Source organism: Bacillus sp. S10(2024) (genome assembly GCF_050473865.1).
Taxonomy (GTDB): Bacteria; Bacillota; Bacilli; order Bacillales; family Bacillaceae_G; genus Bacillus_A.
In genome coordinates, this window is the sequence record NZ_JBFLUR010000002.1 from 1,439,735 (window position 1) to 1,555,077 (window position 115,343).

Genomic DNA, 115,343 nt, shown 5'->3' on the forward strand with positions numbered 1-115,343 from the left:
TTTAAAACAAAAGGAGCAAGCATGTTGTATTCAGCAAAGCAGTAACTTGTATGTCAAAACATTAAAATGGATTTATAAAGAATGTTTGACTTTCTCCTCTTCTAATCTTGAAACGAACCTCAGCCAGCCTGTAAAAAAACTTTCTCAACTTCTAACCTATAGACTGCTCAATTATCAGCTGCTAACATAATAAGTGAGCTCCTAACGAGTTTCATTATCTGACGAAAGGACCTGTTTCGGACGCAGGTCCTTTTTTATTTGATCTACTAGATGACGTTCCAATGTATTTTTATACAAAAAAACCTAAAAAATGGTATAATTCAACTTAATAGAATAGTTAGAAAGAGAGATGAAGAGAATGAAAGTTACATATTGGAGCGGCAATAAAGTACGATTACGGGCACCTCAAAAAGAAGACATTCATTTATTTAAAGAATTAGATGATGAAATAATTAAAAACCTTGATTCAATTGCTTTCCCACGCACAGAAGAACAAATTGAAGAGTGGATTTCCGAGATATCCAAAGGGGCTTCTACTGACTGTGATGACTTTTATTGGATTGCCGAAGATCACAATAAAAACATAATCGGGACAATTGACGTTGCGAATTGCGATTCTAAAAATGGAACATTTGACTACGGTATATCTGTATTCCCTTCTCATAGAGGGAAAGGATACGCGCAAGATATGATTATCACTATACTAAAACATTACTTCTTCGAGCTTAGATATCAAAAAGCAACCATTCAAATATATTCATTTAATACCGCTTCTATCCACCTTCATCGAAAACTTCAGTTTGTAGAAGAAGGCCGCTTAAGAAATATGATATATACAAATGGCGCATTCTATGATGAAATCTATTTCGGAATTACGAAAGACGAGTTTCAAGAGTTATATTTCCCTAAATAAATTTTATATTAGATTCTATTTTTGTTTAATGTACTCCTTAGAAAGCCCTTAATAATTCGTCTAACTCAACGCTTTTTGTAATGTGAATAAAAACGATTACCTCTCCCGTCCCGTTTAATTATAACCGTACCTGAATCATTTAAGATATTTTTAAGAATATTTCTTTGAAACAAAGCATTAAGAATTCCAGTTAATTCTTGTCAATAAAACAAAATAAATGTATATTTCCATATAAAATCTTACATTTAAAGAGATGAGTATACTAACTTGTTTAACTATTTATTTTTTCTTAATAACCGTAGCTTCCTTTAAGAGAAAGGTTACAAACAAACTTTGAACTTATTTTGTAATAATAGACCTTTAGCTATTTCCAAAATACAATCTCTTTCATATTTTGAAGTATAACTTTCTAGGAGGTGATTTTTATAGCTAAGACATTATGTAATGAGCTAGCAAAAATCCTTAAAGGTGAGGCAGAACAAAAAAATGATGTATGTATGGTAACTAGGGAGAGAAAAGATTTAAACGTAACAATCCTTGGCCAACCTACACACTCTGAAATGGTAATCTCACTTGAATTTAGTTTCGAACCTATTACTAAGAAAAATGAGACTTTAAATTTAGCTGAGCTCGTTTTTTTACAAGAAGAAGTAAATCCTTTTTTACAAGCTATCAAAAGAAGCGAGCATATTAAAGTTTCAGCTATACACAACCATTGGTTATTTGAAAAACCTAGACTCATTTATGTGCATCTTGAATCGGTTCAAAATCCAGTAGCGTTTGCAAAAGAGGTTGCTAAGGCTCTTCAGAAAGCTGGAGTAAAGTAAAAATGTGCAAGCCTAAATCTCTTGAATAATAAGGCCTCTAAATACTATAGCTTAATATATTTCAAAACCAGTATAGGCCACTTTAAGTTCTATTTTAGAAGAGGAATTTCCCTCTTCTTTTTATTATCATTCATATACTGACGCTCCCTTTCCTATACCTTTCCTATAACTTTAGAAGTATTGATAAACACCTTGTATCCGTCTGCATACGTTATAATCAATTCTTTTATTTCGAACAATTTTCATTCCATACTTTTTTTGGCATGGTGATTTTGAAGATGCAGTAATATGGTTCAGTTATGGCGCAACACAATTCGCAACAGGTGTACTTTTTGATAAAGGTATAGGTACATTTGCAAAAGTGTTAAGAGAAGCTAGATATGCAAAAGTAAAGGACGTCAAAGTACCACGTATACAACAAACTGTTACAAATTGGGTTGATAATTTAGGCATAGGAAATCGATTGGCGTTTGCCGATACTAATGGACTAAACTTAAAGTCTAGTATGAATTCTACTGCTTTTGAAGCTGAGGAAAAACTATCAACCTATCAGTTCGCTAATTCTGGTGGAAGAAACCATACTCCATCACTCTCTAATAGACAAATCATATCTAGCTTAAGAGGAACAGAAAAATTCACAAGAAGAGGACTTAAGCATATTCTAGAGGGTGAAATAAATAGCATTGGTAAAGCAGTTGGCTATCACACTGAAGTATTAGAGAATACACCTGGAAAAATAGTTGCAGGAACAGAAAGAACAGTAAATAATCAGGGAGTATATAAAGCTAAGGTAGAAGTAAATAGAGTCCCTAAGACTGCAAATAGGGGATACTCCACATTTTCCCCTAAAGATTGGAGCCCACAAAAAATTGTAGATAATATAAATGAAGCATATAATAATAGAACTTATGATTATGGTAACACATACTCCGGAATAGGTTCAGATGGTATAGAAATTACCATGTATCTAGATTCAAACGGAAAGATTCTTTCTGCTTTCCCATCAGAATAAATTTTATATTTAACATAGAGGAGTACAATAGTAATGAAATATCAATATAATTTTGAAGTACTTAACAATAGAAAATTAGTTATGAGACTCCCCCAAGAAATTAAACTTGTTGAAACTTTTTTAGGCATTGAAGTATCTGCTTTTGGAGATTGGATTTTAGAAGACATACATAGTGTTTTAAACGGGGAAAAGGATTATGGAGAAGTAAACGGCAACATTTGTGGTTTAGAAATTCGAAGGGATACAACTATTGTCCTAGACAATTTAGCTGAAGATGGTAAAGGTGAATTTTGTGAGATAGAAACGGTTGAATTAGTACATTTAATTATAATTTGGCTGGACAAACAAAAAGAGTTTAAAAAAGAGAAAACACAGGAGTAAAATAATTTAAAAGGCTGACGTCATACAGAGGTCAGCCTTATTTATTACTTCACATACCACCTACTATCTATAGCACGGCTTTTCCAGACACCCGGCGAACCAAAATCCAGAAAATCTCCCCCGTCCCTGATAAAAATATCCAGTATTATTCTACCGACTACAATTTAAACGCTCAATTTGTAAAAGGAACTAGAAATACATATATCGGTAAAGCGGCAAACGGAATGAAAATTCAAATGTTTCTTGATAAATCAACCGGTAGGATTATATCAGCATTTCCAATTTATTAATAGGAGGATATATAACTATGAAATATAGCTATGAATTTAGTAAAGGACCTTTTGATATATTACTTATTAACTTACCTGAAGAAATCGCTTTAGTTGGTGAGTTTTTACGATCTGATATTCATGGTATAGAGTGGATAGAAGAACTTGATAAAGTTTTGAATAAAGAAATTGATTGTGCAAATTTCGGTGGAAACTCTTGCGATTTGGAAGTTAGATCAGATTTCACTATGATTACACATCGTTATGTGGAAGATGAAGAGTACACTTGTAAAATTGAAACAATTGAATTAAAGAACTTGATGTTAGTATGGCTAGAAGAGTATGAGAATTACTTACAAAACCGTGATTCCAACTAATGTAAGGTATTTGTTAAATCCGATTCAATGTGACATGAGTCGGGTTTACATTTTAATTTATATACTTTGATAAAGAGTTATCCGCAAAAAAGACAGCAAGGGCATTATTCCTGCTGTCTTAAAAAGTATTTATAAATTTTCTGCAACGGCTAGTAAATAATATGATAATCCGATTTGCTGTTTTTCTAACATCTCTCTATGAAAATCATCTTGAAGGAAAAACTTTGTTTGATTCACGTAATCTTCTTTGCTAATTGTATGACCGTTTTTATTTAAAAACTTGAGATGCTGTTTAACGACATCATGTACACTTGCATCGTCATACTTAACTCCATTTCTTAAAAATTCAGCCATTCTATCTGTGAAATTTTTTACTTCAATAGCCATCTTATTCATATCATTCACATTGATGGAATCAGTATTAAGGTCAAAATTATATTTTTCTTTTAAATGTGTTTTTTGCTTTTCAAGAGCATTTTTCCATTCTTCCTCTGTTTCAAATCCTTTAAACATTAGTTTATTGTCCATAGTCTCACCTTTCTTTTTATATTCTAAAGATACTTTTATTGTTTCAATTAGCTGATGATACTTCTCAATTTTCTTTTCAAAAAGCATCATCTGTCTTTCTAAAGTACCGACCCTATTTGATTCTTCGTCTAACAAATTTTTAATTTCTAACAACGGGATATCCAACTCTTTATAAAAAAGAATTTCCTGTAATCTATTTAATTCTTCTACACCATAATACCGATAGCCTGTTTCACCAATCTCATTAGGAATAAGCAAACCAACTTTATGATAGTGGTAAAGGGTCTTGATGGAAACGCCTGCTATATCTGATAAATCTTTAACTGTAAATTTCATTATTTCCTCCTTTCAAAATTAACTATGAAGTATTACCTAAGGTTAGAGTCAAGATTTTTTTAGAAATTTATTTACACGATTTATTTAATTGCATTGGATGTAATACCACGTATTGGACATTTGAGAATGCAAGAGAATACAACTATGCATATCCAGCACTATATCAATACATTGCTTGAGGAAGGTCACTACTCTAAAGGAAGAATTAATTTAACATTTAGTTTTATAAGGACACCATTAAAAAGAACGAAAACACTTAAACTTATAAAGAATAACCCAGCGATAAATAGTCATTTACGCAAAATATTTTATTTTACGATACAAAATTGCATCCATTGCATGTGTGAATAAGTTATTGAAAGTGGCTTTTCATCTTATTACACTTAACATATCTTATGATTACGAAACAACTTCAACACCTTCGTAATCATGTGAAGCTAGTATAGAACATCTTTTACTCAGACCAAGTTAAAAAATGATGTTGACTATAATTCCGTATAACCCTTTTCTCCACCTAGGAACTTAAATCTATTCACACCGAATTTTTTAATTATATGTGCTTTTATCGCTTCAAAGTCTTCACCAAAAGCAAGAATTGGATTGCTTGAAAAAGACATTTCTTCTTCTCCATCATAAATTCTAGCTGTTATTATTTCTTTACCAGAGTGAAACAGTATATTGACTCCTTTGTAATAATATTCGTAGTACCCCTCCTCGTCCTTCTCACTCTTGTCTTCGAACGGAATACATTCAATATAATAAATATTTCCACTAATATTTACTGATTCCATTTGACATTCCTCCCTTTTGTAAAATATGTATCATAAACCAGATCAACATCAATATACAGTAAATCCTTTACATAAAAAAAGACCCTGCAATTTTGCAGAGTCCAAAACTGAACAATATAAAGATATTTAATAGTATCAGAAATCACGGGTGGAATAAGCATTCTTCCGAAGATACAACACGTGCCGCCCCTGAAAAATCAGACACTTATATCTATTTCACCACAAACCTCGTCTTACTACATCCATCCTTCTGCTTCATTACTTCCAGCACTGCTGGCATTGCATTCTTCAATTCTTGTACGTGTGAGATTACACCAATAAATCGCCCTGATTTTTGAAGATCAATTAAGGTATCTACTGCTTTCGTTAACGATTCTTCATCTAATGAACCGAAGCCTTCGTCAATGAACATCGTTTCAATTGAAATACCGCCTTCATATGATTGGATGATATCGGCCATACCGAGTGCTAAGCAAAGTGATGCGTTAAATTTTTCACCGCCAGATAATGTTTTTACATCACGTGTTTGCCCTGTATAGGCATCGTATACATCTAATCCTAAACCACTTTGTCGATTTCGTTTTTCTACCCGTTCACTTCGTTTTAAGAAAAATTGTCCGTTCGATAATTTTCGAAGCCGTTCATTGGCTACTTGGACAATTTGCTCTAAATATTCTATTAAAATGTAACGCTCAAATGAAATGCGACTTTCATTGTCACCTTTCATCACTTCATATAAATCAACAAGCTCTTGGAACGCTGTTTCTTCTTCATGTATTTGTTCATCAATGCGGCGTATATTTTCATGAAGATCAGCAATATATTCATTCGCACTGTTCGTACGCTGACGTTGTTCTTTTATAATATCAAGCTGAATTTCTAACTCTTTCAACTGCTCTTCTATTTTCGTTAACTCTGTCCATTCTTTTCCACGGAGCGCTCCGGTTAATTCTTCAATTTGTTTTGTTAATACTTCAAGCGCCCCGTAATACGATTGAATGTGTTGTTGTAAGTCTGTTCGCTCTGCATCAGATAGTTTAGCTTCTGTGTATGCTTGCTGACTTGCAAAGCCGCTTGCTTCAAGTTCTTTCATGAAACGCTCATATTGTTCTTCTTTTTTTTCTGTTCTTTGTTTAAATTGTTGCTGCGCTGCTTTATATGCTTCTTCCACGCGAATTTTTTCACTCGTAGAGCGCTGAAATTCTTCCTGTGCTCTTTGCCACGCTGCTTGCAGGCGGTGCAGTAAAGAAGCTTTTGCTTCATATGCTTGTTGCCACGCTTCTAATGTTTGCATATCTGCTGGAATTTTTTCTTTATCATTTTCATACGCTGTTCGCAGTTGAATCAATTCCATTTCAGAGCGATGTAATTTTTCTTCTACATCACGTTTAGCTCCCTGCAATTTCTCTAATTGTTCGTCTAGCTTTTGCAGCTGTGGTGATAATTGTTTCCGTTCTTCTTCAGTCGCTTTTAACTCATTTACTTCGGCAGCTAGTTGTTTTCCTTGCTGGATTAACGTTTGATACACATCTCCAAGCTCTAGTGCAGCGTATCCACGGTTCTGTACTTCTTTACATAATTCTTCATATTGCCCTTTATAAAAGTTACATTTTTCTTCTATTTGAACGAATTGCTTTTCAGCTTGTGTTTTTTGTTCACGAAGACGATTTAACTGTTCTTCATCAACAGACATTTCTTGTTCAGTCGCTTTATTCGGATGAGCAGTACTACCACAAACCGGGCAAGGTTTTCCATCATGTAAATGAATTGCTAATTGACCAGCTTGTTCGCTTAACCATGATTTTTCTAACGTTTCATACGCTTGCTGAGCAGCATTCATCTGGTCGGAGGTACCCATTCTTTCCTTCTCATACTTTTGCAATTCTTGCCACACTTGGTAAGTATCTTTTAATACTTTTGCATCTTCACGCATACGGCTTAACTGCTCCGCCTTTGTTATATATTGCTCAAGTGCTTGTTCCATTTGTTTTAGCTTACTGGCAAGCTGTTGTTTTTGTGCACTACTGAATTCTTGCTGCTCCTCTAATTTACTTATCTCACGCTTAAATTGCTCCAATTGTTTTTCTGCCGCTGCTAATTTTATTTTTTTATCAGCAAATGTTGCAATTACTTCTTTTAATTCTTCTAACATTTGAATGTTTCGCTTCGTTTCTTCACGGACCGTTTCATTGTTTTTTTCTTGTTCGTACTGCTGCTCCGCACGTTCATAAGCTAATACTAGCTGTTCTTGTTTGCCAGCCATTTGCTTCATATATTGCTCAGCTTGCTCTGCACTTTGAACTGCTTCATCATACCATTGTTCAAACGGTAATAACCGGTGTGCTTGCTCGGCTTTTGTAAATTGTTGTTCTTTCGCTTCAATTGAAGAACGTTCCTGCACTAATGAATCATAACGATTTTGTTTTGTTTGCAAATCTTGTAATCTATCATTCAAAGCTTTCGCTTCATGATAACCAGCTTCTTCCTCTTTTAATTGTTTTAACTGCACTGATTCTTGTTGTTCTAATTGCTTTGCTTGTTTTTCATAAAAATCCATTTCTTGTTGAAGCGCTTCTACTACTTGATGTGTATTCACATGTTCTTGATTTGTTAATATTTCGAGCAGTGTACCATCCCGCACAGGAAGCTTGAAAACATTACGAAAGTACAATTCACGTTCTTTTTGCTTTTCTTGCAAAACATCTTTCCATTCTTTACGCTTTTGATCTAATAACTCTCTCATTAATTTATATCGATCCGTTTTAAAAATACGGCGTAAAATTTCCTCTTTATTTTCTGTTTCAGATGTTAACAGTTTACGAAATTCGCCTTGTGGGAGCATCACAATTTGACTAAATTGATGCTTACTAAGGCCAATTAAATCTTCCACTTTTTTGTTAATATCCGTCACATGGAAGCGATCTACACATGGAATTTGTTCGTCATCTACAACTTCATAAAACTCAATTGCATGGCCCGTAATCGTTTTATTTCCTTGCTTTTTATGACCAAGTTGACGCTTTATACAATAATTTTTTTCTTTCAATTGAAATAATAATTCAACGCTTGTATAAGCGTTGTCATCAGCAAATTGACTACGAAGCATACTCGTATCATTTCGTTCTTCTCCGCTCGCTTCTCCGTACAATGCATAACAAATCGCATCAAAAATCGTTGTTTTTCCTGCACCTGTATTTCCAGAAATCGCAAAGATTCGATGTTCGCCTAGTTCTTCAAAATTAATCGTTTCTTGCTGTTTATATGGACCAAACGCTGTCATAACAAGTTTAATTGGTCTCATGCTCTCTCTCCCTCTCGTTCATGAACTGTTTTTAATACTTCTATGAAGAGACGTTCTTTTTCTTCTGATAACTCCGTCCCTTTCATTTCTTTATAAAAAGCTTTCACAAGAGAAAGATCATCCATTTTATGACGTGAAATAACTGCAATATCTTCATTTACCAATTCTTTTCTTTGTATAACTCGCTCTACATGCATTGCATTTGGATAAACAGAACGAATCTTTTCCATTGGCTGCAATACAGGATTTTCATCCAATAATTTTACAAATACATAATCTTCGCATACAGGATGTTGTAGCAACTCATCAATTTTTGCCTCAACCGTTCTCATTTTCCGCTTTGGTGTTAACGATCGTTTCTCAAGTGTTACTTGCCCTACTTCATTTAATTCAACAATGTAATACCCTTTTTTATGATGCTCTTCTGAAATAGAATATGAGAGCGGTGAACCTGCATAACGAATTGTTTCATTTCGTACGTAATGCGCCTGGTGCAAATGACCAAGCGCTGTGTAATGAAAAGCATCAAAATAATGACTGTTTACATATTCTGCTCCGCCAATGGATAATGGCCTTTCAGCATCACTTGTATTTTCTTCTGCTTCTCCTGATGATGTTACGAAAGCATGTCCGACAAAGACATGACGCACTTCTTTATCCATCCTTCCCGATAATTCATTCATAAAAATACGCATTGCATCGTCATGACTTCGAATGTCATCATTTTTCATGACATGACGAACAATGCTTGGATCGACATATGGAACTAAATGAAAATGGACTTCTCCATATTCATCATGCATAACAACTGGTTCATATGGAAATTGAAATTGTCCGACAATGTGTAAACCTTGCTTCTTCATTAAACTACTTCCAAAATGAATACGATCTGGACTATCATGATTCCCCGCTATCGCTAGTACTGGTGTTTGTAATTCAATTACAATTTTTTGTAATGTTTCATTTAATAAATCCACCGCCTCTGTCGGCGGGATGGCACGGTCGTATAAATCTCCTGCAATAATGACAGCATCTGGCTTTTCTTCTTCTACCGCTTTTATAAATTGTTCTAAAACATAGCGCTGATCTTCTGTCATATAGACACCATGAACAAGCTTTCCTAAATGCCAATCGGCCGTATGAAAAAATTTCATCTTTCCCTTCCTTTCTTTTCTTTTAATTCACAGATTGAAGTGAAATAAGTTGATATAAAAGCGTCGTTCTTCCCTCTGTCCATTCCACTTTCTTAACAACGGCACTTCCAACAAGCTCTTGTCTTGTTTTATACACTGGTAATATTTCATCCACAACAAATAAATGATATCCTTCTAACACTAACTGAAATATATTATCTTCTGTATGTAATCGTATCTCGGTTTCATTCGCAATAATCTTTGTATGCATTTCAAACTTCATGCAAAAACACCCCTTTTTTATGTCTCTATTTTAACATATTTCCAAAAGAATTCCTCTTCCTCAAGGAATGAGAAGGGTGAAACCCCAATGAGTAGAGAGGGAATGAATTTTGGTTGACGTAAGCCAAAGGAATTTCCTCAAATCAGATAGAATGTATGTAAAGAATACTTCGAGTCTCAAAGTTATTGTTTATCGATTGTGGGCGGTGCACCATTAAAAGTTCTAAACCAACACATCGAAACACAATGATAAAACGAATGGGAGGTGACGACAATGTTGTTGAATCAAAAATATGAAATCTTTCCAACAGAAGCACAAAAAGAAGTGTTAGATCGTTGGCTACAATATTGTCGTCAAACCTATAATTCTGCCTTGCTAGACAAAGAACGGAAATATAAGCAAAACAAAGAAAATTACAATCGTTATGATATGCAAAGACAACTTACATTGGACAAGAATACGTATCCTTTTCTAAGAAGAAAAAAGGCTCTGTTAACTTCATAAAACAGGCAGAGTGTATTCGCAAGCTACACGAAAAAGTAGCGAACCAGCGCAAAGATTTTCTTCATAAACTCAGTTACAATCTAGCAAAAGATTATTCTGTTATCGCTGTAGAAAATTTGAACATTCGAAACATGGTTAAAAATAGAAAATTATCGAAGTCTATTTCTGATGCTAGGTGGGGCATGTTTCGAAATATGCTTGCTTACAAGTGCGAAAACCATGGCGGTATACTGATTAAAGTAGAACCAAAGTATACTTCACAAGGCTGTTCTGTTTGTGGGAATCGCGTGAAGAAGTCTCTCTCTATTCATACCCATATTTGTACAAAGTGTGGAACGATATTGGATAGAGACTATAACGCGAGCTGGAACATCTTACGAAAAGTATTAGAAGAATTGCTTGCCACAAACTAAAGTCTACAAACTGTAGGGCAAGGTTATGTCCGAACAGTATAATCTACGCCTGTGGAGACTATGTAAGACGCAGTGGGACCCCTCACTACGCAACGGTCTATCGAACAGAAAGCCCCTACCACAAGATGGATAAGGAGGGGGTATTCACTAGTATAGCGGGCATTATTGATTGACAAGAGAATGAACGAGAAAGGTATGACTTCCCTAATAAAAACTCATTCAGCTTCTGTCATCATTCATTTATAGTATGAGAAAAGTAGCAACAGAATATAAAGTGAACTTTACCGTTTTAAATCCCCTCAGAGATTTACTACTATTAATTTTTTATTTCTTCTTATTACGGTATGTGAAATTTAATATCACTTTAAAATAAAAGTACCTTAACAGCACTTTTATTTTTGTAAATAATCCCTCATTACAACGTACAAAATAATGAATAATAACACTGTCATAAAAAGCCATGAAAGAATTGCAACGTAATTATTTTCAGTTAATGCAAAGCTAATTGCAATTGTTAAAATGAAGATTGGGAATACTAACCGTACTTTATCTTGTATCGTATCCTGCTCTTTATCTTCTTGATGAAAATAAAAAGTTAAACCAACCATAAGAAAAGACAAAATAATGACCGAGAATAGCAAAGGCCCTGGCATTCCAATCTCCCCTTCCTTTACTTTTTTAAGGCGCATGGAGTTAAACATACTATCATCAACACATCTAACACATATATATGGAAGAATAGCATTAAACCTAAATATAGAAAATCCATTATACTTATAACCTATATTTCAAAACATTACAACTTATATGTTTTATTACACCCTTTCAAATCATATCAATTAATCACTAGAAGTTTTATATTCCTTTTTCTTTCATAAAATCCTTCCAAAATAACTCGCCAAAATATGAGGTACTTTTACTTTATTCATTAATATAAAGAATATTCTCTTTCTTTCCTCAAAAAACACACTACCATTTAAAATTTTTTCTATTTTCTACAGTATATTCACTTACTCTGCATTTAAAAACCCAGAAAGACATACATTATTGCAGGAATAAAGAAATAAAACAAGAAATTTATATATAAAAGCACACTTTTTCTGTTTTTTACAAAATGTCTATTCGTTTCGACACTGACACAACTTGTGAAAATAAACAGAGAATTACAAAGGAGGATATACTATGACTGATCAAGTCCTATTTTCAATTAGCACAAACGGTGTAGCCACCATTACGCTAAATCGTCCGAAAGCATTAAACTCTATTTCTTATGAAATGATAGGACCGATTACACAAAAATTGAAAGAATGGGAAGTTGATAATCAAATTCATCTTGTCATTATAAAAGGTACAGGTACAAAGGGACTTTGTGCCGGAGGCGACATTAAAACTCTTTACGAAGCACGCTTAGATGACTCTTCTATGCAAAAAGCAGAGAGATTTTTTGAAGATGAATTCCAATTAGATATGCTCATTTATAAGTTTTCTAAACCGATTGTTGCATGTTTAGATGGTTTTGTTATGGGCGGAGGGGTTGGACTCACATACGGAGCTAGTCATCGAATTGTAACTGAGCGAACAAAGTGGGCTATGCCGGAAATGAATATCGGTTTTTTCCCTGATGTCGGATCTGCTTATTTCTTAAATCAAGCACCGGGTTGTATAGGACGTTACTTAGCATTAACAGCTTCTGTCATTAAAGCACCTGATGTACTATATATCAATGCTGCTGATTTTTATTTAACTAGTGAAAATTTGAATGCTTTCCTTAATCGCATTAAACAAGTAGATTGGCATACAAAAGACATACATACAGCATTAACAGATCTAATCAATGATTATTCAGAACTTCCTATTACCGAAAGTGAACTTTCACCATCCCAAATAGAAATTAATAAGCACTTTTCTTTTCACACTGTTGAAGAAATTATCCATTCTTTAGAAAAAGATGCGAGCCCTTTTGCAACTCAAACAAAGGCAACAATATTATCAAAATCACCATTCTCCCTAAAAGTAACGCTAAAACAATTTATTGATGGGGAAGAAAAAACATTAGAAGAATGCTTTGCTACTGATCTTGTGCTCGCTAAAAACTTTCTGAAACATGAAGACTTTTTCGAAGGAATACGCTCTGTTGTCATCGATAAAGACCAAAACCCTCAATATAAATATAAACATTTAGAAGAAGTTTCAGACGAAGTTGTAAACAACTTTTTCCATCCTCAAAAAACTAATAATAGCAAATGAATTTCCAGCGCTAAACGTTTTTCCAATAAAAAAGTGTCCACTACAATGGACACTTTTTTATATTCCCCTTAGAACCAGCGTTCTGTCACTACTTTTTTACGTGTATAAAATTGCACACCATCTTTTCCATTTGTACCTAGGTCACCGTAGAAAGAAGCTTTATTTCCAGCAAATGCGAAAAATGCCATTGGAGCTGGAACGTTTACGTTTACGCCAATCATCCCTGCATCGATATTATCACGGAATGTTTGTGCGTGTTTACCACTTGACGTATAAATGACTGCACCATTTGCAAATTTTGATTGGTTTGTAAGCTTAATTCCTTCTTCTAAATCCTTTACTCTCACAATGCTTAATACTGGAGCAAAAATTTCATCTTGCCAAATTTTCATATCTTGATTCACACCATCAAAGATTGTTGCTCCGACGAAATACCCTTCGCGGGCTTCTTCATTAATTTTACGGCCATCTACTAATAAAGTAGCTCCATCTGCTACACCGCTATTAATATAGCCTAGTACACGCTCTTTATGAGATTCACGAATTAATGGACCTACATAATTCTCTTCATGGAAACCATCACCGACTTTTAATTTACGCGTTTCTGCTACAAGAACATCAATGAATTCATCAGCAATTTCATCAACTACCGCTACAACAGAGCATGCCATGCAGCGCTCCCCACTGCTCGCAAATGCAGAACCAATGACACCTTGTACTGTCTTTTCAATATTGCAGTCCGGCATAACTATTGCATGGTTTTTCGCTCCTGCAAGTGCTTGTACTCGTTTTCCATATTTTGTTCCTGTTTCGTATACATAGCGTGCAACTGGCTCAGATCCAACAAATGAAACAGCTTGAATATCTTTATTTTCTAAAATGCTATTTACAACATCTTTTCCACCTTGTACTAAGTTTAAAACCCCATTCGGGAAGCCCGCATCATAGAATAATTCTACTAGTTTTTCTGCTAAAAGTGGCGTTCTTTCAGATGTCTTTAATACAAATGTATTACCACAAGCGATTGCTAATGGGAACATCCATAGTGGAATCATCATCGGGAAGTTGAACGGAGTAATACCAGCAACAACTCCAATTGGGTATCTCCAAATTGAACCATCGATTCCACCTGCAATATTTGGAAGCGCTTGCCCCATCATTAAACTTGGTGTTGATGTTGCCAGTTCTACAGCTTCAATTCCTCGCTGTACTTCGCCAGTTGCATCTTTTAATGTTTTACCATTTTCTAATGTAATAATTTTTGCAAGCTCATCTTTATTTTCTTGTAAAAGTTGTAAATATTTATATAACTGTCTTGAGCGATTTGGAACTGGTACTTTAGACCATGTTTCATATGCTGCTTTTGCAGCTTCAACAGCACGATCCACATCTTCTTTTGGAGAAAGTGGAACATAAGCAATTATTTTCCCAGTCGCAGGATTCGGAACAACTTCCACTTCTGTACCAGTAGATTCTACCCATTCACCATTAATATGATTTCTCACGCGTTTAATTTCTGTTGTAATCATTGTATTCGCTCCTTTTTATTTTATATATTTGCTAGTATTCATTGTTGTTTATGACTAGAGATTAATTGTTCACTTACCTTTTGATATAAAGCAGCCATGTCTTTTTCACCATATCCTGCTTTACCAGCTTCATCATACAAATTCAAAAGCATTTCACTTACTGGTAAGTGAAGCTCACTTTCTTTTGCTAAATCAACTGCAAATCCTAAGTCTTTCTTTAGTAGATTTACTGTAAATCCTGGTTCATAATTTTGGGGCGCAATAAAGCTTTTATAATTACGCTCATAAATTCTACTTTGTCCATAACTCACATTTAAAATATCAAACATTTTATCTAAATCCATATTGTTTTTCTTTGCTAATGTCAGAGCTTCACTAACACCCGCTGTATAAAACCCAATTAATAAGTTATTAATCAATTTTACAGTCGTACCACTATCAATTTTCTCACTCACATGAAATATATTTGATCCCAATACTTCCATCACTGGTAAACCTTTTTCATATACTTCTTTTGGTCCACCAACCATAAAAGTTAATGTGCGGTTTTCCGCTCCAATCACTCCACCGCTAACCGGTGCAGCCAAGAAATCGACTTTTTTATCCTTTGCAGCATCTGCAAGCTTTTTATTTAATTGCGGAGCTACTGTGCTTGTATCAATTAAAACAACATTCGAATGACTATTCTCAATTAAACCTTCTTCTCCAAAATAAACAGCTTCAACAGCTCGCGGTGACGGTAAACTTGTAAAAATCAAATCACATGTTTCTGCTAATTTTCTAATTGATAAACCGATGATTCCTCCTTCTTTCTCGAAGGAAGCTTCAGCCTCTTTATTTAAATCGACTCCATATACCGCATAATTTGATTTAACTAAATTTTTAGACATCGGAAGACCCATATTACCTAAGCCTATAAAACCAATCTTTTTCATACCGCTCTCCTCCTATTTAAACAATATATTTCCCGCGATTTATAATCGTTTTTGCGATTTCTCTCTTTTTCGTAAACAAGTTCGTGTATAAAGGTACTGACAGTTGACGAATTTCATCTAGAATGGCTTTTCTAGTTTGCTCTTCTTGCACCGCTGCAGAAAGAAGAACAATTGCTGCTGATTCTACTTTTCGATATCCTTCTTCACAAAGCACATCCGTTATAAACTGTTTTGTATATTCTTTTTCTTCACCATTTTTACTTATCGCTTTCTTTGTACGTAAAAATGCCGATTCCATTACATATACATCTTTCAACATGTCTGCTAACACGCGTGAATATTCTTGCTCTTGTTCGATTTTTAATTCAGGAGTTTGAGATAGCGTTTTCAAAGATTGCTTCAATAATTGTTTCGATAATAAAATATAACGATGATTTCGTTCTACATTTTCAAACTTGTCTTCATCTACTTTGTCCCCTAGTTGTTTCGTTTGTTTCATTAACATTTTTGCAACTGTTAAGCGGTTAATTTCATTCGTTCCTTCAAATATACGGCTAATTCTAGCATCACGGTATAATCGTTCTACTTCATATTCTTGCATATAACCATAACCACCATGAATTTGTACCGCTTCATCCACAATGTTTCCAAGTGTTTCTGAAGCATTCACTTTGTTGATCGCACACTCCATTGCAAATTGAGACATTTTCTGCATAATACCTTCATCACTCTCATGAATTGCTTCATCAATTACTCCTGCTGTCCGATAAGCTGCGCTCTCTGCACCATATGTAGCGATAATCATATTTGCAATTTTCTCTTGAATCATCGTGAAATCAATTAATTCTGTTTGAAACTGTTTTCGTTCTTTTCCGTATTGAACAGATAAGCCGATTGCCTGCTTTGCTGTTCCAATATTTCCGAAAGCAAGTTTCAATCTAGCAAAATTGAGAATATTAAGAGCTACGTGATGTCCCTTTCCTACTTCTCCTAGTACATTTTCAGCTGGTATAACGACATCCTCTAAAATCAGTGTCGCAGTTGAAGAACCTTTAATACCCATTTTCTTTTCTTCTAGGCCAATCGAAACGCCTTCACATGTTCTTTCAACAATAAATGCTGTCATTCCTTTATTTGTCTTTGCAAAAACAACATATACGTCAGCCATATGAGCATTTGTAATCCACTGTTTTTCACCATTTAATGTCCAAGCTGTTCCTTCTTCATTTAAGACAGCACTTGTTTTTGCACTTAATGCGTCAGATCCAGCATTAGGTTCTGTTAAAGCATAAGCTCCAATCCATTCGCCTGATGCAATTTTAGGTAAGTATTTTTCCTTCTGCTCTTTTGTTCCGTAGTATACATATGGCAGCGTTCCTACTCCAGCATGAATATTAAAGGAAACACTAAAAGCTCCTGCATATCCCATCTTTTCCGCCACAAGTCCAGAAACTGCTTTCCCTAATTCAAATCCACCATATTCTTCAGGAACCTCTATACTCAACAATCCAAGTTCTCCAGCCTTTTCAAACAACCTGCGGGAAACTTGATAATTGTGCTGCTCGATATTTTCAATTTGAGGAACAATTTCCTGTTTCACAAATTGTTCTGTTGTTTTTGCGATTAAATCTTCATCACCTGAAAAATCCTCAGGTGTAAAAAAAATTGTATTAAGCTCCTGATTCAGCGAAAAAAATTCGTTCCATTGCAACTTTGTTTTCTCCATCTGTATCCCCCTATCATTTCGGTCTTCATTTTATTTATATGCAAAATCTATGCCAATCTAAAAATTGATAGAACAAGGGCAAAATGAAAAGAAAACGTAAAACTGTCTAGACAGTTTTACACTTGATATAACAATTGTTTAGATTTTGAATCTTGACAATTTATTATAAAGGGTCGCCCTAGAAATCCCTAGCAATGCCGCTGCTTTTGACTTATTTCCTTTTGCTTCTTTTAAAACACGTTCAATTAATCCTCTTTCTTCCTCTTCACGCACTACTTTCATTTCTTCTTGTCTTGCTGGTAAAGACTGAATCATAGGTACTAATTTCTTCTGCTCCATATCCCGGTAATAAAATTCTTCTGGTAAATCCTTAGCCCGTATATGTGCATCATCTGATAGTGCAAATAGCCTTTCTAACATATTGATTAATTCCCTGACATTACCCGGCCAATTATAATGGAACATAAGGCGTAATACCTCTTTATCAAGGGTCTTTTCTTCAGCACCATACATTTGACATAACTTTTGTAAATGTTCTTCAACAATGAGTGGTATATCTTGTTTTCGAAAACGAAGCGGTGGAATATGAATCGGAATAACATGAAGACGATGATATAAATCCTCCCTAAAGGTTCCTTCTCTAACCATTTGTTTTAAATCTTTATTTGTCGCTGTGATTAGCCTGAAATCAACAGGAATTGGATGTGTACCACCTATTCTCTCTATTTCTCTTTCTTGTAAAACACGTAAAATTTTCACTTGCGTTAATAGTGACATATCACCAATCTCGTCTAAAAATAATGTTCCATGATTTGCAAGTTCAAATTTCCCTGCCTTCCCATTCTTTTTCGCACCTGTAAAAGCACCTTCTGCATAACCAAACAATTCAGATTCTAGTAAATTATCAGGAATAGCAGCACAGTTCACACTAATAAACGGACCGTTTTTTGTTATACCGGTATAGTGTATCGCGCGTGCAAATTGTTCTTTACCAACACCACTTTCTCCAGTAATTAATACGGATGCTTTTGATCCAGCTGCTTTTCGAGCCATTTTTTTCGTTTCAGAAATTGTTTGACTTTCTCCAAGAATATCTTCAAATCGAATCTGCTTCTTTTTCGGTTTAGAAAACGTTGGTTTGATTGCCCTATCCTTTTGATCAAATCGTTCTAGTATTTTATAAACATCTGAAATCCCTTCATGAATAAGCATCCCTACAGCACCTATCACTTTTCCCTGCTTCCAAATTGGCATCCGGTGCACAACTAGATTCTGTCCTTGCAGACGGTGCACTTGATTTCTTTCCGGTACTCCTGTTTTTAATACAACTGGAAGTCGCGTATTCTCAATTACATTTTCAGCGTGCTGCCCAATTGCTTCTTCCTTTGTAACACCAACAAAACGACTGTACGTTTCATTAAACATTTGGATAACTCCATTTTCATCCACAATTGCAATACCTTCGTATGCAGTATCAAAACAAAGTTTAAACCACTCTATCATTTCATGTGCACATTCGATTTCTTGAACCAAATCTTTATGAAAAGCTAATAATTCCTTATTACCGAACACTCCTTTAAGCTCTCTGTTTTTCTCGCAAGTAACGTAAAGTGGAATATTCTCTAACTCGCTTAATGAAAACTCTTCCCTTACGTTATAAAAAAAATGTCTCAGTATAGTGACAATCGGTTCATCCCACTCTGAATGATCCTCTAACCACTTTACACAATCAATTAGTTTCACAACCCCAATCACATGATTGTTTTCTAAAACAGGGAGTTCTGTGCTCTCTGATTCAGCTAGTATTCGTAATGCTTCTCGAATTGTATCATCTTTCCTCAAAGTGTACGGGTCCTGCTTCATCCAATTTCGAACAGAGTCATATTTTGCAGCCATCATAACTGAATTTCCCTTCCTTTAGAATGTCTATACTCCTCTTTTCCTATCTGCATAACATGATAATGCTTTTCTACCGTGGAAAAAATATTATAATAAAATGCAACTACACAAACGAGGATTTCGTTTCTTTTTCGTCAAAAAACTTTTATCAATCTCATTCTTACTATCCGTTAATATGACAAAAAAGCGATGATTCATTTCACATCAAGCAGGTGTCTTTGCTAAAAATGTGTATCATCGCTTTCTTATTTTATCTCGCTATTTTGGGGCAGTAAAACTCTTATCCCCACGATTCAGAGTAGAGTGAGGATGAGAGATGCTGGCATGCACTCGATTGGTTTAACTAACCAGCAGTGAGAGGATGCCTCCGCTGCTGGAAGTTTCACTTCATCTATTGCCCATCAGATAAAATTGTTTTTGCAATTCCCTTATCTAACTCCTCAAAGTCATGATAAGAAATTGTTTCATATAATTCACTTCTTGTTTGCATATCAGAAAGCCCTTCTTTTTGCGATCCCTCTTCTTTTATAAGATGAAAAATACGTTCATAAGCTTTTGCTGCTACGCGGAGAGAAGTCACTGGATATATAACCATTTGATAACCGATATTAGCGAATTCTTCGGCAGTATAATACGGTGTTTTCCCAAATTCAGTCATATTAGCAAGTAAAGGTACCGTTACTTTTTTTGTAAATAAACGAAACTCTTCTTCTGACTGCAAAGCTTCTGGGAAAATAGCGTCTGCCCCCGCTTCTATGTAAGCAATTGCTCGCTCAATCGATGCATCTAATCCCTCAACCGCCCGAGCGTCCGTACGGGCTACAACAACCATCGATGGTGCTACTTCTTTTATAACTTTAATTTTTTGTTGCATTTCTTCAATGGAAACAAGTTTTTTTCCATTTAGATGCCCACATTTTTTAGGGAGTTGCTGATCTTCGATTTGAACAGCAGCCACATTTGCCTCCATCATTTCTACAGCAGTTCTTGCTACATTTAATACTCCACCAAATCCTGTATCAATATCGACAAGAAGAGGTAAATCCGTTGCTCTAACAAGATCTCTTGCTCTTTCAGCCACTTCAGTAGATGTTACAATGCCTAAATCTGGTAGCCCCTTACTTGCAGTATAAGCAGCTCCTGATAAATAAAGAGCTGAAAACCCAGTATTTTTTGCAACAAGAGCAGCCATCGCATCATGTGCACCAGGAATTTGTAAGATTTCAGGTGCTTCTACTAAAGCTCGGAATCGATTGGCAAGTTCTTGTTGTGTTGACTGTTTATTTACAACCCAAGCCATTCTTATTCCCCCTATACTTAAATTAAAAAAAGATCTACAAATTCATTTACATTCATATTTTCTAATTTTTCTTCATTCAAACAAGCCTCATGAATTTTTTCTTGTTGTTTATTAGAATAATGAACGGCCATATTTGCAGAGAACTTTTGAACAACCTTTGGAATCGCTTCGTCTCTACGGAAACGGTGACCTAATGGATATTCACATTCTACATTCTCTGTTACTGTACCATCTTTAAAATGAATTTGAACAGCGTTGGCGATTGAGCGCTTGTTCGGATCTAGGTAATCTAAACTGTATTGTTTATTTTCAACAACAACCATCTTATTTCGTAATTCATCTACGCGAGTGTTAGAAGCTACTTCATCCTCATAATCATCTGCAACAATGTCACCTTTTAATAAACCGATTGCAGTAATGTATTGCAAGCAATGATCGCGGTCAGCTGGGTTATTTAATGGACCCTCTTTATCAATAATACGAACTGCTGACTCATGTGTCGTAATTGTAATACGGTCAATTTCATCTAATCGTTCTTTCACCTCTGGATGTAATTTCACTGCACATTCTGCAGCTGTTTGAGCATGGAATTCTGCTGGATATGATACTTTAAACAATACATTTTCCATTACATAAGAATCTAAAGGTCTTGCTAATTTTAGTTCTTGCTTGTTAAACAATACATCTTGGAATCCCCATCCTGGTGCAGATAATGCTGTTGGGTAACCCATTTCACCTTTTAATGCAGTAAGTGCAAGATGAACACCACGGCTTGTTGCATCCCCAGCTGCCCATGACTTACGTGAACCTGTATTTGGAGCATGACGATATGTACGAAGACTAGAGTTATCAATCCATGCATGAGACAATGCATTAAAGATTTCTTCACGTGTGCCACCAAGCATTTTAGTAACAACTGCTGTTGTCGCTACTTTTACATATAACACATGGTCAAGACCAACGCGGTTTAAACTATTTTCCAATGCAAGTACACCTTGGATTTCATGTGCTTTAATCATCATTTCAAGTATATCTCTTACTTTTAATGGTTCTTTTCCTTCTGAAATACGAACGCGGCTCACATAATCTGCAACGGCTAAAATTCCACCTAAGTTATCAGACGGATGTCCCCATTCAGCCGCAAGCCACGTATCGTTATAATCTAACCAACGAATCATACATCCGATATTAAAGGCACCGCGTACTGGATCAAGCACAAATGATGTTCCCGGCACACGTGTGCCATTTGGCACGACAGTTCCTGGTACGACAGGCCCTAGTAATTTTGTACACTCTGGATACTGCAGTGCTAAAATCCCACATCCAAGTGTATCAAGTAGCACATAGCGTGCTGTACTGAATGCTTCTGAGCTTGTAATTTCTTTATTTAATACATAATCTGTAATCTCTTCTAAAATTGCATCTTTTTGTTTAATTTCATTTGTTTTAATCACGCTATCCTTCCCTTTCTATCAAAAATTCGTTATTATTAAGAATGGGTGTCGGTCAAACACTCATCTGGCGGGCGGCCTTAACAACTCCCCAGTTGTTTTTATTTGCTAAGCATATGTCGCTCGCCGATATAATTTACACGCGGGCGGAACAATCGATTATTTGTATGTTGCTCAATCACATGCGCACATAAGCCTACCGTTCTTGAACTGAAAAAGATTGGTGTATATAGTTGAATTGGAATACCTAACATCCAATAGACTGGAGCAGCATAATAATCTAGGTTTGGATAGATTCCTTTTTCCTTCTCCATAATCTTTTCTCCAGCTTCACACATTTCATATAATGTATAATCGCCTTTCACATCACATAACTGTTTTAATGCTTCTTTCATCATAAGCGCTCTTGGATCTATCTTCTTCATGTAGACGCGATGTCCAAATCCCATGATTTTTTCTTTGTTATACAGTTTCTTTTGCAGTAATTCTTCAAATTTTTGGGCAGTACCTGCTTCAAGCAGCATGTACATCACTGCCTCATTTGCGCCTCCATGTAAATTACCTTTTAAAGAGGCAACTGCTCCAGTTAAGGCACCATACAAATCTGATTGTGTCGACGCAATTACTCTAGCCGTAAAAGTAGAGTTAGGCATTTCATGTTCACTATACAGAACGAGCGATCGGTCAAATATTTTTTCTTCTAATTCAGAAGGCTTTTTACCCGTAAGCATACGGAAGAAATTCGCACTATAAGATAATTCTTGAATCGGTTCAATTGGTTCTTCATTATTTAAAATTCGATAGCTATTAGCTACTATATTCGGCACCTTACTTAACAATTTATAAGCACGCTTTTTATTTACATCTAATGAGCGATCATCAATTTCATTGTCATAACCAGCTAGCGCCGAAATTCCTGTACGCAATCCATCCATTGGATGCGTTTGTTTTGGCAGTGCTTTTAAAACATCAAAAATTCCACTCGGAACCTCATATTCAGACTTTAACGTTTCTTCCAATGCCGCTTTTTCATCTGAATTAGGAAGTTTCTCCTCTAATAAAAGATGAACAATATCTAAATAGCCTTTCGTTTTAGATAACTCAATCAAATCATACCCTTGAATAACAATTTCTCCTTTTTTTGTATCAAGAAAAGAAATCTTCGTCTCTGCTGCAATTATCCCTTCAAGTCCTGGAAAATATTTTTCTTCAGCTCCCATTTTGTTTTCCTCCAATCCAAATAGATCTTCGTTTACACTTCTGTAAGCCTTTCCAAGATTGCACAAATATATTTCCCTCACGATTCTCTATTTTACTGCTCGCAAAGAATATGAGATTAGCAGCGTACAAGGTTTTTCTATGTTTAGATTGTTCATAATAGTACTTTTGAAAGGATTGAGATTGTAAGAAAATGTTCCAAACAAAGAATCTCTCATAAGCTTCATTTTTGTTAATGATTACGACAATAAAAATATCTTCTAAAGAAACTATTACTATAACTGATCTTCGTAAATTAGCACCTTCTCCCCACGCAGACTTTGATATGCAAAACGAACGATTTATCTTCGACCGTTTTACAATCATTTCATTTTCTACTCAAATATATCAGACTGTTTAGAAAATTACAATTTATTTTATTTTCTTTATCTTTGGATATACAATCGATTTATTTTTCCATTATAATTTCTAAAAAAAAAGAATAGCAATTTGCTATCCTTTTCAAACATTTTATTTTAGTTTATTTCAACCACGATCCAACAATCGGATATTGAAAAGGTCGATCATTCAATGCACGAACAATACCAATAATTGGAGTAATTAAAGCCATGAGTCCAAAAATAATTAAAAATGGAATTCCAATTAATACCCAAGAGAAAAATGCCGAAATACCAATTAATACGCCGATGACAAAATGAAATATGACCGCTTGTAATGATAAATTTTTAATTTCTCGATCTGAACTCACAAGAAATATAATAAAAGGGACTAATACAGGTGCAAACCAAGTACTAGCATGAATAAATATTTTCAATCCTTTATGCTCCATTAAAAAAACCACTCCTTTTTTCTATGTTTTTTCTTTGTTATGTAATATTTTATATAATAACTCATGCTATGTGCATGAGACTCGAGGCTGATTTGTACTCATTCAAAAGTTCCACTTATTTACCTAATTCTTATATATTTATAAAACCAAAAGGTAATATACCTATACTCTCCTATAAATTATGTTCATTCGAATTAAACGCCTTTCAACTATTTTCCCCTTAACAAACACTTCAAAACATAACATCTTCTTTCGTAATATACATATGGAAATATTTACTTAGTGCATTCGTTTAAGTTTTTTGATATTTTACATTTAAGCTCCATAAAAGCTGCTATACCATCATATCTGCTCTTTAGTAAACGAAAGAGCAGATATCTTTTTCCCCTTACGGCAATATAAACAACTGCACAACAATGGGGATAGACTCATATCCTATTCCAGATACCGAAACCAACTTCGAATCAGAAAGGTAGGAAAATGAAATGACTTCTCCTATAGATTATACTTCTCCATCTATCCAATTCACTCAAGATGTAAGTAGAACTAACTTTTTTACAAAAGATGCGCAAAATTATATAAATGTTCTAGGGATTAAACAGTTAAATACATTAAATAATACATCTTTACTCGACATTTTTTTAAGTGCGGGAAATATTATAGAGCCTCATATACATCAAAATGCGGCTGAACTCGTTTATTGTATTTCTGGTGCAGCTGTCGTTTCTTTGCTTAATCCCTTTACAAACCAAATTTTGAGTTTCCCTATAAAACCAGGTCAAGTTGTCAATATACCACAAGCTTGGTGGCATTATGAAACCGCCACTGTAGACAACACACATTTATTAGCCATTTTTAATGCCCCTACTCCAGAAGTTACTTTTGGATCAGATATATTACGATTAACACCCGCAAATATTATGGCTCATACGTATTGTCTCGATGAACAACAATGGAAACAAGCAGTATCTCCTATTCAATCTACTACTGTAATTGGTCCTCCTAAAGGCTGCAATCCAAGTGAAAGTCGAAATGCATTTCATCATATCCCTAATCAAAACCAAATGCATGCACAGCATTCACCATATTATTGCCAACAACATCAATTTCCATTTCAATATTGGGGATATTAACATAACAACCAACCAAAATAATACCCTTGATTAGGTTTCTTTTTATATGACTTAGTATGTTACAGCTCGAGCTCCTTTTTTAACAAAGTAAGGTTATAATCATGGAATTTTTTCATTGTTTTTGGATAACTATATTTTTTTATAAGGTCATATGTTTCTTCTTGTTTGCCTTCTAATAGTAACTGTTTAGTTTGTAATATATAATGAACTGCCTCGGATATCCTCTTTTTCATCTCTGTTTTTTCTTTTGTAAATCCTCCATGTCCTGGTATTAGGAGACTAATGTCATATTTCTCTATTATGGATTCGAATTTTGTTAAAGTTGATAGATAGTCATCGCTGTTATGATAAATATAAGGAAATTCTATATTTGATAAGTAGTCACCAGCTATTATGATTCCGAGTGGCTCAAGAACTGTAATAATGCCATCATCAGTATGACCTGGGGCTTGATAAAAGTGAAATTTTATATCTCCTATTTCTAATTCCTCATCTTCTTTACGAATGGAAATATCCACATCTGGAAACTTTACTTCATACTTCCTTGTTATGTAATAAGAATCGTCAAAGTCTTGAATACTATTGATAATTGATTGCTTATCAGGGCAATCTTTTAATTTTTCACTTGCAATTACTTTAGCATGCGAAAACGCACCATAACCTAAAATATGATCAAAATCGGAATGTGTAAAAAGTAAGTAAAGGTCTTTATCTTTTTTATTTTTATATACATAGTCCTGAATTTCATCTACTTCATTCGGTAGCCAAGTCGGATCTACTACTAATACCAATTTATCTGTTTCTACAACAACTGAATTGGTTTGATAAATAGCACTTTGAAAGATCGTTATGAAATTATCTTTATATTGAATCATTACCCTATGCCTCCATTCTAGTTTTTTCCCATTGCTTTGAAGAAATCTAGGTACATATCTCTATAATTAAAAGGGAATTTTCACAAAAACTATACAAAAAGAATATCATTCTTTTTGTTTGTAGGCTATGGGATTTTTTTATCAAAACACCGTTTTACGCCCAGGTTTTTCACAACATTAACCATATTTATGTAGCGCTATCCTAAAATAGAAAAGCTGACTCATAGGAGTCAACTTTTCTTGTCATACTTGTAAAATCCACATTCCATACTCTGGATAAACTACTTTTAACTTCACAACAGTCTCATCACACCATGTTTTGAATTGAAATCTCCAACTATATATAATGCGGTGATTTCCGTCTTCTAGACATTCTATCCAAATATCATAACTAGATCATACTTTTTTATTTTTCCAATACATATGCAGTCCATTTAATAGAATCGAAATCCGCTATATAACTGTAATAGGACTCTATGCCTATAAACCATTCTAATTATTTAAAATAGTTCACATTTTATTCAAACATTTGAACAATGAATATTTATTCTTTTTTTGCATAAATAGTTCTCCTTTTCGCATAGGAAAAACCTTCAATTTTTGACAATTTTCTGAACAACGGTTTATTATACAAAAAATAATAAAAATGTCTATTTTTCTCATTTTTTGTCTTTTCATATATATTTACAGTTCATATACACTACATATAGACTGTTAGTTGTAAGAACAATATTACCAAAAATTAGAAAAGGAGAAAAAGAAAATGAAAAATTTCACAAAGGTTACCTTAGCAACATTTATCGGATTTTGTGGTATTGGTGCTTTTTCACAAACGGAGAATGTAAAAGCAGCAGGATTAGATATCACTTCTCAAGATTCTTTGAATGCAAATACTTCCATTGTCACAAGCAAACAATCCATTGTATCTGAACCAAAAACAATTAAGCACCATCATGTAAAGTATGAAAAAAGAAAGTATCAATCTGCTGAAAATATCCCTAAAGAAATCTATTACTCTTCAGAAGGCTTTAAAGGAGTTATTTCCGCAGTGACCGTTATAGATACTGGAGACTATTTCCTAGTTTGTTATTCCGGCACTGTCATTCGCTGTTAAATAGAAAGTATCATATAAATATGAACAATAAAGAATCTGCTTACAATAATAAAAAAAGCCAAAAAATCAATTGATTTGATTTCGTGGCTTATTAAATAATAAGATAACATTAAAAATAACACTTTAACATTACCTTTCCCATAATTAATTATATAATAGAAAGAATTTTCTTTCAATTAAAAGACACTCATGTAGTGTCTTTTTTTATCAAAAAAGACTCCGTTATATAGCAAACCCCTCTTTTACAATATGTATACGATCTCTAATCGAAAGTTCTCACAACTTTATTTCATACATTACATAAAAGTTAAGAAGAAAATGATATACGTTAAAAAGATATAAGAACTACTTTATTTGGTTTGAGCTATCCGCCCAAGGAGCCAGTTTCTTTTTATCTAATCCAGTTCATGTAACTTTGGTCAAAATACATCCAACCTTCTATTTTAAGTAGTTTTTTGTCAAAAAAAAATAGGTTTTTTCCTCTATACCAATAGTGAAAAGCATCTATACTAAATCTTCCGGATAATGTTTCTCAATTTACTATATATTCCATTCATGTTAAATTTGAATAGAAAAAGGTTTCTTTTTCATTACTTCCCTTTTCAAACCTCGAAAGCAATAAGATGGATGGCGACACTCCTAGGAGTGTCTTTTTTTATAACAAAAAGGCTTCGGGAACCATACCAATTTCTTTTGTGGCTTCCTAACAATTTCAAAAGTTTGACACATCTTTAGAAAAGGCTTATAAAGAAAAGTGAAGTTCTTAATATTCGTTTTCATGATCTTTGGCATACCTATGCTATTTTCATACAAAGGCAAGGTATTCATCCGAAGAGTATAAACGAACGACTTGTACACAAAAGAATAGGAATCACATTGGATACCTACCAGGTCTCCAAGAAAAAGCTGTAGAAGATTTTGCAAGCAATCTATTTCAAAAACGCTAATGTTTGCAAATGAGGATTTTGCATAACACTACTCGCAAATCCACCTGACATTGAAGGGAGTCAAAAACATGAAAGAAATCAAGTCTGAAAAAGAATTCCGCGATCTTATCGCAAAAGAAAATCCAGTAGTCATTAAGTTCTTCACAACATGGTGCCCGGATTGCGTACGTATGGACAATTTTATCGGTGATGTAATGGAAGAGTTCAATAAATTTGAATGGTATTCCATTAATAAAGATGAGTTCCCAAGTATTGCGGAAGAATATCAAGTAATGGGAATTCCAAGTTTATTAGTGTATCAAAACGGTGAAAAATTGGGTCATCTACATAGTGCAAATGCAAAAACAGAAGAACAAGTTACTGAGTTTTTAGAAGTATATTAATACAATATAACAACTTACAAAAAGCGCTTAGAGATATACTTAAGCGCTTTTTATTTTTTGCCCTCATAAAACAATGTTCTCCCTTTCTTAAAATGCTAAAAGTACACAACAATGTTTGTATAGACCCACACGACTTTCATTTGATACGCTTATATATATAATCTTTGAGAGAAAGGTGAGTAAATAGTATGGAATCACTTTCTAACAAAGCTGCTGATAAAGGGGCTATTCTAAGTATTGTTGCCTATATATTTTTATCAACTGTTAAAATTACAATAAGCTACATAGCCGTTTCTAGCGCACTGCGTGCAGATGGTCTTAATAATTTAACTGATATTGGCGCATCATTAGCTGTATTAATCGGGTTAAAAATTTCCCGAAAACCTCGTGATCCAGATCATCCATATGGTCACTTACGCGCGGAACAAATCGCTTCACTCATCGCATCCTTTATTATGATGACTGTTGGACTTGAAGTTATCGTAAATGCTGTTCAATCCTTTTTCAAGGAAGAACAGACACCCCCTAGTTTAATAGGAGCTTGGGTTGCTTTGTTTTGCGCTGCTATTATGTATAGCGTATACGTTTATAATCGTAAAATTGCCAAGGAAACAAAAAGTAAAGCACTAGAAGCAGCTGCAAAAGATAATTTATCTGATGTTTTCGTAAGTGTTGGGACCGTTATTGGTATTTTCGGTTCACAGTTTCAAATGCCTCTTCTTGATCCAATTGCGGCACTTATTGTCGGTATCATTATTTGTAAAACTGCGTGGGATATTTTCAAAGAAGCATCACACCTATTAACAGATGGCATTGATCCAGACAAAATGAAGCAATATGCCGAAACAGTTAAAACTATTACAGGCGTTGAACACATTGTTGACATTCGAGCACGCATGTATGGGAATCAAACGTATGTTGATATTACTATCGAAGTAGACGCACACATGGATGTAAGTGAAAGCCATCGTATTACTGATGAAATTGAAGAAAAACTGCAACATAAACACAATATTTGGCACACACATATTCATGTAGAGCCAATGCAAAAAGAACCTATGCTCTCATAGGTTCTTTTTCTGTAATACAAAATGGATTGAAATGAGTCATTACGCATGATTGATTAACTTGATACAGAAGATTTATTGTGGGCTACATGTGGGAGAAATGTTTGATGAAACATGATACATAAAATAAGCCAACTTCCTCCAGCAGCCCAGCCCGCTAAAATATCAGATGGATAATGTACTCCTAAATATATTCGACTAATAGAAATGGAGAAGATAAGAAAGCAGGCAATAACAATCAGCAGTAATTTTTGATGCAATTGTAGGCGGTGTTCAGTAATTGTAATGTATGCAATAAACCCAAGAAATGCAACAGCATTCATCGCATGTCCGCTCGGAAAACTGTAGCCTGTCGCAGTAACAAGTTGTGATATATCGGGCCTTGGTCGTTCATACCATACCTTTAACATATAGTTCAAATAGCGTGAACCATAAAAATTTATCATTAACAAAATCGCTGTCATATATCGTCTTCGAATTAAGAAATACATAAACAGGATAAACAATGCAGGAAAATATACCTTTTTTGAACCAATATAAGACATCCATACAAAATAAGCGGTAAAATACTCGTTACGAAAACTTTGTATATAATCACTGACAACATGATCAAATTGATCAATAAAAGATGTTTCATAAGAAAAAGATAGTACGACAAAACAAACGAGTAAAACAAAAAGTAGCATATATAAATGTCGATATCTCTTCATCTGCATAACCTCACTATACAAAAATGGAGCGGGTATTTTATTTTCCCTCTCCATTTCTTTTTTATGCATGAATCAGCATGAAATATAACTGTTAATTTTTTGCTGCATTGTTGGAATGTCTTCACGCTTCACTGTGAAACGTAAAACTTTTTCATCTATATCTAAAGCTTCAGATAATAGTCCAGCAATCCCTCTTGCTTTTCGATCTACTTCCATCACAATTTCTAAACTATCATACGAACGCGGAATGATCAGAAGTTCTAATTCATCGAGCTTTCCATAATATTGTCCGGATACAGGAACAAATTCAAACTCTTGCGCGAATGGGACATGATCTCGCAAACGGTATGGAAGTTCTTCACATTCCGCTTGACGAAGACGAAATCCAAGATTTTGGACTGCCTCTAATACACTTTTTAATAACAAGTTTGGTAGTATTTGAATGTAATCCCGGTCACTTGGGTCAATGCTGCGTTTAATATCTAGACCAGTCTGTACCCAAACATTTTTCATTCCAATTGTTAACGGTGCTTCAATCGGCATGGGGAAAGAAAACGGAATTTCTCGTTTTTCATTTACCCCAATAGTAATAGGAGTTGTTAAACGAACTTTCTTTAAGTCATATGTTGAACTTATTTTCTTATCATCCACTTCACGAATATATGTCGTAGACAACGTTAAATAAATACTATCAATTTCTTGTGCTACTGATCCGCCAGTAATATGTACAACTCCTGTAATTTCTTCACCGATAAGCCATTCTTCTTGTGTTAACACAGTGTCAACTTTTGCACTGCCAATACCAACGCTTGCTAAAAACTTTTGGAACATGTATCCCCCATCCTTTCTATTATACAGCGCACATCTTCTTTTAATTCTTGTACACTTTCATAATATGGCTCTTTCATTTGTAACATCCGCATAATTACGTCACTACTATTTGCTGATAATGTTAATTCTTCGTGCCAAGGCCGTTCTTCTTTTGAAGATTCATAACTAGAATACAACAAAAATAAAACAAAATGCCCAAGAGCATAAAAATCACTGCGATAATGGATTTCGCGCATATACGCTTGTTCCCCTTTATAAGAATGAGCACGTTCATCATTTTCACCAATAAAGCGGGCTAATCCAAAATCAATGATAGATATTTCATCATCATTCATTAAAATATTAGGAATTCGTAAATCGCGATGCACAATACCTTGACTATGAAAATAGGAAACAACATGAAGCACTTTATATAAAATAAGAAAAACTTCTTTCTCTGTATACATTTCTCCATATTCAAAAATAAAATCTTCAAATGTCTTTCCGCGCATTTCCTCCATTACAAAAAAAGATCCTTCTCTCCATGTAAAGCTATGATAGAAACGAGGAATTGCACAATGCTCTAACTGCTGTAAAATCGCTTGCTCATATGTAAACGATTTCCTACCTGATGCGTAACGCTGTTTACTTTTCCGAAGTTGTTTTAATACTCTTTTTTCACCAGACAATAGATCCGAAACTAGATACGTAAAACCATAACTTCCCATGCCGAGAATACAATGAATTTGATACCGCTGTGCAACGATAGTATCGATAGACAGCGGTCGATCAAACCAGGCCATTACTTTTTGAAAATTCATCAGCTACTAGAGAAAAAGCTGCGACTTTTATGTTTTCTTTTATAATGATGATGCCCATACCCATGGGATGGATGTTGTTTATGATAATCGCTACTAGAATACGAACGACGTCGATGACGATAATCACTACTGGAGTATGAGCGGTGCTTATGTTTATTCCCAAGTAAAGAATCAATAATTTTTTTGAACATCACTTCACCTCTTCAGAAAATTTTCACTTTTATTATACCAAATATAATACGATATAGTGATATTAGTTTTTTATTTATCCCGCATTAACGGGCAGTAAGCCCCTACTGATGGAAGTTTCACTTTATACGATACAAAAAACGACGAGTCTATCCCGTCGTTACTTCCCTTCATCATCTTCGTCAAATACTTCATCAATCATACATTTCTCTAACAAATAATCGAATGCAATATCTGCAAGATCTTCAATTTCTTCACGCTTTGGTACATAACCTCTTACAATTAATTGCTCATAAAAAAATTCCGCAATTTCTTCCGTATCAATTACGACTTCTATTTCCTTCATGAGCATCACCCCTTTAATTCTGTTTTATGAAGAAAAATAGAAATTATGTATAACAATAGAAAAACATTTTTCTTTTTTTGCTAGATATATAGGTTATATAAAAAAACGATTTTGCATAAGATGTAGTACAAGCTATATAAGGGGGAAAACGCAATGGAATATAAACAAGAAATCGTACATACAGAAGAAGGTTTCGTACATGAAGATGTGTGGGTGGACAAACTAGTTTCTATATTTATTATCTTTTTAACAATTGTAGGCATACCATATACAACTTATATTCTCTTTCAATTCCTTTTCTCTTTCTAAGTTATTTTTTCTCGGATAATTTAACTAAATAATTACGTACAACTTCCATCACAATTTTATATTCTTCATCTTGAAATGTTTCATACAATGTTCTGTAATCATTAAAAATATCTAGTAAACCATCAATAATCTCTTTTCGATTCGTTTTTATACTTACTTTTTTCGAATTATTAATAGACTTTAATTTTCCTAGATCTAGCTTATTCATACCGGCTTTATCTTGTTTCATTTTCTTTAAAATAACATTTGCTGTTTGTGCATTCGCAATCAGTGTCAAATCTGATTCATCTGCTTCTAGCCACTCTCCATCAGTAATACGAGATAATTCATAAATTGTATCTTCCCAAGCATCATTTTTATAACGCCATACTTCCGTCCGGTAGCCAACAACACGAAACACATCTTTTTCATAGCCTGTAACTTGAACGAGATCACCAAACGTAAATTTATAATGAAGTTCAATCCACTCTGATTCGCCATCTTTCATTTCTTGCTCTGTCACAAGCTGCAGTGTATGTTCTACATAAAATCCATCGTGATTGTTTACCTCATATACATAGACGCCGTCAAGCATTTTGATGTTCGTGATTTTTCCTACCGTACCATATAACGTAATCACGACTATATCTCCTATATTGTATTTGGGCTGTTTTTTTCTCGTCATGTCTCTCTCTCCTTTTGAAGTCGTGATTTTAAGTATGTGACGATAACAGTATATGCGACCCACTCCGAAAACGCTTATCACATGAGGTTGTATACTTGAATATTTTTCATAAAAAATACACTCCACTATCGGAGTGTACATAACACAAATTGAAAAATGATTCGTAGTAAAACAGTCTACAAATAGATGTTTCACTCTACCGCTCTTGCATATACAATTCCCATGCACGGTCAAAAATGCTCATACTGTCTAATGAACCATTTAACTCTAAATACGAACTAACTTCATCATAATCCTCCGATTGCTTTGGAAAGCTATGATCTTCATACATAATTTCTGCCAAGTCGCATAGTTCATTTTTTAATAAAGAAGCACGGTGCTTCATCATATAATGATAAAATGACTTTTTCAACAATATTCCCTACCTTTCTAACTTGGCTACATTATACAAGGCAAACAAGAAAAAAACCAGTATAAAGAATACTGGTTAAAAGTCAAAGTAGTTTCGCTTTAATAAACGCGGACGCTCCATGAGCTCTGTAAATTTGATTTGTTTTGGCAGATCTTTCGTATAAATCAAAAAGAGTTGATCTTCTATTTCTTTCACAATAGTATCTGATTGATAATGCATTCCGCAATTTGGACATGCGATACAAGGTGTTTCTTCAATTGTAACTGTTTGTGTACCATCTGGTAATTCCCAGTATACAGTATTTACACTTTCAATTGCTTCTTCACCTTCACACCACATACACCTCATACTGCATCTCCTTCAGTTTTTGTGCTCTCATTTAACTTTTCCATTTGCGCTTTATATTTTTTATCTTTCAATTGGTCACGCTTATCACGTTTATCTTTTAATGAAGCATGTGTATTATTTGTTTCATAATCTTTGCGGCGATTCATGCGCTGCAAGCCTTCTGGTACAAGGTTAAACTTCTTATCGCTCATCAGCGCTGCTACACCAACATCAGAGCGCTTTTCTTCGTAAGTAGGATAAATTTCCTTGAAATATCCTTCTGCTCTGCCTGATACATAATTTTCTGGCTCTGGATACGTTGTAATAACACCTTCAAAGTTACGAAGGACAACTTTGTCAGCACTTTGTGAAATAATATAGTTTGGCTGAACGGCAATTTTACCACCGCCGCCTGGTGCATCTACAACAAATGTTGGTACCGCATAACCAGATGTATGTCCGCGTAATCCTTCAATAATTTCAAGACCTTTTGATACTGGCGCACGGAAATGACCAATCCCTTCTGATAAGTCACATTGATAAATATAGTAAGGGCGCACGCGAATTTTTACTAAATCGTGCATCAATTTTTTCATAATTGGTACGCTATCGTTAATGCCTGCTAAAATAACAGCTTGGTTTCCAAGCGGTACACCAGCATTCGCCAGCATTTCACAAGCAAGTTTAGATTCTTCTGTAATTTCAATAGACGTATTAAAATGTGTATTTAACCAAACTGGATGGTATTTTTTTATAATATTGCAAAGATTTTCCGTAATACGCTGCGGAAATACAACAGGAGCCCTCGTTCCAATACGGATAATTTCCACATGCGGAATTGCACGTAAGTTCTTTAGAATATACTCTAGAATGTTATCGTTAATAAGAAGTCCATCACCGCCAGAGATTAATACGTCACGAACTTGCGGCGTTTCACGAATATAAGCAATCGCTTCATCTAATTGTTTCTTTGGTACACCCATTCCAATTTGTCCACTAAAACGACGTCGTGTACAATAGCGACAATACATAGAACATTGATTTGTTACTAGGAAAAGAACACGGTCTGGATAACGATGAGTTAATCCTGGAACTGGTGAATCTTCATCTTCATGAAGCGGATCTTCTAAATCGTACTTCGTTTTATATAATTCCTCTGAAATCGGTACAGATTGCATTCGAATTGGACAACGTGGATCATCTGGATTCATAAGAGATGCATAGTATGGTGTAATGTTTAATGGGATTGTTTTTGTTGAGATTTTAACACCCTCTTCTTCTTCCGGTGTTAAATTAATGACTTTCTTTAAATCATCTAATGTTTTAATTGTATTTGTTAATTGCCAAATCCAATCGTTCCATTGCTCATCTGTAACATCTTTCCATAATTCAATCTCTTTCCAATGACGTTTTGGTTTATATACGTCGTGTAACATTGCCATTCCCCCTTTTTCAAACGCTCACTATTTATTAAAGCAATAATCATGCCAACTTTAACTGTTAAATCTAGATTTTAATTCCCATCTATTCGTACAACCTTTGCTATTACAAGCTTCTTTACTATAAAAATATCGTTTTATACAAAAATACTCCTTTAAAAAAACAGAATTTTCTTTACTTTTATATATGTAAGCGCTCATTTATTGGTGCAAATGCACAAAAAGCTGCCAATTATTCGGCATATTTCGCATATTTATTTAATTTATACTGCAAAGTTTGTCTTGGAATGCCTAACAACTTCGCGGCTTGCAAAACATTTCCTTTCGCTTCTAACATCGCTTGTTCAATCAACTCTTTTTCCGTTTTATAAAGCGCTTCTCGAAGCGGTAATATCAACGTTTTCTGCAGCGAAGGCGTTTGTCGAAACGAACGTGGTAAACAAGATAATGTTAGCGTTTTTTCTTCTGCTACAATGACCGCATGTTCAATCATATGCTTTAATTCACGTACATTACCCGGCCAATTGTATTGAAGTAATCGCTGCTTCGTATCTTCATCTATACCAATCACATTCTTTTTATATTCCTTGTTATAAGCTTTCAAAAAGTGCGGAGCTAACAATAAAATATCTTCCTTTCGCTCGCGAAGCGGCGGAATAAATAAAGAAAACACATTTAATCGATAATATAAATCTGTACGAATTTTATTTTCACGAAGGCACTCATCCGGAGGTTGATTCATTGCTGTAATCACACGCACATCAACTTTTCTTGTTTTACTATCACCTATGCGGCGAATAACACCATCTTCTAGTACGCGAAGCATTTTCGCTTGTAAGTCTAATGGCATTGAATTCAGTTCATCTAGAAATAATGTACCACCGTCCGCAAGCTCAAATAAACCTGCGCGCTCCATTGCACCTGTATAGCTTCCTTTTGTTGTTCCAAACAGTAAACTTTCAAGTAATGATTCTGGCAAAGCAGCACAGTTTTGAGCGATAAACGCATTATTTCTTCTTTTCGATGCTTCGTGTATCGCTTGTACAAATAATTCTTTTCCCGTTCCTGTTTCGCCGTAAATCAGTACGTTTGCATTCGTAGTCGCAACCTTTTGCGCCAGCTGTTTCGTCTGTAAAAATCGCTTATCATTCGTTATAATCGTATCGAATGCTATATGTCTGTATGGTGCTTTTTTCGGTGATGACCGCTTCATTTTCGACTGCAAGTCAGCAATTTTTTCCGTCAACTTTTGAATAGTAGAATAATCTTTTGCAATTTCAACAGCACCAGCAATTCGTCCTTCTATAAAAATAGGAAGCGTTGTATTCACTGTGTATACATCTTCTCCCCTTTGATTTTGATATCGCTGCACTTGGTGTAGGATTGGCTTTTTCATTTGCAATACCTTTAACAGTGTACTCGTTTCTGGCGTTAACGAAGGAAATGCTTCTAATAAATATTTACCAAGTACATCTTCTACATTGGATCCATCATGTTTTGCCGCCACTGTATTATAAAAAATCGTAATTCCATTTTCATCTACTGCATGAATAGCTTCATCAATACTACTTAAAATCGCTTCAATCACTTCTTGTGTTGAAATCGCCAGCAACATAATCCCCTCCTACGCTCAAAATTCAGCAATTATGGTGCCAAATTTTGAGCACCTAACGCTAAAATGAAACTCCCATCAGCGAAGATTTTTTCTTCTACGCTTATGGAAGTTAAGTGAATTGATTCTTTTTGAACTGTTATCTACTATATTTGTGATAAAGTGGAACTTCCATCAGCAGGGGTTTTTCTCATCTTCATTGCTGGAAAGCCCGCCCAAACAGACAGTTTCTTCTTGACTTCTCTCTCATTCTTGAAGTGGTAGGCTTACTGCCCGTTAATACAGGATAAATCCTTTACCCAAACGTTCATATCCTCTAACTTATCAAAAATATAACAGTTATTCGCAAGTCGTCCTGTGTACGTATATCCAAGCTGATAGAACGCAGCGTTCATACCAAATGAAAGTGCCCGCGCAATTGTATACGAACAGAAAATACCTCTCTCTTGCATTTCTTCTTCTAACTTCATAAGTAAACTTTTCATAAAACCATGCTTACGATACTCTGGTAATGTCGCACAATTTGTTAATTCTGCATTCCCTTCTTTTACGTTCATTTCTGCTGAAGCAGTACTAATAATTTTCCCTTCTGTTTCATACACGTAATAAATTGTATCTTCCTTCATCGTTTTCACAATATAATCGACTTCATTTAAAGGTGTTGGATAAATCTCAAATACTTTTCCAAATACATCTGCAAGCTGCTTTGCATCTTCTTCTGTCGCTTTTCGCAATATAAACTGTACTGGTATTTCTTTTTCCATTACTTTTTTCGCAATTACACCACTCAAAATTTCATCTTCTTTCACCCAATGCACGCTATTACGGCGCTCATCATCCCGATATTTCACCATAAAATATGCATCATGCCCTTGGAAGTATTGCGGAATACTTGCTTCTAATGCAAAGCCAAGAGAGAGCCACACAGGAACGTTCTCATTCTTTCCTTTTATAATTAATTTCGTAAAAGAATGAGAGTTTGCGAGTTCTTCAACTCTATGCATTACTTTTTCAACATTTCCCTTATAATGGTCAACTCGAATACGTTTATTAAAATAATCTAACGCACCTTCTACGGTATAGTACTTCGTTTGTTCTGCAAATTCTTCATAATATTTCATTGGTCCACCTCGCACCAATCTAGCAGTGTACATGCAATAACCTTTGCCGCTGCAATCATTTTATCAATTTCAATATATTCATTTGGATAATGTGCGACTTTCGTTTCACCTGGACCAAACACGATTGTTGGAATATTTGCAACTTGTGTAAATAATCCTCCATCTGTTCCCCACGGCGATGCCTCAATAATCGGCTCAGCCCCTTCAATATGTACAAAATTGTCCTTTAACGTCGTGATAAGCGGATGTTTTTCTTCTAATTCCCCCGGAACCCATCGTGCACCAAACCATTCTACTTCTACTGGATGTTCTGTAAACCAAGGATCTACCTGATTTAACTGTCCTATCCAATTTTCAAATTCTTTTTTTGCATCTTCCATACTTTCATTTGGTGCTACACCATATCTTCCTTCTAAAGTAAGAAAATCAGGTACAGAACTTGGCCAGCTGCCACCTTCAATTTTCCCGATATTTATCGGAATAGGGATCGGAATCCCTTTATATAACGGATCTATAATCCGCTCATTTCGTTTTTCTTCTAGCCTCTTCATATGTTCTACCACAAGCATACTTTTTTCAATAGCACTTACACCTTCATAACGCGTCCCACCATGCGCAGCTTTCCCTTTTACGAATAAACGAAACCACATTGAACCTTGTTGTTTCGAAAAAAATTTCATATTCGTCGGCTCTGGGATAATCACACCATCTGCCTCATAACCTCGTAAAAGTGCCGCAAGCGTACCTGCACCGCCGCTCTCTTCTTCTATTACACTTTGAAAATATACATCTCCCTTTAGAGAAATGCCTGTTGCTACAATGGCTTCTATCGCCAACATGAGCGATACATTACCACCTTTCATATCAGTTGTACCGCGCCCATATATACGATTCCCAATTTTTTCTCCTGCATACGGATTATGCTCCCACTGCTTCAAATCTCCTTCAGGCACAACATCAATATGACCATTTAAAATCATTGACTTTCCGCCGCCGTTTCCCTTTAATGTTGCTACAATATTGGGACTATCATTAAAACTTGTACGCGGTGAAACGAAATACGGATGATCTTTCATTTTCGTAAACGACGGCTCCCAAATATCCAAATCTAAACCAAGCTCGCGCAACTTTTCAATTACAACTGCCTGCGCACCGCTTTCATCCCCGCTCGTACTTTTTTCTTGAATTAAACGTTTTAATAATTTCACACTCATACTTTCATGACTTTCAATATATTCACACACTTGTTTTTTATATTGCTCCAATTGTTACCTCTCCTTTCAGTCAATCACTAGTAAAGACGGACTTACATGAAAAGCAGCTTCTGTGCATTTTTTTATATCTTCTACTGTGTATGGACTCATTAATTCTTGCAGCACTAATCCATCCTGTGTTACTTCCATTACAGCCATATCTGTAATAATTACGTCTACACATCGTTTTGATGTAAGTGGAAGCGTACATTCTGAAACAATTTTTGATTTTCCGTATTTATCGACATGATTCATTACAACGACAACACGTTTTGCCTTTTGCGCTAAATCCATGGCACCACCTATTCCTGGTACACGCTTACCGGGTACAATCCAGTTTGCTAGGTCACCTTTTTCACTTACTTGCAGTGACCCGAGAATGGTAATATCAAGTAATCCTTTTCGAATCATCCCAAATGCTGTGCTGCTATCAAAATAACTAGCTCCAGCAATAATTGATGTGGGCAAGCCGGCTGCATTACATAAATTTTCATCCTCTTCCCCTTTTACCGGTGTTGTTCCCATACCAACAATGCCATTTTCCGCATGAAACATAACATGCATATCATCTGGTAAATGATTTGGAATAAGAGAAGGGATACCAATTCCTAAATTTACAATCATTCCGTTTTGAATTTCCTTTGCAGCACGTTTAGCAATTTTGTTACGAACATCTACTCCCATGCCCATTTCCAGTTCACTCCTTCCGATGGAACGATATAATCAACAAATACACCAGGCGTGATAATTTTTTCTGGATCAAGTTCTCCAAGAGGAACAATTTCTTCAGCCTCGACAATCGTAATATCACCGGCCATCGCGACATGTGGGTTCATATTGCGCGCGCTTTTATCAAACACAAGATTTCCAAACGGGTCTGCTTGTTTCGCAAACACGATAGATACTTCTGCTGTTAATGCTGTTTCAATCAAATATGTCTTCCCATCGATTTCAACTGTTCGTTTTCCTTCTTCCACAATTGTATCCATCCCAACATCAACAAGAACACCGCCAAGTCCGACTCCTCCAGCCCGAATTCGTTCTGCTAGTGTACCTTGAGGGGAAAATTCAATTTGTAGTCTTCCTTCATTTAACTGGCGTCCTGCATTTGGATTTGAGCCGATATGCGAAGTAATTAACGACTTCACACGTTCATTTGTCACAAGGCGGCCAATTCCCACATCCGGAAAACCAGTATCATTACCGATTAAATGTAAATCATGAATTCCTTTATTTAAGATCGCTTGGATTAATGAGGGAGGAGACCCAATGCCTCCAAACCCTCCAAACATAAGTATCATTTCATCATGAAAATATGGCATAACATCTTCAATTGTTTTTATTTTCCCAAATGTATTTGTAATAGTTGTCATACGATACTATGCCCTCCTTTTTGCATCATTTCCTCTACGCTTTTTGCAAAAATATGAAGAAGTTCATCAATCTCTGCATATGTAGTCGTAAGCGGCGGTGCAACTAACAATGCACTATCTTCTTTACCCGCTTGCCCTGATACAGCCTGGTATAAAAGAAGACCATTTTTCGCCGCAACCGAAATCAGTTCAGACGCCTTTGTAAACGGTTGCAATTCTACTCCAATCAGAAAACCTTTCCCACGTACATCAGCGATAATTGTTGATTGTTGCTGTACCTTTTGCAAACCTGCCATTAAATATTCCCCTTTTTCAGCAGTTTCTTCTGGCAAACGGTGTTTCTCTGTATATTCAATTACCGCTAAAGCTGTCGCCGCAGAAAGTGGATTCGCACTCAATGTATGCCCACTCATCACAGAACGAGAGCCCCGTAAAATCGGTTCCATCACACGATCACTTACCATCGTTGCAGCAATCGGAGCATAACCAGCTGCTAATCCTTTTCCAAGCGTCATAATATCCGGCTGGACACCCCAATGTTCCATCGCAAACCATGCTCCAGTACGTCCAAGTCCTGTCATTACTTCATCAGCGATAAATAAAATATCATAATGCTCACAAATATCCCTAATCACCTTATAATAATCTTTCGGCGGTACAACAGCTCCCCCAGCTGCACCAATAATCGGCTCCGCAATGAACGCCGCAATATGCTCTGCACCAATACGTTCAATGGAACGCTCTAACTCTGTTGCACACGAAAGTTGACATGTTGGATACACCTTTTGTACCGGACAACGGAAACAATACGGTGCGGGTAGTGTCGGATAATCTTCCAATATGGAAACAAAACGTTGTCTACGCAGGGGATGTCCAGACATCGAAAGTGCTCCCATCGTAATTCCGTGATAACTCATCCAACGCGATAAAATTTTATGCTTTCCTTGAATACCGCGCTCTTGAAAATGTTGAATTGCAACTTTCATTGCCGTTTCATTTGCCTCTGTACCACTATTAACGAAAAAGCTCCAATTTAAATCTCCCATATTTAAGTCACTCAGCTTCTTTGCGAGCTTTTCTGCCGGTTCGCTCGTAAACTGCGAACGATACACAAAGGCAATTTCCTCTGCTTGCTGCTTTATAACTTCTGCAATCTCTGTTACGCCATGACCAATACTTGCTGTAATCGCTCCTGACGAACCATCAAAATATTTATTACCGTTTTGATCATATAAATAAACACCTTTCCCGTGTGAAATCATTGGATACGGTTGACCAACAAGTGGCTTAATTAAGTAATCACGCATGACGTTCCCCCCGTTTCTTCAACTCATATATAAATTATGTAGAAAATCAATTCTTCTTTCATAAAAAAAAGAACTCTCTGCCTAAGCAGTGAATCTATTAAAAAGCCATTATTACAGAATATAAAAATAAGTGCATAAAAATAAAATAGAAAGAAATTTCAGAAATAATAATCTATAAGCCAACAACTTTCTCTCTACATCCCTCCCTATCTATACAAAACCATCAATTAAAAATCTCTATACTCCTCTCTTCTAAAATATCATTTGAGGCGAAAACTTGCTGCTAATGTGTAAACTTCGACAACCCTCTAGTGAATTTCCTTCTTACTTCTTCATTTTATTTCATATACTTTCAAACAAATCTAGACAAAATTTTCACAAAAAAGAAACTCGTCCTATGATAAGACAAGTTTCTTCTACTATATATTATCCCACTACAACTTCTTCTCTTTTTTCTGTTTTACTAGTTAAATGTTCTACAATATTACGAGCAATATGAACACCACATGCACTCGCTTGTGCTAATCCACGTGTTACCCCAGCACCGTCTCCGCCTAAGTATAAACCGGAAATTTCTGATTCGAAATGTTTATTAAGTTTTGGTCTTGCTGAATAGAATTTCGCTTCTACACCATAAAATAATGTATGTTCAGAGGCAATGCCTGGTGTGACGTGATTTAATGCCTCTGTCATTTCAATTAAGCTCTTCATTGTATTGTATGGCAATACAAGACCTAAGTCTCCTGGTACCGCTTCTTTTAACGTAGGCTCAAGAAATCCTTCTTGGATACGTTTCGGCGTAGAACGGCGACCTTTTAACATGTCTCCATACTTTTGTACCGTAACTCCCCCCATTGAAATGCGATTTGCTAAGCGTGATACTTCATGTGCGTATTCGTTCGGCTGATCGAACGGCTCAGAAAATTGGTGTGATACTAGGAGCGCAAAGTTCGTATTATCACTACCAAGTGCCGGATCTTTGTATGCATGACCATTCGCTGTCATAATACCAGAATGATTTTCAACAACAACATGACCAAACGGGTTACTACAGAATGTGCGCACTCGCGTTCCGACAGATGTGTTGAATACAAATTTCCCTTCATAGAGATGCTTATTTATTTCTTCCATCACGATATTCGAAGTTTCAACGCGAACACCAATATCTACTTGGTTCGTGCTCATTTTCAAACGACGTTTTTTCATAATTTTTGTAAGCCAAGCAGACCCATCACGACCTGGTACAATGACTACTTTTTTCGCAGATAACATTGTTCCATCTTTTAAAATAATTCCACGTACGGTATGTTCATTCTCTGCTTTTTCCGTTACGATATCGTCTACTTCCACTTTAAATTTCATATCAATTTTCTCTTTTAAATATTCAAAAATGCTTTTTAAAATTTCTAAGTTTTGTTCTGTCCCTAGATGACGAACTTGTGCACGCAATAGTTTTAATCCAGCTGCATAAGCACGTTTTTCAATATTACGAACTTCATCCGTTAATGGATCTGTAATTGATATAGTTGCACCGTGTGCTAAGTTAATTTCATCTACATATTTGATTAAGTCCATTACTGTCGATGGAGATAAATAATCGGTCATCCAACCACCAAATTCACTTGTTATGTTAAATTTACCATCTGAATATGCTCCTGCTCCGCCAAATCCATTTGTGATTGAGCATGCCGGTAAACATCCTGCATACTCCTTCTTTCCAGCGGCAGGTGGACATTTCGTTACTTTCTTCTGAAGAATCGGACAATTACGCCGATAAATATCATGTCCTTTATCAATTAATAGCACTTTTGCATTTGGCATTTTACCAATTGTTTCATAGCAAGAAAAAATCCCCGCAGGACCTGCACCTACGACAATTACATCATAGTTCGTATTCATATATTCATTCCCCCATTGCATTCCTTAGAAAATCCTTACTAAAGGTATCATGCTCCATTTAGAATGTCAATAGAATATACGAACTATATAATGATATATAAAATTATCGTTCGTGAAAAAATGGTTTTTTCATAATTACCGGCTGAAAAAGGGGGCTAAAAAAAGAAAGAACCGATCAATGTATAATTAATCGGTTCACCATGACGCTCTTTCTGCATAACTAGAAGCGTACGCAAGTAGCTCCAATAATAATTAATAAAATAAATAACACAACAACAATCGCAAAGCCATATCCACAGCCCCCAGCGCCATATCCACCGTAGCCATATCCACAGCCATAACCTGGATATCCTCCACCGTAACCCCACATAGTTTTTCACTCCCTACATCCATTTAAAATAGTTTACATTGATAAAATATGTAGGACAAACATCTTTTTGTATGTGTGTTTGCCTAGAAATTAAAAAAATCTCCATCTTAGCTAGAGATTTCATCTTCTTAAAGATTAACAAGACTTTATTTGCATATCTTCTCTTTGTACATGCATATAGTTGTATTAATGATAACAGAGGAGGCAAATCAATGAATTCATTAGAAGTAGAAAAATATGCGCAGCAAGCTGTAATGTATGAACAGCTTGCTTGTTATTACAAATATACAAATCCGCAAAAATATATGGAGGTATATTTAAAACAATTTGAGGCAATGAAACAACTTGTACAAGCTTACGAGAAAAGCCGTGTATCACCACCATATTCAAGTGAGCAAGCATTACCTTCTTACGTTCGAATCTTACACGCTTCTCCTGATTCATTTTCTATTGATATTGTCATAAATGGACAAAAAGTAGTAAAAAACATTTCGTTTAAGCAATATAGTCCATATCTTTCACTCACACAAGGGCAATACCGCGTTGATATCGTACCTGCCGGCGAGGAAACTCCCATCTTTTCAACGCTCATTCCTGTAATGGGAAATCATGTATATACTCTTGCTGCAGTTGGTAATGCTGATAAACTGCAGCTGTTACATGTAACTGATAATACACCTCTTCCATATGGACAAGCAAAAATACGATTCGTTCATTTATCTCCTGATGCACCTCAAGTAGATGTTGCTTTAAAGGATGGGGAAAAACTGTTTGAAAAGGTTTCATTTAAACAAGCAACAGATTATTTACAAGTGAGTCCTGGTGTAGCAGATATAGAAATAGCTGTTGCGGGAACCAAAAACGTTTTATTAACAATTCCTGAAGTGAAAATTGAGGCAAATAAAATTTATACGATTATTACACTTGGCTATGTAAATAAATCCCCAAAGTTGGAAAGTTTATTTTTGACAAATTGAATTTCTCACAAACAAAAAAACAGAATAGAAAAAATATTTAACTTTATTTATAATTATAGGTAAATCTGTATATTTCTAGGGGGTTACTCATGAATCGTTTTGAAGAAAATTTAAAAAAGTATGCGCAATTAGTTATACAAGTTGGAATTAATATTCAAGAAGGACAAACTCTCGTAATTCACGCACCTATTACATCTTCTCGCTTAGTTCGTGAATTATCAAAGCAAGCCTATCAATCTGGAGCAAAAAATGTCCATGTCGAATACTCAGATGAAGAATTAACACTAATTAAGTACCTGCATTCACCATTAGAAGGGTTGAAGGAATTCCCTCACTGGAAAGCAAAAGGACTTGTTGAATTAGCGAAAAATAATGCTGCTTTTTTATATATCGATGCGTCTAACCCTACTCTTCTTCAAGATATTGATGGAGAAAGACTTGCAATTGCGATGAAAACAAATGCCTCTGGTTTGAAGGAGCTTACCGAATACCGAGTTAATAGTCAATGTAGTTGGTCAATTATCTCTGTCCCAAGCAACGAATGGGCTTCGCAAATCTTCCCTGAACTGGGTGCTAAAGAAGGTGTCAATAAATTATGGGATCTGATCTTTCAAATGACGAGAGTAACTGATGATACCCCAATAGAGGCATGGAAAAATCATATTCAATTATTAAATAGTAAAGCACATCATTTAAATGAGAGAAAGTATAAAAAGCTACATTATAAATCTGAAAAAACAGATTTAACGATTGAACTTCCAGATAACCACAAATGGTTAAGTGCTCAATTTCAAAATAAATTACATACTCCGTTTATACCGAACATGCCAACAGAAGAAGTATTTACTGTCCCCTTAAAAACAGGGGTAAACGGTGTAGTAAGCAGTACAAAACCCTTAAATTACGGTGGTACATTAATCAACAATTTCTCTCTGACCTTCCGTGAAGGAAAAGTTATTGATTGTTCAGCTGAAACTGGCTATGAAACTTTGAAAAAATTACTGGAAACAGATGAAGGAGCTCTGCATTTAGGAGAGGTTGCGCTCGTTCCGCACGATTCACCTATTTCTAATACAAATGTTATCTTTTTCAACACATTATTTGATGAAAATGCATCTTGTCATCTCGCATTAGGCAGTGCACTTCCTATGTGTATTCAAGGCGGTATTAATATGAGCAAAGAAGATCTTCAAGAGAATGGATTAAATGATAGCATTACTCATGTTGATTTTATGATTGGATCTGCCACCCTCGATATTGACGGCGAAACATCAGATGGAAAACTTGAGCCTATCTTTAGAAAAGGTAACTGGGCATTCTAAATTTGTGACAAAACATAAAAAACTATCAACTCATTTTATCTACTTCACATTTTGATATATCAACATTTCTTTTCACAAAAAGACACCGTTCAAAATGAGAACAGTGTCTTTTTAAAATTAACAAACAACCACAGTATGGCACTTAAAAAAATATATAAATCCATTTTAATTTTCCAGCATACAATTCACCGCGCGATGTATGTCCAGATAATCTCGCCCCTTAAAAGGAAAGACGTTTCCCTTATATATACAGTCGCTGCAGTTTCCCACAACTATACTACATTCCACTGTATTCTATATTACTTTTTCAAATGAAATATGAAATTCTGTCCACTCTTCTGTTGACTTACATGTAAGGGACCCTTTATGTTTCTCCACAATTTGTTTACAAACAAATAATCCAATTCCAGTTCCTAACTTTTTTGTAGTTACAAATGGTTCAAATATTGTTTCTATATTTTCTGCTGGAATCATTGGTCCATTGTTTTTAATTAAAATATGTATTAATTCTTCGTCTTCACACACATCAATAACAATTCTCTTACTCTCTTCTATTCCTTCAAGAGCGTCAATAGAGTTCATTAAAATATTTAAAAATACTTGCCTAACTTCACTTCGATACCCCGTAAATGGTATTGGATACGGTAAATTTTTCTCAATAGAAACATTTGCATTTACTAAACTCGGATATAAGAAGTGGATAATATCATGAAATAAATCATTCAGCCAAAATCTTTCTGCTTCATTCCATATTTCTTTTTTCGACACAAGTAAAAATTGAGAAATTCTAAAATTTAATTGATCAAGCTCATGTGAAATAATATCTAAATACGGTAAATGCGGTTGATCAGATTTTAACAATTTTACAAATCCCATAATAGATGTTAATGGATTACGAAATTCATGAACAAAACTTGCTGACATTTGCCCTAATATTGTCAATCTCTCTTTATGTGTTTCGTTAATGAATTTTTGCTTTTCTTCCAAATTTTCCGATATAATTTCTGAGTATTTCAAAACTGTATAATAAATTAAACGATCAAAACAAATATGTATCTTTCCCATGATTGGTTTTAGTTCACGAGCACTCACATCTAATTCACACATTGCTTCAAATAATTCATTCCGTCCTACATTCGCATTATAGACAAAATCGCCAATATTTGCGTCTGCCCCCGCACGCTCAATAGCAATTTTTTCGCATACTGGTCTAATGAGCTCAATATCATCTTCACTCATAATAAGTTTAATCATTAATGATAACAATTTTTCTCCGTTCTCAAAAATTTCTTGTTTAAAAGGATCATTTTCTGAAATAATAATTTTGTTTTTCCAGTTCTCTACAAATTGCTTATTATTCTTTTCTAAGTACGTACAAAACATTTTACTAATATCTTTTTCGATCGGAAAAACCCCCATTCCCTCCATCTCCATACGAAAAACACCCTATATATTTTGAATATTAACACAAAAAACATTTTTCGTTAAGACACTATTGTCACATTTTGTTATTTCATGTTGATAAAATTTTTCAATTTAGTATGTGAAATTATTTTTTTGCATCCTTTTCATCTTTTTCATACAATAGAAACAGGAAAGGTGTGAAAAAAATGGCAAATAAAAATGTGGAAGACTATCTTCAAGAAGGCATTTATGGACAAAAACAAAATAAACCTGAAGAACGTAACATGTTTTTAAGCACATTACGTGAACGTGTGGAAATAGCATTAACGATCGGGCAAGTCATGCAAACCAACGTATATCCAGAAATTAAAAACACGATGAGTTCTGAACAAAAATTAACATTGTATGTGAACGGTACCGTAGCTTATTCACATTTATCTAAATACATTAAATTAGCAAATGAAAAACAAGTGCCGTTTACAATTGTACAAAATAAAGATGCAAATACACCGATTGGACTTGTTCTCGCACATAATACAGCAGTTGAAAAAGAACATATTTTTGTAGAAGATGAAATTTACAGGCAAGAGATGAATTGACAAAATACGCCCGACCTCTAAACGGGCGTATTTTTTACGATAAAGTGAAACTTTAATCAGTAGGGCACTTCATCCCCCACTGATTATCAGCTCAGCTCCTACCTAACTTCTTAAGAAAAGCGGAAACGGGTCGCTCAGAATCGCAGGACGTTGAAGCTGGACAATGCTTTCGCCGAATTTTGAGGTGGGAGTATTACTGCCCACGAATAGCGGGATAAACAAAAAACCTCACCGTAAAGGTAAAATTATGAACTGACTTGTTCTTGAAATGAAACAGGTTGTTCTACTACTTCTATAGACTGCATTGCAAGCTGCTTTGTCACTTCAATTTGTTTAATGTAATGTCCATCTAATTCAACAATACGAAACTTATAATTTTCAATATCAATACTTTCACCTTGTTCAATTTCAAGATGTTCTGTTAAAATCCAACCTCCAATTGTATCAACGTCTTCGTCATCAATCGAAAGTCCTAACAATGCATTAACTTCACTAACAAGTACTTTTCCTTCTAAAATTGTTTTTGTTTCGCTAATGCGCTGAATTTCTGGCTTTTCATCCGTATCAAATTCATCTTGTATGTCGCCAACAATTTCTTCTAGAATATCTTCAACTGTTACAAGTCCTGACGTTCCGCCGTACTCATCCACTAAAATTGCCATATGTGTACGTTCCCGTTGCATTTTTACAAATAAATCATGAATAGCAATGGATTCAATAATTTGAATAATCGGACGGGCATACTGTGCAACAGTTTCTTTATTTGTCCCATCATGTTTCACAAAATCTGTGAAAACATCTTTAAAGTTTACAAAACCAATAACATGATCTTTATCACCATCAATGACAGGATATCTCGTATATTTCTCATTTGACATCATCTTCATTGCTTCCATAACAGATTGCTCTTTCTCTAAAATCACCATTTCTGTACGTGGAACCATTATTTCTTTCGCAATTCGATCGTCAAATTCGAAAATTTTATTCACATATTTATATTCTGATTGATTAATTTCACCATTTTTATAACTTTCTGATACAAGCATACGTAGCTCTTCTTCTGAATGGGCTGCTTCATGCTTTTGCATTGGCTTTAAACCTAGCATTCTCGTAACAATACGCGCTGAACCATTCAATGTCCAAATAAAAGGATATGCAAGTCGATAAAAGAAGATAAGCGGTCTTGCAACTGATAAGCTAATCCCTTCCGCCTTCTGAATCGCAAATGTTTTCGGAGCTAGTTCGCCTACGACAACGTGAAGAAAGGTAATGAACATAAAAGCTAGTAAAACAGATAAAACGGATGTCACCGAGGGAGGCACTTCCAATTTTATAAAAATCGGCTCCAGCATACGTTTCACTGTCGGTTCTCCTAACCATCCAAGGCCGAGCGCTGTCACTGTAATCCCTAACTGACATGCTGATAAATACTCGTCTAAGTTTGTAATGACTGTTTTCGCAGCAATTGCGCGTTTGTTTCCTTCTGCAATTAAATAATCGATACGCGAGCTTCTTACTTTGACAATTGCAAATTCAGAAGCAACGAAGAAAGCAGTTAAGGCAATTAAAACAATCACCATACTTATACTAAATATGTCCAAATACATTTCCTTACCCACTTTGTAAGTAAGGAAGCCACCTCCTAATTATTTTATTCTAAAAACAACTTCTCTAACAATCTTACAAGTTTCTACACTAGTAATTCCCTTTTATACATTATATGCTTACACAAAAAAAGATATTTACGTTTATGATAACGAAACTTATACTCTCCGTCAAATAAGAGAAACAACTGGAATTAGACAACTTTTTTTCATTTTCGCGATGTTTTTTTCCTAAAAAAATATTTTTGTCAAAAAGCACTTTCTTTGCCGATTTCTCACTTCTTTTGTCAGTCATGCAGGGAACGAATGAGTTATCACGAAACCTTCTAACTAACGAGACATAGGAGGGGTTATTGTGGAGTATAAAACGCCGATGATTGCCAAAACATTAGGTATTAGTCCAAAAGCTGTTATCCGTCTTGCACAGCAAATCGGATTAGAGTTAAAAAAGAATAAATTTGGCCACTATGTTTTTGATGAAAAAGATTTACAACAAATGCTTGATTTTCAACGTTCTGTACCAAGTCATAATCATGAACTATCTTCCTATCATGCTGCTGAAGCAGCACCGTCAAATGAAATGCAACAATTTATAAAAGAATTAAAACACATTTCCATACGCTTAGATCGGCTAGAAGAAAAATTACAAGACAAAGCAGATGATGTCGTAAGTTATCAGTTGTTACACCACCGTAATGAAATGGAAGAAATGCATGCAAAAATTGACCAATTAGAAACAGCACTTAAACGAAAAGAATCTATCTATATTACACCAGAAGTGGCAGCGGCAAAACAAGAAGAAAAGCCTAAGCGCCGTAAAATGATTTTAAGTATTTTTGGATTTTAATATATGTAATAAAAAAGGTGATGTTCGATAAACATCACCTTTTTTATTATGATAACATCGCTTTCATATCTTCTTCTGCTGTTGTAATGAGTTGTAAACGAAATGCGTCTTGTAACACTTGTAGTACATCTGGTGATATAAACTCTGGTGCTTTCGGACCGATACGAATATCTTGAATACCGAGGCTAAATAATCCGAGTAAAATAGCTACAGCCTTTTGCTCAAACCAAGATAATACAATGCTGACTGGTAGTTCATTCACTTCACATTGAAATGCTTCCGCTAAAGCGGCTGCAATTTTTACTGTTGAAATCGAATTATTACATTGTCCGAGATCAATATAACGCGGTATATTCGTTCCTGGCACAACGCCATAATCTACATCATTAAAGCGGAATTTCCCGCAAGATGTCGTTAAAATAACTGTTTCTGGTGGTAAGGATGTTGCTAATTCCCGATAATATTCTCCGCCTTTTCCAGGTGCATCACAACCAGCAATAACGAAGAAACGTTGGATTTTACCAGCTTTCACCGCATCAATAATTTCTGGTGCAAGCGATAATACGGTTTCATGGTGAAATCCCGTTGTTAACTGTTCTTCTGATTCCATTTGGACATCTGGAAGTTCCAACGCCGTTTCAATAAGCGATGTAAAATCATTATTTTCAATTTTTCGCACTCCCTCTAATCCTGCAACATCATAGGAAAAGAAACGATTTGCATATGTACCTTTAATTGGCATCACACAATTTGTCGTCGCTAATATAGCTCCTGAAAATTTTTCAAATAAGCGGCGCTGATCATACCAAGCCTTTCCGATATTCCCCTTTAAATGAACATATTTTTTCAACTGCGGATAACCATGTGCAGGCAACATTTCAGAATGTGTATAAATATTGATACCTGTTCCTTCAGTTTGCTTTAATAACTCTTCTAGCGCAAATAAATTATGTCCTGTAACAACTATTGCTTTTCCACAAGCGCGATTTTGTGTAATTTGTACTGGTCCTGGCACTCCGAAATGATCCGTATGTGCCTTATCAAGTAATTCCATCACGCGAATCGCGGCTTTCCCGACTTTCATTGCCATATCTAAGTGTTCTTGTTCATTAAAGTTTGAATTTGTTAACGTCATATATAACGCTTCATGCGTTACTGCATCTACAAATGGGTCTGTGTATCCAAGCTGTGCTGCATGGGTACGATATGCAGCAATTCCTTTTAAAGCAAAGACGATAATATCTTGTAAACTTGCTATGATTTCATCTTTTCCACAAACTCCGATAATTTTACATCCTCCAGTAGGCGTTTGTTCACATTGATGACAAAACATCATTCCCATCCCCTCTCTAGCGGTTTTTATAATGTAAGCGTAGTACAAATCGTTTTCGAGAGATGTGATGATAATCACATGAAATGGTGCAATTTTGTGACAATAATTATCTTGTTAACATAACATTTTTACTGTTTTCTTTAATTAAGGCTTGTGCATATGCATTTCCTTGAATGACATCACGAAATTCTTTCAAAGAATACATATGTGTCAATCCTTTCATAACATGAATACGAACTGGTACACCTTGTAGTTGATCATTTACAGCAAATGCATCATCAATAGGCTCTATCGGGAATCCTAATGAACGTAAGTACATATACATACGCTTTGTTACAACTGCAATATACCACTCTGCTTTTACTTCTAATGCATGTATAAATAAAATCGTCGCAAGTTGCTTAAATTGTCCACGACCGCGAGATGTTTTTGCAATACTTAACTTTCCAATTTCGTATACGTTTTTTAATCCTTTTATATATTCATTTTCAGAAAACAGATAAAAAAACTCGGAATTTGATTGTTCAGGTGTTGTATAAAATATGCATTCAACAGTTCCGATATAATGATTATCTTCTATTAATAAAAATCTTGAAGGTGTTAAATTTCGTTCTATAAACATTATGTTTCGTTCTTCACAAAAATCTCCCCATAATTGTTCGAACCAAAAATGTTCTTCCTTTGTTTGAACACGTTGGAACATATTCCCCCGCCTTTCCTATCACCCTTTACTTTTGTTAGCGCTTTCAACATCTATCATATAAAAAGGAAACTTGCTATGCAAGAAAAACTATTTTTCCATTTATAATTTCTATACATAAATCAAGATTCCTGTATTACTTGTGTGTTTATACAAAAAATCTCAAAACATAACTATATATACAAGAATGTTTCGTTTAGGAAATGTTTCCTTCATCTTAAAACCTAAAAAACTAACCAATAGAAGAAAAATATGAAACTTCCATCAGTTTGGATTTTCTTAATTCCTCACTGATGGAGAGCGCGCATTTATCCCCACTTCTTGCTAGGTATTACTACATGTTAATGCTAGATAAAGTGAAACGTTATTTCTTAATCCCTGTTAACCAATACTGAAAAATATTTACCAGTTCTTTTTTTCCCGCTAATCTCTCTTCACCTTTTTTTGTTTTATACGGATACAATTGTAAAAATACACCACAACCTGTTTCAATTTTTTTTGCATGCATATTACTACCTGGATATACACATATAACTTCATAAATTGCACGGCGGTGAAATAACCGTTTTCCATTCTGCTCTTCTACATATTTAATTGACCAATATTTATACATCTGCTCGGTTGCTTTCGTATTTCCAACTGGCTGAAAAATGTTATACATCGGGCTATATTTCACTTCAACTATAATAGATGATTGATATTCATAGGAAGTTTCCCCTCGTTTATAGCAATCAATACGAATATCCGGTTTTTTTGTATCCTCTCCATTATAAAAGTGACTTTGTTTACTGAGCGCAATAAGCGGATGCGTTTCAATTAAATCATTAAATACTACATGCAGCTGCAAATCTTCGTCTTCCAATATAATAGTCGTGCCATCCTGTAAACCATCTAAATAAAAATACGATTGAATTTGCTCTGCAATTGACATGTAATCATTAAAACCAAGTTCTTGTAAAATTGCCACAACAGTAAAGTACGCATAATACTCATAAATTAAAAATGTCGGTTTATAAACAAATAAAAATGATGGTTCTAATTCATTACGATGCGATGAAAATTCAAGCTGATGTAATAATTGATAGTATACAGGAGACAGCGAATGTGTTGTAAGTGTAGTTTCTTCCCGAACTTCTCTCCAAAACGGTGTATGTAAGAGGCTTGAAAAATACGTTAGTGTACTTTGCAAAACTATATAAAGCACCTTATATTCTTGAATTTTCATAGCAATTTTGCGTAAGTCTGTGTCTTTTAACAAGTGAATGTTACGATATTTCTGTTTGTCTCGCTCCGTCACAGAACCATTTCGCTCAATCGTTTGTAAAATAGTATGCACTGCTTTTTTCTCATTTCTTCGCGTTTGCTGCGCCCTTTCTAATTTCTGAATCGTTTCGTGCAAAAATAAATCAATTTCTAATAACTGATTATAAAACAATTTCGTTTTATATTTTACATAGCCATTCATTTTATCATGCTTTTTCTCCCTAAAACGTCGATTATACCACTTTTCATACGGTTTTTTCTCACGCATAATAGTGCTTTTTCTTCCCTGCTTTCTCTCCCGCATTTCCCATATATAATCATCTTCAAAATTTACTTTTTGCTGCACTTCATAGTATAACTGCTTTACTTTTTTCATTTTTTGCGGCAACATCCTGAGCATACGCATATATGAATAGTCTTCAATCTCTGCAAATGTAACAAATGTCTTTTTATAATATCCTCGATCTAAAATAATCCCATTTAGCACAGACTTTACATATTGTTGAATTAATTCTAGTTGATCATCAAAAAAATTTTTCGGAACGATTTGAAACGCTCCGTAAAACAATTCATCTCCAATCTGCACTTCAAAATGATATACACCACAACGCCATGGATATAAATAATCCGTTTTTCCATGCTCATACAGTAAAATAGTACGTTGTTTTTCATGCAGCTCATATTTCCATTCCATATGTTGCTTTTGTCCTTCATATACTTTATTCCAAATAAACGTAATCTTTATAGGATATTGTGATTGTATATGTAGCCTAAGAGGTTTTAATTCTTGTACTTTGTACACACACGATGAAATCGTAGCGGGTGAAGCGCAAAGTTTATTTAATATGATATGTTCTCCCTTCTCTTCTGCCCCTACTATCACTTTCAATACAAACGGAAGCTTCTCTCCTGTTTCTATAATTTCTGTCTCATACGTGCTTTCATTTAACATAACCGTATAGCTCCAATTCTCGCCGTTTTTGTTTCAAATACAATAGCGAATGTTCAAAAGTTGATACACAATTTGCAAGTGATGATTGTAATAATTGTACAAGAGATACTTCTTTTTTCCCCTCTTCACGAAGTAATACACCTATTGTAGCTTCTGTACCACGTAACTTTGTTAAAATACGTTGTTTTATTTGTAAGTCAAATGCTTCTTCACGGCTTATTAATAAGGTTCCCTCCTCATCACACGGGATATTTTGTAAATAATTAGCGATTGCTGACGCAACGCGAAAAGAAATTCCTTTTGACGCATCGTGAAGAAATAATAACTGATGCATTTTATCTAATAATTCCAATTCTTCTTCTGTAAACACATTAAGCATTGCCTTGTGATGAACCCAGTTCATTCGAAATTCTAGTGCTGAAACAGAAAATGCAAACGGAAGTTTCAGCCCTTTTTTCTCAATCATACTCATCTCACAAAATGGGATTTTTTGAAGGGATACAACATTTACACGATCTAATAAACGATCGGATAGCTCTTTTGTTGTTTCATCAAAATTAACTGTTCCAACAAAAATGACATTATCACCAATTTCTATTTGTGATGGCACATCCTGTTCTTTTCCGTTATCCGCTGCATACAAAGATAAAATACGGTTTTTTCTCTCTAACTGTAGGAGTGATAAAAAAGGAGTAAACCAATGTTCAATATAGGATAAGTTCATTTCATCAAATGCAATTATATATAATTGATTTGGATTCTCAGCTGCTTCTAAAAACGTTCGAATAAGTTTTGTTTCACTTTCCATATAGGTTCCATTTGAATGGAGATACCCTAGCACATCATGTGGTTCTTGATATGACGGTGAGACTGGAACCCAAATAAACTCTTTCCCAAATGTTAATCCGAGTGCTTCCGCATAAGCTTGCACAAACTGTGATTTCCCAATCCCAGGCATACCACCTACTATTGTTAAAAAGTTTGTCTTTACACAAATATGAAAATTGTAAATATCGCTTTCATCAATATATAATTCTTTTTCTGCGAGAATTTGCTTCACATATTGTATAAAAGAATATTCACGTTCATTCCATTCCTTTCCTTTTTCTTGTTTGCTTGTATCGATAATTTCAATTGCTTTTCCGTTCTCTTTTATTTGTTTTTCTAATTGTTCATATACTTCTGTTCGAACAAAAAATATACTATTCTCTACATTCATATCGACATATTGCATCCAATCATCAATATCAAGGTAACGAACATCTCTTCTCTGTTCTCGATATGTAATGGCACTTATAGAAGATTTTAAAGATACATTTCCATATATCCGTCCTTCATACCATAACAACTCTGGTACACCAAAATCATACGGGAATTTTGGTATCAAAAATGAAACATATCCTTTCCCAAGCCTTCTTTCAAACACTTCTCTTTCCTTTAAGACTGATAGTTTAGGCGAAGGAATCATTTTATAGGAATTTGCTATATCCCTTTCTTCACAACGTATTAGTTCTGCATATAAATTGCCACCTGTATAAGAGAGTCGGAATAACAACAATTGTTTTTCTCTGTTTCCTTCTTTTATACTCGCAAAAAACTTTTCATTTTGTTTGTTTTTATATAAACCCTCAAAGATATAACAACCTTCTCCAAAAGCTGCCTCAATTATGTTAGGGATTGGTGAAAGACAAACGACAAAAAAGGATTCTTTCTTCTGCTCTTTTGCGAATTTCCCGACAAAACGCATATGCTGTAATCTCTTTACAAAGCTTGGATGAAGAGGTTTCTCTAATTTCATCTTGCTCACCTTCTTTTTCCGATGCTTTTATCATTGTATGAAGAATAAAAGCAAACTAGAAACAAAAAAACCTGACACTTATTGTCAGGTTGAATGAAAGCCTTCTTTTTCTTGAGAAATTGCGTTGTGAGCAATCTTCATTTTTGTTAGGACATAACGTAACGTATCTTCTACATTCTTATCTTCATGTATTTGCATATTAGCTAAAACTTCTACAGAACATGCTAAATTTTCTACCGCTCCACGTAGTTCGGGATGTCGGTTAAAGAACGATTCTTGCACTAGTAATTTTCGGACGTCTATTGCTAGCTCTACAATTCGCGCTAATTTTTCCTTTTCTTCCATAACAATCCCCTCCTACATACCTTTTCAATCTATATATTCTGCTCATTACTAGAAATCCCTGCTAATACTTTGTAAATTAACACGCCAAATAATTTTTCCCTCATTAAAAAAGGATCTATGCCCACACTCATGCATAAATCCTTTTATATATTAATATCTTTACATTCCGATCTTCCCTGAAACTAACATATAAATAGAAGTAGCGGCTGCAAATAAGATAATAACCATTACATACTGCTCAACGCGAGTAAAGCAGCGATTCCCTTGCTCTTTTCTTGCAGCGACATAAACGATAAGACCGATACCATATACCAAAGAAACAAGCAATAAATTTTTCAATCCAGCTGCATACACAAGCCAAACACCATATGTAGCTGCCATAAGAGCAAGTATCCCATCTTTCCATCTGTTTCCTTCATATGCTTTTGTAATCACTAGCTTTAACTGATATAGTGCTGAAAATACATATGGGAGTAAAATTGATGTTGATGCAATAAAATACATGATCTGATATGTTGATTCTGAAAATAACACAATAATAAATAATGTTTGGGCAACACAGTTTGAAATCCATAATGCCATATGTGGTGTATGATTTTTGTTCGTTTTCGTAAATACCTTCGGAAACACACCGTCTTTTCCAGCAACGTGAGAAATTTCCGAAACAAGTAAGAACCAACCAATTAAGGTACCAATAAGCGAGACGATTAACCCTAAGTTAATAATATATGCTCCCCATGAACCAACGACATGTTCTAATACATGTCCCATTGACGGCGTTTCAAGTGCCGCTAATTCCTCTCGTGGCATCGCTCCTAGCGATAAAACAGAAATTAGTATATAAACACTCATTACTAACAGTAAACCAAATACAGTTGCTTTTCCAACATCACGACTACGCTTTGCTCGTCCTGATAATACGACGGCTCCTTCTACGCCAATAAATACCCAAAGCGTAACAAGCATCGTGTTCTTCACTTGTCCAAATACAGAAGATAATGAGACTGTACCTTTTCCCCAAAAATCATGCGTAAATGTATCCCAACGAAATGCCGCAATCATAATTACAATAAACAGCAGAATTGGAACAAACTTACCAATTGTCGCAATAAAATTCATAATAGAGGCTTCACGAATTCCAAGTAAAATAAGAAAATGAAGCGTCCACAATACAAGTGATGCACCGATGATAGCCGGGACATTATTACCGCCTTTAAAAATTGGGAAAAAGTATGCTAATGAATTAAATAACATCATAATTGTTGCAACGTTGCCTAATATTCCAGCAATCCAATATCCCCATGCACTGTTAAATCCAATATATTCCCCAAATCCAGCGCGTGCGTAGCTATAAATGCCACCCTCAAGTTCAGGCTTTCGATATGCCAACGATTGATATACGAGAGTAAGCGGAATCATTCCTAGTCCTGTAATACACCAACCAATTAAAATAGCACCGCTGTTTGCGCCTGCTGCTAAATCGTGCGGTAAACTAAATACACCGCCTCCAACCATTGTTCCTACTACAAGTGCGATTAATGGAAAAAATCCTAGTTTCTTTTCTATTGGTATCACCCCGTCTGCAATTTCTTGATGTGCTCATTCCGTTCTACCAGGCATTCATATTGTGAGTTATTTATATATAAAATACGTACCTCGAAAATAACGAACTGTTTCACTTTATATTCTTTCAGAAAAACATTACTTATTCTAAAAGAAAACGAGCAAAAATGGAATACTTTTTCGAAAAAAAGTATAAGTATGCATAAAAAAAGTCGCTTATTCTTATCATAAACGACTTTTTTTATGTATTTGTAAATTAATCCCATTTCAATAATCCTTCTTTTTGTAAAAATTCTCTTGCTACATTCTCTGCGACTTTCCCTCCTACGTTCACTTCATAATTCATTTTACGCATTTCTTCGTCAGTAATTTTCCCCGCAAGTTTATTTAATGACTTTTCAATTTCGGGATATTTCTTTAACGTTTCTTCACGTACTAATGGTGCTCCTTGATATGGTGGAAACAGCCCTTTATCATCTTCTAGCACTTGCAGGCCGTATTGCTGTAATTCACTATCTGTTGAATAGGCATCAATGAGATTCACATCACCAGATTGAATGGCACTATATCGCAACTTCGGTTCCATTGTCTTTAAATTAGGAAACTGTATATTATAAAGTGTTTGTATTCCTTTATATCCATCTTCACGATCTGCAAATTCAAGTGTAAATCCAGCTTTCATATGAGAAGAAACATTTTTCAAATCAGAAATTGTCTTGATGTTATACTGCATCGCTATTTGTTTTGGTACTGCTAATGCGTACGTGTTATTATATTGCATTGGCTTTAATAGCTTCATATTAAATTTTTGTTCCATCCCATTTCGGGCCTGCTCATATACTTCTTGACGATCTGTACTTTTGGGTGTTTCTTTTACGAAAGTCGATAAAGCCGTTCCTGAAAATTCTGGATAAATATCAATTTCTTTAGATTTTAACGCTTCAAATACAAAAGATGTTTTTCCGAATCCTGGTTTTACCTCCACATTTAAATCTGTATCCTGTTCGATTAATTGTTTATACATTTGAATTAAAATTTCCGGTTCCGAACCAAGCTTACCAGCAATTATAATATCTTTCTTTTGTGTACTCCAAAGAAATGGTGCGATGATGATTCCGACTACAACGGCAATTGTAACAATTGTTCGCCTTGGTGAACGTCTTACATGCAAGGTCATGCGCAGCACACCATCAAAAAATAATGCTAATAATGCAGCTGGAATTGCGCCTAACAAAATCAGAGCATGGTCATTTCGATCAATCCCAAGCAGAATAAGCTTCCCTAACCCCCCTGCCCCAATTAAAGCAGCTAAAGTCGCTGTACCAACTATTAGTACCATTGCTGTTCGAATCCCTGCCATAATAATAGGCCAAGCAAGTGGTATTTCTACCTTCCATAAACGTCTCCAATTGTTCATCCCCATCGCTTTTGCTGCCTCAATAAGCGACGAATCTAATTCACGAATCCCTGTGTATGTATTTCTTAAAATAGGAAGCAGTGCATAAATCACAAGGGCAATTATAGCTGGGACCTTCCCAATACCAACTAACGGAATTAATAACCCAAGTAGTGCCAAAGAAGGAATCGTTTGCATCACAGCAGAAGTACCAATTACCCATTCAGCAATACGCTCTTTTCTTGTTAACAAAATTCCAAGCGGAACTGCGATAAAAATAGCAAAAAATAACGCAATCAACGAAATTTGCAAATGTTCCAAAAGGGCAGTTAACAGTTCTTGTTTACGCTCTTTCATTGTTTGTAAAAAGGTTGTCACTGTCTATGCCCTCACTTTCATTTGCTCTACTATGTATTGAACGATATGTTGGCTTGTTAATGTACCGATATATGTACCGTTTTCTTCGATAGGTATTTCTTTTTCATGTTCTAAACGAAGCAAAGCATCATACAGGGCCACTTCAGTCGAAAGTGGATGACCATCACCTTGTTTTCCTTCTTTCGTTAATATTGATACTATATCTTCTACTTTTCTATGATCATACCAAGATAATCGTGGTCTCCCAATAAACTCTTCTACAAATGTATTTGCAGGATTTTGTAAAATGACTTCTGGCGTATCAAGTTGGACAACTTTTCCATCTTTCATTATACAAATACGATCACCAAGCGCTAACGCTTCTTGCATATCATGAGTTACGAAAACAATTGTTTTTTGAATCTTTTTTTGCAAGTCTACTAAATCACGCTGCAGCTGCTCACGGCTTAAAGGGTCAAGCGCACTAAACGGTTCATCCATTAAAATAATTTTCGGATTGGCAGCAAGTGCCCGCACAACACCAACGCGCTGCTTTTGACCGCCAGATAATTCATCTGGCATACGTTCCCTATATATATGTGGATCTAAACCAACCATTTCTAATAACTCATCAACACGCTTTTCGATTTTTACTTTACTCCATTTGCGCATTTCTGGTACAACCGCAATGTTTTCTGCAATTGTCATATGCGGAAAAAGCGCAATTTGTTGCAAAACATACCCAATGTTCCATCGTAATTCATGAATGTTATAATCCCGGATGTTCTTCCCATCAATAAAAATTGAACCTTCTGTTGTTTCAATTAATCTATTAATCATTTTCATCGTCGTTGTCTTTCCACATCCACTCGGGCCAATTAAAACAAAAAATTCTCCTTTACGGATCTCTAGCTGCAAGGAATCTACAGCCTTTGTTTTATCATCAAACGTTTTTGAAACGTGTTCAAATCGAATCACATACACAACTCCTTTTTCATTCTTTCCTCTATTTTCAAGGAAGTTTGAGCTATTTTCAAATGATTTGTCTTTTCAAAATAAAAAGAGCTCTATCTTGAGCTCTAATAATCTTTTAAAATTGTCTTTATGATTGCCGCATACTCACGTATATATGCCTTTTTTCGCGAATGCTTTGGCGTTGGTGCAGCAAGTGCTTCCATCTTCATACCTAAGCGGTCTGCGATGATTTTCGTCCGGTATAAATGATACGTGTTACTTACTACAACCGCATGGTTCACATCATATAGCTCCTTAGAAAACTTTAGATTTTCATATGTACTTGTAGAACGATCTTCAAGTAAAATTCTTTCTTTTCCAATACCGTTTCCCATTAAATATCGACTCATACTAAGAGCCTCTGAAATATCTTCATCGTCTCCTTGCCCACCAGACACAACTACTTTTACTTTTGGATGCGAATGTAAATAGCCTAGCGCTACATCTAATCGGTTTTGTAGTGATAACGATGGTTTATCGCCAATTAATTTTGCACCTAAAATTAAAACATGCGGTGCTGTATGACTAACTTTCTCATTAGCAATTTTCTTCATACGATACGTAATATACACAACGTATACTGGCGGCAATAACAACAGTAATAATAACCATTTATTCATATAGCAATTCTCTCCCTTTTTTATATTATATAAAAGAAAGAGATCATACAGAAGTAATTTACCTATTTCTATTTAAAATTCAAAAAAATAGCGAGGAGACAATCCTCGCTACGCTCCCTATCCTTGACGCTGTCCTGCATTTTGAGCATTGCGTGCTTTCTTTGAAGAAGTATGATCTTGCGTTTGATTGCCTTTATGCTTTGCTGAACCTAATGCCTTTGTTTTTCCCATATCTTTTCACACCTTTTTTAAATGTTATATTTATAGGATGTGTATTAGATTCGTTACTATACAACCGTTTTATTGGTAATGTGAATTCGTTCTTTCTGCTGCATTTTCACATATGAAATCCCAATACACGTTGCACCAATTAATAATATGCTCAGTGCATAAAACGGAACCATAACGCCGATTTGAGACACAAACGTTGTAAAGGCAATAAGAAGAATAACTCGTACACCTGTACCAACAAATCGAAATAGACTATCAACACGCCCAATTATTTCATTTGGAACCTCTTCCATCATAAGCACACTTCGTGCAACACGTGTGCCGGCATTTCCCATCGCCTTAAAAATAGCAAGGCCGTATACCAAGTAAACGGATGGTTGTATGATCATTACGGTAATTGAAATTGTATATATGAGCATTGTGAATACAATAGATACTTCTGTTTTTACATATTTCATAAGAATTGGAATGCCAATTCCCGCAAGCATCGCACCAATTCCGTACATCATTCCTTCTGTTCCATATACTGATCCATTTGCCTTTAATACGTCTGAAATGTATACAGGCATTAAATAATTTGTCATCATCACACCGATAAACGGCATATATGTCGCAAATAAAAACCAAAATAATCGCTTTCTTTGCTTCATAAAATGAACACCTTCAAAAATTTGTTTTACGAATGGTTGTTTCCCCACTTTTGTTCTCTGTTTTGTATACGGAATAAACGATAATAAAATAAATGCTCCTACATATGCTAACATGTTAATAAACAGGATCCATTTGACATCAACAATTGAAATCATATAACTAGCAACGGCACCAGCGATAACTTGTGTCAATTGTCCCTGTATTTCCATCGTACCACTAAGTGATTTATAATGCTCTGGCGCAAACACTTCTTGGTTAAATGCGAAAATATTCGGATAAAATACTAGATAATAAAACGAACCCGCTATATACAGCACAATGTAATGGATTGTTTCATAGGAGTGACCTGTAAATCCCCAATATACCATAACAAAGACTGCGATTGCTCCAATGGCTTCATTCACTAAAAGTAACGTTTTACGAGAAAAGCGATCAATACAATGTCCGATAAACGGTGTACACAAAAACATAACAAGTGTAGCCATAATCGAAATATAACCAAACATTGTATTGCCACCAGGCGCCGTTACAAGCAGCCACGAAATTGTAATCATCGTAATCCCAGAGCCAATCGCTGATAGGCTATTGGCTCCAAGAATATAGTACAACCGAGAATCACGGTAAAGAGATGACAAATTAATCAGCTCCTAACTGTTTTTTCAGTTCTGGAAAAATGCTCATGTACCCTCTCAATTCTTTTAGCAAATCCGCAATTAGCGGTTTCGCATCTTCCCCTAATTCTCCGTTCTGTACATGAAGACTATCAATAACAACTTGTTTCGGAATCACATTCGCATATACGCCTCTTGCCACGATGCGCATACTATTTAAGGCATTTATACCACCTTTACCTCCGCCTGCAACTGCAAGAAGCCCAACCGGTTTATGCATAAACTCGCTGCTTCCAAGAAAATCAAATGCATTTTTCAGTGCACCGCTCATCGCATTATGATATTCCGGCGTGCATAGGACAACACCATCTGCTTCTTTAACAAGTTTCTTTAATTTTGTTACTGCTTGTAATTCATATTGAGAATTTTCTCCGTTATATAACGGAAGCGCTTCAACAGCTAAATCATATAATTCTCCGTTATAAGTCTGTGCAATATGCTTTGCAATGACACGAGTTTTACCAAATTTACGTGGCGTACCGTTAATGACAACTAGTTTCATGATTATTTCTCTCCCTTGTTTGAATTTCTATATTTATCTTATCAGAAAATTCCCTCTTATAAACCGGAAGAAAGGCGGAAACCAGTTGAGAAAATAGTATGAAAAAACAAAACAGAAACTCATACTTTCGTATGAGTTTCTGTCATTACTTTTCCTATACAACGCCATGTTTTACCGCATACAAGGCTGCTTGCGTTCGATCATCTACATGTAATTTAGCTAGGACATTTGAAACATGCGTTTTCACAGTTTGTTCTGTAATATGTAGTTCTGACGCAATTTCTTTATTACTTCTCCCTTTGGCTATTTCTCGCAACACTTCTTTTTCGCGCTTCGTTAACATAGACAAGTGATCTTGCTTGCTCTCAATTGCCGCAGGGCGACCTAATAAGGCAGGCGTTACTTTTGGATGAAAATTAGCATTACCTTGATGAACTGCAATAATAGAAGCTACAAGTTGATCGGGCTGCACTTCTTTTAATTGATATCCATCTGCACCTGCTTCCATTGCTGGAAGAACATAATCTTGTTCTGAGAAACTGCTTAACATCAGTATTTTAATAGATGAGTCATATTGTTTTATACGCTTCGTTGCTTCAATTCCGTCCATTTTCGGCATTGACACATCCATTAATACAACATCAGGTCGTTCTGTTTGAATAAATTGTAATGCCTCTTCTCCATCTCCCACTTCACCAATAATGTCAAATTCTTCTTTTGTTTTTAAAAAGAAAACAAGTCCTCTTCGGACAATATGATGATCTTCTACAAGCAGTAATTTAATTTTCAATACATGTCTCCCCTTTGAACTGGTAACTGAATCTCAATCTTCGTTCCTTCACCTAGTTTCGTTTGAATATGAAACTTCCCTTTCATTAACTCAACACGCTCTTGCATATTTTTCAAACCAAGCGCAGAATCTCTTACTTTCTCTTTCATAAATCCGACTCCGTCATCTTCAATTTGAAACTTCAACATATTGTTTTCTATTTTTATATGTACAAATACGTTTTCGCAAGAAGCGTGTTTTTTACAATTATGAAGTGCTTCTTGACTAACACGCCATAACATTTCTTCTATTTCATCATCCATCGAAATAACCCTATCAATTCGCATAATTACATGGATACCAAGAAACTTCCCATAATTTTGAATTGCTTCAGCAAGACCTTTTTCTAAACCTTCAGGCCGTAACTGCCAAATTAATAATGTCATCTCTTGCAGCGCCTCTTGTGATAACTCTCCTATATACGTTAACATCTCCTTTAATTCTGTATTCTTCGTCATATCCATTGTTCCTCTAGCCGTTAACATAATGGAAAAGAGAAGTTGCTTTACAGAATCATGTAAATCACGTGCTAGGCGATTTCTTTCTGCAACGATTACATATTTCCGCTCCTTCTCAACTAGCCTAATCCGTTGAATCGTTGTCCCTATTTGAAAAGCAATCGCTTCTAATAAAGCTAATTCTTCTTCTGTAAAGTACGTTTTATGAGGAGAAGCAACATTTAATAATCCAAACTTCTCCCCTCCTGCCTGAAGTGGAATCGTCGCATGATGCGTAATACTCTCTGTTTCTCCCCATTCATATTTAATCGCATCTTCTATACGCTTACATTCAATAATATTTGTTGCTTTTTGCAAACGCCCCGCAACAAATCGATCAATACACCAACAATCACCTTCGCACATTGGTTTCTTTTCTTCCCATGTAAGTGCTGGTGGTAATTTTGTATCAACGAGCATTCGATGCGTTCCTTTTTCATCAATAAAAAAAATCCATCCTGTTTGTAAATCCATCACTTGCAAGAGCGTATGCAGGACTTTTTCTAACATTTGCTGCAAATTAGTCGCTTCATTTAATAACTCCGCAATTTCTTTTAACGCTTGCAATCGATGCATTTGTCTATCATTTTCATTCATGTTCATCACCATTTCCTATTATAACATTAAGAAATTTCTAAATACTATAAATAAAATACAGCCCCTATACCAATTTTATTCTCTTTGATTTTTATGTGATATTCTTCCAAATACCCTGTACCATAAGAAAGGAATTTGAAAAAAGTATAAAGAAACATATACAGTTAGAAGCTCCATAAAAAATTTTTATATGAAATAATTAAGAAAGGTGATATAAAATTGAGTGTATTGACTAAATTAATAGAACAAGCTAAAAATCCAAGAGGTTTTGTAGGGGCATCTATGTTATGCATCATGAATGTAGCTCATACTAGTATGACAAAATGGGCTTTAAGCAAGGTTAAAATTAGCGAGCGTGCAAGAATGCTCGATATAGGTTGCGGCGGTGGAAAAACAATACATACTCTCTCGAAAATGAATCAGGACGGAAAAATATATGGTATTGATTATTCCAAACAAGCAGTAGAAAACTCTATCAAACTGAATAAAAAAGATATAGATTTAGGGAAAGTGCTTATAGAACAAGCAAGCGTATCGGATATGCCTTTTTCAAATGACTTTTTTGATATTATTACTGCTTTTCAAACACATTATTTTTGGCCAAATTTAGAGAATGATGTAAAAAAAGTATTTCGGGTCCTCACATCAAATGGCTATTTTATTATCGCAGCTGAGCTATATAAAATAAATTATCATATGAAAAAATTCAAAACAAAAGAAGATATAGAAAAATTATTGAAAGAAACGGGATTTAGCAACGTAGTATTTTATGAGTATAGAGGTTCAATTTGTATAATTGCAAGAAAATAACGAAACCGCCAAAATTTTTATTTTTCTGGCGGTCGTTTCTTCCTATTTTACTGTAGTTTGTAGACAAGACTTTACATGCTGCAGGGCAAATTCATGCCCTTGTTGATTAAATGAGGCAACTGCGTTTTCGTAAATTACAATGCGGAATCCTTTATTATAGGCATCAATTGCTGTATGTAACACACAAATATCCGTACAAACACCAACAAGATGCACTTCTTGTATCCCTCTTTCTCTAAGTTTAATTTCTAAATCTGTTCCTGCAAAGGCGCTGTACCTTGTTTTATCCATGTAATATACATTTTCATCATCTTTATGTATTTCGTATAATTTTTGTAATTCACCGTATAAGTCTCTTCCCTTTGTTCCTTCTATATTATGAGGTGGATATAATTGTCTCTCTGGATGATATAAATCATTTTCTACATGTTTATCAACAGCAAATACAACATAATCTCCATTTTCAATACACCGCTTCGTTATTTCTACAATGTTCTTTTCTATAACTTGCCCAGGTTTACCACATGTCAAAGCTCCATCTTCTGCGACGAAATCATATGTATAATCAATATTTATAAGTACTCGTTTCATCTTTTCTCTTCCTTTCGTTTCACAGTAAACAATAGAAAACGTGTTATAACGACGTTTTATTACATATTCGACATGTATAATAAAAATCCCTATAAAAGAAAAAGAAACCTGCTTATAAAGCAGATTTCCTCTTACTGTGCTGGTTTATTTTCAAGCTGCGCCTGGACAAAGTTGATTACTTTTCCATTTGGATCATTATTTTCATACTGAATTACTGTTACGGTATGGATACCTGGTTGTAGTGTCTCTTCCTTTAACGCGATTGTCGTTTGCGCTAATTTATTTACTTCATGCTTGTCTTCAAATTGTTTATCGATGTATACAAATATTTCTTTATCCTCTTGGAAATTTGCAACTTCAATTTCAACTTGTTGGATAAGCGTATCTTTTTTTATAAATACTACAGGTACATTCCCATTTTCCGATGTACCATCTGGTGTAACAATTTTGAATTTTCCTTCACCAACTGAAGTTACCCCTTCTGGGAATGAATATTTTATTTCTTGCTGTGCATTAACAGCTCGTTCCTGTTGTTTTTCTTCCTTAACGTTCTTTTCTTCTGTTACTCCACAACCTACTAACAACATAACAGATAATCCAGTGATTATGAATTTTTTCAAAATCCATTCCCCCTGTATCTCAATGTATAATTTATTATACAAAAATAATTCTTAAATATATACACATATTACTTTCATAAACAAATTCTCTCATTACACCATTAAATGTACCACACTTATTCCCTGTTTATCACCATTATTTCTTCAAGAAATTTTTAGTAAATCTATTTTCACTATTCATCTCCACAAAAAATAATCTTAGTCCTTATAACTAAGATTATTTCAATCTTTCTCTTCTTACTAATAAAGAGATTATATTATCGAATAAATGTTGTAATTTCTGCTACTGCTTTTCGAGCTAGTTTTTTCGGCTGCTCTTTCGGATATCCTAATGCAATTACCATATTGATTTGTTTATCAGATTCAATTTGGAAGTAGTCTCTTAGCTCGTTTTGCGCTAATAACACTGGTCCTGTCATCGGGCATGTACCAAGGCCCCTGGCATGCGCTGCAAGCATTAAGTTTTGTGAGGCTAAGCAACTACTTTTAATGCCTTCTTCTTCCCAAACAGACTCTGGAACAAACTCAATCGGATCAAAAATCTTTTCCCGAAATTTCGATTGATATGGCGTTGCTAAGCAAATAATTAAAACCGGTGCATCTGAAAATGCTGTTGCATATGGTCCGAAAGAGCGAGTCAATAATCTCCCTGCTTTTTCCTCTCCTTTTTGCGTAGCTTCTTCAGCTCGCGTATGTAGCGCATTCCATGTCATTTCTTCTATATCTTTAATTTTGTCTCGGTTCATAATCACGACAAATTCCCATGTTTGTGAATTTGTATCACTCGGTGCATATCTCGCACAATCAATAATTTCTTCGATATCTTCCACAGGAACGTCTTGGTCAGTAAATTTCCGAACACTGCGACGGCCGTGAATAATATCTTTAAATGCTTGATAATCCATACGATTCAAAATCCCCTTTTATAACGTTTTCAAAATCTCTACCTGACTGATTATATCATATAATGAAAAAAGCCGGAGATATTCCAGCCTTTTTCATATTTACTCGTTTGTAGCATCTAATTTACATTAACCCTATACACACTCTCCTTATATGCCGCTTGCAACTTTCTTATAAGTCGTTGTTCTCCCGTTTGATACCAAGCTTCCCCAATTTGCGTCACGGGTACAATTTCAATTGGTGTAGCGGTAAAGAAGCATTCATCTGCTTCATATACCTCATGAAGAGAAAATTGACGTTCTTCTACCGGAATATGCAATTGTTTTGCTAACGAAATGACATGATGACGTGTAATGCCATACAAAATAAACTGGTTCGCAGGGTGTGTAATCAGAGTTCCATTTTTAACAATAAAGAAATTAGAATGACACCCTTCTGTTACAATGCCATTACGAATTAGAATCGCTTCGTAATAACCTTCTTTTGCAATTTTATTTTTAATCATGATATTCGGAAGTAAATTAAGTGATTTTATATGACAAAAATGCCAACGTATATCATCGGCAACTGTTGCTTTAATTCCGTTTTCCATTAAAGTATCTGGCCTTGGAAATGGTACGATATTTGCGTAGTATGTAGGCTGAAGATTGGATTCAAACAAATGATTTCGAGGTTGAACACCTCTTGAAATTTGAATGTATACATTTCCATCCTCTTCAAATTGATTTTTCTCAATCAATTGCTGCAACTGAGAAATAAGTTCTTCTTTTGTAAAGGGCGGTTCTAATTCAATTGCTTTCATAGATTGGAAAAAACGATCTAAATGGAGATCTAATAAATGAGGCTTTCCATCATATAAACGAAATACTTCATATACTCCATCTCCAAACTGTAATCCTCGCTCATCTAATGAAATCATTGGTTCTTTCTCTCTCGTATTTATAATACTTCCATTAAATAAAATCCAATCTTTATAAGCACTGTGCATTGTTACTCGCCTCCTTTTCATATATATTCCCATTGTACAACCTAAATTACCTAAAGAGAAACAATATTCTAACTTTTGATTACCAAAAAATATTTTCTCCTTTTACTAGCGAATTTGCTTTTTACATATAAAATTCTGTTATGCATGGCCAAATGTTCTCATCTACATAAAAAGAAAGAAGTTTTTTCAATTTGTTTTTATATAAAATATAAAAACAACGTTACAAATTTGAAATTACCAGATTTTCTAATTTATCTACAGTGAATTTTGTTTTATAATAATATCGTTATGTTAAAATATTCAAAAGGAGAACACATGTGCATATCCAAAATTTATCTATTCAAACAAACTATGACTGTTTCACTTATGAGCAGTTAGAATCAGAAGCGTCTAAGCTTCCAGCAAATATGCAGCAATTCTATTTATATGCGGTTGCAACATTAAGGAGAGAATTAGCACCTAACGAATGCTTCTATTATTTATCGACAGGCGCATTTCGTCATACAGCAATTGGCTTTTTATTCTTTACGGATAGACAAATTATTATGGGTGAACAACAAGGTTTAAGCGTGAAATGTCATACCATACACTACCGTGATTTTACAAGTTGCACCGCTCGTACTGGTCATATTTTAGGGATAAAAACAAATGCAATTTATCTCGAAGAACCTCTTTCTCCTTCCGTAAAAGAAGAGCGTGTTACCCATATTCCAGACGAACAATTTCAAATCATATATAAATTTGTACAAGATAAAATTACAACGAATTAAATTATTACCACATACTAATAACCAATGTTATTAGTAATTAAATTCTTCAAAAAGACTTGCTCATATTGGATATAAAAGCATACAATATTAGACGCAAACTATTGATGCTCATTGTTTTTCATCTCCTAAAAGGAGGAAATAACTTGGGGTTATTGGAGGGGTATAATAATTTCAGTGGAGCATTTTCTCCCCTAATTGTTCGTTCAATTCATTTTTATAGCCAGCGGTGGAAGAAAAAAGTTCACAAAAAACAACATCTTTTATTGCGAACACATAAAAGAAGACGGTATTATATGAAGAAATTGTCATAATAAAAAGTTTCAAGTCAAAAACTCTCTACTCAAAAACACCTAGGATCTCTTGTAAATCACAAGAAACCCTAGGTGTTTTTAAAGAGGTTTCACTTCATTTCCTAAAGTTAAAATAAAAAAATCCATAGGTCCTGTGTTCTTTCCTTCCAACTTAATATAAAGTGTATTTAATATAAGAGGGAAATAGATCGGCTGAAGCGCTCATCCTATTTTATTTATAAAATTACAACGCTAGACAAAAACCATCTTATGAAAGACGGTTTCCATCATCTCGATTCAACCAATTTAAAATCAAAATATAACTTTGATAGTGAACATACCTCAGCCAAAATAAACTACATAAGATTCCCATTCCGATATAGCTATATAGCAAACCAAATTTCAAGAAAATTGCAATGGTTGGTGGAAAAAGAGTGACTTTTTGCAAACTATATAGCATTAGAAACAACATTAAAAATAGCGGGAAATACTGCAATTCATATGGTGTACGTCTCTTTCTTAATATTTTTCTTATGAAAAATTGAAAGATCTCTGCAAACAAAAAACAACAAAGAACTACAATAAGCGCTAGTGTCATCCCCATACACCTACCACCTTATTTTATGATATATTGATAAAACAACACATCTTGCCATTCATTAAACTTATAGCCAACTTCTCGAAAGCATCCTACATATGTAAATCCCATCTGTTCATGCAGTTTCACACTTATATCATTTCCCTTTGTAATTCCAGCAATAATAGCATGATGCTCTGCCTCTTCTGCCAATTGAAGTATGCACCTGATCAATTTCCTTGCTATCCCTTTCCCACGTGCATGTTTTTCCACATATACTGAAATTTCCACCGTTTGCTTATATGCTTCTTTCTCACGAAATGGTGATAAAGAACAATACCCAATTATGCTACCCTCCTCCTCTGCAACAATGATCGGATACATTTCAGTATGCGCCTCAAACCACACATTCATTTCTGCTAATGTCTTCTCTTGTAAATCAAATGTAGCGGTTGTATGTATAACTGCATCATTATATATGTGTAAAATATTTCTTACATCTTCTCTATATGCATTACGAATTTCCATTGCTTTGTCTCCCCCATTACAATTTCTTTATGCAAACATCATTATTTTTTTGAAAACCGAGTTGTCCAAAAAACGATTCTATTCTTTCGTTTTTATCTATACATAATATTTGAATCTCCTTCATATGTTCACTTTTTACTATTTCTTCAAACGTATAATACGCATTCGTTCCATATCCGTATCCTTCATAATCATGATGAATAAGAAGATACGATAATAGCGCCTTCTCATGTTGCACAGTGTAGTCAATGATACCTATATATGTATCATCTGCTTTTATACAATACCCTACATCTCGAATTGGTAAATCATAAGAAGAAAACATTTCTTCTACTACTAACTTTGTTTCGTCTGTTATCTTTTCAAACGTTAACATATGTATTTCACTCCTTATTATTATTGTATCGGGTAGGACAAGTATTTATGAAAAAAACCTTAAGATAGATGCTATCTTAAGGTTTTTTCTTTATCCCGCTATTCGCGGGCAGTAATACTCCCACCTGAAAATTCAGTGGAAGCAAAGAAGTAAGGTGGAGATAAACTGCCCTTAAAAGCCCGATTGGTGAGGGCTGATAATCAGTGAGGTGATAAAGCCCCGACTCACTGATTAAAGTTTCACTTTATACTAAGCTATAAGCGCGCTTTGTTTCTTCATGAAACGCATTTGTATCATATTTATGTTCAACAAAAATTTGGTGCCACACCATAAATGCAAGGACTGTCCAAATTTTACGGCTGTAATCACCTTTATCTGCACAATGTGCTTCTAATAAGTCTAATACGTACTGCTTATCAATTAAATGCTCTGTTTTGCTTTCTTTAATGATATTTACAGCCCAATCATGCATTTCATCTTTTAACCAGTGACGGATAGGTACTGGGAAACCTAACTTCTTACGATCTAATACGTGATCCGGTACAATGCCGCGTACTGCTTCACGTAAAATCGCTTTTGTTGTACCATTTGCAATCTTTAATTCTGTTGGAATTTTAGATGCAACATCAAAAACTTCTTTATCTAAAAATGGTACACGAAGTTCTAACGAATGTGCCATTGTCATTTTATCCGCTTTTAATAAAATGTCACCGCGCAGCCATGTGAACATATCAATGTATTGCATTTTACTTACATCGTCATAGTTCTTGATATCATCATACAACGGCTTCGTGATATCCATGTAATTCACACTCTCATTGTAGTGCTTCATAAGTGCTGCCTTTTCTTCTTCACGGAAGATTTTTGCATTTCCATAGTAACGCTCTTCAATCGGTGTACATCCACGCTCTAAGAAGCTTTTCCCTTTGAATCCTTCTTTTAATGCACCACTTAACGCTTTTAACACACGTTTTCCTGGGCTAGGGATGTAAGAGAACATTTTTAAAGAGTTTGGCTCACGATAAATGTTATATCCGCCAAACAACTCATCTGAACCTTCACCAGAAAGAACCACTGTTACATGTTTACGCGCTTCTTTTGCAACGAAGTACAATGGTACAGCTGCCGGATCCGCTAATGGGTCATCCATGTGCCACATAATTTTTGGGAATTCATCCATAAATTCTTGTGGTGTTACGAATACACTATAGTTTTTCACACCTAATTTTTCTGCTGTTTCTTTTGCTACGTCAACCTCACTAAAGCCACGACGTTCAAAACCAACAGAGAAAGTTAATAGATTTGGATTCATTTCTTTAGCGATAGATGCGATAATCGATGAATCGATACCACCAGATAAGAATGAACCTACTGGTACATCACTGCGCATATGCATTTTCACGGAATCGTATAATACGTCACGAATTGCTTGAATATGCTCTTCTTTCGTTGCGTCAGATGCATTGAAATATGGCTGCCAATAACGACGAACTTCCATTTCTTTTCCAATTTCTTTCACAAAGTAATGTCCTGGCTCAATTTTGTTAATATCAACTGTTAACGTTTCAGGCTCTGGAGCATATTGATACGTAAAGTAGTGTTGCAGAGAAGCTGGGTTTACCCCTTTATCTTCCATCACATGTAGGATACTTTTCTTTTCAGATGCAAAAAATGTTGTATCCTCGTGCTGTGCAACGTAAAGTGGTTTAATACCGAAATGATCACGTGCACCGAAAAGCTTTTTCTCTTCACGATCCCAAATCATAAATGCAAACATACCACGAAGGTAATCTACACATTTTTCTTTCATATGAGCATATAACGAAATGATTACTTCTGTATCAGACTGTGTCGCAAATGTTGCCCCTTTTTCAAGAAGCATTTCGCGAAGTTCTACATAGTTATAAATTTCACCATTAAAAATAATTACATAGCGATCATTTTCATACGTTAACGGCTGATGCCCTGCCTCTAAGTCAATAATACTTAAACGGCGGAAGCCAAATTGTACATGTTCATCACGGAAGTACCCTTCATCGTCTGGACCACGGTGAAAGATAATCGTATTCATATTTTCAAATTGATGTTTTTCTTCTTCCGAAAACCCTCTAGGGTTTTCACATAAACATCCTACAAAACCACACATACTTTCTTACCCTCTTTCGGTTTTCATTCTTTTTCTATACTACAATATCAACCCTATTTATACTAGCATAATCATAGCAATATGGCGACAAAAAGTACATAAATCCATTATGTTTTTTCAACATATTCATCACTGCTATGCAAAATAAAAAATACTTTTCTCGTTTTCTCCTTTTCCTTTTGAAAAAAGGCTTTGACTGCTCCTGTATATGGTCACCTACTCAAGCTCACCTAAAAAAGATGTTTTCTGCCGCTTTTTCAATTTGTAATTATATAAAACAATTCTATTCTTACCTTTCATCAATTCCTAATTTTTTACTTACCTGAAAAATCATACTCACGTTTAGGCGTTTTTGTCATATGATATTTCAGATTTATCTTGAGGAGGAGAAATGATGAGTGATGAAAGAAAGCCTTCACGTCCACAATTTCGAAGTTACTTAAAACAAATTGATGATTTTTTCGAACAAACTCCGCTACGCGATGTTATTGCAGATATGAACCACTTTTTCCAAAAAGGAAACCGTTTAGTAACATTTCCTGTTGATTTATTTGAAGTAGAAGAAAACCTAGTTATAAAAGCTGAACTTCCTGGTATCCAAAAACAACAAATTCAAATTGAGATAGAAGGTGAATACTTAAAGATTGCCGTAAAAGAAGATGTTTTAGGCGAAGAAATAAATGAATCGCCTAATTATTATCGACGCGAACGCACAATGACGGAAGCTTCTCGCGTTATTAAATTACCTTATCCAATTAACAAAAAACAAGCAAAAGCTTCCTATCAAAATGGCATATTAGAAATTCGTGCACCTAAACTACCGCAGCAACACGATATTTTATCGATTGAATAAGAAAAGGATGCTCATCCGCATCCTTTTTTCATTGTGTTAAGCGTCTAATATCACGCAATATATCATCGTATGGTGTTTTATTCATACCACTATATTCCTTCATCACTTTACCATTTTGATCCACTAAATAAAATTTTGTACCATGTATAACTTGATCTTGATTTTCTGGTTTATCAACAAACGCTTTAAAATTGTCTTTCGCAAATTTTTCAATGTCATCTTGCGAATATCCGGTTAACAAATTCCAATTTTTCGTGTCATCAGTAAATTTCTGTACAAATGTTTTTAACTTTTCAGACGTATCTACCTCTGGATCTACACTAAACGATACAAATTGAACATCTAGTTTTTCTTCTTTCGCCAACTTTTGCAACTTCGCCAAATTCGCTGTCATTGGCGGACATATGGTTTGACAATTTGTAAATACAAAATCTGCTACCCACACTTTTCCTTTTAAATCTTTTGAACCAAATTTCTCACCATTTTGATTTATGTATTGAAAACTTTGAACATCCCAATTTAACGGCTTGCGAAGTTTTGATCCTGAACTACATCCGGCTAAGACTAGCAAACAAATGGCAGTAAGAAGTCCAATCCATTTTTGAAATCGCTTCATTATAAAACACCCTTCTCTCCTTCAAAATATAACCATCTCTTTTATCCCATACTAACGGAAGGTTCACTTTATTGTAGCAAAGGTAAACACTATGAGAAAACAGTTTACTTTACTTGTTCACTAAATCGTACTAATTTTTCAAGCGCCTCTTCTTTATGAAATGTGCTGAACCATCTATAATTTTCATCGTCTAAAATCCGATAATGTTGGCTAACAATGTTTTGTTGTAAACAGAAATCTCCTCTGCTCTCAATTTCCTTCCACCATATCTGTCCGCCCATCGTTTTTTCTTTTTTATATTCCATTTGATCGTGAGCAATTGTTTGAACAACTTCAAGAGCAGACCCACCAAATGCAACCTGTAATACTTCACTGCTTTGAAACAAGGCACATATCGCAACAACAGTCGTCCACGAAGGCAAAATGCGCTCTTTTTCAATTTGAACAAGCGTCTTTTTAGAAAGACCTAAAATTTCTGCCATTTCTTCTTGTGTATAATTATGTTCTGTTCGAATTAGTTTCATTTTTTTTGCAATTATTTGTACTACTTTGTCTTTATTCATTTGAACACCCCTTCTTTTTATGCAAACAATACCCTGTTGTATTTTTACACTTTTTTAATACTTAGTCAATTTTATTTACTTCTTTTGTAGTTTTAAAGAAACTGGAGAACACTTTTCAATCGATATCATCCTCATACCAATTGGTGCTTATAAACCTGAATGGTTGCATATTTCTCCAAAAGAAGGTATCACAAGACTTCACAACAATTAGAATTTACGAATGCTTCCATGAGAAGAATTACATATTTTATTTCTTAAGCAAGCATATATAACTCATTCTCCTCCTGACCCAAAGGTGGAAATAGCAAATACGCATGTATAGCATGCAAAATCCATGCACCTTTAAAATTAAAAATATTTATCTATCACGAAAAAAGCTACTTGAATATAATCAAGTAGCTTTTTTCTATTCTGCAAAATACGAAAATCCAATTGCTCCAACACCTGTATGTGTACTAATAACAGGTGTTGTAAAAAAGATTTCAGATTGTGTAAATCCACTAATTTTTTCAACTGCTTCTTTCATTTTCTGCGCTAATGGTAATGCTTTTGCATGTGGAATCGCAACTGCTTTTACTGTTTTACCAGCTATATCCTCTTCAAATATTTTCGTCAAAGTTTTTACAATTTGTCCTTGGCTACGTACTTTAGTTATCGGATTATAGACTCCATCGTCAATACTAGCAACTGGCTTAATATTCAATAAAGATCCAATCATTGCTTTTCCTTTACCGATACGACCGCCTTTCACAAGGTTCTCTAACGTATCAACAACAACGAATAGACGTGTGTTTTTTCTAACTTCTTCAATACGTTTTAAAATTTCTTCTAAAGAACGATCTTCTTGCACCATTTTCGCTGCTTCAATTACTTGATAAGCCAAAGCATGACTAATAAATAAAGAATCTACTACTGTTACTTTTGTATCTGTCATTGTTGCTGCACTATTTGCCGTTGCAACTGACCCGCTTAATCCATTTGTTAAGTGAATTGAAAGAACTTGACTACCGTCCTCTCCTAAGCGATCATACAATTCTACAAATGAGCCAACTGCTGGCTGCGATGTTTTAGGTAATTCTTCTGATTTTTGCATTTCTTCAATAAACTCATCTGGTTGTAAATCTACACGATCTAAATAAGTTTGTCCGTTCACAGAAATTGATAATGGGATAACATGAATATCATATTTCTCAATCACATCTGGTGATAAATCCGCCGTTGAGTCTGTGACAATTTTAATTTTTTGCATGTTTTATTTCTTCCCTTTCCACTACGCTCTCCCTGTTATTATACTAGTAATCCTACTGCTTTCAACAGTTTAAGGTAATTTTCCAACGAAATTCTTGTTTTTTATGCCTAAAAAGAAAGCGGCAGAGCTCTTTTTCTCTGCCGCGAGTTTTTCCTATGCATTTTTTTCTAACGTATTTATTTCATATACATTTGAATAATCATTCCATTTTAAGCAACTCTGCAAATATTCTCGAAATGAGTACGAAAACCTTGGTTGTTTTTGTTTTTGTATTTTAGAAATAAAGAGCTGAAGACGCGACTGAATTTGAAACGCTAATGGGTGCTGTGTTTGTAATACTGGAATTTCAACCACTTTTACGCACTTTCCTGTTGGATGAGTGAAATAAAAACTCTTCATAATCACGATATCAATCCTCTTTTTTTTTTGATTTATAATGTTAGTATAAACCGACAAAGACAAAAAGTTTGTCTAAATTTTGGAGAAGCTTTATTTTTTTCTTCTTTATATTGTATACGCTTACATTAATAGTATAACAAAGAAATAAAAAAAGTGCCCGTCATAAAGAGGCACTTTTCGATGAAGATTGTAATTCTCGTTTTATCTTTCTTTTATATACAATTTTTGACATCGTAATACTTAATTCATAAATTACTAACAGTGGAATTGCTACGGAAAAATCCGAAATAAAATCAGGTGGTGTAATACAAACCGCAATAACAATTAATATAAAGTATGCATATCTTCTAATCTTTTGTAGTGCTACTGGATTTAAAATCCCAATGCTCGTTAAAAACATTGTTACAACAGGCAATTCAAAAATTACAGCAAATGGTACGGTCATGTTCATAACAAAAGAAAAATACTTGTCTGTTGTAAACATCGTTTGAAACATTTCATCACCAAGACTAACTAAAAAATTGAGTACAAATGGTAGAATAATAAAGTATCCGAAACATAGTCCACCAATGAATAATATAAATAATCCTGGTACGTATAATAGCGTCATTTTTTGCTCATGCGGAAGCAATGCTGGCTTGACGAATAACCAAAGCTGTAGGGATGCGATTGGAATAGTACATACGATTGAAAACACAGCTGCAATAACAAAATAAATCCACAAAATATCGCTTGGCCCAAGAACTGTTAATTTCATATGTAAATCTTTCACAATAAAACTATAAATCTCTTTCGTATAAGAAAAACCAATAATAAGGAAAAATAAAAATGCCACTGCTGTAATAATAAGTCGTTTTCGCAACTCCCCAAGATGATCTACTATGCTCATTTCGTGATTGTTCATATTCTCACCCATTTCTCTGGTAACTGGGAAAAAGATGCAAGCTCCTCTTACACCTTTTTCCCCTCACAAACGGCCGTAGCCATCCGTTTCATTTAACTAATAATAAGCAGGAACTCCTTCTTACTGATAAAAAACTTTATTTTTTCTCGTCTATATCATCATGCAGACCTTTTGCAGATTTTTTAAATTCTTTTAAGGTTTCTCCAAATGCTCGTCCAATTTCCGGTAATTTCTTTGGTCCAAAAATAATTAATGCTAAAATTAAAATTAAAATTAATCCTGGAAACCCAATATTCGGCATACTGCTTCCCCCTTATCTTCAATTAATTTCATTTTGTCAAAAAAGTCTGTAAACGTCAATGTATCCATTGTTTTTTGTCTGAAAAATTTGAAAATATAATATTTATACATTTTTTATTTCCTATTCCTGTTGTATATGATATGGTGAATGAAACTATACTCTTCATTTCACTCATGAGAAAGAGGTCGAAACATGACTAAAAAAATGACTCGAATGACTCAATTTGTTAAAGAAGAAATTGCAAATGCAATTACACATGGCATCGGTGCCATTTTAAGTATTCCTGCGTTAATTATTTTAATTATTCATGCATCAAAACATGGAACTGCATCAGCAATTGTAGGCTTTACTGTATATGGTGTGAGCATGTTTTTACTGTATTTATGTTCAACGCTATTACATAGCATCCATCATCCAAAAGTGGAAAAATTATTCACCATTTTAGATCACTCAGCCATCTATTTGTTAATTGCTGGCACATATACACCATTTTTACTAGTTACACTACGCGGACCACTAGGCTGGACATTACTTGCAATTATATGGACACTTGCAATTGCAGGAATCATTTTTAAAATCTTTTTTGTACGTCGCTTTATTAAATTATCAACTTTATTTTACGTCCTGATGGGATGGCTCATTATCGTTGCTATTAAACCACTATATGAAAACTTAACGGGGAGCGGTTTTTCATTATTATTAATTGGCGGAATTTTATACTCTGTCGGTGCTATCTTCTTCCTATGGGAGAAGCTCCCATTTAACCATGCAATTTGGCACGTCTTCGTATTAGGCGGAAGCACGATGATGTTTTTCTGCGTTTTATTTTATGTATTACCTGTAGCATAAGAAAAGGTCTCAGCTTTTATTATAGCTGAGACCTTTTTTACTTACTTTTTTAACTGACTTGCAATAATATCTTGCGTATATTTCGCTAATTCTTTAATATCCATATTTTCATATTGTTCTGCAGTGATTGGTTTCGAAATTGTGACTGTTGCATGCGCCGGCTTCATTCGATTACCGTTTGCTTCAAACATTTTATACGTTCCGTCCAATGTTACAGGTAAAATCGCTACACCCGCTTTTACAGCAAGATGGAAACTACCAGCCTTAAATTCTCCCATTTCACCACCCTTACTACGAGTACCTTCAGGGAAAATCACGATAGAGTGCCCTTGTTTTAACAGTTCAATCCCATTTTTAATGGCTTGCAACGATTGACGTCGATCTTTACGATCCATAAATACACAATTCATCATTTCCATCCATGTTGAAACAAGTGGAAACTTTTTAATTTCTACTTTCGAAACAAAGCCAATTGGCTTATTTAAATATCCTAGTAAAACAGGAATATCCATATCACTTTGATGATTACTTACAACCAGTACCGGCTTATCTTGTGGCACATTTTCGAGTCCATTCACTTGTATTGTTGATCCAACTACATGAATCATCTTCTTGCCAAACCAATTTGTTGTTTGATACACTAGCTGATCTTTTTCTTGTACTGGTAGTGTATGTATCTTTCGTTTTAAACGCCACATTCTTGGTGTAATACCAATTACAATTAAAATTAAGTACAAAATTTTAAAAAACGTCTGAATCATATAGAACCCCCACATATTGTCATTCCGTTCTTCATTATACTAGACAAACGAAGGAAAAAGAAGAAAAAATGTCCAAACGACAATCGTTTGGACATTTTTCATAATATAATAGATTAGAATTGTTTTGCTAACTCTTGAGCTTTTTCAATAGCTCTTTCTTTAATTTCAGGTGCTTGCGCAGGATTTGCGCTCATACCTTCTACTGCGATATATTCGACATCCGTTACTCCCATAAAGCCTAGTATTGCTTTTAAGTGATTGCGTCCAAAATCCACTCCTGCATACGGGCCTTCAGAATACACACCGCCTGTCGCTTGGATATGAAGTGCTTTTTTGCCTTCTAATAAACCGATCGGACCATTTTCAGTATATTTAAATGTTTTTCCTGCAATTGATAGGTTATCTAAGTATGCTTTTACAACTGGTGGATAGCTTAAATTCCACATCGGTGTTACGAATACATATTTATCTGCATGCATAAATGTTTCTAAGTTTCCGTTCATAGCTGCAATTTTTTGTTGTTGGCTTTCACTTAATGTTTCAAAGCCTTCTCCTGCTCCAAGTTTCCCCCAAGCAGCAAGCACTTCACCATCAATTGCAGGTACGTTTGTATGGAATAAATCAATCGTTAAAATTTCATCTTGAGGATTCGCTTGTTTGTATGCTTCAATAAATGCTTCTCCTACCGCCATACCGAATGATACTTCTGCTGGATTTGGATTTGCTGTAATAAATAATACTTTTGACATGTTCATTTCTCTCCCTTTTTCATAGATATCTTCAATTCGAGATTTTTAATAAAAAAGTAAATTACTTACCTTACGTAAGTAATAATACCTAATTAACGCTTTCTTGTCAATGAAAAAATAGTTGCTTTTTTTTAGTAAGTAAATAACCATATAGAAAAGGAGTTATCTCGCTTATAAACGAGACAACTCCTTTTCGATTACTATTGAAACACATGCTTTACTTTCTCAGCCGGAATACTACTTCCGCCTCTTCCTTTTACATCTTCAATCATCATTGTGATAATCATATTTGGAGAATTTGCATCAAATGCAACAAACCATCCTAACTCTTTTCCATCAGCATCTTTTGATTCTTTTAATTCAGCTGTTCCTGTTTTTCCAGCAAGTGTAATACCATCTAATTTTGCAACTTTACCCGTTCCTTCTGGATCATTTACAACTTTTATTAAAGAGTTTTTCAAAATATCATTGTTCTCTTTAGATATCACTTTTTCTTTCCACGCCTTTACTTGCTTATCATCTTTCACAAGATGCGGAGATGGAATATTTCCTTCATTTACAATTGGCGCATATGATAGTGCGACGTGTAGAGATGACATTAAAACTTGTCCTTGACCATATCCTGTATCTGCAAGTTGAATATCACCTTTTATGCCATCTTTTGCGATTTGCGACGTTGCAAATCCATATTCAATTGGTAACTTTTCACCTAGTCCAAATTTCTTCGCTTCTTCTGTAAATTTATCTTTACCAATTTTCAATGCTTCCTGCGCAAAATAAATGTTATCGGAATACATCATTGCTTTTTCAAAATCTACTGGATTTGCATCTTTTACTCGCGTTACATAATAGTTACCCCAAGAAGAATCTTTTGCCCATTTCATACCATCAATTTTAAGAGATTCTTTCGGATCAAGTGCTTTTGTTTCAAGACCAATTGCTCCTGTAATCGGTTTGAAAACTGAGCCCGGTGCGTATACTTGTGTAAAGCGATTTGTCATCGGCTTTTTCGGATCATTGTTTAAAGCTTCTCGCTCTGCTTTCGCTGACTCTCTCATATAAACATTCGGGTTGTATGATGGACTACTTACAAGCGCAAGTGTTTCCCCTGTTTTCGGATGGACCGCTGCACTTGAACCTGCTTCGCCCTTCATTTCTGCATAAATTTTTTGCTGTAAGTTCCCATCAATTGTAAGGGTGATATTTTCGCCATCTTTCGCTTGTTTTTTAGCAAGCTCTTTTAATTCTTTTCCTTTTGCATCGGCAATATAAACACGTCCGCCTTTTTCACCACGGAGTTTTTCTTCAAAAACATTTTCAAGGCCTGTTTTTCCAATCGGCTCATCAGCCTTATATCCTTTTTCTTCTAACTTTTTCAAATCCTCTGCATTTACTTTACCCATATAGCCAGTTAAATGAGCAGCGGCTTCTCCTAAAGGATATGTCCGAGCATTTACTGTGCGTATCGCTACACCAGGCATTGAAATGTAATCTTTTTCATTTGCACCTTCTGGTAAAATAGAAAGTGGTACATAGTAACTTGGTTTTACCCACTTCGCTGTTAATTTCTTTTCGATATCTTCAACTGGCGTTTGTAATAATTTCGCTAACGTTTCTTTCGTTTGTTGTGCTGATTCGCCTAATTTCTCAGGTACAATTCCAACTTCTGCACCTTTCCCATTTATAGCCAATCCGCTTCCATTTCGATCATAAATTTCACCGCGCTTTGGCAAAAATGATTGTACAAGCACTTTATCATCTTGTTTCATAGTTGGAAAAATAAATGATGGATTCCAATCCACTTTCCAAACGTCTTTATCTCCATCTTTTTCTTTCACAAGTTTTGCCTCATTTTCAAACGAGATTTTTCCACCAATTGTATCCATACTTACTTTAAAAGGTACATTCGCATTGTTTTTCTCATCTTTTTTATCTTCTTTTTTCGGTTCTGCAGCCACTTTTAAATTTTTCACCGCAATTCCCGTATACACATTTTCATATTTTTTTACAAAATCATCTTTTGAAATGGACTGCTTTGCCTCTTTTGATAACTGACCATACATTTTATCAAACTTTTTGTCATTCCATGCTTTTACATATGTATCCATCGCTTGTTCTGGCTTCTCTTCTTTCCCACAACCCACTACTAGTAGCAATGAAAAAATAAGAAGCATTCCCCATATCTTTTTCACATTTTTTCCTCCTTTATATTTCAATACTATCATACTATAAAAATCCAATTTTATAAATTTAATCCAACAAAAAAAACGACGCACTATGCGCCGTTCTTTATATTCTCATTATAACATTCAGAAAATTTTTATATAAGCCTTTGTTTTTATTTTTTCCTTTCTTAATATAGAATCAGAAAGGAGTGAATCTAAAATTGTGGCATGCACTTAGAAAAGACAATAATCTCTGTATATACTTTTTGGGGAGATTTATTTCTAATCTTGGAAACCATTTTTCATTCTTTGCACAATCTATTGCAGCATACATGTTTACTAATACTTTATCTTCCGTAGGTCTTCTATGGATAATCCGCGGCGTTGCTAGTTTACTTACTATTCCGTTAGGCGGTATAGCCGCTGATTTGTATAACCGGAAAAAGATTATATTATTTACAGATATGGCAAGTGCGGCTACTTCTTTTTGTTTTATTCTTTTAAATTCATCAAACTATATATGGCTTTTACTTATTCTTTCCCCTATTTCTCAAATAATCAATCGCTTCTTTGATCCGGCAGCAAAAGCTTCCTTTAAGCAAATTTCATCTCATACACCGCTACATATATCTAACTCATGTAATGCGATATTAGGACAAATTACTATCATTTTAGGGCCGCTTCTTGCTACAGGCATTTATGCGATAACAAATGGAAATATACAATTTTTATTTGTTTTAGATGCAATTTCTTTTCTTGTCAGTTTTATCTGTATTTCCTTTGTCCAATTTGGGGCGCAAGAAAAACAACAGCAACTGCCTTTCCACATAAACGCTCTAAAAGGATTTCAATACGTCTTCGTGAAAAAAAATCTCTTATATATTCTCTTATTCATGACTCCAATTGCATTTGGCGGAAAAGTTTTTGAAGTGTTAGTGCTAGAACTGAGTAACCAATATTGGGGCACGATTAAACTTGGAAGTATGGGAGTATATTTAGCAATTTTTGCTGCAGGAGGTATATTAGGAGCGACACAAGTATCAAAATACCGAGAACAGCTAAACAATAAGAAAGCTTATATGAAATTCATAAGTATGAGCGGCATTTTATTTCTTTTATTAGGTATGCCCTCTCCAGTTCTTAGCATCATTGCAACCTTTTTACTAGGCATTACCTTTAATCAAAGTGTTGTATTGGCGCAAATCTACATTCAACAGTCATGCGAAGAACAGTATTTAGGGCGAGTATTTGCAACATGGACATTACTCGCTGTTTTAGGCGGAGGAATAGGAGCTTATTTATCTGGACTACTACATGATATCTTTGACATAAAAACAGCCTTCTTTGTAACAGGATTCTGTATGTTACTTCCTCTCTGCATCACTTTACTAAAGACATTTCATCATAGGCAACAGCAAAAGAAGATTGGTATGTAACACACCAATCTTCTCTCTTTTTATTTCCTTCTACCGTACACATGATAAGCATATGTATATGGATTTTTCTCATCTGTCACGCCTTGTATTACAGATATTTCTTTCCACTCATTGTCGTTTATTTCTGGGAAAAATGTATCACCTTCAAATACATCATCGATTTTTGTAATATACAAGCGATCGGCAAAAGGAAGCACTTCTTTAAAAATTTCTGCACCGCCAATTACAAAGAGTTCATCAATCATTTGCTCGTCCATTTTCTTCACATCATCAATAGAATGAATGACTTCACAGCCTTCCATTTCAAAATTTTGATTACGAGTTAAAATGATATTTGTTCTGCCAGGTAACGGTCTGCCAATCGATTCAAACGTTTTTCGTCCCATTATAATCGGATGACCCATCGTTACTTTTTTAAAGTACGCCAAATCTGCCGGAAGATGCCAAGGTAATTGATTGTCTTTACCGATTAGTCGATTTTTATCCATTGCTACAAGTAATGAAATCATATATATCCCCCTATCTTTGTTTACACAGCTACTGGTGCTTTAATTGCTGGATGTGGGTCGTATCCTTCTAAAGTAAGATCACTCATTTCAAAATCAAAGATAGACTTCACATCTGGGTTTAGCTTTAACGTTGGGAATGGACGTGGCTCACGTGCTAATTGTGTTTTCACTTGTTCAAAATGATTTGTGTAAATATGAGCATCACCAATTGTATGAACAAATTCTCCTACTTCTAAGCCACACTCATGAGCAATTAAATGTGTTAATAAAGAATAACTCGCTATATTAAACGGAATACCAAGGAAAATATCACCACTGCGTTGATATAACTGACAAGATAATTTTCCGTCAGCCACGTAAAACTGGAATAACGTATGACAAGGCGGCAATGCCATACTTGGTATATCTTCCGGATTCCATGCAGACACAATAAGACGGCGAGAATCAGGACTTTTCTTAATCATATCAATTACATCTTGTAATTGATCAAGAGTTTCCCCGACAGTCGTTTTCCATGCACGCCACTGCTTCCCATACACATCACCTAAATTACCGTAACTCTTTGCAAACTCATCATCTTCTAACACCTTTGCTTTAAACAATTCCATTTGCTCTTCGTATTGCTTATTAAACTCTTCATCTTGCTGGGAACGAAGTCCAAAATCCGTCATATCTGGACCTGTATATGCATCGCTCTCTACCCAGTTCTTAAACGCCCATTCGTTCCAAATATTATTATTATGCTGCAGCAAATAACGAATATTTGTATCACCTTTCATAAACCAAAGAAGTTCGCTCGCTACTAAACGAAACGGCACACGTTTTGTCGTAAGTAACGGAAAACCTTGACTTAAATCAAAGCGCATTTGATACCCAAATACAGATACTGTTCCTGTACCAGTGCGGTCTTCTTTTCTCGTACCGTTTTCCATAACATGACGGCACATATTTAAATATTCATACTCTGCGTGTTTCATCAAGTAACCTTCTTTCACAATTGCTTTATGTAACATTATTTTTTCCTATATGGAGTTTATCATATATGCCTTCGAATTTCACACGGACTTTTTTATAAAAACTCTTTAATATAGAATACACACGCAAAAACTCATTATTTAAATATTTTTACACCTTTAAAATCTGACATACTTTCGTCAATCTTTCTGCTAAAAAGAAAAAGGGATTTCCTATCTATTTCAAGAAACTATAGTGCGGTAGTAAAAATATATGAGTGGAGGTTTTACTATGCAAAAAACTGAAATGCCTCTTACAAGTAAATTACATACGACAATCCAAAACATGATGAAAGATTTAAAGGTCCCTGGAGCGGCAGTAGCCATCGTAAAGAATGGAGAGGTAATGCTGTCAGAAGGTTATGGGTACCGTGATACAAAAAATAAAAAACCCGTTACACCAAAAACATTATTTGCAATCGGTTCCGCAACAAAAGCATTTGGTACTTTTTCTTTAAGCTTGCTCGAGCAGCAGCAAAAATTTAATTGGGATACACCAGTACAATCGTATATTCCAACTTTTTCACTTCACGATCCACTAGCAAGCGCACAAACAACAGCTCGTGACCTTGCATCTCACCGCACCGGTGTCAGTCGCCACGATTTACTATGGCGCGCAGACTCCTTAAGTAGAAAAAATATCGTTGAAAACCTTCGCCACTTAGAGCTAGATGCGCCGTTCCGCTCTGCATTTTTATATAACAACTTAATGTATGCTACAATTAGCTCTATTGCAGAAAATATTACAAATGAAACCTGGGAACAATATACAACAGAACATATTTTAAATCCACTTCAAATGGAACATACAAACTTCTCAGTAACCACTTCACAAAAATCAAATGACCATGCACTTCCTTACATCGAGAAAGATGGAAACATAACAGAAGTACCTTTTTGCAATCTGAATACAATTGGTGCTGCTGGATGTATGAACTCTAATATTGAGGATATGGCAAAATGGGTGTTACTGCATTTAAATAAAGGAAAAGTTGGCGAACATGAACTTCTTGCGCAAAATCTGCTTGAGCAAATGTATACACCGCATATCCCGATTCCAGATGCACCAATGTTCACTATGCCAGAAACTCTAGTAAACAGTTACGGTCTTGGCTGGTTTATTACTGCCTATCGCGGCCATAAGGAAATCTATCACGGAGGGAATATCGATGGATTTTCAGCATTTGTCTCCTTTATGCCAGAACATAATATTGGTCTTGTCATATTAACGAACCGTGGTAACACGTTACTCCCTCCATATCTTGCACATCAAATTTATGATGAATTGCTTGAATTAGAACCAATTGACTGGCACAAACGTTCGATAGAAGATACGGAAAAGTTTCAAGAAATGATGAAAGAAATGAACAAACCGCTACCACAAGTAAAGGAAACTGTTCTTTCCCATCCGTTAAAAGATTATACAGGAACGTTCGAACACCCTGCTTACGGCACAATTGAAGTACACAAACGAAATGAATCATTAAATTTAAAATTTGCGTCATTCGACATTGAAATGAACCATCACCACTATGATATGTTCAATACGAAATGGAATCTTTTCCAAGTAGAAATGGACATATTAATTTCTTATGAAATGAATCCAGCTGGTGAACTGCATGAACTGAAAGTACACCTCCCAGCAACGTTAAGCACCAAGCCACTTCTGTTTACGAAAATAAATAACTAGCATTTTTATTTTTGTAATTTTTCTCAAAACAAAAAAAGTACATCACTCTTCTATATAGTGGTGTACTTTTTTGTTTCATAAGACCTCTACGTAACCTCATGTACAGTAACAAATATTTCTAACCAATTTTTCATATACAAGGACAGAATATAAAAGATATGAAGTTTCTTTAAGCAAGTTATTTTATATATTCCAAGGGTTAATATTTATATCATTATTATATTTATAATCAATTTTTTCTTTTCCACACTTTTCACACTTATAAAAGCTAGCTGTCCCCATCTGCCCTGTTTTAAAATTTTCACTACCCTGAGTGTTAATGAATATATACTTGTGTATACATTTTGGTTCTCTTACTTTATTCAACCATTTTCCTAACATAAAGCAATCACTCCTTTAGAGGATATTCCTCCTTCATTTCTACATTTAGAAAATCCTACAAAAGATTTCCAATCAATGAACACGTTACCTTACTCTCTTTGCATTAGCCTTAACTCACGGCGTACAAGAGGTAACGAATTAGAAAATTCATTTTTTACACTTTCCAAAATTAATCTTCATAACATATTTTGTAGAAACTTATACGAAAGTGAGTTGAGTAATAATGTTTTATCCTTATCTTAACAACCAAATGAGAATTCCTGCTGGGTATGGTGCTAGTGTAACGCAAAGTGGAGCGCAAAGTACAATTCAAGCTGTTCAACAAGCATTACAAGCACAACAACAGGCGCAACAAATGCAACAAATGCAACAAATGCAACAAAGTATGCAACCTTATTACTTGCAATATTATTATCCAATGCATAGTACACAATATGGAATATCTATTTCAACGATTCCGTATGGAACTGAATACAATTTATAATAAATAATAATAAAAAATAATAGCTGTTTAACGGATACTTACTCATGTCCGTAAAATTTGATCCTTTTGAGGATTATCGTAATGAAGGAAAACGAAAGTGGTACAAATTCAATAAAAAAAGCTAGCAATAGCTAACTGCTCTACAAAAGATATATAAGATCGCTTCGCTGAAACTAGCTGTAGTATAAACGGGCTTTGAAATATTATGCAGTGGAGAGAAAAGGATAAATAATTTTAGACTGTTCCAATTTGATTTTGATCAGCTACATCTGAATCAAATGTATTCGTACCGCTTACACCGTTAAAAGTATTAAGAACAAAAGCAACGTTAGATGAACCGGATCCGTTATAAGCTTTCGTATTTTCTTTCGGAGATACATTATAAAAGTCTCCTAAGTTAAAAGAACCATTACTATTTTGTACGACTAAGTTTCCAACAAGAGACGGCATATTTTCACCTACTTTATCAAGGATTGTTTAAATCACTATATGATTCATTCTGTGAAAGGGTTCGACTGCAATTTACTCATGGAATTGCGAAGAGATTAAAACAAAAATCTCATTTTAAAATTTCTCCAATAATACCCTTCATTTGATGAACCCCTAAATCGGTATTTGTCATAATAACTACACCTGTTTCTAAATATGGATAAGCTACGAGCATACTTTGAAATCCTATCCCCCAACCAAGTGAAGAAAATTCAATTTCTTGTCCTGTACCATCAAGAAAAACACCTAAACCCGCCCATTCTTTACAGCCTTGTGAAGTAATGAGTTCTTTTACCTGAATCTCAGAAAGACCAATTTTACTTTTACCTTTTAACGAGTTCATTACTTCAATTACCAAAATAGCTAAATCTGTTGGTGTTGTCCAAAGTCCGGAAGCTGCTGGATATGGATAAATTGGATATCTGCTCGAAACGACTTCTCCTTTTTTATTATGACCACAAGAAAATTGTCTATTACTTCCAGTTAATGCTATTGGTCCAAATGTGCTGTTTTTCATACGTAACGGTTCAAATATAAGCTCATCTATTAACACCTCAAAAGGTTTACCACAAACATCTTCTATTACTTGTTGTATGATACAAAAACCTGCATCGGAATATTGAAAGTCACTTTCTGGTTCATAATTCACTTCAATACGTTCTTTACAATATGGTGTTTTCCCTTCTAATAATTCACCCATTGTAAGTTCGTCTAGAGTGGAATTATATTCGCAAAAACTCCCTTCAGGATCGATAATTCCAGATTGATGGCTAAGTAATGTTCGTAACGTAACCTTTTTATTTTGCGTATATTCATTTTCAAAAAGCTTCCAAGATATAAGTCTATTATTTATATCCTCATCTAAATGAAAGATTCCTTGTTCGGTTAACTTTAAAACTAGCATTGCTGTTAAAAACTTACTAATCGAACAAGCATTAAAAATAGAATTACTGTTTACATTTCTATTCGTTCCCGCTTTCATGACACCAAGCTCTTTTGTCATATGCACCTCACCATCTTCAATGAAAGCAATGCTTAAACCAGATACATTATAGTGCTCCATACGCTCTGAAATATTTATATTCCTTAATTCCATATCAAATCCACCTCCATATTATCCCATGTAAATTTTAACAAAAGAATGTATGTTCGTAAATTGTTTTTATCTTTATCCCGCAAGCGTCATTTGTTTTTGCATATCATTTTCTTTACTACTAATCTGGCAAATCGAAGTACTTAATGCTATCCTAGAAGGATTAACCATCGTCATGAAAGAGGAACTTACGTTTTGAATACAAGCTAATAAGACTGGAGATAATCCAACTTGAACTGCAGTCTGTGTTTGTAATTTGATAAACATTGTATTTGATGCAGTATTACTTCCTGTTAAAAAACCTATATAAGGAAGGACGAGAATCTTTGCCTTACAAATGATGAGGGGAAATTCCGATAATATTATGTTATGTCAACCTCATATGAATGAGGTATTCGTGTTTATAAATTATGTTGGACAAGCATACAAGCAAAAAACTCCTTTTTCATTTAATATACTAAATATAAATAAAGGAGTTTGATAATTTATGGTACCACCAGGACCATCATCCGGAACAATTCTAGATCTTGCAACAAATACTATTACTGTTTTAAGTACGGGAGTTTATAGTATCGAATTTAGTATTGTTATTGCTATAGCTGTCAATGCTAGCGCCCAATCCGAAGTTGTGACAGTTATTGCAAATGTTAATGGCGTAGATGATTTGACAAGTTTTGCGGCTTTTATAATCAATCCAATAGATAATGCTTTTCTAACTATTGGATGGACCCCATCTAAAACCATACAGCGAAATCTCAATGCAGGAGATCAAGTATCTCTTCGTTTTACTTCAGTTGCTGGTGGTGGTTCAGGAGTTTCCGGTTATGACAATCCTTCACTTATTGTTACAAAAATTGCATAAGGTGAATGAAACAAACAAGCAATGCTCCTCCTAGGCATTGCTTGTTTTGAGATGAAAGTCTCTACTTTCCTATTACATCCTTTTTGATGTATTTCTTAATAAAGAGTGAATCATTCTTGCTAATTTAAGTGTTAAGAGAATTTCCGATAATCTTGATCATAGTATCCTCTTCTAATTATAGTTTGTTTAACTAATAGAAGTCATTCTCCTTATACTCCATTTACATCTCCATATTCGGCGCATACACAACTTCTAAGATGTAACCGTTTGGATCATAAAAATCTACTGTATAATATCCTTCTGAATACTCTTTTACTTCTATTGGACCACGAATGATTGTAGCTTGAACATTATGTAAAAAACTTACTACTTCATCAACTACAGAACGATTCATTGCTTGATAACAAATATGTCTTGGCCCTAATGTTCGTACAAGCTCTGCATCAATCTCTTTAAAATAAATTTCTGTTTTCCCTGTACTAAAAGCCGTTTCATTTAGTTGTTTCCAGCCAATAATCGAAAATAATTGACGATAAAATTCAATAGACTCCTCTAAGTTTGCTACCCAAAATTCAATATGGTGAATACCTGGTTCAAACGTTTTTTCCGACATACTCCCTTGCTCCCTTTCCCGCTTCACATTATTTCGAATGTACAACACTTACAATTTCTTCTGGTACATGTACTATGTAATTCGGAGATTCAGCCTGTACTGTTTCTATCACATCATATCCCCAACTTACCCAAATCACTTCTACACCAATTTTTTTGCAAGATACAATGTCTCGAAGTTCGTCTCCTACGTAAATCACATCGGAACTTTTTAGTTTCTTTTCTTTTAGAAATTTCTTTATCATTTTATCTTTTCCGAATATATTATGGGAACAAAAAACATTATGAATATAATCAATTTCATTCTGACGTAAAAATTCCCGAATATGTTCCTCAGCGTTCGATGATACAATGACAATTTCATAGCCACTCTCTTTCAACGTCTGCAAAACATCTCTAATTCCATCAAATAAAGAAAGGCTTTGAATCGATGGCTGATATAATTTATAGAACTCTAATGCAATCATAGGAATTTTATATAAAGGCACGTGAAGCAATTTACATCTCTCTGGAATTGATAACTTCCGTAATGCCTCAACATCCTCTTCTTTTACCTGTTTAAAACGGTGTTTCTCTGCTATTTCATTAAAAATAGGAATAAAGATATCTTTAGAATCTACTAAGGTACCGTCAAAATCAAACATAACATATTTACTCATTGCCAATGCTCCTTGCTATCATATTCTTTACACCTAAGAATTCTCTTTCAAATTGATATAACCTTTTGTTTACAAAAAAGAACAAGGTATATCTCCTTGTTCTCATTTTTCTATGACAGCCATTGCGGCGGTGTATTCGTATTCCAATAAATATCACCAAGCTCGTGGTGTGCTATAAAGTCATCATCATAACGATGATAATGAAAATTAAAATAATAACCATCTTGCGGTGGATGATCTCTTCTTACGTGAAAACGAAGTAAGTCATCTCCAGTTTTTGTATTATAAACATGGAAAATCTTTTCATTTTTCCCACCGGCTGGTTTTTGTGAAATTGCTAAAGACTGCAGTGAATCTTCTGGTGTATGATTCGCAAGGTCTGCAAGTGCTTCTTCTATTTTCGGCAATATAATATCTTTAAACTCATCTTCAATTACTGGACCGATTTTCGATCCGAACTTCTCCATCGATTGCCGCTCTGCTTCTTGCATCGCATAGGAAAGGAATGCTTCTGAGCTTATATCGTTTAAATTCTCATCCAGTGTATACGACGGTTGTTCTAGATTTTGTTGTTTTGTAGGCTTGTCCGCTTTTGCAGTACCAAGCAGTACAGAAGGAGGTGTTACTAATCCAAATGTTAATACAGTAATTAACGCGACGAGTGTCTTTTTCATCCAATTTGGCATGTTGTATCCCTCCCTTTCTTTTTATATTTTTATAACTATTTCTTCTATTATACAAAATGATGCCAATTTTTGCACTTTACAAATTTATTAATGTTAACATCATTTGAATATAGAATAGTAAGATTTCATATAATAAATATAATTCCCTGATTTGACTAGGAGGGTTTCCATTTGACACTTGACCTTCTCTTTTCAGCCGTAAGCATTTGTGTTCTAATTTATTTTATGTATGTGTCGATTACGGATTAAAAAAAGAGCTACCTAGCTCTTTTTTTATTAGGAACAAATAAAATCCACACTGTTAGTCCAATTGCAATCCCTGCACAAACTACAGCAGGAATCAAATAAAAATGAGCTAGTGCTGCAATGCCGTATACACATAAAGCGGGTATAAAGAGATATGCCTTTGCTTTCTGTGACAGCCAAAGTTTCTTCCCTTCCGAACAATATAACTGTAAAAATAGTTTCCCTGAAAAAACTTTCCATTTTCCACTCGAATAACGATAGATTGCAAATAACGCAAACGAAATAATGATTGCAGCAATCCACCACGGCGTACGCCAAATGGCAATTGCGCTTAAAATGATAATCTGAATGTAAAAACCACTTGCATCACCCGAACGAAAATATTCCTTTAGAAAAGCTTCAATGATTCTAGCGTCATTGTCCTTTCCTAATAATATACGTTTAGAACGCGGAAATAACCACGGCTTCGCTGTATTTGTAGGTTTTTGTACTTGGCCCCCTATTTCCATTATTTGTGATGTCCATCTCATTGCTTCTCCTTTTTCTTTTTCAGTTTCTTTAAAGAAGAAGCGATGGTACTCCATTTTTTCTTTTACTAAGAAAAAATTTATGATAAAGAGAAGGAGGAAGAACAAAATCGCATAAAAAGACTGTTGTAATATGTATCTACATGTTATGCCTACATATACAATACCTATAAAAAAGAAAATATTTTTAATAATAATCACTTGCCACTGTTTATAAAACCGAACATCAATATACCGTTGTATCAAGGAAACTGTGAAACGAAAGCAAGTCAAAAAGACAAAGCAGCTAAAAGCCTGTATTCCCGTTCCATGTAAACCTTTCAAAAAGATGGGTAAGAATAGTATTATTACAAGTGCACTTGTAAAACAAATACGACAAAAAGAATAAACCATTCCATATTTCATCATTTGTTTAATCCGATTTGGAAATTGAATTAAAAACAAACTATCTGCTTGTTCCAAAAACGAACGTACACTTCTTGAAAACGTTGTGCTGTAAAGGATAAAAAGTCCGATAACCCAATATATTACATCTTCATTTTCCGGTCCATTTTTCCAAAGTGAGGTGTAATATATCCAGCTAAATACAAGTGCTGGAACAACTGCATATAATGCGATTGTCCAATCGACAACAGAACGCACCGCTTTCCATTTTCGTTTTAATTCATAGAATAGCCTCTTATAAAATAATTTTCTAATCATGTTTCTCCCGCCTTACAATCACATCAAAACAATCTAACAATGTGCCTTCTCGCATGTTAGCAAGCGTTTGAATACTACGTAAATCTCCATTTGCAAATAACGTTCCTTCTGAAATTAATAAGAAACGCTCACATATTCTTTCTGCTGTATCTAACACATGTGTGCACAGTAAAATACCTACTCCCCGTTCCTTTTCTTTATACAAAAAATTGAGAAAATCACGAGTTGCCGTTGGATCTAACCCAATAAACGGCTCATCAATAATATAAAAATCAGGCTCTGTTAAAAAAGCTAAAATGAGCATTGACTTTTGTTTCATTCCTTTTGAAAACTTCGACAAATATTCATGCTTATGCTTGTCCATCCGAAATGTATGCAACAGCTCATCCGCCTTTATTTCCCAGCTTCCTGATTCTACATCCCTAGCAGCCATTAAAAGTTCAATATGTTCCCATAATGTTAAGTAATCATAATACGTCGGATGCTCTGGAACATAGGCATACGGATTCTTTTTTTCTCCAAATGAGACTTCCCCGTCCATATGCGCCAATAAGCCAAGAATCGCTTTTATCGTTGTACTCTTTCCTGCTCCGTTTGCACCAATTAAAGCAACGAGTTCACCTTGTTCAATTGAAAAGGCAATATTATGTATCGTTTGTTCTCCAGCTTCGTATCCAGCTGAATTTATATTTACTTGCAGCAACTATATCCCTCTCCCTATATAAACTTACAATAAATTTCTATGAAAATAATAACATATTTTTCAAGGGAAAAAATGCCCCATAGCAAAGACACCATCCATATGCAGGAAAATAAGCTAAATAATAGAATACTTTATATTCTGAGCACAAAATATTTTTTATTATTCCATGCACACCTTCTTATAAAATACTTCTATCAAACAACGAGAAAGGATATTTACTATGACAATTAAACTAAACATTGAAGCTATTTTCATCGACCGTGACGGTACAATCGGCGGCGATACAACGATTCATTATCCCGGAGAGTTTCAGTTATTCCCATTCACTGAGATGGCTCTAAATAAGCTAAAAAAACAAAACATACAACTATTTTCCTTTACAAACCAACCGGGCATTGCGGATGGCAAAGCAAAAACTGAAGACTTTATTCAAGAATTAGAAGCATTCGGCTTTGATGACATCTATCTTTGTCCCCACCGGCATAGTGATGGCTGTGATTGTCGTAAACCAGAAACAGGAATGCTCCTTCAAGCAACGAAAAAACATCATCTTGATTTAACAAAATGTGTTGTAATCGGTGATAGATGGAGTGACATTGTTGCAGGTATACAAGTCGGTGCCACAACGATTTTAGTGCAAACAGGTGCTGGATACGATGCTCTGCATACATACCGTCATAAATGGGCGAACATGAATGCTGATTATATTGCCAAAAATTTAGAAGATGCTGTTTCATGGCTTCTTTCGCATTCTATATGAAAACAAACCAGCAATGCCACGTAAAACGGCATTGCTGGTTTGTCATTCCACTCGCTTTGCATACCTCACTGCAAAAATATGAAAACTATCTCTTTATGAAATGCTTGTCCTTACATATCCATATGTTATGAAACAATATTGCAATATGCTTGGATATTTATCACTAGTTATAAATGTTTTTTATAAAGTTAATTCATAATGGAAATAGCGATCATCTCTTATATAACCATTGCCTACATATAAATGCTGTGCTGTTGCATTATCGACTTCTGTTTGGAGCTTTAATCCTTTTGCCCCTGTCTCTACTGCAAATTGCTTCGCCTTTGCTAAAAGATCTTTCCCTACTCCAGTTCCTCTTGCCTCACTTCGTACAAATAAATCATTTAATATCCACAGCTCTTTCATCGAAATAGAAGAAAAAGAAGGATATAGCTGCGTAAATCCAACGTATTTCCCATCTTCTACTGCTACAAAGATAACAGATTCTTTTCGTTCTATACGTGCACGTAAAAATTGTTCAGCACCTTCAATATTAGAATCTTGTCGATAAAACATGCGGTACTCATTAAATAATGATGCTACTCCTTGTAAGTCTTCCATAGTTGCTTGATATATTTTCACTTCTCTTCGCTTCCTTTCCAATAGTTCTTCATTAACTCCGTTGCCCAATCTGGCTGCTTGATGTCTTCATTTGGTAAAAACTCTTTCATAACTGGTTTCACATCTAAAATAGGGGTACCATCAATCGCATCTAATCCTTGCACAACTAAGCGCTTTCCTTCCCTTCGTACTACTTTTACAATCGTAGCACCTAATCGATTCGGACGATTTTTCCCCCGTTGTACAAAAATACCGATTTTTGGATACTCTTTATTATTTCGAGGGTGTCTTGCCGTGTACTGAATGTTCTCTTCTCTCACTCTATTAAAATAAAAAATTACTTCAATATGTGAAAATTGTTCAACCCCTTGCAAACTCTCTTCTGTATACAAATCTGTCATTTCTATAACAGATTCAACTTCTCCCCACAAATCATCTTCTACACTGATTCGTTCATTATGTACAAAAGCGATCGGTTGTAACGAAAACATCGTATCCCCCCTTTTTGTAACCACTTACATTATAATATATTCTCCGAATATTTTCCATGAATAATACTCCAGTTTACATAATAATATTATTTATAGAAACAAAAGGGAATAAGTAGCACTCTCTTTTATCTGAAAATTATACAAGACCTGTTAAACTATACATGCCAATTACAACAAATACAGCTACTGTTTTAATAATTGTAATTGCAAAGATATCCCGATATGATTGTTTATGAGTTAACCCTGTTACTGCAAGTAATGTAATAACAGCTCCGTTATGCGGCAATGTATCCATTCCTCCTGATGCCATTGCAATAATACGATGCATCACTTCTAACGGGATATGGAACTGCTCTGCAGCTGCAATATACTTATCAGACATTGCGCTTAATGCGATCCCCATCCCCCCGGAAGCCGAACCTGTTATACCTGCAAGTACATTTGTTGTAATGGCTCCGTTAATTAGTGGATTTGTAAAAGTAGTTGAAATACCATCACGAATTACACCAAATCCTGGGAGAGATGAAATTACACCACCAAATCCATATTCTGCCCCTGTATTCATTGCTGCTAGTAACGCGCCACCAATACTAGCATTTAACCCTGTTTGAAAGTCTACAAATACACGTTTCCAATTTAATAATAATGTTGCAATAATCCCTGTGATAAGTGCTAATTCTACTGACCATACTCCAAGCACCCCAGACAACTCTACTTTCCCAAAACTCTTTAAACCAATGGATGTAAAATCAAAGCCATTTGGATACCATTTTGGAATAACAATTGTAAAAATTTTATTCATGACGCCGACTAAAATAAGCGGTACGAAAGCAAGCACTTGTCGAAGTGGGGTAATTTCAGCCGATGGCAGTGATCGTTTTACACCTTGTTCCGTTTCGATGGATGCTGCCATTTCCGTATGTCCATCGCCAAATCCATAATACCCTTCTCCTTGCGCTTCTGCTTTGCGACGTCGACTTTCTAAATACACCATACCGACAATAAAAATAAAAATAGCTCCTGTAATTCCTAATAACGGGCCAGCATAAATATCTGTCTTGAAAAATGTTGTCGGAATAACATTTTGAATTTGCGGTGTTCCTGGAAGCGCATCCATTGTAAATGTAAGCACACCAAGTGCAATTGTACCTGGAATGAGTCGTTTCGGTATATTTGCTTCACGAAACAAATTAGCTGCAAATGGAAAAATAGCAAATGCCACTACAAATACACTAACACCACTATAGGTTAAAATCGCTCCCATTAATACAATCGCCAGTATGGTCCGTTTTACACCAACAATTTGAATAATTGTTTTTGCGATTGACTCTGCGATTCCTGAAATCTCAACTACTTTTCCAAAAATCGCTCCTAGTAAAAACACAGGGAAATATAATTTAATGAAACCAACCATTTTCTCCATAAAAATATTTGAGAAAAAAGGCAAAACATAAGTCGGCTCTGTTAACAAAACAGCAAACAGTGCACAAATAGGCGCGAATAAAATAACAGAAAATCCGCGATATGCCACAAACATAAGCATACTAAGTGCCAGTAAAATAATGACTAATTCCATGATCTTCTCCTTTCTAATTTCCGAGGAAATATTTATAGAATTTTCAGTTTATTTAGTAGAATTCCACTTTATAAATGAAATTCCTTTTTCAAGCATCAAATATAGTCATTTTTTTACAACGCCACTATTAAAAAAAGATAAGGAAATGACCTTATCTTTTCAATCTGTTACTTGTTTTACCGCATAATGAAAATTCTTTAAACTTTCTACATCTTTACTAATATGAGTAGCTCCTGCTGTCACTAACTCTTCTTTACTACCGTACCCATACATGACTCCAATAGAATCGATACCAACTTGGCGCGCACCAATTATGTCATACTCTCGATCTCCTACCATAACTACATGCTCTTTCTCTAAATTATCATATGTATGTAAAATATGCTGAATTATTTCTGCCTTTGCAATGCGTGTTCCATCTAAATTACTACCGACAATCTCTTCAAAATAATGCGCCATCTGAAAGTGTTCCAAAATTTGTTTTGCAAATACAGTTGGCTTAGACGTTGCCACAAATAATCGCTTTCCTGCATCCTTTAATTCTTGTAAAACACTAGGAATATGCTCATATACATGATTTTCAAACATTCCCTTCGTTTTAAAATATTCACGGTAATACGTAACTGCATCTATTACTTGTTTTTCATTCATTCCATATATATTCGCAAATGAATGTTGAATCGGCGGACCAATAAAAGAAAGTAATTTGTTATCATCCTGCTCATCAATCCCCATTTTTCGCAAGGCATATACAATTGAATTTACAATACCTTCTTTTGGGTCTGTTAATGTGCCATCTAAATCGAATAAAAAAGTTGTATACATTTATTCTCCTCCGCTCACTTTACTTTATATGTTACAATCCAAAAACATGTATTCATATGAATCTCTAAATCTACTGCAAATGGTTCGAAAATAGCTGTAAGTTCTTCTTTCGAATAATAATTTTTTATTACTTCATATTGCTGGCCATCTGCTAATGAACGAATTTTATATGTATTTTCATCACCTGGCTTAAAAATAAGTGTTCCACCAATTCCTTCGTTATACATATTATCCGCCATACATACAATAGATCCTTTGTCTAAAACCGCATGAAACTGTTCTAAAAAAGAGAAAATATTTTCTTTCGGAATATGAGAAAACCAAAAATTTGCGTATGCTCCATTAAATGTTTTTGCTAACTGATTTAGTTTATATGCATTTCCTTGTACAAAAGAAACTTTCGATGGCACAAGTTTCTTTTCTTTCGCTAAAATTAGTACTTCTTCCGAGTAATCAATCGCAGTAATGTGCTTAGCTGTCTCAGCAACATATTGTGTCCAGTATCCTGTACCGCAAGCAACCTCGAGTACATCCTTCCCTGCAAACTTTTCTTTCAAAACATCTTTTACTTCTTTTAATTCTGTCTGTCTAATAGGGTCATCTCGAAAATATACTTCTTCATAACTCTTTGCTCGGTTACTATAATATGTTTTCATTCCAATCCCCCTTGTCATCCTAACCACAACTCTCACCATTTTACAAAACAATCACTTTAATGTAAATATTCTGTCAATAAAAACAACATAAGTCACCTTCTAACAAAAAAGTAAGATGTACAAATTCTTTCCTATCATGTATGATTAGATTTATTTTCCAAATTTTAATAAATGGTGAATACATATGACAACAAAATTAATTTTCATAGCAGTTTTTACAATTATCATTCATGCAGTAGAAACAAGTTCTTATAGCATCCGACTCGCAGGCATTCGGTTAAAAAAGATTGCTGTTTCCTTATCTGTAGTTGGAATTGTGTTACTTGTTGCGAGAACATCTAACTTGCTGCAAGCTTTTTTAGTTAGCGGTATTGTCGATCAAGCAAAACAAGACGATTCTATCGATTTAAAAGGAATAATTCATCTTATTTTATTCGCTGCCTCAATCGGTACATTACTAGCTATCTTTTTGTATCCAACTCTTACAAAACTATTTGGCTATGTTATTCAAAACTTTGAAACAGACGGTTCTTTCATACGTATGATGAAAACAAATAACATTCAAAAATTAAAATACACAAAAAAATATGTCCGTTTTCCAAAGTTGCAAATGATTCATCGGATGAGAATTGGCGGCATTCCAAAGCGAATTATGCTCATTAATATGTTTGCTACTGCTATTTATACGGCAGGCGTTCTTTCTGCTTTATACGCCTCTTTCTTAAATCCTCCTTACGCATCGAATGCAAGTACAGCGTCCGGTCTCGTTAACGGATTTGCAACAATCTTATTAACGGTACTATTAGACCCACGGATTGCACTATTAACAGAACGAGCTCTCCAAAAAGAAAACGGGGCAGAAACAATGGGGAAAATGTACGGATGGCTTATGATTTCTAGATTTTTTGGTACATTACTAGCTCAGCTTCTTTTTGTACCAGGAGCACATTGGATATTGTGGATTATTTCGATTATGAATTAAAAATTGCACATTAAAAAAGGGGCTTCTTAACTAAGATAGAAGACCCTTTTTTTACAACTCCTTATGTTTACTCCTTGGGTTACATATGGTTCCGTTCTTTTTTTTACTCTACTTATATTAGTAGCATATATGATGAGCTCTGGTGTACAGTCAATTTTACAGACGGAAAGCAAATTAGCAAAACACTATTTATATTTTGCATGATTAGAAAAGAGCAGGAGGAAGGCCGTACAAAACGTAAGGCACTACTAAAAAGAAAACAAGTCCATATAGGAAAATAAAGTTTGACTCACCATTAATGGTGAGTTAAATCGATTGATCATTTACAGGCAGTTACCTCTAACTATCCTCTTTGCTCGCTCTGCATCTTTGGATTTTAGAATCTTACTTTCCGCTAATACAGGATAATCTCATTTACACCTTGCTCATCCAAGATACAATTCAACTAAAATCTTGTAAACTGCCATCACAAATTCACAGCGATTTCTTCACAACAAATCCCCGATTAATATGTAATACTGAATTTACAGTTATTGAAGTTTACGTAGTGTTATTACACGACGACCTATGTTGTTTAACAATGCAATTTACTGGTGTATCAACGATTCGGTTAATGCACCTTTTTTTGAGGTTTTATTACTATTTTTATTACTACATTTGTTGAAGTCCTCATAAAAAACATGTATACGTATGGAAAGAAAAAAACAACCCCGACTGGGACTGTTAACATACGGTTCGAAAACGGAAGTCATTTTAAAATTCTACATGTGGACTTTTTTGTTCCGACGAATAAACCACCAAACCAAAGCTAGAAGTAGTATGATAATCGGTATTCCCTGAATAAAGAGAAATCCTTTACAAAAATCAAGTCTAGTACTGTCCGGGGAATCTGTTGACATCCCACCTATAAAAAGTGCCAATGGAATAGCAAGTATATTTATCCCTAAACCGACCATTACGAATAATAGATTTAAGTCATCCCAAATTTTTTGTGTTTTCTGTGCTATAGCCGTAATAAATAAAAATATTGCAGTACCAATTATAAGAAACGGTATTCCATAAAATACAATATACTCCATAGTATCCCTCCATGACTTTAATTGTACCATTAGCAAGGGAAATTTTGTGCAATTTTGGATGAATATGGTATTCATGTAAGATTGATATAACATAACATTATCAGCAGTTCTCTTTTGCTCCAAACACAGAAACGGCAAAGATTTATAGTTCCTACCTTGTTTTCTTTTGTATGCACATTTTTATACAAACTTATTAAGAAAGCATTCTTCCTATTCCTTTTTATCACTTCCGATTTAAAATACTGTATAAAATTCTGCATGTTTATAACTAGGTGTAGTGACAATGCTACAATGAATATATTATTGAATTTTTAAAAGTAGAAATATTAGATGATAAAACAGGTGAACCAATAGAAGAAGCAGAAAGCTTTTGGTTTTTACCGATTCTAGAGCATCAATTCTACGGAAGTTGGAAGCACATGTGTTACTAATAAGGTTTGTCCAACAAAATTTGCATGTGTAGGTTGTGTTACAAAAATACATGAGCCAGAGCAAAAGCATGAGTTAGTTGCCTATCTAGAATGAGCAGAAAAAACGAAGGAATTTTACGAGAAAAAAGGCATTCATTTTAATACGATTAGAAATCATGAAGAACTTTATGATTATTATAAAGAGAAGAGTAATACTTATAAGAAAAGCAAAAGGAGCTTGAAAAACATCTTCCCTATCATGAGCATGAAAAGCTTTCATTCAGGGAGTTTGAGCATTTAAAGCCTGATAGAGATCTACAACATGTTTACCGTCAGTACATGAGTCTGATGAAAGCCGAGCTGGTAGCCCGCTTGATAGAAGCTGAACAATATATCGCGGAAGAAAATACTAAATATTTATCAGATTTATTTAAGAACTACGAAGGATAAAAGTCGTGATAAAAAAATAACAGTATGTCGTAATAAAAGGAGTGGGGAATCCACTCCTTTCCTTTTTTCTATAATTGTTAAACAACATAGGTCATCGTAAAAGAATACTGCCTAAACTTCACTTTTTCTATCTTCCAGTAAAAACACAAACCGGGGATTATTGCTCTTTCTATTACGGCACTAACCTAGTACAGTCTCTCGGAAATGCACTTGCTTCACGAACGTTCGATAAGTTTAAAAATTTATATACAAGTCGTTCTAACCCAATCGCGAACCCACCATGCGGCGGACAACCATATCGGAACGTATCAATATACGATTGAAAGTTTTCCACATGTAATCCCTTTTCTTCAAAGGAGCGAACTAACATATTATAGTTGTGAATACGCTGCGCACCTGATGTAATTTCTAATCCTTTATACAGTAAATCAAAAGAGTCTGTGACGGAAGGATTCTCTTGATTTGGCATTGTATACATCGGACGTGTTTCTTTCGGATAATGAGTGATAAAGACAAAATCACTATTGTATGTTTCTTTTATATACTTCCCAAGCAACTTTTCTCCTTCTGAATCTAGATCTCCTATTGGGGACTCTTTTCGATACTCTTTTTGTAAAATCGTTTGCGCTTCTGTCACCGTTAATTTTGGAATGTCTGTAATAACCGGAATTTCAATTTGAAGCAACAGTAACTCCTTTACGCAATTTTGCTTTACTTTTTCAAACATATACCGGAGTACATCCGTTTCAAGCTGCATTACTTCATAAAAATCTTCAATAAATGCAAGTTCGACGTCTAAGGAAATGTATTCGTTTAAATGACGAGATGAATTGTGATGTTCAGCGCGGTATACAGGTGCCACTTCAAAAACACGTTCTAATCCACCCGTAACCATCATTTGCTTATAAAACTGCGGTGATTGTGCTAAATATGCTTCTTTTTCAAAATATTGAAATTGAAATACATTTGCTCCGCCTTCCGCTCCTTGTGAAACAATTTTCGGTGTGAAAATTCTTGTAAAGTCATGTTGTAGTAAATATTCGCTAAATGAATGTGCAAACATTGATTTAATTGTAAAAATCGCTTGCACTTTATCATGCCGAAGTGATAGCGTTCGTGAATGTAACATTTGATCTAAACCGACCTGCAGTTTCTTTTTATTCACTTCAAATGGAATTGGTTCAGCGCCATTTATAAGCTGCACATCCTCTACTAACAACTCTACTCCAAGTTCCGTTTTCTCTGTCTCAATTACTTTTCCTGTCACTTGCACAACACTTTCTACTTCTACCTTGTATCCAGCCCATTCTTTTTCAAGTACGCATTGCATGACGCCTGTTCGGTCACGAAGTAATAAAAAGCTAATATTCCCTAAATGACGAACTTTCTTTACCCATCCTTGTAACACAACTGTTTTATGCGGTGTACATTCGCTAATAAGCGACCGCTTCATCTGTTGACTCATACACTCCGCCTCCTACTATTAATTGTATGATTGTATATGTATTATTATCGTTGTCATCATCATCCACAGCCGCTCACCCCTTTCAAAGAATACAAAAATCCGCCCCTATACAAGGGACGGATTTCACCGCGGTACCACCCAAATTGTCACATTGACCACTTTTCGCCTGATAACGGTAGGTTCCGTTTACTTTTACTAGTTATTCACGTTCAAAATAACACTCACAGGTGTCTTTCCATCACGCTGCACCGCAATCTTCTCAGCTACCGATTGCTCTCTGTAGATCGTTCATGATGTACTTTTCCTGCTCATCGCTTTTTATATTTACGGAATATTTTATCCTTTCAAACAACGAGATGCAAGTTATTTTTTTAATAATTTGAAAGGTTATTTAACTTACTTCTTCAGTTTACCTGATATTGGTTTTGTTATAAACTTTCCAAAAATTCGTCAAATATACTGCTTTACATACTTTTTAATACGTATTAGATCTGGGTCCTCTTCCATTAATTCTGCAAAATAGCCGCTTTCATCTTCTTGCAATACGCGCTCTAATTCAATGGTCGCCTCTTCATTTCGATTCAATACAGCTAAATAGCATGCTTTATTATATCTAGCATTTAAATGTGATTCATCCATCGATAACACATCATTCATGAGCTCCAACGCTCTTTTTGTATCATCATTTAAATGATGAGAAACACCAAGACCGATATATAGTTCATCCTCTTCTGGATGATGCTCTAATCCTTTTTCTAATATAGCAATAGCTTCTCGGTAACGACCTTGATTATTGTAAAGGGCACCTAAATGTATAAAGCTTCCACTCATCATCGGAACATCTTCTGCTAAAGTACGAAGAATATATTCTCCTTCTTTTTCCCTCTGTAAATCTAGTAATATCGTACCCTCCAGCATTCGAATCGATGCGTCAATCGGTCTTTCTTGTAATATGCGCTCCGTTTCACGCAATGCCTCTTGCAACCTTGCTTCATTGTCATCTGCATGTTCTAGGAGCAGCATAATAAATTGATGTGCAACTTCATAATTCCAATGTTTCCTGAGCGACTTACGTAATGTTTTAATTGCATCATCAATGAGATCACCATTTACATAAAAGTGAGAAAATCGTTGTACCGCTGCGCTGTTTTCTTGATTTAGGCGGATTGCCGTTTCATACAAATCAATAATAGATGTAAAAGAAAGTACATCATTTGCACGTTTTCGAATGCGGTGATATATTTTTGTGAAAAATGCTCCTGTTTGTTCTTCTTGCTCCATCTGTTCCAAAAATTTTTGTTCAAGTGCAGAAGCTGCATACATAAACGCATAGCTTTTTTCTTCATTTGATACGTCTAAATTCCCTAAACTATCACTTATACTTTTTCTTTTCTTCCGCAATTCTTCTATATACGTTACATACACTTCTTCATTGTGAGCATTTTGCATAATAATCTTCTCAATAACCTGTAAGCCTTCCTTTTCATCCGAGGCAAGTAATATTTTCGCATAATGATGTAATATCTCTTCATGATTATTTTCCTTTGCCAGCGCCTGCTCTATATAAGCACGTTCTTTCTGGCCATCACCAATTGCCCCGTACACATATGCAAGGCTATTTAAACGCCATGACTCAGAAATAATTCCATTCTTTTTGTTTAAAACCGTAATCAGTTCCTCATGACGCCCGGTTTTTACTGAAATATTCGCTAAATGTTCCATATTTACTAATAAAGGGGCATTTTTACAACCTTCAAACATGTAATGCTGTTCGTTCTCTAAATCTTCTTCAACATAGTAAATTTCAGCCAATTTCAAGTGTGCCATTGCGAAAGTAGAATCTTGTTTCACACATTGTAAATACGCTGTTTTTGCTTGTTCCCATTCTTCCAATGTTTTATACACTTCTCCGAGCCTAAAATGCGGGAATGCATCTTCTGTGATCTGCGTCGCTTGCTCATACAGCTGAATAGCTTTCTTATAATTCCCTGCAGATTCTTGTAAAATGCCTAAATAACATAAATAATCTATATTGCAATTATCTTTTTCAACTAACGTACGTAAAAATGAAATTCCTCTTTGTAAAAATGGTGTATCTTCAAGCTGCGATACATACATTTCTAGTGCATCTCGGAAATTACTTTGTATACAAACGATTCCTTCTTCCATAATCAGTAAAGCTGATTCAACTTCTTTTTGTTCGATGTTTTGATCTATAGCTGCGTTCCATAATATCTTTCCAGCATTAATAAGGAAGTCGCTATCTTCAATAAATTGTTCTTTCAGTCTAAAAATATATTGTTTTCCTGTTTCATACCCTTTTTGTTTCATGTAAACTTCACTGATTCCTATATGACAGGATATTTCTTCCTCGTCACATCGAAGCCCGCCTTCATACATTTCCAGTGCTTTTTCATATTGTTCTCGCTCTAAATAAAGGTCACCTAATTTCGCATACAACACAGCTGATTGAACATCATTTTGCATTCCTTCTAGTAAAACTTCTTCTGCTTTTCTTTTATCTTCTAATTCTGCTTCATAAATATCAGCTAACATGATATATGGCAGCGGTAATTGACGATCCAATTCCTTACCAACTTGAAGTCCGCGAATTGCCGATCTTATCTTTCCTAATTTATGAGCACACCGAGCACGCTCACACCAAACAAATCCGTCTCTTTTATACTGTTTTAATAACATAGTAAACACTTCATATGCTTCTTCACCATGGCCGGCATCCGTTAAAATCAGGGCATGATTAACAAAAACAAAACGATCTTCATGACGACTCGTTGCAATAGATGAATACTTTAGAGCCTGCTTCAAATCATCTAAATACATATAGCCAATGGCCATATAACTCCAAGCTACTGGCTGATCAGGGTCTAGCTGGAGCGACGCACGAAAGTTAGCAATCATATCATCATAACGAGATTCATCGAACGCAATGCGTCCTTGCGTAAAATGGTAGAATGGATTCGTAATTTTATGATTCACTTGTTCTAATACTGTATACGCTTGTTCTAGTTCTTCGATACGTACAAAACATTGCGCTGTATGAAGCTTTACATAATCGGATTCGGGATAAGCATGTAAAGCACGTTTCGCACAGTTATATACAAACTCCTTTCCATCTTGTAAATCTAAATGTTTAATCGTATATAACCATGTATACGGATTTTCTTTATGCTCGTGTAAAAGCCTTAACAAATTTTCCACATCGTCATGTTCAGCAAATTCCATTTGATCTGTTAACGAAAAGATGCGCCGGAAATACAAATCATCTTCTTTACATAATGAAGAAAGAAGCTCACTTTTCTCATTTGGAACAATTGCGATGGATAAATAATTCGTATTTACATACTGCTTTGCAAATTCTTCATATGTAACAAGTATGCGCTCTGCAAAATTGGGATCTTGAATATATAAAACTTGCAGCTGATCATTATAACCAACTACCAATTGCACATGCGAAACATGGTCTATATCAACACTAAGCAAAACTGGAACACCGGCATCGATAAATTTTTTATACATATTTACTGTACCTACAAAGAAACGACTTTTATAACCGATCGCTTCCACGTATTCTACTGTTTTTGATAACTTTGACCCTATTCCATCAAAAATATGCTTAGCAATTTCATCTTGCGTTTTGCGATTTCCAAAAAGCCTCAATATCATTTCGATACTTGCAGGTACGCAATAGTTATCTTTCTGTACGACAGGTACAATAGAAAGCATCACTTCTTTTTTCTCAGTAAAACGAAGTGCGTTATGATAAGGAGAATCTTTTAAACTTTTCTCCTTTTCTAGCAATGTTTGTAGACTATCCCAATCACCTTCCATATAATAGAATTCCGCCCAAATTTGTGAGAAATACGGTTGATAACTATGAAATGGCAACAAGTTTTGAACTTCATGTAAAACTTGGCTCAACTCATCATATGCTTTTTTATCATATAATCTTTTTATCTTTTCTAAATAAAAGAACGGAACTTGTGGAAATTTCCTCATCGCTTCCGTAATGATTTGTAAGGATTCTTCATGTTCTCCTTTCATAGAATACAACTCAGCTAATAAATATGTTGATGTATCTACACATTCCTCACAATTCATTCCTTTTCGCAGTACTTCTTCTGCCTTCAGCCAATCGCCTTTAAATAAATAGAAGTAACCCCATTTATCAAAGATTGGAATTTCACTTAATTCGTCTGCTTTCTTCATATATCTATAAGCTTCCTCATAACGACGCATTTCAAGTACGCAACGTGCCAATACGAAATACGCCTTTGCAAGGTGCTCTTTTTTAACAGCGTGACTTTCTTTTTGCAATGCCTCTTTTAACAAATCTTCTGCATCTAATGATTTTCGTTCATCAATTAAATCATCACAAAACCAAGTAAGCGTCCGAAAACTGTTAAAACGACGATGTGCATACCGCACTACAAATCTACTATAAGATGGCATCAAGCCTTCATCCAACAGTTGAATAATTGTATAAAAATCTTCTTCTGAAGAAATTTCACCTAACCGTTCTTTCATATAGGAAAGGGAATTTTTTGCTCTTATTTCCTCAATTTCGTTTTGAATTTCCGATAAACCATTTAAAAATTCTTTCTTTTTTACAAATACCCTTAATTTCTCAAAATCTCGCATCTTTTCACTCCATTCTTTTTTCATAATTGTATATACTAGGTATAGAACTTACAACGTTTTTTCACATTTTCTTTAAAAGAAAAAACAGAGCGTACACTCTGTTTTTCTTCTCTTATATTTCGTTCGCTCGAAGATGAATCAATACCTGCTTATTTCCTACTTGAATTTGTTCTGCTTGTTGCATCGATTCCTTAATGAATAATTGTTTCATAAGTAAGTTTTCTTGCAGTAATTCTTTATACTTCATCATTACATCCTGTAATTCCTCGTCACATTCAATTTCAATATCTACTCGCAAATTTACTGGCAAATTCAATTGTTTGCGATATTCCTGCACAGCGCGAATAAATTCTCGCGCCATTCCTTCCTGTAGCAATTCATCCGTTACATGCGTGTCCATCATAACGGTGTATACCCCATTCGCAGCATCAGCAAGTCCTGTTTTCGGTATTTTTTCAATAAACACATCTTCTAATGTTACTGCGACAACTTCTCCAGACGACAATTGACATGCTCCATTTTCATCTTTTAGAAACACTTTTACTTCTTCATTAGATAAATTTTGCAGCCAATGATTGACCGTATTGATTTGTTTTCCGAATTTCGGGCCCGCTTGTTTAAAGTTTAGTTTTAACTGATATGACATATAATCCGCTTCACTATATTCGATTGTCACTTCTTTCACGTTTAACTCATCCATTACAATCTCTTTATAAGAATTCCAATCCATTTCTCGCTTCGTATTCTCAAATACAACTAATTTTGTTAATGGTTGTTTTACTTTTAATGTGTGTTGATTACGAATACTACGTCCAAGCTCAACTACTTGTAAAACAGCTTCCATCTCTCTTTCAAGCTGTTTTTGAATTAGCGCTTCTTCACATACTGGATAATCCGCCAAATGAACACTGCTGTCTTCTAAATTGAAATGAATATCTTCAGCTAAAAATGGTGTAAACGGTGCAAGCAGCTTACTAAGCGTAACAAGTACTTCGTGAAGTGTAGCATATGCTGCCGCTTTTTCAGCATTCATACTAGACGCCCAAAAGCGATTGCGCGAACGTCTTACATACCAATTGCTTACTTCTTCAACTAATAATGCTATTTCACGTGCAGCTGTTGTAAATTGATAATCTTCTAAAGCTATACTTACCTTTTGAATCGTACTATGCAACCTTGATAATACCCACTCATCCAGTTTTGTCTTCTTTGTACGATATTCCTGTTTTGGATTGTATCCATCTAACTCCGCGTACAATACGTAAAAACTATACACATTTAACAACGTATCAACGAGTTTTGATTTTGCTTCTTGTACAGTTCGTTCTGAAAATCGTTTCGGATTCCAAGGCGCACTATCTACAAGCAGCGCCCACCTCAAAGCATCCGCTCCAAATTTCTCTACTAAATCTACTGGGTCTAACGCATTCCCTTTACTTTTTGACATTTTTTGCCCATTTTCATCTAACACATGCCCAAGTGATAATACACGCTTATACGGCGCTCTTCCAGTGTATAGAGTAGACACCGCAAGTAAGCTATAAAACCAACCGCGCGTCTGATCAATTCCTTCAGCAATCACATCCGCTGGAAACTGTTCTTCAAATAACTCTTTATTTTCAAATGGATAATGATACTGAGCAAATGGCATCGAACCACTATCAAACCAAACATCAATTACTTCTGGCGTACGTTTCATTGTTTCACTGCATTTTGGGCAACTAATTTTCACTTTATCTACATATGGTTTATGCAATTCAATATTTTCATCAACCATTCCAATTGCATATTTTCTTAATTCTTCAATGCTTTTCGGCACAAATTGATGGTAACAAGCTTCACATTCCCATACATTTAGCGGTGTACCCCAATATCGTTTCCGGCTAATGTTCCAATCCACCATGTTTTCTAAAAAGTTACCAAACCGGCCATGTTGGATATGTTCTGGATGCCATGTTACTTCATTATTATTTTGTAAAAATTGCTCCTTTAACGCAGTTGTTCGAATGAACCAACTTTCATTTGCATAATAAAGTAGCGGTGAGTCGCAGCGCCAACAATGCGGATAACTATGCTCATACTTCTCCTTATGATAAAGAAGACCATGCTCAGCTAAATAGCGAACAATTTCAACATCACACTCTTTTACAAATTTCCCTTGTAAAAAAGGAACATCAGATGTGTACTCTCCCTTCTCGTTTATAACATTAACAAATGATAGATCATTTTCTTGAACCACTTTATAATCATCTTCTCCGTAAGCAGGGGCGATATGAACAATTCCTGTACCGCTATTAGCTGTGACAAAATCAGCTTTTACTACACAATGACCATTTGTGACTTCTGCAAATTGAAATGGCGATACGTAAGAAATCCCCGTTAACTCCCTTCCCCTGTGAACAGATAACACTTTATAATCTTGCTGCAGTACATCTTTCGCTAACTCTTTTGCAACAATATAAATCGTATTCCCTTGCTGGGCCCTTACATATTCCAGCTCTGGGTGAACAGCTAGTGCTACATTAGCTGGAAGCGTCCATGGCGTTGTTGTCCAGCCGAGAAGATACTCGTTTTCCCGATCTGTACGCTGAAATTTAACTGTTGCACTTAAATCCTTCACTGTTTTATATCCTTGCGCCACCTCATGTGAGCTCAATGACGTTTGGCAGCTTGGGCAATAAGGAGAAACGCGGTGACCTTTATACAGCAATCCTTTTTCATGAATCGTTCCAAGAACATGCCAAACACTTTCAATATAAGAATTATCTAACGTGATATACGGCGTACCCATATCAACCCAGTAACCAATACTTTCTGTAAATTCACGCCACTGCTTTTCATACGTAAATACACTCTCTTTACACTTTGCCAGAAAGGCTTCTACACCGTACTTTTCAATATCATGTTTACCAGAAATACCGAGCTGCTTTTCAACGCCCAATTCCACCGGTAATCCATGTGTATCCCATCCAGCCTTACGCAGCACTTTATATCCTGTCATCGTTTTATATCTTGCAACCAAATCTTTAATGGTCCGTCCTAGGGCATGCCCAACGTGCGGAAGTCCATTCGCAGTTGGCGGTCCTTCATAAAATACGAAAGATTGTGCACCTTCACGATTTCGAATCGATTGCATAAAGGTATCCTGTTCATTCCATTGCTTACGAATTCGCGCTTCTCTCCTTACAGCTGCTTCTTTCACATCTACCTTCTTCATCTACAATCACTCCTTAAGAAATAATTAAAAGTACACAAAAAACCCGTCCCTATCATTAGGGACGGGTTTACCCGCGCTACCACCCTACTTCTATTGATTAATCGTTCATCAATAGCACTCAGCAACGTACAATCATACGCGTTCCTTGTAACGGTAGACAACCGTTCGAACTTACTATGTTCAGCTCGACTCCTCGGAGATGATTTTCAAATATATACCGAACACCGGCTTGCAGCAAGATACCGGCTCTCTGGGGAACAGTGATATATTTTACTCGTTCTCGTCATCAGATTTGTATACTTTTATTAACAGTTATTTTATTCCAACACAACACCAATTGTCAATTAATTTAGAATTTTTTCCGAGTTGAATTTATTATATTCTTATCTTTACTACTTTTTTATTCTACATCTTTAAGAACGTTACACGAATAACAGCATGTCGCATGGTTAAACTACTGAAAGAACCAAACATGGTTATTATCAGGAAAAGTGGTGTTTTTATGTCGGACTTTTTAGAACCAATCGAATACGAAACAGGTACTGCGATTCAAACCTTCAGCATTATAGAAACAAACGTTACTACTGATGGATATGAGGTTCTGTTGAATATTGATTTAGACAGTGGTTACGAATTAGATAATGTGAAAATGCAAATTACCAATGAAGAATTAGCAGGATACGAAACAACCGATATCCATGAAGGAGTAAAATATGCATTAGGATTTTTTGATAATTAAATATATGATATTTTTATTTCCTCATTAGCCCCCTAATAAATTTGGACACCTACTAAGAGTAGTTTTTGCTTGAGATAACCAAACAAGGGGGCATTTATTTTGCCATAAAGAAGACATTCTATAGAAACACCTTAACGAAATTTATTATGTTGAAATACTTATTGAAACCAACCTTTTTTGTTTTTATACATCCATATAAAAAGGTAGAGTTATTCTTTAAACTCTACCCAATACTTTAATATGAAATAGCTCGTCTATTTTGTGTAGACCAATTGTTATAAAAGTCAGACCAATACATAGACGCATTTTTCTCACCAGTCCAAGGATCGTTATAATAAAAATAGCTTTCATCATACCCTACAAGCGTAATAGCATGGACTGTAAAACCATGCATAGTCATCCAAACGACAACAGGTTTCCCGTCGTCTAAATTTCTTTTTATTTCTAAACCAGTTAGATTTATTGCACTACCAGTGTATTTACGTACTAAATCCATTAAAGCTGGAGGATATATAGTCCAACCTTTACCAAAAGGATTTCCTACAAAACCTTGATTTGGATCAAAACTAGAATACGGCA

General features: G+C 35.0%; 112 protein-coding genes, 2 pseudogenes and 2 other annotated features (1 of these 116 cut by a window edge). Of the genes and pseudogenes, 28 read left to right on the forward strand and 86 right to left on the reverse strand.

The features are described 5' to 3' along the window. Positions 1 to 358: 358 nt before the first annotated feature. The 5 genes from AB1280_RS07460 to AB1280_RS07480 all read left to right on the forward strand — a co-directional run bounded on the left by AB1280_RS07460 (position 359) and on the right by AB1280_RS07480 (position 3,779). Positions 359 to 913 (forward strand): GNAT family N-acetyltransferase, encoded by a 555-nt coding sequence (locus AB1280_RS07460; protein WP_429755417.1) that lies wholly within the window; start codon positions 359 to 361, stop codon positions 911 to 913. A gap of 416 nt (positions 914 to 1,329) precedes the next feature. Continuing rightward, complete coding sequence (locus tag AB1280_RS07465) at positions 1,330 to 1,740, forward strand: DUF1259 domain-containing protein (protein ID WP_429755418.1); 411 nt, start codon at positions 1,330 to 1,332, stop codon at positions 1,738 to 1,740. 361 nt (positions 1,741 to 2,101) lie between these two features. Continuing rightward, positions 2,102 to 2,752 carry an EndoU domain-containing protein gene (locus tag AB1280_RS07470; protein ID WP_429755419.1) on the forward strand — a complete coding sequence of 217 codons (651 nt, stop codon included), beginning with the start codon at positions 2,102 to 2,104 and terminating at the stop codon, positions 2,750 to 2,752. 33 nt (positions 2,753 to 2,785) lie between these two features. Next, positions 2,786 to 3,133, forward strand: coding sequence for a hypothetical protein (locus AB1280_RS07475; protein ID WP_429755420.1), 348 nt, complete (start codon positions 2,786 to 2,788; stop codon positions 3,131 to 3,133). A gap of 307 nt (positions 3,134 to 3,440) precedes the next feature. Then, entirely contained in the window at positions 3,441 to 3,779 is a 339-nt protein-coding gene (locus tag AB1280_RS07480) for a hypothetical protein (protein ID WP_429755421.1), read from the forward strand. 129 nt (positions 3,780 to 3,908) lie between these two features. On the opposite strand, the gene AB1280_RS07485 is transcribed toward AB1280_RS07480, so the two are convergent. The 5 genes from AB1280_RS07485 to AB1280_RS07505 all read right to left on the reverse strand — a co-directional run bounded on the left by AB1280_RS07485 (position 3,909) and on the right by AB1280_RS07505 (position 10,151). After that, positions 3,909 to 4,643 carry a MerR family transcriptional regulator gene (locus AB1280_RS07485; RefSeq protein ID WP_429755422.1) on the reverse strand — a complete coding sequence of 245 codons (735 nt, stop codon included), beginning with the start codon at positions 4,641 to 4,643 and terminating at the stop codon, positions 3,909 to 3,911. Between the two features lie 485 nt (positions 4,644 to 5,128). Continuing rightward, a complete protein-coding gene (locus tag AB1280_RS07490; RefSeq protein ID WP_429755423.1) occupies positions 5,129 to 5,434 on the reverse strand; it encodes a hypothetical protein in 306 nt (101 codons plus the stop codon). Between the two features lie 211 nt (positions 5,435 to 5,645). Beyond that, complete coding sequence (locus AB1280_RS07495; RefSeq protein ID WP_429755424.1) at positions 5,646 to 8,735, reverse strand: AAA family ATPase; 3,090 nt, start codon at positions 8,733 to 8,735, stop codon at positions 5,646 to 5,648. Beyond that, positions 8,732 to 9,889, reverse strand: a complete 1,158-nt coding sequence (locus AB1280_RS07500; RefSeq protein WP_429755425.1) for an exonuclease SbcCD subunit D — start codon at positions 9,887 to 9,889, stop codon at positions 8,732 to 8,734. The genes AB1280_RS07495 and AB1280_RS07500 overlap by 4 nt, the downstream gene beginning before the upstream one ends. A 22-nt stretch (positions 9,890 to 9,911) precedes the next feature. Next, positions 9,912 to 10,151, reverse strand: coding sequence for a DUF2584 family protein (locus AB1280_RS07505; RefSeq protein ID WP_272190023.1), 240 nt, complete (start codon positions 10,149 to 10,151; stop codon positions 9,912 to 9,914). A gap of 273 nt (positions 10,152 to 10,424) precedes the next feature. Between AB1280_RS07505 and AB1280_RS07510 the strand changes: the two are divergent. After that, a pseudogene (locus AB1280_RS07510) lies at positions 10,425 to 11,068 on the forward strand (RNA-guided endonuclease TnpB family protein). A 392-nt stretch (positions 11,069 to 11,460) separates the two neighbouring features. Here AB1280_RS07510 and AB1280_RS07515 read toward each other — a convergent pair. Next, entirely contained in the window at positions 11,461 to 11,721 is a 261-nt protein-coding gene (locus AB1280_RS07515) for a hypothetical protein (protein ID WP_429755426.1), read from the reverse strand. Between the two features lie 529 nt (positions 11,722 to 12,250). Between AB1280_RS07515 and AB1280_RS07520 the strand changes: the two genes are divergently transcribed. Then, positions 12,251 to 13,315 (forward strand): enoyl-CoA hydratase/isomerase family protein, encoded by a 1,065-nt coding sequence (locus AB1280_RS07520; protein ID WP_272190025.1) that lies wholly within the window; start codon positions 12,251 to 12,253, stop codon positions 13,313 to 13,315. Between the two features lie 68 nt (positions 13,316 to 13,383). Here AB1280_RS07520 and AB1280_RS07525 read toward each other — a convergent pair whose 3' ends face one another. The 9 genes from AB1280_RS07525 to AB1280_RS07565 form a co-directional block, all read right to left on the reverse strand. Further along, positions 13,384 to 14,844 (reverse strand): CoA-acylating methylmalonate-semialdehyde dehydrogenase, encoded by a 1,461-nt coding sequence (locus tag AB1280_RS07525; RefSeq protein ID WP_429755427.1) that lies wholly within the window; start codon positions 14,842 to 14,844, stop codon positions 13,384 to 13,386. A 38-nt stretch (positions 14,845 to 14,882) separates the two neighbouring features. Then, a complete protein-coding gene (locus tag AB1280_RS07530; RefSeq protein ID WP_272190027.1) occupies positions 14,883 to 15,779 on the reverse strand; it encodes an NAD(P)-dependent oxidoreductase in 897 nt (298 codons plus the stop codon). Between the two features lie 16 nt (positions 15,780 to 15,795). Next, positions 15,796 to 17,505, reverse strand: a complete 1,710-nt coding sequence (locus AB1280_RS07535; RefSeq protein WP_429755428.1) for an acyl-CoA dehydrogenase family protein — start codon at positions 17,503 to 17,505, stop codon at positions 15,796 to 15,798. Positions 17,506 to 17,643: 138 nt separating this feature from the next. Beyond that, positions 17,644 to 19,404: a sigma 54-interacting transcriptional regulator gene (locus tag AB1280_RS07540; protein ID WP_429755429.1), complete on the reverse strand. Its 1,761-nt coding sequence runs from the start codon at positions 19,402 to 19,404 to the stop codon at positions 17,644 to 17,646. A 391-nt stretch (positions 19,405 to 19,795) separates the two neighbouring features. Then, on the reverse strand, positions 19,796 to 20,704 hold the full coding sequence (gene prpB, locus AB1280_RS07545) for a methylisocitrate lyase (RefSeq protein ID WP_429755430.1): 909 nt from the start codon (positions 20,702 to 20,704) through the stop codon (positions 19,796 to 19,798). Positions 20,705 to 20,721: 17 nt separating this feature from the next. Next, positions 20,722 to 22,158 carry a 2-methylcitrate dehydratase gene (prpD, locus tag AB1280_RS07550; protein WP_429755431.1) on the reverse strand — a complete coding sequence of 479 codons (1,437 nt, stop codon included), beginning with the start codon at positions 22,156 to 22,158 and terminating at the stop codon, positions 20,722 to 20,724. A gap of 98 nt (positions 22,159 to 22,256) precedes the next feature. Then, complete coding sequence (gene mmgD, locus AB1280_RS07555) at positions 22,257 to 23,375, reverse strand: citrate synthase (RefSeq protein WP_429755432.1); 1,119 nt, start codon at positions 23,373 to 23,375, stop codon at positions 22,257 to 22,259. Further along, positions 23,365 to 23,739: a hypothetical protein gene (locus AB1280_RS07560; protein WP_429755433.1), complete on the reverse strand. Its 375-nt coding sequence runs from the start codon at positions 23,737 to 23,739 to the stop codon at positions 23,365 to 23,367. Before AB1280_RS07560 ends, mmgD begins: the two co-directional genes overlap by 11 nt. Before the next feature lie 154 nt (positions 23,740 to 23,893). Continuing rightward, entirely contained in the window at positions 23,894 to 24,202 is a 309-nt protein-coding gene (locus AB1280_RS07565) for a DUF4870 domain-containing protein (protein ID WP_272190034.1), read from the reverse strand. 485 nt (positions 24,203 to 24,687) lie between these two features. Between AB1280_RS07565 and AB1280_RS07570 the strand changes: the two genes are divergently transcribed. Continuing rightward, positions 24,688 to 25,335 carry a cupin domain-containing protein gene (locus AB1280_RS07570; protein ID WP_429755434.1) on the forward strand — a complete coding sequence of 216 codons (648 nt, stop codon included), beginning with the start codon at positions 24,688 to 24,690 and terminating at the stop codon, positions 25,333 to 25,335. Between the two features lie 59 nt (positions 25,336 to 25,394). Here AB1280_RS07570 and AB1280_RS07575 read toward each other — a convergent pair whose 3' ends face one another. Then, positions 25,395 to 26,210: an MBL fold metallo-hydrolase gene (locus tag AB1280_RS07575; protein WP_429755435.1), complete on the reverse strand. Its 816-nt coding sequence runs from the start codon at positions 26,208 to 26,210 to the stop codon at positions 25,395 to 25,397. A gap of 763 nt (positions 26,211 to 26,973) precedes the next feature. Here AB1280_RS07575 and AB1280_RS07580 point away from each other — a divergent pair. The 4 genes and pseudogenes from AB1280_RS07580 to AB1280_RS07595 all read left to right on the forward strand — a co-directional run bounded on the left by AB1280_RS07580 (position 26,974) and on the right by AB1280_RS07595 (position 29,724). Continuing rightward, positions 26,974 to 27,324, forward strand: a complete 351-nt coding sequence (locus AB1280_RS07580) for a hypothetical protein (RefSeq protein WP_429755436.1) — start codon at positions 26,974 to 26,976, stop codon at positions 27,322 to 27,324. A 702-nt stretch (positions 27,325 to 28,026) separates the two neighbouring features. Further along, positions 28,027 to 28,271: pseudogene (locus AB1280_RS07585) on the forward strand (site-specific integrase); the annotation flags it as partial. Positions 28,272 to 28,339: 68 nt separating this feature from the next. Beyond that, positions 28,340 to 28,654 (forward strand): thioredoxin family protein, encoded by a 315-nt coding sequence (locus AB1280_RS07590; protein WP_336472651.1) that lies wholly within the window; start codon positions 28,340 to 28,342, stop codon positions 28,652 to 28,654. Positions 28,655 to 28,842: 188 nt separating this feature from the next. Then, positions 28,843 to 29,724 (forward strand): cation diffusion facilitator family transporter, encoded by an 882-nt coding sequence (locus AB1280_RS07595; RefSeq protein WP_429755437.1) that lies wholly within the window; start codon positions 28,843 to 28,845, stop codon positions 29,722 to 29,724. Positions 29,725 to 29,777: 53 nt separating this feature from the next. On the opposite strand, the gene AB1280_RS07600 is transcribed toward AB1280_RS07595, so the two are convergent. The 5 genes from AB1280_RS07600 to AB1280_RS07620 all read right to left on the reverse strand — a co-directional run bounded on the left by AB1280_RS07600 (position 29,778) and on the right by AB1280_RS07620 (position 32,597). Next, a complete protein-coding gene (locus tag AB1280_RS07600) occupies positions 29,778 to 30,431 on the reverse strand; it encodes a phosphatase PAP2 family protein (protein WP_429755438.1) in 654 nt (217 codons plus the stop codon). Between the two features lie 72 nt (positions 30,432 to 30,503). Next, the gene (locus AB1280_RS07605) at positions 30,504 to 31,262 is read right to left on the reverse strand and encodes a sporulation protein (protein WP_429755439.1); all 759 of its coding nucleotides are present in this window, start codon (positions 31,260 to 31,262) and stop codon (positions 30,504 to 30,506) included. Beyond that, a complete protein-coding gene (locus tag AB1280_RS07610) occupies positions 31,244 to 32,062 on the reverse strand; it encodes a serine/threonine protein kinase (RefSeq protein ID WP_429755440.1) in 819 nt (272 codons plus the stop codon). The genes AB1280_RS07605 and AB1280_RS07610 overlap by 19 nt, the downstream gene beginning before the upstream one ends. Continuing rightward, entirely contained in the window at positions 32,062 to 32,253 is a 192-nt protein-coding gene (locus AB1280_RS07615; protein ID WP_272190041.1) for a hypothetical protein, read from the reverse strand. Before AB1280_RS07615 ends, AB1280_RS07610 begins: the two co-directional genes overlap by 1 nt. A 158-nt stretch (positions 32,254 to 32,411) precedes the next feature. After that, the gene (locus AB1280_RS07620) at positions 32,412 to 32,597 is read right to left on the reverse strand and encodes a YozD family protein (protein WP_020060656.1); all 186 of its coding nucleotides are present in this window, start codon (positions 32,595 to 32,597) and stop codon (positions 32,412 to 32,414) included. 153 nt (positions 32,598 to 32,750) lie between these two features. Here AB1280_RS07620 and AB1280_RS07625 point away from each other — a divergent pair, with 153 nt between their 5' ends. Next, complete coding sequence (locus AB1280_RS07625) at positions 32,751 to 32,906, forward strand: DUF3930 family protein (protein ID WP_429755441.1); 156 nt, start codon at positions 32,751 to 32,753, stop codon at positions 32,904 to 32,906. Between the two features lies 1 nt (position 32,907). Here the strand turns inward: AB1280_RS07625 and AB1280_RS07630 are convergent, their stop codons facing one another. The 12 genes from AB1280_RS07630 to yjcZ form a co-directional block, all read right to left on the reverse strand. Then, complete coding sequence (locus AB1280_RS07630) at positions 32,908 to 33,570, reverse strand: hypothetical protein (RefSeq protein WP_272190043.1); 663 nt, start codon at positions 33,568 to 33,570, stop codon at positions 32,908 to 32,910. Positions 33,571 to 33,766: 196 nt separating this feature from the next. Beyond that, the gene (locus AB1280_RS07635) at positions 33,767 to 33,982 is read right to left on the reverse strand and encodes a YozE family protein (RefSeq protein ID WP_272190044.1); all 216 of its coding nucleotides are present in this window, start codon (positions 33,980 to 33,982) and stop codon (positions 33,767 to 33,769) included. Between the two features lie 75 nt (positions 33,983 to 34,057). Continuing rightward, positions 34,058 to 34,330 (reverse strand): YokU family protein, encoded by a 273-nt coding sequence (locus AB1280_RS07640; protein ID WP_272190045.1) that lies wholly within the window; start codon positions 34,328 to 34,330, stop codon positions 34,058 to 34,060. Continuing rightward, a complete protein-coding gene (ablA, locus tag AB1280_RS07645) occupies positions 34,327 to 35,745 on the reverse strand; it encodes a lysine 2,3-aminomutase (protein ID WP_272190046.1) in 1,419 nt (472 codons plus the stop codon). Before ablA ends, AB1280_RS07640 begins: the two co-directional genes overlap by 4 nt. Positions 35,746 to 35,980: 235 nt before the next feature. Beyond that, positions 35,981 to 37,360 (reverse strand): sigma-54 interaction domain-containing protein, encoded by a 1,380-nt coding sequence (locus AB1280_RS07650; protein WP_429757302.1) that lies wholly within the window; start codon positions 37,358 to 37,360, stop codon positions 35,981 to 35,983. Between the two features lie 266 nt (positions 37,361 to 37,626). Continuing rightward, complete coding sequence (ablB, locus tag AB1280_RS07655; protein ID WP_429755442.1) at positions 37,627 to 38,481, reverse strand: putative beta-lysine N-acetyltransferase; 855 nt, start codon at positions 38,479 to 38,481, stop codon at positions 37,627 to 37,629. Then, a complete protein-coding gene (locus AB1280_RS07660; RefSeq protein ID WP_429755443.1) occupies positions 38,478 to 39,746 on the reverse strand; it encodes a peptidase in 1,269 nt (422 codons plus the stop codon). Before AB1280_RS07660 ends, ablB begins: the two co-directional genes overlap by 4 nt. A gap of 15 nt (positions 39,747 to 39,761) precedes the next feature. Further along, entirely contained in the window at positions 39,762 to 40,424 is a 663-nt protein-coding gene (locus AB1280_RS07665; RefSeq protein WP_429755444.1) for a CoA transferase subunit B, read from the reverse strand. Continuing rightward, complete coding sequence (locus AB1280_RS07670) at positions 40,409 to 41,107, reverse strand: 3-oxoacid CoA-transferase subunit A (RefSeq protein ID WP_272190053.1); 699 nt, start codon at positions 41,105 to 41,107, stop codon at positions 40,409 to 40,411. Before AB1280_RS07670 ends, AB1280_RS07665 begins: the two co-directional genes overlap by 16 nt. Then, on the reverse strand, positions 41,104 to 42,414 hold the full coding sequence (locus tag AB1280_RS07675) for an aspartate aminotransferase family protein (protein ID WP_429755445.1): 1,311 nt from the start codon (positions 42,412 to 42,414) through the stop codon (positions 41,104 to 41,106). The genes AB1280_RS07670 and AB1280_RS07675 overlap by 4 nt, the downstream gene beginning before the upstream one ends. Positions 42,415 to 42,840: 426 nt before the next feature. Beyond that, positions 42,841 to 44,313, reverse strand: a complete 1,473-nt coding sequence (locus AB1280_RS07680) for an NAD(P)/FAD-dependent oxidoreductase (protein ID WP_429755446.1) — start codon at positions 44,311 to 44,313, stop codon at positions 42,841 to 42,843. Between the two features lie 220 nt (positions 44,314 to 44,533). Further along, positions 44,534 to 44,683 (reverse strand): sporulation protein YjcZ, encoded by a 150-nt coding sequence (yjcZ, locus tag AB1280_RS07685; RefSeq protein ID WP_272190057.1) that lies wholly within the window; start codon positions 44,681 to 44,683, stop codon positions 44,534 to 44,536. Between the two features lie 212 nt (positions 44,684 to 44,895). Here yjcZ and AB1280_RS07690 point away from each other — a divergent pair, with 212 nt between their 5' ends. Together AB1280_RS07690 and AB1280_RS07695 are read left to right on the forward strand one after the other, a co-directional pair. Beyond that, positions 44,896 to 45,660 (forward strand): DUF4397 domain-containing protein, encoded by a 765-nt coding sequence (locus AB1280_RS07690; protein WP_272190058.1) that lies wholly within the window; start codon positions 44,896 to 44,898, stop codon positions 45,658 to 45,660. An 89-nt stretch (positions 45,661 to 45,749) separates the two neighbouring features. Further along, positions 45,750 to 46,982 carry an aminopeptidase gene (locus AB1280_RS07695; RefSeq protein ID WP_272190059.1) on the forward strand — a complete coding sequence of 411 codons (1,233 nt, stop codon included), beginning with the start codon at positions 45,750 to 45,752 and terminating at the stop codon, positions 46,980 to 46,982. Between the two features lie 294 nt (positions 46,983 to 47,276). Here AB1280_RS07695 and AB1280_RS07700 read toward each other — a convergent pair whose 3' ends face one another. Then, complete coding sequence (locus AB1280_RS07700; protein WP_429755447.1) at positions 47,277 to 48,416, reverse strand: BA2291 family sporulation histidine kinase; 1,140 nt, start codon at positions 48,414 to 48,416, stop codon at positions 47,277 to 47,279. 176 nt (positions 48,417 to 48,592) lie between these two features. Between AB1280_RS07700 and AB1280_RS07705 the strand changes: the two genes are divergently transcribed. Further along, the gene (locus tag AB1280_RS07705) at positions 48,593 to 48,985 is read left to right on the forward strand and encodes a YueI family protein (protein ID WP_429755448.1); all 393 of its coding nucleotides are present in this window, start codon (positions 48,593 to 48,595) and stop codon (positions 48,983 to 48,985) included. A 245-nt stretch (positions 48,986 to 49,230) separates the two neighbouring features. Here AB1280_RS07705 and AB1280_RS07710 read toward each other — a convergent pair whose 3' ends face one another. After that, positions 49,231 to 50,586 (reverse strand): hemolysin family protein, encoded by a 1,356-nt coding sequence (locus AB1280_RS07710; protein ID WP_429757303.1) that lies wholly within the window; start codon positions 50,584 to 50,586, stop codon positions 49,231 to 49,233. Between the two features lie 358 nt (positions 50,587 to 50,944). Between AB1280_RS07710 and AB1280_RS07715 the strand changes: the two genes are divergently transcribed. Then, positions 50,945 to 51,436: a chromosome segregation protein gene (locus AB1280_RS07715; RefSeq protein ID WP_429755449.1), complete on the forward strand. Its 492-nt coding sequence runs from the start codon at positions 50,945 to 50,947 to the stop codon at positions 51,434 to 51,436. Positions 51,437 to 51,482: 46 nt separating this feature from the next. On the opposite strand, the gene hcp is transcribed toward AB1280_RS07715, so the two are convergent. From hcp to AB1280_RS07780, 13 genes are all read right to left on the reverse strand, one after another. Continuing rightward, the gene (hcp, locus tag AB1280_RS07720; protein ID WP_429755450.1) at positions 51,483 to 52,769 is read right to left on the reverse strand and encodes a hydroxylamine reductase; all 1,287 of its coding nucleotides are present in this window, start codon (positions 52,767 to 52,769) and stop codon (positions 51,483 to 51,485) included. Between the two features lie 106 nt (positions 52,770 to 52,875). Further along, positions 52,876 to 53,472 carry a hypothetical protein gene (locus AB1280_RS07725; RefSeq protein ID WP_429755451.1) on the reverse strand — a complete coding sequence of 199 codons (597 nt, stop codon included), beginning with the start codon at positions 53,470 to 53,472 and terminating at the stop codon, positions 52,876 to 52,878. Between the two features lie 361 nt (positions 53,473 to 53,833). After that, positions 53,834 to 55,684, reverse strand: a complete 1,851-nt coding sequence (locus AB1280_RS07730) for a hypothetical protein (protein ID WP_429755452.1) — start codon at positions 55,682 to 55,684, stop codon at positions 53,834 to 53,836. After that, positions 55,674 to 57,482, reverse strand: coding sequence for a hypothetical protein (locus AB1280_RS07735; protein ID WP_429755453.1), 1,809 nt, complete (start codon positions 57,480 to 57,482; stop codon positions 55,674 to 55,676). Before AB1280_RS07735 ends, AB1280_RS07730 begins: the two co-directional genes overlap by 11 nt. An 84-nt stretch (positions 57,483 to 57,566) precedes the next feature. Beyond that, positions 57,567 to 57,827 (reverse strand): LemA domain protein, encoded by a 261-nt coding sequence (locus AB1280_RS07740; protein ID WP_272190066.1) that lies wholly within the window; start codon positions 57,825 to 57,827, stop codon positions 57,567 to 57,569. 159 nt (positions 57,828 to 57,986) lie between these two features. Then, the gene (gene arcD, locus AB1280_RS07745; protein WP_272190093.1) at positions 57,987 to 59,414 is read right to left on the reverse strand and encodes an arginine-ornithine antiporter; all 1,428 of its coding nucleotides are present in this window, start codon (positions 59,412 to 59,414) and stop codon (positions 57,987 to 57,989) included. 232 nt (positions 59,415 to 59,646) lie between these two features. Next, a complete protein-coding gene (locus AB1280_RS07750) occupies positions 59,647 to 61,164 on the reverse strand; it encodes an ABC transporter permease/substrate-binding protein (protein ID WP_429755454.1) in 1,518 nt (505 codons plus the stop codon). 3 nt (positions 61,165 to 61,167) lie between these two features. Continuing rightward, complete coding sequence (locus tag AB1280_RS07755; protein WP_429755455.1) at positions 61,168 to 62,121, reverse strand: ABC transporter ATP-binding protein; 954 nt, start codon at positions 62,119 to 62,121, stop codon at positions 61,168 to 61,170. A gap of 101 nt (positions 62,122 to 62,222) precedes the next feature. Then, the gene (locus tag AB1280_RS07760) at positions 62,223 to 62,777 is read right to left on the reverse strand and encodes a YdcF family protein (protein ID WP_429755456.1); all 555 of its coding nucleotides are present in this window, start codon (positions 62,775 to 62,777) and stop codon (positions 62,223 to 62,225) included. A 287-nt stretch (positions 62,778 to 63,064) separates the two neighbouring features. Next, entirely contained in the window at positions 63,065 to 64,294 is a 1,230-nt protein-coding gene (locus AB1280_RS07765) for an MFS transporter (RefSeq protein ID WP_429755457.1), read from the reverse strand. A 1-nt stretch (position 64,295) separates the two neighbouring features. After that, a complete protein-coding gene (locus AB1280_RS07770; protein ID WP_336472677.1) occupies positions 64,296 to 64,832 on the reverse strand; it encodes an NADPH-dependent FMN reductase in 537 nt (178 codons plus the stop codon). A 154-nt stretch (positions 64,833 to 64,986) separates the two neighbouring features. Beyond that, the gene (locus AB1280_RS07775) at positions 64,987 to 65,622 is read right to left on the reverse strand and encodes a response regulator (protein ID WP_090911631.1); all 636 of its coding nucleotides are present in this window, start codon (positions 65,620 to 65,622) and stop codon (positions 64,987 to 64,989) included. Further along, the gene (locus tag AB1280_RS07780) at positions 65,619 to 66,767 is read right to left on the reverse strand and encodes a histidine kinase (protein WP_429755458.1); all 1,149 of its coding nucleotides are present in this window, start codon (positions 66,765 to 66,767) and stop codon (positions 65,619 to 65,621) included. Before AB1280_RS07780 ends, AB1280_RS07775 begins: the two co-directional genes overlap by 4 nt. Before the next feature lie 207 nt (positions 66,768 to 66,974). Between AB1280_RS07780 and AB1280_RS07785 the strand changes: the two genes are divergently transcribed. Further along, positions 66,975 to 67,565 carry a class I SAM-dependent methyltransferase gene (locus AB1280_RS07785; protein ID WP_429755459.1) on the forward strand — a complete coding sequence of 197 codons (591 nt, stop codon included), beginning with the start codon at positions 66,975 to 66,977 and terminating at the stop codon, positions 67,563 to 67,565. Between the two features lie 42 nt (positions 67,566 to 67,607). Here the strand turns inward: AB1280_RS07785 and AB1280_RS07790 are convergent, their stop codons facing one another. The 4 genes from AB1280_RS07790 to dat form a co-directional block, all read right to left on the reverse strand. Next, the gene (locus AB1280_RS07790; protein ID WP_429755460.1) at positions 67,608 to 68,156 is read right to left on the reverse strand and encodes a cysteine hydrolase family protein; all 549 of its coding nucleotides are present in this window, start codon (positions 68,154 to 68,156) and stop codon (positions 67,608 to 67,610) included. A gap of 131 nt (positions 68,157 to 68,287) precedes the next feature. Continuing rightward, the gene (locus AB1280_RS07795; protein WP_429755461.1) at positions 68,288 to 68,776 is read right to left on the reverse strand and encodes a hypothetical protein; all 489 of its coding nucleotides are present in this window, start codon (positions 68,774 to 68,776) and stop codon (positions 68,288 to 68,290) included. Positions 68,777 to 69,033: 257 nt separating this feature from the next. Beyond that, complete coding sequence (locus AB1280_RS07800) at positions 69,034 to 69,681, reverse strand: nitroreductase family protein (RefSeq protein WP_429755462.1); 648 nt, start codon at positions 69,679 to 69,681, stop codon at positions 69,034 to 69,036. Positions 69,682 to 69,797: 116 nt separating this feature from the next. Further along, positions 69,798 to 70,667 (reverse strand): D-amino-acid transaminase, encoded by an 870-nt coding sequence (dat, locus tag AB1280_RS07805; protein WP_429755463.1) that lies wholly within the window; start codon positions 70,665 to 70,667, stop codon positions 69,798 to 69,800. A gap of 317 nt (positions 70,668 to 70,984) precedes the next feature. Between dat and AB1280_RS07810 the strand changes: the two genes are divergently transcribed. After that, a complete protein-coding gene (locus tag AB1280_RS07810; protein WP_429755464.1) occupies positions 70,985 to 71,437 on the forward strand; it encodes a hypothetical protein in 453 nt (150 codons plus the stop codon). Between the two features lie 558 nt (positions 71,438 to 71,995). Here AB1280_RS07810 and AB1280_RS07815 read toward each other — a convergent pair. From AB1280_RS07815 to asnB, 4 genes are all read right to left on the reverse strand, one after another. After that, complete coding sequence (locus AB1280_RS07815; RefSeq protein ID WP_429755465.1) at positions 71,996 to 72,331, reverse strand: hypothetical protein; 336 nt, start codon at positions 72,329 to 72,331, stop codon at positions 71,996 to 71,998. 12 nt (positions 72,332 to 72,343) lie between these two features. After that, entirely contained in the window at positions 72,344 to 72,832 is a 489-nt protein-coding gene (locus tag AB1280_RS07820; protein WP_429755466.1) for an N-acetyltransferase family protein, read from the reverse strand. A gap of 16 nt (positions 72,833 to 72,848) precedes the next feature. Next, positions 72,849 to 73,208 (reverse strand): GNAT family N-acetyltransferase, encoded by a 360-nt coding sequence (locus AB1280_RS07825; RefSeq protein WP_272190080.1) that lies wholly within the window; start codon positions 73,206 to 73,208, stop codon positions 72,849 to 72,851. 244 nt (positions 73,209 to 73,452) lie between these two features. Continuing rightward, a complete protein-coding gene (asnB, locus tag AB1280_RS07830) occupies positions 73,453 to 75,354 on the reverse strand; it encodes an asparagine synthase (glutamine-hydrolyzing) (protein WP_429755467.1) in 1,902 nt (633 codons plus the stop codon). A 394-nt stretch (positions 75,355 to 75,748) separates the two neighbouring features. Between asnB and AB1280_RS07835 the strand changes: the two genes are divergently transcribed. Then, positions 75,749 to 76,207, forward strand: coding sequence for an Hsp20/alpha crystallin family protein (locus AB1280_RS07835; protein WP_272190082.1), 459 nt, complete (start codon positions 75,749 to 75,751; stop codon positions 76,205 to 76,207). 28 nt (positions 76,208 to 76,235) lie between these two features. Here AB1280_RS07835 and AB1280_RS07840 read toward each other — a convergent pair whose 3' ends face one another. The 6 genes from AB1280_RS07840 to tatA all read right to left on the reverse strand — a co-directional run bounded on the left by AB1280_RS07840 (position 76,236) and on the right by tatA (position 80,239). Continuing rightward, a complete protein-coding gene (locus AB1280_RS07840; protein WP_429755468.1) occupies positions 76,236 to 76,823 on the reverse strand; it encodes an SCO family protein in 588 nt (195 codons plus the stop codon). Between the two features lie 104 nt (positions 76,824 to 76,927). Beyond that, positions 76,928 to 77,386, reverse strand: coding sequence for a helix-turn-helix transcriptional regulator (locus AB1280_RS07845; protein ID WP_429755469.1), 459 nt, complete (start codon positions 77,384 to 77,386; stop codon positions 76,928 to 76,930). Positions 77,387 to 77,792: 406 nt separating this feature from the next. After that, positions 77,793 to 78,635 carry a DegV family protein gene (locus AB1280_RS07850; RefSeq protein ID WP_272190728.1) on the reverse strand — a complete coding sequence of 281 codons (843 nt, stop codon included), beginning with the start codon at positions 78,633 to 78,635 and terminating at the stop codon, positions 77,793 to 77,795. 153 nt (positions 78,636 to 78,788) lie between these two features. Then, positions 78,789 to 79,040, reverse strand: a complete 252-nt coding sequence (locus AB1280_RS07855; RefSeq protein ID WP_020060705.1) for a DUF2535 family protein — start codon at positions 79,038 to 79,040, stop codon at positions 78,789 to 78,791. A 154-nt stretch (positions 79,041 to 79,194) separates the two neighbouring features. Continuing rightward, positions 79,195 to 79,950, reverse strand: coding sequence for a twin-arginine translocase subunit TatC (gene tatC, locus AB1280_RS07860; protein ID WP_429755470.1), 756 nt, complete (start codon positions 79,948 to 79,950; stop codon positions 79,195 to 79,197). Between the two features lie 124 nt (positions 79,951 to 80,074). Beyond that, entirely contained in the window at positions 80,075 to 80,239 is a 165-nt protein-coding gene (tatA, locus tag AB1280_RS07865; protein ID WP_035430399.1) for a twin-arginine translocase TatA/TatE family subunit, read from the reverse strand. A gap of 192 nt (positions 80,240 to 80,431) precedes the next feature. Between tatA and trhA the strand changes: the two genes are divergently transcribed. Then, on the forward strand, positions 80,432 to 81,088 hold the full coding sequence (trhA, locus tag AB1280_RS07870; RefSeq protein WP_272190733.1) for a PAQR family membrane homeostasis protein TrhA: 657 nt from the start codon (positions 80,432 to 80,434) through the stop codon (positions 81,086 to 81,088). 41 nt (positions 81,089 to 81,129) lie between these two features. Here the strand turns inward: trhA and AB1280_RS07875 are convergent, their stop codons facing one another. The 3 genes from AB1280_RS07875 to AB1280_RS07885 all read right to left on the reverse strand — a co-directional run bounded on the left by AB1280_RS07875 (position 81,130) and on the right by AB1280_RS07885 (position 84,790). Then, positions 81,130 to 81,849, reverse strand: a complete 720-nt coding sequence (locus AB1280_RS07875) for a lysophospholipid acyltransferase family protein (RefSeq protein ID WP_429755471.1) — start codon at positions 81,847 to 81,849, stop codon at positions 81,130 to 81,132. Positions 81,850 to 81,962: 113 nt separating this feature from the next. Further along, positions 81,963 to 82,598 carry an FMN-dependent NADH-azoreductase gene (locus AB1280_RS07880; protein ID WP_429755472.1) on the reverse strand — a complete coding sequence of 212 codons (636 nt, stop codon included), beginning with the start codon at positions 82,596 to 82,598 and terminating at the stop codon, positions 81,963 to 81,965. Between the two features lie 200 nt (positions 82,599 to 82,798). Further along, positions 82,799 to 84,790, reverse strand: a complete 1,992-nt coding sequence (locus AB1280_RS07885) for a penicillin-binding transpeptidase domain-containing protein (RefSeq protein WP_429755473.1) — start codon at positions 84,788 to 84,790, stop codon at positions 82,799 to 82,801. Positions 84,791 to 84,984: 194 nt separating this feature from the next. Here AB1280_RS07885 and AB1280_RS07890 point away from each other — a divergent pair, with 194 nt between their 5' ends. Further along, positions 84,985 to 86,199 (forward strand): MFS transporter, encoded by a 1,215-nt coding sequence (locus tag AB1280_RS07890; protein ID WP_429755474.1) that lies wholly within the window; start codon positions 84,985 to 84,987, stop codon positions 86,197 to 86,199. Positions 86,200 to 86,219: 20 nt separating this feature from the next. Here AB1280_RS07890 and AB1280_RS07895 read toward each other — a convergent pair whose 3' ends face one another. Both AB1280_RS07895 and AB1280_RS07900 read right to left on the reverse strand, forming a co-directional pair. Further along, positions 86,220 to 86,708, reverse strand: coding sequence for a dihydrofolate reductase (locus tag AB1280_RS07895; protein WP_429755475.1), 489 nt, complete (start codon positions 86,706 to 86,708; stop codon positions 86,220 to 86,222). Between the two features lie 20 nt (positions 86,709 to 86,728). After that, the gene (locus AB1280_RS07900; protein WP_429757304.1) at positions 86,729 to 87,685 is read right to left on the reverse strand and encodes a thymidylate synthase; all 957 of its coding nucleotides are present in this window, start codon (positions 87,683 to 87,685) and stop codon (positions 86,729 to 86,731) included. Between the two features lie 268 nt (positions 87,686 to 87,953). Between AB1280_RS07900 and AB1280_RS07905 the strand changes: the two genes are divergently transcribed. Further along, positions 87,954 to 89,411, forward strand: a complete 1,458-nt coding sequence (locus tag AB1280_RS07905; protein WP_429755476.1) for a serine hydrolase — start codon at positions 87,954 to 87,956, stop codon at positions 89,409 to 89,411. Positions 89,412 to 89,594: 183 nt separating this feature from the next. On the opposite strand, the gene AB1280_RS07910 is transcribed toward AB1280_RS07905, so the two are convergent. Continuing rightward, positions 89,595 to 89,792 carry a hypothetical protein gene (locus tag AB1280_RS07910; protein WP_429755477.1) on the reverse strand — a complete coding sequence of 66 codons (198 nt, stop codon included), beginning with the start codon at positions 89,790 to 89,792 and terminating at the stop codon, positions 89,595 to 89,597. 223 nt (positions 89,793 to 90,015) lie between these two features. Between AB1280_RS07910 and AB1280_RS07915 the strand changes: the two genes are divergently transcribed. After that, entirely contained in the window at positions 90,016 to 90,276 is a 261-nt protein-coding gene (locus AB1280_RS07915; RefSeq protein WP_429755478.1) for a DUF3947 family protein, read from the forward strand. Positions 90,277 to 90,510: 234 nt separating this feature from the next. Here the strand turns inward: AB1280_RS07915 and AB1280_RS07920 are convergent, their stop codons facing one another. From AB1280_RS07920 to AB1280_RS07930, 3 genes are all read right to left on the reverse strand, one after another. After that, positions 90,511 to 90,726 carry a spore germination protein gene (locus tag AB1280_RS07920; RefSeq protein ID WP_272190745.1) on the reverse strand — a complete coding sequence of 72 codons (216 nt, stop codon included), beginning with the start codon at positions 90,724 to 90,726 and terminating at the stop codon, positions 90,511 to 90,513. A 109-nt stretch (positions 90,727 to 90,835) separates the two neighbouring features. Further along, positions 90,836 to 91,861 (reverse strand): serine hydrolase domain-containing protein, encoded by a 1,026-nt coding sequence (locus tag AB1280_RS07925; RefSeq protein WP_429755479.1) that lies wholly within the window; start codon positions 91,859 to 91,861, stop codon positions 90,836 to 90,838. A 72-nt stretch (positions 91,862 to 91,933) separates the two neighbouring features. Then, on the reverse strand, positions 91,934 to 92,224 hold the full coding sequence (locus tag AB1280_RS07930) for an L-lactate permease (protein ID WP_429757305.1): 291 nt from the start codon (positions 92,222 to 92,224) through the stop codon (positions 91,934 to 91,936). A 121-nt stretch (positions 92,225 to 92,345) separates the two neighbouring features. Here AB1280_RS07930 and AB1280_RS07935 point away from each other — a divergent pair, with 121 nt between their 5' ends. After that, entirely contained in the window at positions 92,346 to 92,720 is a 375-nt protein-coding gene (locus AB1280_RS07935) for a hypothetical protein (RefSeq protein WP_429755480.1), read from the forward strand. Between the two features lie 220 nt (positions 92,721 to 92,940). Here the strand turns inward: AB1280_RS07935 and AB1280_RS07940 are convergent, their stop codons facing one another. The 5 genes from AB1280_RS07940 to AB1280_RS07960 form a co-directional block, all read right to left on the reverse strand. Then, positions 92,941 to 93,333 carry a VOC family protein gene (locus tag AB1280_RS07940; RefSeq protein ID WP_272190748.1) on the reverse strand — a complete coding sequence of 131 codons (393 nt, stop codon included), beginning with the start codon at positions 93,331 to 93,333 and terminating at the stop codon, positions 92,941 to 92,943. Positions 93,334 to 93,361: 28 nt separating this feature from the next. Continuing rightward, positions 93,362 to 93,991 carry an HAD-IIIA family hydrolase gene (locus tag AB1280_RS07945; RefSeq protein WP_429755481.1) on the reverse strand — a complete coding sequence of 210 codons (630 nt, stop codon included), beginning with the start codon at positions 93,989 to 93,991 and terminating at the stop codon, positions 93,362 to 93,364. A gap of 110 nt (positions 93,992 to 94,101) precedes the next feature. Continuing rightward, positions 94,102 to 94,677, reverse strand: a complete 576-nt coding sequence (locus AB1280_RS07950) for a YpjP family protein (protein WP_272190751.1) — start codon at positions 94,675 to 94,677, stop codon at positions 94,102 to 94,104. 257 nt (positions 94,678 to 94,934) lie between these two features. Continuing rightward, a complete protein-coding gene (locus tag AB1280_RS07955) occupies positions 94,935 to 96,152 on the reverse strand; it encodes an ABC transporter permease (protein ID WP_429755482.1) in 1,218 nt (405 codons plus the stop codon). Continuing rightward, positions 96,145 to 96,855, reverse strand: a complete 711-nt coding sequence (locus AB1280_RS07960) for an ABC transporter ATP-binding protein (RefSeq protein WP_429755483.1) — start codon at positions 96,853 to 96,855, stop codon at positions 96,145 to 96,147. Before AB1280_RS07960 ends, AB1280_RS07955 begins: the two co-directional genes overlap by 8 nt. 220 nt (positions 96,856 to 97,075) lie before the next feature. Between AB1280_RS07960 and AB1280_RS07965 the strand changes: the two genes are divergently transcribed. After that, positions 97,076 to 97,615, forward strand: coding sequence for an HAD-IIIA family hydrolase (locus tag AB1280_RS07965; protein ID WP_272190755.1), 540 nt, complete (start codon positions 97,076 to 97,078; stop codon positions 97,613 to 97,615). A gap of 180 nt (positions 97,616 to 97,795) precedes the next feature. Here AB1280_RS07965 and AB1280_RS07970 read toward each other — a convergent pair whose 3' ends face one another. The 5 genes from AB1280_RS07970 to AB1280_RS07990 all read right to left on the reverse strand — a co-directional run bounded on the left by AB1280_RS07970 (position 97,796) and on the right by AB1280_RS07990 (position 101,763). Continuing rightward, entirely contained in the window at positions 97,796 to 98,236 is a 441-nt protein-coding gene (locus AB1280_RS07970; RefSeq protein ID WP_272190757.1) for a GNAT family N-acetyltransferase, read from the reverse strand. Further along, positions 98,233 to 98,706: an SAM-dependent methyltransferase gene (locus tag AB1280_RS07975; protein ID WP_429755484.1), complete on the reverse strand. Its 474-nt coding sequence runs from the start codon at positions 98,704 to 98,706 to the stop codon at positions 98,233 to 98,235. The genes AB1280_RS07970 and AB1280_RS07975 overlap by 4 nt, the downstream gene beginning before the upstream one ends. 136 nt (positions 98,707 to 98,842) lie before the next feature. Further along, positions 98,843 to 100,282, reverse strand: a complete 1,440-nt coding sequence (locus AB1280_RS07980) for a GntP family permease (protein ID WP_429755485.1) — start codon at positions 100,280 to 100,282, stop codon at positions 98,843 to 98,845. 159 nt (positions 100,283 to 100,441) lie between these two features. Further along, positions 100,442 to 101,107, reverse strand: a complete 666-nt coding sequence (locus tag AB1280_RS07985; RefSeq protein WP_429755486.1) for an HAD family hydrolase — start codon at positions 101,105 to 101,107, stop codon at positions 100,442 to 100,444. 14 nt (positions 101,108 to 101,121) lie between these two features. Beyond that, positions 101,122 to 101,763 carry a class I SAM-dependent methyltransferase gene (locus tag AB1280_RS07990; RefSeq protein WP_429755487.1) on the reverse strand — a complete coding sequence of 214 codons (642 nt, stop codon included), beginning with the start codon at positions 101,761 to 101,763 and terminating at the stop codon, positions 101,122 to 101,124. A gap of 184 nt (positions 101,764 to 101,947) precedes the next feature. Here AB1280_RS07990 and AB1280_RS07995 point away from each other — a divergent pair, with 184 nt between their 5' ends. Further along, positions 101,948 to 102,745 carry a lipid II flippase Amj family protein gene (locus tag AB1280_RS07995; RefSeq protein WP_429755488.1) on the forward strand — a complete coding sequence of 266 codons (798 nt, stop codon included), beginning with the start codon at positions 101,948 to 101,950 and terminating at the stop codon, positions 102,743 to 102,745. Between the two features lie 761 nt (positions 102,746 to 103,506). Here AB1280_RS07995 and AB1280_RS08000 read toward each other — a convergent pair. The 4 genes from AB1280_RS08000 to ileS form a co-directional block, all read right to left on the reverse strand. Beyond that, positions 103,507 to 103,824 carry a hypothetical protein gene (locus AB1280_RS08000; RefSeq protein ID WP_429755489.1) on the reverse strand — a complete coding sequence of 106 codons (318 nt, stop codon included), beginning with the start codon at positions 103,822 to 103,824 and terminating at the stop codon, positions 103,507 to 103,509. 1,032 nt (positions 103,825 to 104,856) lie between these two features. Further along, positions 104,857 to 106,149: an aspartate--tRNA(Asn) ligase gene (gene aspS, locus AB1280_RS08005; RefSeq protein ID WP_429755490.1), complete on the reverse strand. Its 1,293-nt coding sequence runs from the start codon at positions 106,147 to 106,149 to the stop codon at positions 104,857 to 104,859. A 109-nt stretch (positions 106,150 to 106,258) separates the two neighbouring features. Next, positions 106,259 to 106,470 (reverse strand) — a binding site (T-box leader). Between the two features lie 129 nt (positions 106,471 to 106,599). Then, positions 106,600 to 110,808 carry a tetratricopeptide repeat protein gene (locus AB1280_RS08010; RefSeq protein WP_429755491.1) on the reverse strand — a complete coding sequence of 1,403 codons (4,209 nt, stop codon included), beginning with the start codon at positions 110,806 to 110,808 and terminating at the stop codon, positions 106,600 to 106,602. A gap of 112 nt (positions 110,809 to 110,920) precedes the next feature. After that, positions 110,921 to 114,010: an isoleucine--tRNA ligase gene (ileS, locus tag AB1280_RS08015; RefSeq protein ID WP_429757306.1), complete on the reverse strand. Its 3,090-nt coding sequence runs from the start codon at positions 114,008 to 114,010 to the stop codon at positions 110,921 to 110,923. Between the two features lie 69 nt (positions 114,011 to 114,079). Continuing rightward, positions 114,080 to 114,321: a binding site (T-box leader), on the reverse strand. A 206-nt stretch (positions 114,322 to 114,527) separates the two neighbouring features. Here ileS and AB1280_RS08020 point away from each other — a divergent pair. Next, positions 114,528 to 114,764 (forward strand): hypothetical protein, encoded by a 237-nt coding sequence (locus AB1280_RS08020; RefSeq protein WP_272190766.1) that lies wholly within the window; start codon positions 114,528 to 114,530, stop codon positions 114,762 to 114,764. A 235-nt stretch (positions 114,765 to 114,999) separates the two neighbouring features. On the opposite strand, the gene AB1280_RS08025 is transcribed toward AB1280_RS08020, so the two are convergent. Continuing rightward, on the reverse strand, positions 115,000 to 115,343 hold the 3' end of the coding sequence (locus tag AB1280_RS08025) for a GW domain-containing glycosaminoglycan-binding protein (protein ID WP_429755492.1). Its footprint extends 1,912 nt past the window's final position; only the last 344 of its 2,256 coding nucleotides appear in the window; the start codon falls outside the window, past its right edge; its stop codon occupies positions 115,000 to 115,002.

What these genes read in the sequence shown, in the direction of transcription:
- AB1280_RS07460 (WP_429755417.1), top strand. Translation starts at nt 359, where the DNA reads ATGAAAGTTACATATTGGAGCGGCAATAAAGTACGATTACGGGCACCT.
- AB1280_RS07475 (WP_429755420.1), top strand. Translation starts at nt 2,786, where the DNA reads ATGAAATATCAATATAATTTTGAAGTACTTAACAATAGAAAATTAGTT.
- AB1280_RS07480 (WP_429755421.1), top strand. Translation starts at nt 3,441, where the DNA reads ATGAAATATAGCTATGAATTTAGTAAAGGACCTTTTGATATATTACTT.
- AB1280_RS07485 (WP_429755422.1), bottom strand. Translation starts at nt 4,643, where the DNA reads ATGAAATTTACAGTTAAAGATTTATCAGATATAGCAGGCGTTTCCATC.
- AB1280_RS07490 (WP_429755423.1), bottom strand. Translation starts at nt 5,434, where the DNA reads ATGGAATCAGTAAATATTAGTGGAAATATTTATTATATTGAATGTATT.
- AB1280_RS07495 (WP_429755424.1), bottom strand. Translation starts at nt 8,735, where the DNA reads ATGAGACCAATTAAACTTGTTATGACAGCGTTTGGTCCATATAAACAG.
- AB1280_RS07500 (WP_429755425.1), bottom strand. Translation starts at nt 9,889, where the DNA reads ATGAAATTTTTTCATACGGCCGATTGGCATTTAGGAAAGCTTGTTCAT.
- AB1280_RS07505 (WP_272190023.1), bottom strand. Translation starts at nt 10,151, where the DNA reads ATGAAGTTTGAAATGCATACAAAGATTATTGCGAATGAAACCGAGATA.
- AB1280_RS07515 (WP_429755426.1), bottom strand. Translation starts at nt 11,721, where the DNA reads ATGCCAGGGCCTTTGCTATTCTCGGTCATTATTTTGTCTTTTCTTATG.
- AB1280_RS07520 (WP_272190025.1), top strand. Translation starts at nt 12,251, where the DNA reads ATGACTGATCAAGTCCTATTTTCAATTAGCACAAACGGTGTAGCCACC.
- AB1280_RS07525 (WP_429755427.1), bottom strand. Translation starts at nt 14,844, where the DNA reads ATGATTACAACAGAAATTAAACGCGTGAGAAATCATATTAATGGTGAA.
- AB1280_RS07530 (WP_272190027.1), bottom strand. Translation starts at nt 15,779, where the DNA reads ATGAAAAAGATTGGTTTTATAGGCTTAGGTAATATGGGTCTTCCGATG.
- AB1280_RS07535 (WP_429755428.1), bottom strand. Translation starts at nt 17,505, where the DNA reads ATGGAGAAAACAAAGTTGCAATGGAACGAATTTTTTTCGCTGAATCAG.
- AB1280_RS07540 (WP_429755429.1), bottom strand. Translation starts at nt 19,404, where the DNA reads ATGATGGCTGCAAAATATGACTCTGTTCGAAATTGGATGAAGCAGGAC.
- prpB (WP_429755430.1), bottom strand. Translation starts at nt 20,704, where the DNA reads ATGGCTTGGGTTGTAAATAAACAGTCAACACAACAAGAACTTGCCAAT.
- mmgD (WP_429755432.1), bottom strand. Translation starts at nt 23,375, where the DNA reads ATGGGAGCTGAAGAAAAATATTTTCCAGGACTTGAAGGGATAATTGCA.
- AB1280_RS07560 (WP_429755433.1), bottom strand. Translation starts at nt 23,739, where the DNA reads ATGATTGTAAAACGGTCGAAGATAAATCGTTCGTTTTGCATATCAAAG.
- AB1280_RS07565 (WP_272190034.1), bottom strand. Translation starts at nt 24,202, where the DNA reads ATGGAGCATAAAGGATTGAAAATATTTATTCATGCTAGTACTTGGTTT.
- AB1280_RS07570 (WP_429755434.1), top strand. Translation starts at nt 24,688, where the DNA reads ATGACTTCTCCTATAGATTATACTTCTCCATCTATCCAATTCACTCAA.
- AB1280_RS07575 (WP_429755435.1), bottom strand. Translation starts at nt 26,210, where the DNA reads ATGATTCAATATAAAGATAATTTCATAACGATCTTTCAAAGTGCTATT.
- AB1280_RS07580 (WP_429755436.1), top strand. Translation starts at nt 26,974, where the DNA reads ATGAAAAATTTCACAAAGGTTACCTTAGCAACATTTATCGGATTTTGT.
- AB1280_RS07590 (WP_336472651.1), top strand. Translation starts at nt 28,340, where the DNA reads ATGAAAGAAATCAAGTCTGAAAAAGAATTCCGCGATCTTATCGCAAAA.
- AB1280_RS07595 (WP_429755437.1), top strand. Translation starts at nt 28,843, where the DNA reads ATGGAATCACTTTCTAACAAAGCTGCTGATAAAGGGGCTATTCTAAGT.
- AB1280_RS07600 (WP_429755438.1), bottom strand. Translation starts at nt 30,431, where the DNA reads ATGAAGAGATATCGACATTTATATATGCTACTTTTTGTTTTACTCGTT.
- AB1280_RS07605 (WP_429755439.1), bottom strand. Translation starts at nt 31,262, where the DNA reads ATGTTCCAAAAGTTTTTAGCAAGCGTTGGTATTGGCAGTGCAAAAGTT.
- AB1280_RS07610 (WP_429755440.1), bottom strand. Translation starts at nt 32,062, where the DNA reads ATGAATTTTCAAAAAGTAATGGCCTGGTTTGATCGACCGCTGTCTATC.
- AB1280_RS07615 (WP_272190041.1), bottom strand. Translation starts at nt 32,253, where the DNA reads ATGTTCAAAAAAATTATTGATTCTTTACTTGGGAATAAACATAAGCAC.
- AB1280_RS07620 (WP_020060656.1), bottom strand. Translation starts at nt 32,597, where the DNA reads ATGAAGGAAATAGAAGTCGTAATTGATACGGAAGAAATTGCGGAATTT.
- AB1280_RS07625 (WP_429755441.1), top strand. Translation starts at nt 32,751, where the DNA reads ATGGAATATAAACAAGAAATCGTACATACAGAAGAAGGTTTCGTACAT.
- AB1280_RS07630 (WP_272190043.1), bottom strand. Translation starts at nt 33,570, where the DNA reads ATGACGAGAAAAAAACAGCCCAAATACAATATAGGAGATATAGTCGTG.
- AB1280_RS07640 (WP_272190045.1), bottom strand. Translation starts at nt 34,330, where the DNA reads ATGAGGTGTATGTGGTGTGAAGGTGAAGAAGCAATTGAAAGTGTAAAT.
- ablA (WP_272190046.1), bottom strand. Translation starts at nt 35,745, where the DNA reads ATGTTACACGACGTATATAAACCAAAACGTCATTGGAAAGAGATTGAA.
- ablB (WP_429755442.1), bottom strand. Translation starts at nt 38,481, where the DNA reads ATGAAATATTATGAAGAATTTGCAGAACAAACGAAGTACTATACCGTA.
- AB1280_RS07665 (WP_429755444.1), bottom strand. Translation starts at nt 40,424, where the DNA reads ATGGGCATGGGAGTAGATGTTCGTAACAAAATTGCTAAACGTGCTGCA.
- AB1280_RS07670 (WP_272190053.1), bottom strand. Translation starts at nt 41,107, where the DNA reads ATGACAACTATTACAAATACATTTGGGAAAATAAAAACAATTGAAGAT.
- AB1280_RS07675 (WP_429755445.1), bottom strand. Translation starts at nt 42,414, where the DNA reads ATGCGTGATTACTTAATTAAGCCACTTGTTGGTCAACCGTATCCAATG.
- AB1280_RS07680 (WP_429755446.1), bottom strand. Translation starts at nt 44,313, where the DNA reads ATGAATACGAACTATGATGTAATTGTCGTAGGTGCAGGTCCTGCGGGG.
- yjcZ (WP_272190057.1), bottom strand. Translation starts at nt 44,683, where the DNA reads ATGTGGGGTTACGGTGGAGGATATCCAGGTTATGGCTGTGGATATGGC.
- AB1280_RS07690 (WP_272190058.1), top strand. Translation starts at nt 44,896, where the DNA reads ATGAATTCATTAGAAGTAGAAAAATATGCGCAGCAAGCTGTAATGTAT.
- AB1280_RS07695 (WP_272190059.1), top strand. Translation starts at nt 45,750, where the DNA reads ATGAATCGTTTTGAAGAAAATTTAAAAAAGTATGCGCAATTAGTTATA.
- AB1280_RS07700 (WP_429755447.1), bottom strand. Translation starts at nt 48,416, where the DNA reads ATGGAGATGGAGGGAATGGGGGTTTTTCCGATCGAAAAAGATATTAGT.
- AB1280_RS07705 (WP_429755448.1), top strand. Translation starts at nt 48,593, where the DNA reads ATGGCAAATAAAAATGTGGAAGACTATCTTCAAGAAGGCATTTATGGA.
- hcp (WP_429755450.1), bottom strand. Translation starts at nt 52,769, where the DNA reads ATGTTTTGTCATCAATGTGAACAAACGCCTACTGGAGGATGTAAAATT.
- AB1280_RS07725 (WP_429755451.1), bottom strand. Translation starts at nt 53,472, where the DNA reads ATGTTCCAACGTGTTCAAACAAAGGAAGAACATTTTTGGTTCGAACAA.
- AB1280_RS07730 (WP_429755452.1), bottom strand. Translation starts at nt 55,684, where the DNA reads ATGTTAAATGAAAGCACGTATGAGACAGAAATTATAGAAACAGGAGAG.
- AB1280_RS07735 (WP_429755453.1), bottom strand. Translation starts at nt 57,482, where the DNA reads ATGAAATTAGAGAAACCTCTTCATCCAAGCTTTGTAAAGAGATTACAG.
- AB1280_RS07740 (WP_272190066.1), bottom strand. Translation starts at nt 57,827, where the DNA reads ATGGAAGAAAAGGAAAAATTAGCGCGAATTGTAGAGCTAGCAATAGAC.
- AB1280_RS07760 (WP_429755456.1), bottom strand. Translation starts at nt 62,777, where the DNA reads ATGAATAAATGGTTATTATTACTGTTGTTATTGCCGCCAGTATACGTT.
- AB1280_RS07770 (WP_336472677.1), bottom strand. Translation starts at nt 64,832, where the DNA reads ATGAAACTAGTTGTCATTAACGGTACGCCACGTAAATTTGGTAAAACT.
- AB1280_RS07780 (WP_429755458.1), bottom strand. Translation starts at nt 66,767, where the DNA reads ATGGTGATGAACATGAATGAAAATGATAGACAAATGCATCGATTGCAA.
- AB1280_RS07790 (WP_429755460.1), bottom strand. Translation starts at nt 68,156, where the DNA reads ATGAAACGAGTACTTATAAATATTGATTATACATATGATTTCGTCGCA.
- AB1280_RS07800 (WP_429755462.1), bottom strand. Translation starts at nt 69,681, where the DNA reads ATGGATTATCAAGCATTTAAAGATATTATTCACGGCCGTCGCAGTGTT.
- dat (WP_429755463.1), bottom strand. Translation starts at nt 70,667, where the DNA reads ATGCACAGTGCTTATAAAGATTGGATTTTATTTAATGGAAGTATTATA.
- AB1280_RS07815 (WP_429755465.1), bottom strand. Translation starts at nt 72,331, where the DNA reads ATGGGGATGACACTAGCGCTTATTGTAGTTCTTTGTTGTTTTTTGTTT.
- AB1280_RS07820 (WP_429755466.1), bottom strand. Translation starts at nt 72,832, where the DNA reads ATGGAAATTCGTAATGCATATAGAGAAGATGTAAGAAATATTTTACAC.
- AB1280_RS07825 (WP_272190080.1), bottom strand. Translation starts at nt 73,208, where the DNA reads ATGTTAACGTTTGAAAAGATAACAGACGAAACAAAGTTAGTAGTAGAA.
- asnB (WP_429755467.1), bottom strand. Translation starts at nt 75,354, where the DNA reads ATGTGTGGTTTTGTAGGATGTTTATGTGAAAACCCTAGAGGGTTTTCG.
- AB1280_RS07835 (WP_272190082.1), top strand. Translation starts at nt 75,749, where the DNA reads ATGAGTGATGAAAGAAAGCCTTCACGTCCACAATTTCGAAGTTACTTA.
- AB1280_RS07840 (WP_429755468.1), bottom strand. Translation starts at nt 76,823, where the DNA reads ATGAAGCGATTTCAAAAATGGATTGGACTTCTTACTGCCATTTGTTTG.
- AB1280_RS07845 (WP_429755469.1), bottom strand. Translation starts at nt 77,386, where the DNA reads ATGAATAAAGACAAAGTAGTACAAATAATTGCAAAAAAAATGAAACTA.
- AB1280_RS07850 (WP_272190728.1), bottom strand. Translation starts at nt 78,635, where the DNA reads ATGCAAAAAATTAAAATTGTCACAGACTCAACGGCGGATTTATCACCA.
- tatC (WP_429755470.1), bottom strand. Translation starts at nt 79,950, where the DNA reads ATGGGTGAGAATATGAACAATCACGAAATGAGCATAGTAGATCATCTT.
- tatA (WP_035430399.1), bottom strand. Translation starts at nt 80,239, where the DNA reads ATGCCGAATATTGGGTTTCCAGGATTAATTTTAATTTTAATTTTAGCA.
- trhA (WP_272190733.1), top strand. Translation starts at nt 80,432, where the DNA reads ATGACTAAAAAAATGACTCGAATGACTCAATTTGTTAAAGAAGAAATT.
- AB1280_RS07875 (WP_429755471.1), bottom strand. Translation starts at nt 81,849, where the DNA reads ATGATTCAGACGTTTTTTAAAATTTTGTACTTAATTTTAATTGTAATT.
- AB1280_RS07880 (WP_429755472.1), bottom strand. Translation starts at nt 82,598, where the DNA reads ATGTCAAAAGTATTATTTATTACAGCAAATCCAAATCCAGCAGAAGTA.
- AB1280_RS07895 (WP_429755475.1), bottom strand. Translation starts at nt 86,708, where the DNA reads ATGATTTCATTACTTGTAGCAATGGATAAAAATCGACTAATCGGTAAA.
- AB1280_RS07900 (WP_429757304.1), bottom strand. Translation starts at nt 87,685, where the DNA reads ATGAAACACGCAGAGTATGAATATTTAAATATGTGCCGTCATGTTATG.
- AB1280_RS07905 (WP_429755476.1), top strand. Translation starts at nt 87,954, where the DNA reads ATGCAAAAAACTGAAATGCCTCTTACAAGTAAATTACATACGACAATC.
- AB1280_RS07910 (WP_429755477.1), bottom strand. Translation starts at nt 89,792, where the DNA reads ATGTTAGGAAAATGGTTGAATAAAGTAAGAGAACCAAAATGTATACAC.
- AB1280_RS07915 (WP_429755478.1), top strand. Translation starts at nt 90,016, where the DNA reads ATGTTTTATCCTTATCTTAACAACCAAATGAGAATTCCTGCTGGGTAT.
- AB1280_RS07920 (WP_272190745.1), bottom strand. Translation starts at nt 90,726, where the DNA reads ATGCCGTCTCTTGTTGGAAACTTAGTCGTACAAAATAGTAATGGTTCT.
- AB1280_RS07925 (WP_429755479.1), bottom strand. Translation starts at nt 91,861, where the DNA reads ATGGAATTAAGGAATATAAATATTTCAGAGCGTATGGAGCACTATAAT.
- AB1280_RS07935 (WP_429755480.1), top strand. Translation starts at nt 92,346, where the DNA reads ATGGTACCACCAGGACCATCATCCGGAACAATTCTAGATCTTGCAACA.
- AB1280_RS07940 (WP_272190748.1), bottom strand. Translation starts at nt 93,333, where the DNA reads ATGTCGGAAAAAACGTTTGAACCAGGTATTCACCATATTGAATTTTGG.
- AB1280_RS07945 (WP_429755481.1), bottom strand. Translation starts at nt 93,991, where the DNA reads ATGAGTAAATATGTTATGTTTGATTTTGACGGTACCTTAGTAGATTCT.
- AB1280_RS07950 (WP_272190751.1), bottom strand. Translation starts at nt 94,677, where the DNA reads ATGCCAAATTGGATGAAAAAGACACTCGTCGCGTTAATTACTGTATTA.
- AB1280_RS07955 (WP_429755482.1), bottom strand. Translation starts at nt 96,152, where the DNA reads ATGATTAGAAAATTATTTTATAAGAGGCTATTCTATGAATTAAAACGA.
- AB1280_RS07965 (WP_272190755.1), top strand. Translation starts at nt 97,076, where the DNA reads ATGACAATTAAACTAAACATTGAAGCTATTTTCATCGACCGTGACGGT.
- AB1280_RS07975 (WP_429755484.1), bottom strand. Translation starts at nt 98,706, where the DNA reads ATGTTTTCGTTACAACCGATCGCTTTTGTACATAATGAACGAATCAGT.
- AB1280_RS07980 (WP_429755485.1), bottom strand. Translation starts at nt 100,282, where the DNA reads ATGGAATTAGTCATTATTTTACTGGCACTTAGTATGCTTATGTTTGTG.
- AB1280_RS07985 (WP_429755486.1), bottom strand. Translation starts at nt 101,107, where the DNA reads ATGTATACAACTTTTTTATTCGATTTAGATGGCACATTAACAGACCCA.
- AB1280_RS07990 (WP_429755487.1), bottom strand. Translation starts at nt 101,763, where the DNA reads ATGAAAACATATTATAGTAACCGAGCAAAGAGTTATGAAGAAGTATAT.
- AB1280_RS07995 (WP_429755488.1), top strand. Translation starts at nt 101,948, where the DNA reads ATGACAACAAAATTAATTTTCATAGCAGTTTTTACAATTATCATTCAT.
- AB1280_RS08000 (WP_429755489.1), bottom strand. Translation starts at nt 103,824, where the DNA reads ATGGAGTATATTGTATTTTATGGAATACCGTTTCTTATAATTGGTACT.
- aspS (WP_429755490.1), bottom strand. Translation starts at nt 106,149, where the DNA reads ATGAGTCAACAGATGAAGCGGTCGCTTATTAGCGAATGTACACCGCAT.
- AB1280_RS08010 (WP_429755491.1), bottom strand. Translation starts at nt 110,808, where the DNA reads ATGCGAGATTTTGAGAAATTAAGGGTATTTGTAAAAAAGAAAGAATTT.
- AB1280_RS08020 (WP_272190766.1), top strand. Translation starts at nt 114,528, where the DNA reads ATGTCGGACTTTTTAGAACCAATCGAATACGAAACAGGTACTGCGATT.